This window comes from Serratia proteamaculans (assembly GCF_949794035.1).
GTDB lineage: Bacteria > Pseudomonadota > Gammaproteobacteria > Enterobacterales > Enterobacteriaceae > Serratia > Serratia proteamaculans.
In genome coordinates, this window is the sequence record NZ_OX461105.1 from 1,773,120 (window position 1) to 1,887,976 (window position 114,857).

Annotated in this window: 107 protein-coding genes and 1 pseudogene (2 of these 108 cut by a window edge); 72 read left to right on the forward strand and 36 right to left on the reverse strand. The window is 54.8% G+C overall.

Annotated features, from left to right (window positions below):
• Positions 1–367 carry the 3' portion of a serine protease inhibitor ecotin gene (gene eco, locus QOT07_RS08315; RefSeq protein WP_099064176.1) on the forward strand. The gene continues 146 nt to the left of window position 1, outside the view, so 367 of the gene's 513 nt are visible here — the last part of the coding sequence; the start codon falls outside the window, past its left edge; it ends in the stop codon at positions 365–367.
• 84 nt (positions 368–451) lie between these two features.
• Here the strand turns inward: eco and QOT07_RS08320 are convergent, their stop codons facing one another.
• Entirely contained in the window at positions 452–1,471 is a 1,020-nt protein-coding gene (locus QOT07_RS08320; protein WP_283602897.1) for a nuclear transport factor 2 family protein, read from the reverse strand.
• A gap of 100 nt (positions 1,472–1,571) precedes the next feature.
• Between QOT07_RS08320 and QOT07_RS08325 the strand changes: the two genes are divergently transcribed.
• Positions 1,572–2,510: a LysR family transcriptional regulator gene (locus QOT07_RS08325; RefSeq protein ID WP_207975645.1), complete on the forward strand. Its 939-nt coding sequence runs from the start codon at positions 1,572–1,574 to the stop codon at positions 2,508–2,510.
• 80 nt (positions 2,511–2,590) lie between these two features.
• Entirely contained in the window at positions 2,591–3,559 is a 969-nt protein-coding gene (locus QOT07_RS08330) for a threonine ammonia-lyase (protein ID WP_283602898.1), read from the forward strand.
• Between the two features lie 133 nt (positions 3,560–3,692).
• Here QOT07_RS08330 and QOT07_RS08335 read toward each other — a convergent pair whose 3' ends face one another.
• The 3 genes from QOT07_RS08335 to QOT07_RS08345 form a co-directional block, all read right to left on the reverse strand.
• The gene (locus tag QOT07_RS08335; RefSeq protein WP_283602899.1) at positions 3,693–4,727 is read right to left on the reverse strand and encodes a phage integrase; all 1,035 of its coding nucleotides are present in this window, start codon (positions 4,725–4,727) and stop codon (positions 3,693–3,695) included.
• Positions 4,728–4,813: 86 nt separating this feature from the next.
• The gene (locus QOT07_RS08340) at positions 4,814–6,550 is read right to left on the reverse strand and encodes an AIPR family protein (RefSeq protein WP_283602900.1); all 1,737 of its coding nucleotides are present in this window, start codon (positions 6,548–6,550) and stop codon (positions 4,814–4,816) included.
• Positions 6,551–6,563: 13 nt separating this feature from the next.
• Entirely contained in the window at positions 6,564–7,136 is a 573-nt protein-coding gene (locus QOT07_RS08345; RefSeq protein WP_283602901.1) for a phage repressor protein CI, read from the reverse strand.
• A 143-nt stretch (positions 7,137–7,279) separates the two neighbouring features.
• Between QOT07_RS08345 and QOT07_RS08350 the strand changes: the two genes are divergently transcribed.
• The 7 genes from QOT07_RS08350 to QOT07_RS08380 all read left to right on the forward strand — a co-directional run bounded on the left by QOT07_RS08350 (position 7,280) and on the right by QOT07_RS08380 (position 11,554).
• Positions 7,280–7,501 carry a hypothetical protein gene (locus tag QOT07_RS08350; RefSeq protein ID WP_004965108.1) on the forward strand — a complete coding sequence of 74 codons (222 nt, stop codon included), beginning with the start codon at positions 7,280–7,282 and terminating at the stop codon, positions 7,499–7,501.
• Positions 7,502–7,533: 32 nt separating this feature from the next.
• Positions 7,534–8,043 (forward strand): phage regulatory CII family protein, encoded by a 510-nt coding sequence (locus QOT07_RS08355; protein WP_283602902.1) that lies wholly within the window; start codon positions 7,534–7,536, stop codon positions 8,041–8,043.
• Positions 8,044–8,052: 9 nt separating this feature from the next.
• The gene (locus QOT07_RS08360) at positions 8,053–8,256 is read left to right on the forward strand and encodes a phage filamentation protein Fil family protein (protein ID WP_283602903.1); all 204 of its coding nucleotides are present in this window, start codon (positions 8,053–8,055) and stop codon (positions 8,254–8,256) included.
• A 2-nt stretch (positions 8,257–8,258) separates the two neighbouring features.
• On the forward strand, positions 8,259–8,678 hold the full coding sequence (locus QOT07_RS08365) for a hypothetical protein (RefSeq protein WP_273867301.1): 420 nt from the start codon (positions 8,259–8,261) through the stop codon (positions 8,676–8,678).
• Positions 8,679–8,680: 2 nt separating this feature from the next.
• On the forward strand, positions 8,681–9,088 hold the full coding sequence (locus QOT07_RS08370; protein ID WP_273867302.1) for a hypothetical protein: 408 nt from the start codon (positions 8,681–8,683) through the stop codon (positions 9,086–9,088).
• Between the two features lie 77 nt (positions 9,089–9,165).
• The gene (locus QOT07_RS08375; RefSeq protein WP_283602904.1) at positions 9,166–9,405 is read left to right on the forward strand and encodes a DUF2732 family protein; all 240 of its coding nucleotides are present in this window, start codon (positions 9,166–9,168) and stop codon (positions 9,403–9,405) included.
• A 97-nt stretch (positions 9,406–9,502) separates the two neighbouring features.
• Complete coding sequence (locus QOT07_RS08380) at positions 9,503–11,554, forward strand: replication endonuclease (RefSeq protein WP_283602905.1); 2,052 nt, start codon at positions 9,503–9,505, stop codon at positions 11,552–11,554.
• A gap of 279 nt (positions 11,555–11,833) precedes the next feature.
• On the opposite strand, the gene QOT07_RS08385 is transcribed toward QOT07_RS08380, so the two are convergent.
• From QOT07_RS08385 to QOT07_RS08395, 3 genes are read right to left on the reverse strand one after another with little or no spacing between them, the layout of a single operon-like run.
• Complete coding sequence (locus tag QOT07_RS08385; protein ID WP_049232552.1) at positions 11,834–12,160, reverse strand: Ogr/Delta-like zinc finger protein; 327 nt, start codon at positions 12,158–12,160, stop codon at positions 11,834–11,836.
• Positions 12,157–13,206 carry a phage portal protein gene (locus QOT07_RS08390; RefSeq protein ID WP_049301771.1) on the reverse strand — a complete coding sequence of 350 codons (1,050 nt, stop codon included), beginning with the start codon at positions 13,204–13,206 and terminating at the stop codon, positions 12,157–12,159. The genes QOT07_RS08385 and QOT07_RS08390 overlap by 4 nt, the downstream gene beginning before the upstream one ends.
• A complete protein-coding gene (locus QOT07_RS08395) occupies positions 13,203–14,984 on the reverse strand; it encodes a terminase large subunit domain-containing protein (protein ID WP_060432286.1) in 1,782 nt (593 codons plus the stop codon). Before QOT07_RS08395 ends, QOT07_RS08390 begins: the two co-directional genes overlap by 4 nt.
• Before the next feature lie 165 nt (positions 14,985–15,149).
• Here QOT07_RS08395 and QOT07_RS08400 point away from each other — a divergent pair, with 165 nt between their 5' ends.
• The 24 genes and pseudogenes from QOT07_RS08400 (at position 15,150) to QOT07_RS08515 (ending at position 35,636) form a co-directional block, all read left to right on the forward strand.
• Positions 15,150–15,992, forward strand: coding sequence for a GPO family capsid scaffolding protein (locus QOT07_RS08400; RefSeq protein WP_283602906.1), 843 nt, complete (start codon positions 15,150–15,152; stop codon positions 15,990–15,992).
• A gap of 45 nt (positions 15,993–16,037) precedes the next feature.
• On the forward strand, positions 16,038–17,066 hold the full coding sequence (locus QOT07_RS08405) for a phage major capsid protein, P2 family (protein WP_283602907.1): 1,029 nt from the start codon (positions 16,038–16,040) through the stop codon (positions 17,064–17,066).
• A gap of 6 nt (positions 17,067–17,072) precedes the next feature.
• Positions 17,073–17,777, forward strand: a complete 705-nt coding sequence (gene gpM / locus QOT07_RS08410; RefSeq protein WP_283602908.1) for a phage terminase small subunit — start codon at positions 17,073–17,075, stop codon at positions 17,775–17,777.
• A gap of 99 nt (positions 17,778–17,876) precedes the next feature.
• Complete coding sequence (locus tag QOT07_RS08415; RefSeq protein WP_060432290.1) at positions 17,877–18,329, forward strand: head completion/stabilization protein; 453 nt, start codon at positions 17,877–17,879, stop codon at positions 18,327–18,329.
• Positions 18,326–18,829 (forward strand): phage tail protein, encoded by a 504-nt coding sequence (locus QOT07_RS08420; protein WP_283602909.1) that lies wholly within the window; start codon positions 18,326–18,328, stop codon positions 18,827–18,829. The genes QOT07_RS08415 and QOT07_RS08420 overlap by 4 nt, the downstream gene beginning before the upstream one ends.
• Complete coding sequence (locus QOT07_RS08425) at positions 18,826–19,536, forward strand: hypothetical protein (protein ID WP_283602910.1); 711 nt, start codon at positions 18,826–18,828, stop codon at positions 19,534–19,536. The genes QOT07_RS08420 and QOT07_RS08425 overlap by 4 nt, the downstream gene beginning before the upstream one ends.
• Positions 19,533–20,657, forward strand: a complete 1,125-nt coding sequence (locus QOT07_RS08430) for a DUF2586 domain-containing protein (RefSeq protein ID WP_049232566.1) — start codon at positions 19,533–19,535, stop codon at positions 20,655–20,657. Before QOT07_RS08425 ends, QOT07_RS08430 begins: the two co-directional genes overlap by 4 nt.
• Positions 20,654–21,109 (forward strand): DUF2597 family protein, encoded by a 456-nt coding sequence (locus tag QOT07_RS08435; protein WP_049232568.1) that lies wholly within the window; start codon positions 20,654–20,656, stop codon positions 21,107–21,109. The genes QOT07_RS08430 and QOT07_RS08435 overlap by 4 nt, the downstream gene beginning before the upstream one ends.
• Positions 21,110–21,118: 9 nt before the next feature.
• Entirely contained in the window at positions 21,119–21,421 is a 303-nt protein-coding gene (locus tag QOT07_RS08440; RefSeq protein WP_116689923.1) for a phage holin family protein, read from the forward strand.
• The gene (locus QOT07_RS08445; protein ID WP_283602911.1) at positions 21,408–21,749 is read left to right on the forward strand and encodes a M15 family metallopeptidase; all 342 of its coding nucleotides are present in this window, start codon (positions 21,408–21,410) and stop codon (positions 21,747–21,749) included. The genes QOT07_RS08440 and QOT07_RS08445 overlap by 14 nt, the downstream gene beginning before the upstream one ends.
• Positions 21,749–22,093, forward strand: a complete 345-nt coding sequence (locus tag QOT07_RS08450; protein ID WP_207979533.1) for a hypothetical protein — start codon at positions 21,749–21,751, stop codon at positions 22,091–22,093. Before QOT07_RS08445 ends, QOT07_RS08450 begins: the two co-directional genes overlap by 1 nt.
• Before the next feature lie 147 nt (positions 22,094–22,240).
• Positions 22,241–22,510 carry a putative phage tail assembly chaperone gene (locus QOT07_RS08460; protein WP_049232574.1) on the forward strand — a complete coding sequence of 90 codons (270 nt, stop codon included), beginning with the start codon at positions 22,241–22,243 and terminating at the stop codon, positions 22,508–22,510.
• Positions 22,511–22,560: 50 nt separating this feature from the next.
• Positions 22,561–22,698: a DUF6890 family protein gene (locus QOT07_RS25895; protein ID WP_390900020.1), complete on the forward strand. Its 138-nt coding sequence runs from the start codon at positions 22,561–22,563 to the stop codon at positions 22,696–22,698.
• Positions 22,698–25,229: a phage tail tape measure protein gene (locus tag QOT07_RS08465; protein ID WP_283602912.1), complete on the forward strand. Its 2,532-nt coding sequence runs from the start codon at positions 22,698–22,700 to the stop codon at positions 25,227–25,229. The genes QOT07_RS25895 and QOT07_RS08465 overlap by 1 nt, the downstream gene beginning before the upstream one ends.
• Complete coding sequence (locus QOT07_RS08470; protein ID WP_283602913.1) at positions 25,229–25,576, forward strand: DUF2590 family protein; 348 nt, start codon at positions 25,229–25,231, stop codon at positions 25,574–25,576. The genes QOT07_RS08465 and QOT07_RS08470 overlap by 1 nt, the downstream gene beginning before the upstream one ends.
• Entirely contained in the window at positions 25,554–26,738 is a 1,185-nt protein-coding gene (locus QOT07_RS08475; RefSeq protein WP_283602914.1) for a baseplate J/gp47 family protein, read from the forward strand. The genes QOT07_RS08470 and QOT07_RS08475 overlap by 23 nt, the downstream gene beginning before the upstream one ends.
• Entirely contained in the window at positions 26,731–27,336 is a 606-nt protein-coding gene (locus QOT07_RS08480) for a phage tail protein (RefSeq protein WP_283602915.1), read from the forward strand. Before QOT07_RS08475 ends, QOT07_RS08480 begins: the two co-directional genes overlap by 8 nt.
• A 5-nt stretch (positions 27,337–27,341) precedes the next feature.
• Positions 27,342–28,256: pseudogene (locus QOT07_RS08485) on the forward strand (phage tail-collar fiber domain-containing protein); the annotation flags it as partial.
• A gap of 408 nt (positions 28,257–28,664) precedes the next feature.
• Complete coding sequence (locus QOT07_RS08490; RefSeq protein WP_283604329.1) at positions 28,665–30,515, forward strand: tail fiber protein; 1,851 nt, start codon at positions 28,665–28,667, stop codon at positions 30,513–30,515.
• A 2-nt stretch (positions 30,516–30,517) separates the two neighbouring features.
• Complete coding sequence (locus tag QOT07_RS08495; RefSeq protein ID WP_283602916.1) at positions 30,518–30,946, forward strand: tail fiber assembly protein; 429 nt, start codon at positions 30,518–30,520, stop codon at positions 30,944–30,946.
• A complete protein-coding gene (locus QOT07_RS08500; RefSeq protein WP_283602917.1) occupies positions 30,936–31,658 on the forward strand; it encodes a hypothetical protein in 723 nt (240 codons plus the stop codon). The genes QOT07_RS08495 and QOT07_RS08500 overlap by 11 nt, the downstream gene beginning before the upstream one ends.
• Positions 31,633–32,193 carry a baseplate complex protein gene (locus QOT07_RS08505; protein ID WP_283602918.1) on the forward strand — a complete coding sequence of 187 codons (561 nt, stop codon included), beginning with the start codon at positions 31,633–31,635 and terminating at the stop codon, positions 32,191–32,193. The genes QOT07_RS08500 and QOT07_RS08505 overlap by 26 nt, the downstream gene beginning before the upstream one ends.
• The gene (locus QOT07_RS08510; protein ID WP_283602919.1) at positions 32,190–33,845 is read left to right on the forward strand and encodes a hypothetical protein; all 1,656 of its coding nucleotides are present in this window, start codon (positions 32,190–32,192) and stop codon (positions 33,843–33,845) included. Before QOT07_RS08505 ends, QOT07_RS08510 begins: the two co-directional genes overlap by 4 nt.
• An 861-nt stretch (positions 33,846–34,706) precedes the next feature.
• Positions 34,707–35,636 (forward strand): reverse transcriptase domain-containing protein, encoded by a 930-nt coding sequence (locus tag QOT07_RS08515; RefSeq protein WP_283602920.1) that lies wholly within the window; start codon positions 34,707–34,709, stop codon positions 35,634–35,636.
• A 379-nt stretch (positions 35,637–36,015) separates the two neighbouring features.
• Here QOT07_RS08515 and QOT07_RS08520 read toward each other — a convergent pair whose 3' ends face one another.
• The gene (locus QOT07_RS08520; RefSeq protein WP_085116017.1) at positions 36,016–37,704 is read right to left on the reverse strand and encodes an aspartate:alanine antiporter; all 1,689 of its coding nucleotides are present in this window, start codon (positions 37,702–37,704) and stop codon (positions 36,016–36,018) included.
• A 313-nt stretch (positions 37,705–38,017) separates the two neighbouring features.
• On the opposite strand from QOT07_RS08520, the gene QOT07_RS08525 reads away from it, so the two are divergent.
• Positions 38,018–38,398, forward strand: a complete 381-nt coding sequence (locus QOT07_RS08525) for an inner membrane protein YbjM (protein WP_283602921.1) — start codon at positions 38,018–38,020, stop codon at positions 38,396–38,398.
• A gap of 50 nt (positions 38,399–38,448) precedes the next feature.
• On the opposite strand, the gene QOT07_RS08530 is transcribed toward QOT07_RS08525, so the two are convergent.
• Positions 38,449–38,712 (reverse strand): GrxA family glutaredoxin, encoded by a 264-nt coding sequence (locus QOT07_RS08530; protein WP_099065106.1) that lies wholly within the window; start codon positions 38,710–38,712, stop codon positions 38,449–38,451.
• A gap of 242 nt (positions 38,713–38,954) precedes the next feature.
• Here QOT07_RS08530 and QOT07_RS08535 point away from each other — a divergent pair, with 242 nt between their 5' ends.
• The 10 genes from QOT07_RS08535 to QOT07_RS08580 all read left to right on the forward strand — a co-directional run bounded on the left by QOT07_RS08535 (position 38,955) and on the right by QOT07_RS08580 (position 47,598).
• Positions 38,955–39,269, forward strand: coding sequence for a YbjC family protein (locus QOT07_RS08535; RefSeq protein WP_283602922.1), 315 nt, complete (start codon positions 38,955–38,957; stop codon positions 39,267–39,269).
• Positions 39,270–39,326: 57 nt separating this feature from the next.
• Positions 39,327–40,229, forward strand: coding sequence for a 30S ribosomal protein S6--L-glutamate ligase (gene rimK, locus QOT07_RS08540; RefSeq protein WP_099065104.1), 903 nt, complete (start codon positions 39,327–39,329; stop codon positions 40,227–40,229).
• 161 nt (positions 40,230–40,390) lie between these two features.
• Complete coding sequence (locus QOT07_RS08545; protein WP_099065103.1) at positions 40,391–40,870, forward strand: type III secretion system chaperone family protein; 480 nt, start codon at positions 40,391–40,393, stop codon at positions 40,868–40,870.
• Between the two features lie 408 nt (positions 40,871–41,278).
• Positions 41,279–42,388: a spermidine/putrescine ABC transporter substrate-binding protein PotF gene (gene potF / locus QOT07_RS08550; RefSeq protein ID WP_207980111.1), complete on the forward strand. Its 1,110-nt coding sequence runs from the start codon at positions 41,279–41,281 to the stop codon at positions 42,386–42,388.
• A 128-nt stretch (positions 42,389–42,516) separates the two neighbouring features.
• Positions 42,517–43,650, forward strand: coding sequence for a putrescine ABC transporter ATP-binding subunit PotG (potG, locus tag QOT07_RS08555; RefSeq protein ID WP_099065101.1), 1,134 nt, complete (start codon positions 42,517–42,519; stop codon positions 43,648–43,650).
• 25 nt (positions 43,651–43,675) lie between these two features.
• The gene (gene potH, locus QOT07_RS08560; protein WP_430523270.1) at positions 43,676–44,641 is read left to right on the forward strand and encodes a putrescine ABC transporter permease PotH; all 966 of its coding nucleotides are present in this window, start codon (positions 43,676–43,678) and stop codon (positions 44,639–44,641) included.
• Entirely contained in the window at positions 44,638–45,483 is an 846-nt protein-coding gene (gene potI, locus QOT07_RS08565; RefSeq protein WP_099065100.1) for a putrescine ABC transporter permease PotI, read from the forward strand. The genes potH and potI overlap by 4 nt, the downstream gene beginning before the upstream one ends.
• Positions 45,484–45,711: 228 nt before the next feature.
• Positions 45,712–46,191, forward strand: coding sequence for a YbjO family protein (locus tag QOT07_RS08570; RefSeq protein ID WP_261253003.1), 480 nt, complete (start codon positions 45,712–45,714; stop codon positions 46,189–46,191).
• Positions 46,192–46,259: 68 nt separating this feature from the next.
• Positions 46,260–47,387, forward strand: a complete 1,128-nt coding sequence (rlmC, locus tag QOT07_RS08575; protein WP_283602923.1) for a 23S rRNA (uracil(747)-C(5))-methyltransferase RlmC — start codon at positions 46,260–46,262, stop codon at positions 47,385–47,387.
• Between the two features lie 43 nt (positions 47,388–47,430).
• Positions 47,431–47,598 carry a hypothetical protein gene (locus QOT07_RS08580; protein WP_170925006.1) on the forward strand — a complete coding sequence of 56 codons (168 nt, stop codon included), beginning with the start codon at positions 47,431–47,433 and terminating at the stop codon, positions 47,596–47,598.
• On the opposite strand, the gene QOT07_RS08585 is transcribed toward QOT07_RS08580, so the two are convergent.
• From QOT07_RS08585 to QOT07_RS08615, 7 genes are all read right to left on the reverse strand, one after another.
• Positions 47,595–48,212, reverse strand: a complete 618-nt coding sequence (locus tag QOT07_RS08585) for a Fic/DOC family protein (RefSeq protein WP_085116029.1) — start codon at positions 48,210–48,212, stop codon at positions 47,595–47,597. The two genes, QOT07_RS08580 and QOT07_RS08585, sit on opposite strands and share 4 nt — an antisense overlap.
• 88 nt (positions 48,213–48,300) lie before the next feature.
• Positions 48,301–49,035, reverse strand: a complete 735-nt coding sequence (locus tag QOT07_RS08590) for an arginine ABC transporter substrate-binding protein (RefSeq protein WP_099065097.1) — start codon at positions 49,033–49,035, stop codon at positions 48,301–48,303.
• Between the two features lie 208 nt (positions 49,036–49,243).
• A complete protein-coding gene (gene artM / locus QOT07_RS08595) occupies positions 49,244–49,912 on the reverse strand; it encodes an arginine ABC transporter permease ArtM (protein ID WP_085116031.1) in 669 nt (222 codons plus the stop codon).
• Positions 49,912–50,628 carry an arginine ABC transporter permease ArtQ gene (artQ, locus tag QOT07_RS08600; RefSeq protein WP_099065096.1) on the reverse strand — a complete coding sequence of 239 codons (717 nt, stop codon included), beginning with the start codon at positions 50,626–50,628 and terminating at the stop codon, positions 49,912–49,914. Before artQ ends, artM begins: the two co-directional genes overlap by 1 nt.
• Positions 50,629–50,637: 9 nt before the next feature.
• Positions 50,638–51,369, reverse strand: coding sequence for an arginine ABC transporter substrate-binding protein (gene artJ / locus QOT07_RS08605; protein ID WP_207980104.1), 732 nt, complete (start codon positions 51,367–51,369; stop codon positions 50,638–50,640).
• Positions 51,370–51,402: 33 nt separating this feature from the next.
• The gene (gene artP / locus QOT07_RS08610) at positions 51,403–52,131 is read right to left on the reverse strand and encodes an arginine ABC transporter ATP-binding protein ArtP (RefSeq protein ID WP_099065094.1); all 729 of its coding nucleotides are present in this window, start codon (positions 52,129–52,131) and stop codon (positions 51,403–51,405) included.
• A 261-nt stretch (positions 52,132–52,392) separates the two neighbouring features.
• Positions 52,393–52,941, reverse strand: coding sequence for a lipoprotein (locus tag QOT07_RS08615; protein ID WP_112350289.1), 549 nt, complete (start codon positions 52,939–52,941; stop codon positions 52,393–52,395).
• Between the two features lie 161 nt (positions 52,942–53,102).
• On the opposite strand from QOT07_RS08615, the gene QOT07_RS08620 reads away from it, so the two are divergent.
• Positions 53,103–53,426, forward strand: coding sequence for a heavy metal-binding domain-containing protein (locus tag QOT07_RS08620; RefSeq protein ID WP_099061814.1), 324 nt, complete (start codon positions 53,103–53,105; stop codon positions 53,424–53,426).
• A gap of 42 nt (positions 53,427–53,468) precedes the next feature.
• Here QOT07_RS08620 and QOT07_RS08625 read toward each other — a convergent pair whose 3' ends face one another.
• Positions 53,469–54,977, reverse strand: coding sequence for a DUF3300 domain-containing protein (locus QOT07_RS08625; protein WP_283602924.1), 1,509 nt, complete (start codon positions 54,975–54,977; stop codon positions 53,469–53,471).
• A gap of 189 nt (positions 54,978–55,166) precedes the next feature.
• On the opposite strand from QOT07_RS08625, the gene QOT07_RS08630 reads away from it, so the two are divergent.
• Positions 55,167–56,003, forward strand: coding sequence for an N-acetylmuramoyl-L-alanine amidase (locus QOT07_RS08630; RefSeq protein ID WP_099061812.1), 837 nt, complete (start codon positions 55,167–55,169; stop codon positions 56,001–56,003).
• Here the strand turns inward: QOT07_RS08630 and QOT07_RS08635 are convergent, their stop codons facing one another.
• Entirely contained in the window at positions 56,004–57,014 is a 1,011-nt protein-coding gene (locus QOT07_RS08635) for an NAD-dependent epimerase/dehydratase family protein (RefSeq protein WP_099061811.1), read from the reverse strand.
• A 216-nt stretch (positions 57,015–57,230) separates the two neighbouring features.
• A complete protein-coding gene (locus QOT07_RS08640; protein WP_207980102.1) occupies positions 57,231–58,670 on the reverse strand; it encodes a DUF2867 domain-containing protein in 1,440 nt (479 codons plus the stop codon).
• Between the two features lie 153 nt (positions 58,671–58,823).
• Between QOT07_RS08640 and QOT07_RS08645 the strand changes: the two genes are divergently transcribed.
• Positions 58,824–59,171 (forward strand): DUF1294 domain-containing protein, encoded by a 348-nt coding sequence (locus QOT07_RS08645; RefSeq protein ID WP_099061809.1) that lies wholly within the window; start codon positions 58,824–58,826, stop codon positions 59,169–59,171.
• Between the two features lies 1 nt (position 59,172).
• On the opposite strand, the gene QOT07_RS08650 is transcribed toward QOT07_RS08645, so the two are convergent.
• Positions 59,173–60,000, reverse strand: a complete 828-nt coding sequence (locus QOT07_RS08650; RefSeq protein ID WP_112350295.1) for a MurR/RpiR family transcriptional regulator — start codon at positions 59,998–60,000, stop codon at positions 59,173–59,175.
• A gap of 167 nt (positions 60,001–60,167) precedes the next feature.
• Between QOT07_RS08650 and QOT07_RS08655 the strand changes: the two genes are divergently transcribed.
• Both QOT07_RS08655 and QOT07_RS08660 read left to right on the forward strand, forming a co-directional pair.
• Positions 60,168–61,724, forward strand: coding sequence for a PTS transporter subunit EIIC (locus QOT07_RS08655; protein ID WP_283602925.1), 1,557 nt, complete (start codon positions 60,168–60,170; stop codon positions 61,722–61,724).
• Entirely contained in the window at positions 61,721–62,413 is a 693-nt protein-coding gene (locus tag QOT07_RS08660) for an N-acetylmannosamine-6-phosphate 2-epimerase (protein WP_283602926.1), read from the forward strand. The genes QOT07_RS08655 and QOT07_RS08660 overlap by 4 nt, the downstream gene beginning before the upstream one ends.
• A 40-nt stretch (positions 62,414–62,453) precedes the next feature.
• Here QOT07_RS08660 and ltaE read toward each other — a convergent pair whose 3' ends face one another.
• The 5 genes from ltaE to QOT07_RS08685 all read right to left on the reverse strand — a co-directional run bounded on the left by ltaE (position 62,454) and on the right by QOT07_RS08685 (position 69,267).
• Entirely contained in the window at positions 62,454–63,470 is a 1,017-nt protein-coding gene (gene ltaE, locus QOT07_RS08665; protein ID WP_099061805.1) for a low-specificity L-threonine aldolase, read from the reverse strand.
• Positions 63,471–63,567: 97 nt separating this feature from the next.
• A complete protein-coding gene (gene poxB, locus QOT07_RS08670; protein WP_099061804.1) occupies positions 63,568–65,289 on the reverse strand; it encodes a ubiquinone-dependent pyruvate dehydrogenase in 1,722 nt (573 codons plus the stop codon).
• Positions 65,290–65,490: 201 nt separating this feature from the next.
• Positions 65,491–66,495, reverse strand: coding sequence for an NADH oxidoreductase (gene hcr / locus QOT07_RS08675; protein ID WP_283602927.1), 1,005 nt, complete (start codon positions 66,493–66,495; stop codon positions 65,491–65,493).
• Positions 66,496–66,548: 53 nt separating this feature from the next.
• On the reverse strand, positions 66,549–68,198 hold the full coding sequence (gene hcp / locus QOT07_RS08680) for a hydroxylamine reductase (protein ID WP_283602929.1): 1,650 nt from the start codon (positions 68,196–68,198) through the stop codon (positions 66,549–66,551).
• A 172-nt stretch (positions 68,199–68,370) separates the two neighbouring features.
• Positions 68,371–69,267: a LysO family transporter gene (locus QOT07_RS08685; protein WP_112350301.1), complete on the reverse strand. Its 897-nt coding sequence runs from the start codon at positions 69,265–69,267 to the stop codon at positions 68,371–68,373.
• Between the two features lie 192 nt (positions 69,268–69,459).
• Here QOT07_RS08685 and QOT07_RS08690 point away from each other — a divergent pair, with 192 nt between their 5' ends.
• A complete protein-coding gene (locus tag QOT07_RS08690; RefSeq protein ID WP_283602930.1) occupies positions 69,460–71,124 on the forward strand; it encodes an ATP-dependent endonuclease in 1,665 nt (554 codons plus the stop codon).
• Here the strand turns inward: QOT07_RS08690 and QOT07_RS08695 are convergent.
• Positions 71,121–72,089, reverse strand: coding sequence for a VirK/YbjX family protein (locus tag QOT07_RS08695; RefSeq protein ID WP_099061800.1), 969 nt, complete (start codon positions 72,087–72,089; stop codon positions 71,121–71,123). The genes QOT07_RS08690 and QOT07_RS08695 overlap by 4 nt on opposite strands.
• 192 nt (positions 72,090–72,281) lie before the next feature.
• On the opposite strand from QOT07_RS08695, the gene macA reads away from it, so the two are divergent.
• Positions 72,282–73,397 (forward strand): macrolide transporter subunit MacA, encoded by a 1,116-nt coding sequence (gene macA, locus QOT07_RS08700; RefSeq protein WP_099061799.1) that lies wholly within the window; start codon positions 72,282–72,284, stop codon positions 73,395–73,397.
• Positions 73,397–75,343, forward strand: a complete 1,947-nt coding sequence (gene macB / locus QOT07_RS08705) for a macrolide ABC transporter ATP-binding protein/permease MacB (RefSeq protein ID WP_283602932.1) — start codon at positions 73,397–73,399, stop codon at positions 75,341–75,343. The genes macA and macB overlap by 1 nt, the downstream gene beginning before the upstream one ends.
• A gap of 195 nt (positions 75,344–75,538) precedes the next feature.
• Here macB and cspD read toward each other — a convergent pair whose 3' ends face one another.
• Positions 75,539–75,760, reverse strand: coding sequence for a cold shock-like protein CspD (cspD, locus tag QOT07_RS08710; protein WP_012006105.1), 222 nt, complete (start codon positions 75,758–75,760; stop codon positions 75,539–75,541).
• A 359-nt stretch (positions 75,761–76,119) separates the two neighbouring features.
• Here cspD and clpS point away from each other — a divergent pair, with 359 nt between their 5' ends.
• Both clpS and clpA read left to right on the forward strand, forming a co-directional pair.
• Positions 76,120–76,440 (forward strand): ATP-dependent Clp protease adapter ClpS, encoded by a 321-nt coding sequence (gene clpS / locus QOT07_RS08715; protein ID WP_004928347.1) that lies wholly within the window; start codon positions 76,120–76,122, stop codon positions 76,438–76,440.
• Positions 76,441–76,467: 27 nt separating this feature from the next.
• Positions 76,468–78,747 (forward strand): ATP-dependent Clp protease ATP-binding subunit ClpA, encoded by a 2,280-nt coding sequence (gene clpA / locus QOT07_RS08720; RefSeq protein ID WP_085116051.1) that lies wholly within the window; start codon positions 76,468–76,470, stop codon positions 78,745–78,747.
• Between the two features lie 206 nt (positions 78,748–78,953).
• Here clpA and infA read toward each other — a convergent pair whose 3' ends face one another.
• The 5 genes from infA to trxB all read right to left on the reverse strand — a co-directional run bounded on the left by infA (position 78,954) and on the right by trxB (position 84,733).
• Entirely contained in the window at positions 78,954–79,172 is a 219-nt protein-coding gene (infA, locus tag QOT07_RS08725; protein WP_002211347.1) for a translation initiation factor IF-1, read from the reverse strand.
• 106 nt (positions 79,173–79,278) lie between these two features.
• Positions 79,279–80,004: a leucyl/phenylalanyl-tRNA--protein transferase gene (gene aat / locus QOT07_RS08730; RefSeq protein WP_085116052.1), complete on the reverse strand. Its 726-nt coding sequence runs from the start codon at positions 80,002–80,004 to the stop codon at positions 79,279–79,281.
• Between the two features lie 30 nt (positions 80,005–80,034).
• Positions 80,035–81,771: a heme ABC transporter ATP-binding protein/permease CydC gene (gene cydC, locus QOT07_RS08735; RefSeq protein ID WP_283602934.1), complete on the reverse strand. Its 1,737-nt coding sequence runs from the start codon at positions 81,769–81,771 to the stop codon at positions 80,035–80,037.
• A 2-nt stretch (positions 81,772–81,773) separates the two neighbouring features.
• On the reverse strand, positions 81,774–83,540 hold the full coding sequence (cydD, locus tag QOT07_RS08740) for a heme ABC transporter permease/ATP-binding protein CydD (RefSeq protein WP_283602936.1): 1,767 nt from the start codon (positions 83,538–83,540) through the stop codon (positions 81,774–81,776).
• Between the two features lie 221 nt (positions 83,541–83,761).
• Entirely contained in the window at positions 83,762–84,733 is a 972-nt protein-coding gene (gene trxB, locus QOT07_RS08745) for a thioredoxin-disulfide reductase (RefSeq protein WP_283602937.1), read from the reverse strand.
• A 669-nt stretch (positions 84,734–85,402) separates the two neighbouring features.
• On the opposite strand from trxB, the gene lrp reads away from it, so the two are divergent.
• From lrp to QOT07_RS08795, 10 genes are all read left to right on the forward strand, one after another.
• On the forward strand, positions 85,403–85,897 hold the full coding sequence (gene lrp / locus QOT07_RS08750) for a leucine-responsive transcriptional regulator Lrp (RefSeq protein WP_004928318.1): 495 nt from the start codon (positions 85,403–85,405) through the stop codon (positions 85,895–85,897).
• 120 nt (positions 85,898–86,017) lie between these two features.
• The gene (locus QOT07_RS08755) at positions 86,018–89,575 is read left to right on the forward strand and encodes a DNA translocase FtsK 4TM domain-containing protein (protein ID WP_283602938.1); all 3,558 of its coding nucleotides are present in this window, start codon (positions 86,018–86,020) and stop codon (positions 89,573–89,575) included.
• A gap of 198 nt (positions 89,576–89,773) precedes the next feature.
• Positions 89,774–90,385 (forward strand): outer membrane lipoprotein periplasmic chaperone LolA, encoded by a 612-nt coding sequence (gene lolA / locus QOT07_RS08760; protein ID WP_085116057.1) that lies wholly within the window; start codon positions 89,774–89,776, stop codon positions 90,383–90,385.
• A gap of 7 nt (positions 90,386–90,392) precedes the next feature.
• On the forward strand, positions 90,393–91,736 hold the full coding sequence (locus tag QOT07_RS08765; protein ID WP_099061791.1) for a replication-associated recombination protein A: 1,344 nt from the start codon (positions 90,393–90,395) through the stop codon (positions 91,734–91,736).
• A 110-nt stretch (positions 91,737–91,846) separates the two neighbouring features.
• The gene (gene serS / locus QOT07_RS08770) at positions 91,847–93,139 is read left to right on the forward strand and encodes a serine--tRNA ligase (protein WP_099061790.1); all 1,293 of its coding nucleotides are present in this window, start codon (positions 91,847–91,849) and stop codon (positions 93,137–93,139) included.
• A gap of 269 nt (positions 93,140–93,408) precedes the next feature.
• On the forward strand, positions 93,409–95,862 hold the full coding sequence (gene ynfE, locus QOT07_RS08775) for a selenate/tellurate reductase subunit YnfE (protein WP_283602939.1): 2,454 nt from the start codon (positions 93,409–93,411) through the stop codon (positions 95,860–95,862).
• A gap of 10 nt (positions 95,863–95,872) precedes the next feature.
• On the forward strand, positions 95,873–96,490 hold the full coding sequence (locus QOT07_RS08780; RefSeq protein ID WP_085116061.1) for a DMSO/selenate family reductase complex B subunit: 618 nt from the start codon (positions 95,873–95,875) through the stop codon (positions 96,488–96,490).
• A gap of 1 nt (position 96,491) precedes the next feature.
• A complete protein-coding gene (locus QOT07_RS08785) occupies positions 96,492–97,352 on the forward strand; it encodes a dimethyl sulfoxide reductase anchor subunit (RefSeq protein ID WP_261426948.1) in 861 nt (286 codons plus the stop codon).
• A 49-nt stretch (positions 97,353–97,401) separates the two neighbouring features.
• Entirely contained in the window at positions 97,402–98,019 is a 618-nt protein-coding gene (gene dmsD / locus QOT07_RS08790; RefSeq protein ID WP_085116062.1) for a Tat proofreading chaperone DmsD, read from the forward strand.
• A 372-nt stretch (positions 98,020–98,391) separates the two neighbouring features.
• A complete protein-coding gene (locus QOT07_RS08795) occupies positions 98,392–99,537 on the forward strand; it encodes an MFS transporter (RefSeq protein WP_099061787.1) in 1,146 nt (381 codons plus the stop codon).
• A gap of 51 nt (positions 99,538–99,588) precedes the next feature.
• Here QOT07_RS08795 and pflA read toward each other — a convergent pair whose 3' ends face one another.
• The 4 genes from pflA to ycaO form a co-directional block, all read right to left on the reverse strand.
• A complete protein-coding gene (pflA, locus tag QOT07_RS08800; RefSeq protein WP_085116064.1) occupies positions 99,589–100,329 on the reverse strand; it encodes a pyruvate formate lyase 1-activating protein in 741 nt (246 codons plus the stop codon).
• Positions 100,330–100,625: 296 nt separating this feature from the next.
• Positions 100,626–102,908 (reverse strand): formate C-acetyltransferase, encoded by a 2,283-nt coding sequence (pflB, locus tag QOT07_RS08805; RefSeq protein ID WP_099061748.1) that lies wholly within the window; start codon positions 102,906–102,908, stop codon positions 100,626–100,628.
• 54 nt (positions 102,909–102,962) lie between these two features.
• On the reverse strand, positions 102,963–103,823 hold the full coding sequence (gene focA, locus QOT07_RS08810) for a formate transporter FocA (protein ID WP_099061747.1): 861 nt from the start codon (positions 103,821–103,823) through the stop codon (positions 102,963–102,965).
• 471 nt (positions 103,824–104,294) lie between these two features.
• Positions 104,295–106,058, reverse strand: a complete 1,764-nt coding sequence (gene ycaO, locus QOT07_RS08815) for a 30S ribosomal protein S12 methylthiotransferase accessory factor YcaO (protein WP_099061746.1) — start codon at positions 106,056–106,058, stop codon at positions 104,295–104,297.
• Positions 106,059–106,206: 148 nt separating this feature from the next.
• On the opposite strand from ycaO, the gene ansB reads away from it, so the two are divergent.
• The 7 genes from ansB to QOT07_RS08850 all read left to right on the forward strand — a co-directional run.
• Positions 106,207–107,253 (forward strand): L-asparaginase 2, encoded by a 1,047-nt coding sequence (gene ansB / locus QOT07_RS08820; protein WP_283602941.1) that lies wholly within the window; start codon positions 106,207–106,209, stop codon positions 107,251–107,253.
• A 282-nt stretch (positions 107,254–107,535) separates the two neighbouring features.
• On the forward strand, positions 107,536–108,621 hold the full coding sequence (gene serC / locus QOT07_RS08825; RefSeq protein WP_207977614.1) for a 3-phosphoserine/phosphohydroxythreonine transaminase: 1,086 nt from the start codon (positions 107,536–107,538) through the stop codon (positions 108,619–108,621).
• A gap of 115 nt (positions 108,622–108,736) precedes the next feature.
• Positions 108,737–110,023, forward strand: a complete 1,287-nt coding sequence (gene aroA, locus QOT07_RS08830) for a 3-phosphoshikimate 1-carboxyvinyltransferase (RefSeq protein WP_099061743.1) — start codon at positions 108,737–108,739, stop codon at positions 110,021–110,023.
• Positions 110,024–110,299: 276 nt separating this feature from the next.
• Positions 110,300–110,989, forward strand: a complete 690-nt coding sequence (gene cmk, locus QOT07_RS08835) for a (d)CMP kinase (protein ID WP_085116071.1) — start codon at positions 110,300–110,302, stop codon at positions 110,987–110,989.
• A 181-nt stretch (positions 110,990–111,170) separates the two neighbouring features.
• Positions 111,171–112,850 carry a 30S ribosomal protein S1 gene (rpsA, locus tag QOT07_RS08840; RefSeq protein WP_099061742.1) on the forward strand — a complete coding sequence of 560 codons (1,680 nt, stop codon included), beginning with the start codon at positions 111,171–111,173 and terminating at the stop codon, positions 112,848–112,850.
• A 62-nt stretch (positions 112,851–112,912) separates the two neighbouring features.
• A complete protein-coding gene (ihfB, locus tag QOT07_RS08845; RefSeq protein WP_004942652.1) occupies positions 112,913–113,197 on the forward strand; it encodes an integration host factor subunit beta in 285 nt (94 codons plus the stop codon).
• A 282-nt stretch (positions 113,198–113,479) separates the two neighbouring features.
• Positions 113,480–114,857, forward strand: the 5' portion of a protein-coding gene (locus QOT07_RS08850) for a ComEC family protein (RefSeq protein WP_283604331.1). 887 nt of this gene lie beyond the right edge of the window; the window shows 1,378 of its 2,265 coding nt (coding positions 1–1,378); it begins with the start codon at positions 113,480–113,482; the stop codon falls past the right edge of the window.

The following is a 114,857-nucleotide window of genomic DNA, read 5'->3' on the forward strand; positions in this document are numbered from 1 at the left end:
CCGTCAGGTGATCTACCTGCCGAAGCAGGAACACGAAGAGAATTTCAAGGTTGAACTGCTGATCGGCAAAACGCTGGAAGTGGACTGCAACCGCCACATGATCGGTGGCACGCTGGAAAGCAAAACGCTTTCCGGTTGGGGTTACAACTACCTGGTGCTGGAAAAACTGTCTGAACCGGCCTCCACCATGATGGCCTGCCCAGACAACACCAAAACGCAGAAATTTATTGCCGCCAATCTGGGTGACGCTGCTATGCAACGTTACAACAGCCGCTTGCCAATCGTCGTCTATGCACCGAAAGACGTGGAAGTGAAATACCGCGTGTGGAAAGCCGAAGACACCGTGAGTAAAGCAGAGCAGAAGTAATGCTGATGCGTGCTAACCATTAGCGTGGCTAAGTGATTGCCCGCAAAATTGTCCGGCTGACGATAACATCGCCAGCCGGCATTTTTATTTTTCGCTCACGGGTTTTGTGAATAAAGAATCGTACTTAATTGAATCCACCGGAGTGTCTTCTATTTTAGCTATTTTCCCCTCTTTCATCGTGAAGTGAAGAATGACAAAGCTTGATTTAACCTCTTTGTCCCAGCTGGTATTCATTCGGATATACTCTTTTACGAACACATCGTTTTTCGATGCGGCATAGCCACCCCATTCCAGTTTGTATTTATCGCCAGCCACATTGGCGATTAATTTCTCTCTGAAGGTTTCATATCCATGCCATCCCTTATATCTTCCCGCCAGCGAGCTTCGGCCAGGGGTATAAAACTCAAACTCATCACCGACAAGTTTTGACATGGCGTTAAGATCGCCTTTCCAGAAATAATGATAAAACTTCCTCACTACTTGCAGACTCTCAACCGAGTGCGTGAAAGGATCGTTGTCCGAAATCCCTACGCTTTTCTGGTTAAAACCTGCTGATCTGGTCTCAATGTATTGGGATTTTGGCGTCCAAAAAGCGTCATACGCAATGGGATCCTGAGGTATTGTCCAGGCTTCCGAAATCAAACCATCTTTAATGTGATACTCCATAATGAATCTTAATAGCCACTTTTCAGCTGGATTTTCTTTACGATTCATGATGATGTCTTCGCGAGTGAAGATGGTGTCTTCATTAATCGCCAGGCTGGGTACCGATAAGGAAAAATCTCCACCAGAGTAGTTTCCAATATTTGAAAGGAATTGGCTGAACCCCTCTTTTCCCCAATACTCTCCAGCGTTTAACCCTTTGCCTGGCACATGCATGATAAAATCATCGGTGATATAGCTCAATATAATGGCTTTATCCCCGCTCTTAAAGGCGTCATAAAATTTGTTAATTAATTCCCTGTTGCTTTTTAACATATTAGCGGTGTCCGTTAGCCTGGGATCAAGAGATTCATTGGCAGTAGCTGAAGAAAAAGCATTCATGCTGAATAATGCTGCCAATAGGGATGCTGTAACGATAACCTTCCTGGTGTTTATAAACATAATTTCCGTTTTTTATCTGACGTGTAAGCCGATACTAATTTGTTTTTACCCGATGCGGTACCCCGTTTTTTTCGATAGTATGTATCTAAAAGGAGGATACATGTTGGAAACTGTTAGTCTTGATCAACTCCGGACCTTTATAGCGGCGGCCACGGAAGGCAGCTTCTCTGCCGCAGGGAGAAAATTAAGGCGTAGTCAATCTGTGGTAAGCCATACTATTTCGAATCTAGAGCATCAGGTGGGCGTTAAGCTTTTTGTAAGAGAGTCGCGCTACCCCACTTTGACCTCTGAAGGGAATATTTTATTTATAGAGGCAATGGAGGTCATTAATAGAGTTAATGACTTTAAGACTACGGCCAGGAAAATATCGGAAGGGATGGAGTCAGAGGTGTCCCTTGTCGTGGACATTATGTTCCCTATGGGTTTGCTAACTGCGGCAGTTAAGGCGTTACATGAAAGTTATGATAGCGTCGCAGTTAATATTACTGTTAATGCTCTGGGGGGCACAGTACAGCCTTTATTGGATAAATCCTGTCAGATCTCGATAATCGGTTTTCTTCCAGAGCTGCCGCCTTCAATTAGCTGTGATTTTCTGCTGTCTACCTCGCATGTTTTTGTCGCATCTCATGACCACCCGCTATCACTACAAAGTTCAGACCTCTCCAGAAAAGAGGTCAGCAAACATGTTCAACTCATAATAATTGATAAAACTAATGTTTCTAAAGACCTTAATTTTGGCGTCGTATCGCCGAAGGTGTGGAAGTTAACGGATTTGTCGGTCAAAAGAGAGTGTTTATTGGCAGGACTTGGCTGGGGAAGCATGCCATACCAAATGGTAAAGCAAGATATCGAAGATAAAAGACTCACCCCGCTTAAAATAAAAGATATGTCAGAAATGTTCTTCTTAATGCCGATGTCCGTGGCCGTTAACTCATCCAATCCACCTGGCCCTGCGGGCCGCTGGTTGGTTAATAAGTTGAAAGCGTTGAGTGCCAAATATGAAGGGGAAAACCCTGGCGAGGGTTCGAAAGATCGATAACATAGGCTGCCTGGATTTTACTGATAAAAGTCATTAAATTAATTATACCTATAGTGACTAAACCTACCTGACTGGGAAAAATGACAAAATTAATTGAATTTAGCGCCATTACCGAAGCAGCAGAACGGCTCAACGGTAAAGTTATTCGTACCGCCACTATTCCAGGGCCGAAACTGACCGAAAAATTACAGAGACCGGTTTTTCTGAAACTTGAAAACACGCAGCTTGGTGGTTCTTTTAAAGCACGGGGCGTGCTTAACAAGTTTTTGAGCCTGGCGGGCGATGTTAAAGATAAGCGGTTTGTGGCGGTGAGTGGCGGTAATTTTGGCATTGCGATAGCCGAGGCGGCGAAGATCTTTGGGGCTGATGTCACTATTATTATGCCGAAAAGTGCTCCGGCAACCGCCATCGACCGGGTGGGTGAACTGGGCAGCACTGTTATCGTGGAGTCTGACGTTCACGCTGCGTTTGAGCGGGCTAAGATTTTGGCTGACCAGGGATACGTAGTCATTGATGATTGCAACGACTCGCTGATCGCCGAAGGGCACGGAACCCTGGCGCTTGAGTTCATTGCCGACTGCCCGGAGCTTACCGACGTGCTGGTTGCGGTGGGAGGTGGCGGTATGCTGGCCGGTGTGGCAACCGCGCTAAAAGCCATAAAGCCAGAGATTAGAATTTGGGGGGTTGAAACCTCTGGGGCAAGTTCGATGCACCAGGCATTGCGCGCCGGCAAGCCGGTGAACATTGAGGTCACTTCAATTATTTCTACTCTCGGTGTGCCTGTCATTGATAAAGTGATGCTGGCCCATGCTCAAGCTTATATCGAGGAAGTGGTTGTGGTATCGGATAAGGCCGCGATAGAGGGAATGGTGGCCTTTGGCGAAGAGGCAAAACAATGGGTTGAACTGGCGTCCGGGACGTTGATACCTGCGGCTATAGCCATTGCTCCCAAACTTCCCGCTGAAGCCGTCATCGGGATTGTGGTGTGCGGTGGAAATATCTCCCATCAGGACATGTCTAAATGGGTTGGCTACTCGCAAACCCTGTGATTTAGCTCCTGCGGAGTTTATTCAGGCAATAAAAAACCCGATTTCCTCACAGCAACAATAAAATCAATAACTTATTGTTTTTACAATACGTTGTTAAGACGGTGTGGGGTGAGGAAATACGGGGATTGCCAACCTATGCCGCCACTTTGTCGCCACTTGGCATAGTCGCTAGCGGGTTGAACTGCAGGGCGGTTTCGAGGTGCTCCGGCGCAAGGTGAGCATAGCGCATTGTCATCTTAATATCATGGTGGCCGAGGATGCGTTGCAACACCAGAATATTGCCGCCAGACATCATAAAGTGCGCCGCAAAGGTATGGCGTAACACATGGGTAAGTTGGCCCTTGGGTAGCTGAATACTGGTACTCTCAAGCGCAGCCATAAAGCGGAAATAGCACTCGCTGAACAATCGATCATCACCCAGAGTTTCCAACTTTTTATACAATGCTTTGCTGATCGGAACGCTGCGGTTCTTTTTGCCTTTGGTGCGGATGAAGGTGATTTTATAAGGCGTTATCTGTGAGCGGGCTAGGTTTTCCGCTTCTCGCCAACGTGCACCTGTACTGAGACACACCTCGACCACAAGAGGTAAGTTAGAATCGCCTTTGCTGCAGGCTGCTAACAGCTCTGAGATTTGCGCATGGGTCAGCCACGCCATTTCTTTCTCTGCTACTGTGAACTTGCGCATGTTCTCCAACGGATTGGGCTGGTTCCATTCGCCTAACCGGGCCAGCTCGCTGAACATACCGCTTAGGTAGCTTTGTTCAAGATTGACGGTGACAGGTTCTGCGCCGTTCTTCCACTTCTCGGAAAAGAAGATTTCGCCGGACAAACGCTTGTCGCGGTAATGCGCGAAGTCTTTTGCGGTGAAGGTGGTAGCAGGGGGATCGCCTAGGGCTTCAATCACAAGGCATAGTTTTTTGTAGGTGCGTTCGCCAGCCGTGAGGGATTGACCATGGAGGCTGTACCAAAGTTTGGCAACCGCACTCAGCTTACGGCGATCCACTGCGTCGCCTAACCACGGCTTGTTATCTACCTGCTCCATGGTAAAGCGCTCAAATGCTAAGGCTTCACCTTTGGTTGCGAACTGCTTGCGTACCCTGCGGCCTTCACGGCCAGCAGGGTAGCACTCACATAACCACTTACCGGATGATTGTTTTCGTACAGCCATTGTAACCCTCCTACGATTTTGGTTACATTAAACTGTATGTATAAACAGTGGTCAATGTGTGTTATGTTCAAATTAAACATGGATTATCATGTCGGGTGAATTTTAGTAGAAAACTCAGTATAGATAGGAGTATTCATGGCTGAGGTTGCAAGAACTAACTGGCTGAATGTAGTAAGGACTTGATTAACCTTCGTCGCATTTTTTAATCCACCATCCTCTAAAACAGGTTGTAGATGCGTACAGAATGGTAAGACAACATCTATAATCTTTGACCAAATAATTTCAGCTTCGGCGGGGCTTGTTTTATCACCAAATGAAACTCTGAAAAGGTTAGGCACTTTCTTTGATAGGAAAGTTTCTAGGCAATAGGATATAGCTGAACAGAATAGCGGGATAGAGCCTCTCTTTCTAAAGTATTCTAGCTGTAAACTCTCTTGTTGTTGTAAGTTTACTTTATTTATTAATGACTTTTTCTTGTTTTCTACTGCTCGCATCAATGAGTAAACACAAATTATATGTGATGCGTGAGTGTTTTCGTTGAATATTTTAGAGTACAGTTTATCATTAATCCAAATACCTGAACGCTGGTTGTATGCTGATATTGGATCCCCATGAAAGCTCATTAATGCTTGGCCTACTGTATATGAGGGTAGGAGGTTAGCTCTTCTTTTTATAACACTTTCAAATCCTCCCCTTCGGCCACCATCATATTCAACATTTGCTAATTGTCGAAACTCTTCTTTTAACCTCTTCTGTATTTTATCTGTACTGCGAAAATCAGAAGCCTCTACTTTATTTTGACTGTTATTATACTGAATGATATTTTGTATTAGGTCGTTATCCCCTTCGTTAGCAGAAACAAAACGTATTTGAACTTTAGCTTCATCAGAAGGTGTGCGGCTCAGTGAACCAATAGCACCAGTAGTTTGTGCTCCATTTACGATGGATAACCCACGAATCTCTAGCTTATTTTTTTCTTTTTCATATTTAAATGAATGCACTAGTGCTGTGACACCATTGTTATAAACCCAGAAATCTTTAGGATTTGTTTCTGCTGTTTTTCTTATTCCATTGTTAATATTAGAGTCAGAGGATCTAGAGCCTAAGTAGTCCCTAATGTTTGCTGAAAATAGTTTTATTTTATGCTTTTTATAAACTCTGTACAAAAATTTTGCAGGGATTAATGTACATAGAGAGTGCCAACCATTTCCTGAAACTTCGTACCCACCATCAACATCAAGAGTGAACGTCTCATCAACGAGTATTGGGGATAATGATTCGTTATACCAATCAGTTAAACACTCATCTCCAATTTCAGAGGCAACAACTTGGATTTTATCTTTTAAGAAATCATTTGTAAGAATTGTTTTTGCCGTCTGTTGTACTGTTACTAATTCATTTTCGACATTCTTAGATTGGGGTAGATTATGAACATACCAGACATAAATTGTTTTTATTTCGTTGTTACGTATGTATCCTCTTATTTCTTGTGCCGCTGAGCGAATTCTATCAGGAACGTCAACTATATCTCTTTGTAACAGCCAAGCCAATGCGATATTAAGATCACTCGCTTTATTAGCTGGTGCCTCTTGTTTATTCTTGCTTGAGAAATAACACTGTGCGATGACGGCATATTCTTCTTCTGGATTTACATAAACTAAATCACATTTTTTATCATCATGTCCGTCGGTAATTGCTTCTGCGGCTACAGTATCTAAATCATCAATGCCGAATCTTAATGCTAGTGCAAAAAGAGCCAAACCATTATCACCAAAATCTTTTAGGTCAGCCCTACTATCAAACGACTCTTTCCATGTGCTCATATACACCTCAGTTCTAAATAATATTAACAGTCACTTGAATAATTTTTGCTACAAAATCGACCTCGTTAATCGACGCATCAAAAATTGAATTTGCACCTCCAATTCTTACCTTGTTTCCAGGCGTTCTAGTTATATCTCTGATACTTATGATTTCGTCAATTTTTATCAACCACTTGCCATCGTCAACAGAGTCATATTCTTTTTCAACAATGTACGTTACATCTTTATCAATAATGGCCATTAACGATTTAAAGTTAGTTGGGATGTTGGTTTTGTCTAAAATTAAATAGTTGGCGTCAAATAATTTCCCGTCAATTATTTTTTTCTTTTCAATAGTCAGTAAGTCACTATTAATGTCTGTAAACATCTTACCTAAACCAGTTGTTAACCAATTTAAGGAAGCTCCAGTTTCAAGAGCACACTGAATCACATAGTCAGCAGGGAAAGTATCTCTTAGATAACGATTTGATAACGTTCCTTTAGAAATGCCCAAAAGCTCTGCTAGTGCTGTTTTAGTACCGCACCCATATGCGTCGATCATTCGTTCAATCGCCGCACGTCCACCTTTGTCTAGATCTAAATTCATGAAAATCCCGGAACGTTTACAAAATTCGTTGACGTAAACGTTTCGCGATCGTAAGGTTACGACGCGTAAACGAAACGTTTACCCACAAGTAATCACTACTAACTACGGCTCGCCACAAGCCAATTAATAAGGAATGTTGCACCATGCGACCTAACATTTCAATCACTCTGATCACACCTCACGTCACGATTGAGCGCTACAGCGAACTCACTGGTTTAGCTGAGGATACTATCAATGACATGTTGGCTGATGGGCGTTTACCCCGTCACCGTCTGCGTAAAGACAAAAAGCGCGAAAAAGTTATGATCAACATCGCGCAGTTGACTGTTGACGCTCTCTCAAATTGTGACATTGCCGCTGCATAGTTCGATTTTGCTATAGGGGGAGGGAAACCGCTATGTTTGATTACCAAACGTCTAAACACTCATGCCTTAGCAGCGCATGCCGTCGGTTTGCACAAACACACAATATAGCTGAGCTTGCACCGATGCTTAATGTATCGCCGCAGGTGCTCCGAAATAAACTTAACCCGGAGCAACCGCACGAGCTGACACTTTCCCAACTGGTTACGCTCACTGCAATCACCGACGACGCAGCAATCCTTGATGGTCTGTTGGCGCAGCTTAATTGTTTGCCGGCAGTGCCAACCAACGAGGCTAAGCCCAACAGCTTACCCATGCATACGTTAAGCGCCACGGCGGCGATCGGCGCTATCGCCGGCGAAACCGCATCCACTGCGCCTATGACGCAATTCCGTAAAAACGCCATTCTCGACCGTGCCAATCAGGCAATCCGTGATCTGTCGCTGATCGTTGTATCGGTAGAAGCGCGTTTCCAATCTACGCCAGTGCTGGCCGCTGCTGTTGACGTGTTCAACACCTGCGCGCCTGCGTTTGGCATGAGCTGAGGTAACAACATGAAAGCTTTTGCGCAATACCTGAAACGACAATCACCGGCTCCGCAGTTGGCCGACTTTGGCCACGGTTGGATTGAACTGCCGAACGGCCAGCGCTGGCAGCCAAGCGCCAGCCGAGTGGTGTTTTTAGGGGGGGCCGTTGCACCAGGTAAACAGGCCAAGCGCCGCCCTTGGTGGTTCCGTTTGATGGGGATTAGGGGGTAACGATGGCGGATAACGATTACTGGTTAGCCAGAATTCGTGCCCAGGTTTGCCCCGAGCATTCAGAGGCCGCAGATTTTTGGAACGCCTTAACACCGGAATGGCGCGGCGTAGTGATCCATGCTGCTGCGTTGGAAGGAAAGGAAGAGTTAAAAGCCAGCTTGTGTAACTGCCTTTGGCGCGAGCTGTTTGACCGTTTAACTCCGCAAGCAATCATGCAAATTCGTGCCGGCATTCGGAAGGCCCGAAACGTGTTCGGCGGGTTTGGTTCTTTGCGTGAGTCGGATTTTCAACGAAAGGGGACGTACCGAAAGATTAGCCCGCGTCACCCTATTGATAAGCAAGTGGAGATGGTGGCAGCGCCGCACATTCTCAGAATCATAGAGCAACAAACTTGCCTGCAAAACCAGGCTGAGGAACGGTAAAGATGAAAACCATCACAGTTGAGAAGCATGGGCTATTGGCTGATTTTGTCACCTGGGGCGTAGCGCCAAATTATGCCCGCTTTTTCCTGGGAAAGTGTCATGAGGCCAACGGCCAGATTGCATTGGAGCCATTTGTTTTTAATGACTCAATGCATTTGACCAACCCACACCAGTGGTTTGCGGCCAATACGGCATTTTGGTGCCGGGCTTACCGCGAAGCTGAGAGCAGCAAAGAGCAGGCTGAAACGCTGGCATCAATTCGCGCCATTTTCTTTGTGGCCGGTATGTTGGGACAGAGCAGCATTATCGCGCTGATCCTCCAGTGGTGGCGAGCAACGTTTGAGTTGCACGGCCTGCCGGCACCTAACATTGCCGTCGCTGCAAAAGTGCAATCTAACCGCATTCACTAACCCCCAATTGACCAAAATCCCCACGGCTTCCACCTGGTAGCTGGGGGATTCTTTTTGCCCAAATAGGAGAAAACACCATGCCAACTATCGGCCAAGCCATAAGCAACCGAGCCGCCCGCACCTCCCTTAAACATGCTCTCGACCTGGCGCGCCGTGAGGCCCAGGCGGATGCCGCCGTGAAGTTTTCCGGCCACTTAGACCGTATGGCCACCGCGATGGCCAACCAAGAGTTATCCGCCGTGGAGATCGTGGAGCTGCTGTGCCAAGACGCCGAGAAATGGAAAAACGAGGGTTTGGCATGTCCTGGGTACTGCTGAACGGCGGATTTTGTGCCGTCTGGGTGTGGATGTGGCGCGCGGCTGACAAAGCAGCGGCGCAGCGCCCTGAAAATCAAAACTACGATTAAGGAAGAGAGTGAATCTGCACCAACAGCAGGAAAGAAACGGTGATTACCACGCTGCCACCCGTTGGCAGCGTGAGCAATTCGTACCTGGCGCGCCGGATGATATAAGCATTACCGAGCGCCAATTGTGGCACCTGGACAAAACCGATCACCAGTGGCGTAGCCATTATCTAGGCGAAATGCCCGATTACCTGGCGGGCTACTTTGGCCGCCGGTATGAACAGCTTTTCAAAAAGAGTAAAAGCGGCCGCCGCCGCGCCAATGCATTTTTGCGCACTACGGTGGGCGAAAATATATTGCCGCGTCTACAGCAAGTTACCCAGCAATACGAAACCCGCTTGCATACGGCGGGTGTTGTGCCTTTCCCCTTCAATGACGATCTGGCCCGTCTGCCTACCCTTGGCCGCGATGAGCTGCGCAACCTGGCGCACCGCGTGGCCGATTTTCTGGCGGCTAGCTTCACCGACTATATCGACCGCCAATTTACTGGCCAGGCTACCGATGCCAAAGAAATGCGAAAGCGTACCGCAGCCGCATACCGCAAATTAGCCGGCTTGTGTTTGGAAGTTGGCACCGAGCCGCCTTACTGGAAGAAAGCAACTACCAGTGGCGTCCGCGTGGCGCAAATGGAGTCCGGCTTGTTACGCATGATGGCCCCGGAGTGGTGGCGCGCGCGGTTGAAACGCCGCCGTGATTTGATGCGTGAACACCTGGCCATTGCTGTGGGCCAGGTACAAAAAGCGGCATCGGCCTACGTCAGCCGTTCAACCCTGGGCGAGTGGATAGAACAGAAGAAACGTAACCGCGAATTTTTCAAAGCGTTTGAGCTGGAAAACGAGGACGGCGATCGGGTGTCGCTGGCCGACATGGTAAACGGCAGCAATGCCAATCCTGCAATTCGGAGGTGTGAACTTATGGTAAGGATGCGCGGTTTTGAAGATTTGGCCGCTGAGATGGGATGTGTGGGGGAGTTTTACACCATAACGGCCCCCTCAAAATATCACGCAGTGCATAGCGGTGGCGGTTTCGTGTCGCAGTGGAACGGCGCAAGCCCACGGCAAACGCAAAAATACCTGTGCGGTGTTTGGGCGAAAGCCCGCGCGGCGATCGCGCGCGCCGGCATTCACGTGTTTGGTTTCCGCGTGGTAGAGCCGCACCACGATGCCACCCCGCATTGGCACATGCTGTTATTTATGCTGCCGCAACATGTTGACCAGGTGCGCGATATTCTTTGCTATCACGCCCGACAGGAAGAGTCGCAGGAACTGCAAACCGCCAAGGCGCTGAAAGCGCGTTTCCATGTTGAACCCATCGACCCGGAGAAGGGCAGCGCAACGGGCTATATCGCTAAGTACATTTCCAAAAATATCGACGGTTACGCCTTGGACGGCGAGGCAGACGACGAAACTGGCGAGAATATGAAAGATATGGCCAAAGCGGTGAGCGCCTGGGCCAGCCGTTGGCGTATCCGTCAATTTCAGCAGATTGGCGGCGCGCCGGTTACCGTTTGGCGCGAGTTGCGCCGCTTGCGTGGCCAGCAATTGGAAAATCCGCAGATGGATGCCGTGTTAGCCGCGGCGGACGTTGCCGGTGATTGGGCTGCTTACACCCAGGCCCAGGGCGGCCCGCTGGTGTCGCGCGCGGATCTGGTTGTGCGCCTGGCGTATGAAATCACCGAGCGGGGCAACGTGTACGCCGAGGATGTGCAACGGATCACCGGTATCTATTCCCCAGGTCTGGGCGATGCATCAGCAGTTTGTACGCGGTTGGTTAAATGGACGATTGTTCCGAAGTTGGCCGAAAGCGCAGCGGAGGCCGGTTTACCTGGCGGCACCGCCGCCCCTTGGAGTTCTGTCAATAACTGTACGCCAGAGGATTGGCGACGATTATCGAGGGAGTTACAGCGGCGTGGTTTTGTCGGTGATCAGTTTGAAATAGACATATTGGCCAGGGGCAGCGCCCTGCGGATATACGGCGATCGAGTGTTAAAAATGCGCAATGGACGTCTGGAGGAAATGGGCGGCAATCCGGCGTGTGAGCTATGGCCAGGCTGGAATGGATGAGGTCTTAATTATTCATTTTGCTAAATAATATGTATACTGTACGGATATACAGTATCAATTTGCTAAACATAGAATAAAAAAGGAGGAGCCGTGACGGATTTTTTCTTTGAATCACTGGCTATACAGCGCATTGAGTTAGTTGCGCGCTTAGTCGCTAACGGACGTTGCAGCAGTGACGATCGGGAGTTGGCTTTATCATGGATTTCTGAGATGACTACCACTTTAGCCGCAGACGTTGACCGGCAGTTACAAAAACGCCCCCAGGACGGAGGCGTTAACTCAGGCAGCGGAGGCAGCGCCCTGCAATAAATCGAGCATCATTTGCCGTTGTTGGGGGTTCATGCTTTCAACAACGGTTTTTAGCAGCTTATCCCCGGTTTTGGCGCTAGGGCTAAGGGTATGCGAAAAGGTCACATTCATTACAAAGGTATGGCCACACTCCACGTCACTACAGGCGCAATAGAGATCTGAAATCTGCCGGTGTTTACGGGCCGTTTTTCTGATAATCGCGTTAGCGCCGCATTCCGTGCATAAGACTTTCATCACGCGCATGTTTCTGGCTCCAAAAGTGGCAAACTTCTGGAATTTTAACGTTTTTCGGCTCATAACGCACCCGATTGTGACGTTTCATCGTTGAATTTCAGGTGTAGGTGCGCTGGCACATCGGGATCGCTGTTGACGGCATCGGCCACCATGCGTTGAACGGGGATCACCTCATCCTTGCGGTAGGTTTCACGGGCTTTTTCCGGGTCGCCCAGGCCTGCCGTATTTCCTGGAATAATACCCGCCAGGCCAGCCGGGAAACGGTGCGCCGCCAGAATATCCTGGGCACTGATGTTTTTCACGTTGGCAAATTCATCCTTTGCGCTGATGTCGCCGATCGGGATGAATTTAATGCCCTCCGGGTCACCTTTGGGGATATTCACAAACAAGGTGCTGAAATTGCCGATCCCCTTGCTTTGTTCCAGGCTTTGTACAATTTCATCTTCTACCTCTGTGCTCAAATTGGGGTCATTGGTGTAGATGATGCCGCCCGTGTGCGCGCCGTTGTGGTAGTAGCGGCGGCGAAAGATGGTGGCTTCACTGTTGAGCAACGCGGAGTGAATACCGCCGATGTAGTCCGGCAGCCCATAAACCTGTTGCTGCGGGTCGTACTGCTTCAAAAAAATCACATCCTCCGGTGCAAACACCAGAGGTTCACCGTTCTGCAGAACAACCAGGGAATCATCCTTGCGGCGGCGGGTATAGAGTGAGGGCAGCGGGGCCAGGGCGCAGACGTCGCCCCAACCGTTACGCACTTTCGCAATGGCCAGATCACCAAAGGTAAAATAGTCGAATACCCCGCCTTTCAGTTCCTGGTGTGTCAAACCGCCGCCCTGGTAATCCGCCGCCACCATGTTATGCCGGGCGTACAGCACGCCGCCGTGCTGGCCGTTGAGGTTAACCAACTGCGCCAGCGCCAGGCGGTCAATCGGCAGCGTGTAGTGGTCAAAGTCGTTGTCATACCAGATTTCCCGGTAATCGGTGCCGGTGGTGAGTACCGGTTCCGGTTTGCCCAGGGTGGCAATGCTCATTTTGCGCGCCGGGCCTGTAGCGGCGGCGCGTTGGTGGTTTGCCGCTGCACGGCGCTGGCGTTGTTTATTCTTTTTCATGCGGCCTTTCTCGTTTTCCATGTTGATTTGCGTTGGTTCTCAAAATTGAGCGGCTCGTTATCCACGGCGTGGGCGATAGCAAAAAATACGTCTGCGTGGCCTGTTTCCTGGGTGCGATCCGCAACAAAGGTCATGCTGTTGCCTTTGGCGGTACTGGTGCGCCGGATGGCCAGGAAGCTGGCCGGGATTTCTTTTTGTTCGTTGTCCCATTCGATGCGCTGGCTTTCCACCACATCCACCATTTTCAGCACCAAGCGCGTTTTGCTTTCCAGGCCGTAGTGGATGGCCACGGCCTGGCGCATGGCAAAGCCCTGCACCATTTCATACACGCCGCTGCCGATGCCGGTAATGTCGATCCCGATGTGCGTCATGTTGTAGCGTTCAAACAGTGCCTTAATCTGGTTGGCCTGGTGTTTCCAGTTCATCCCCTGCCAATAGAACGTGGCCAGGACGCGGAAGCGTTCACCGTCATAGAGCGGCGGCGCGATAATCACAAAGGTGGAGGTGTCGCCGCTGCGCGCCGGGTCGAAGCCGGCCCACACTTCACGATTACCGAATGGGCGTGAGGCGGTAGGGTCATGGTCTTGCCAGAGCGACACCTCAACGCCGCAGCGTTCCAGCTCGTTGAAGCGGAAAACGCTGTCTCCACTGTCCACAAACACGCACATATAGAGCATGCTGAATGTGTCGCGGTTGTACTTGTTGCGCAGTTTGTCGATGCTGGCCAGATTGAACCCGCCGGCGATCGCATCCTCCATCGTAATGATGTAGCGCCATTGTTCATCCGGGCACAGCCGCCCGCCGTCGCGCAGTTCTTTGAACGACGGAAACTCCACCCTTTTGCGCTTGGCATCGCCGCGTTTCCATTCTTCCCCCGTCCAGAACGGGTAAGCCTGGTGCGTTTTACTGCTGGGCGTGGAAAAGTAAGTTGTGCGCCACCGGTCATGCGTGGCCATTGCGCTGGCCACCTCATTAAGCCGCGCAAAGTTCTGTATCCAAAAATATTCATCAACGTACAGGTGGCCGCTGTAGGATTGCGCCGTGTTGGAGTTGGTGGAAAGAAAGCGCAGCTCCGCGCCGTTGCTTAAGCGGATGGGGTTACCGGTCAGTGTTACGCCAAAATACTGCTCCGCGATGTTGACGATGTACGAGCGGAACACCTCCGCCTGTGGCCGTGATGCTGATAGGAAGATTTGCGGATCGCCGGTCATTACGGCGTTTTCGAGTGCTTCAAACGCAAAATACCAGGTTGCACCAATCTGCCGACTTTTCAGGATGTTGCGAATTTGCTGGGTGATATTCAGGCGCAGGTGTTTTTGGTAGCCGAAAAGGTGCTCATCGGCGAACGCGTCAAAATCTTCCTGCGTTAACGCGGAAATATCATTTTTGCGGTATTTGCGCTTTTTCTTGCCCCCGTCCTGGTCACTGTCGCCGGCAGCGGAATATTCACCATTTCCCTGGGAAACGACGGCAGCAAGTTTTTCCGCATGTTTGGCTTGCTGAATACGCAGTTTGCAATGGTGTGCGATCAGGTTATCGAGTTCTTTTTGCTCCAGGTCTGTTTTGCCGTCGCGGTGGGTTAATACCTGAATACGGCGATTAATTGTCTCCTCAATACTTTCATGGCTGAGCATATCCGCCCAGCTCCATTTATCTGCCCAATAGTAAACAATCCGCCGGTTGGGCAGATTAAGTTCGGTGGCGATTTCTTTCGGCGTCCAATGTCTTAAATAGAGTGAACGCGCAACGCCAATAAGTTCGTCTGAATATTTAGCCATGTGCCAATTATGCAGGCTTTATTTTCGGTTAACGTTGAATATAAAACGGCTCTATTCGGTTAATAGCGCTTATCCGAATATATAAGATATTAAGGCCGTGCGGGGTGTGAATTAATTGGCGATACTGCACCTGTCGAAACAAACACGAAAGAGAAAGTGGGCTTTATGTCAGATTCGCAGTTAATGACGAATTGGATTTGTGTTTGCGCAGAAGGTAAGACAGTAGACGGGCGTGATATTAAAAGAAAATGGATCACGGACGCCGCCGAACTTTACGACCCTAATTTATACACGGCGCTGTTATGGCCGGAGCACTCCCGTAATTACGGTAACCGGGGGCGGGTTTTAGAGTTGATGTGTCAGGAGGGGGATGATGGGGTGATGCGGCTGTATGCCAAGCTTTGCCCAAACCTCTCATTGATGCAGGCCAACGTGGACGGGCAGTTAATCTTTTGCTCCGCTGAATTTACAACCGATGGCAATTTTCGAGGTACAGGTAAAAGTTACCTGGAAGGGCTGGGCGTTACTGATGAACCGGCTAGCGTTTACACCGAACGGATGCGTTTTAGTAAGCGCAATAAAAATAAACGTTATGGCGCATTAAAGCCGCTGGCTTTTGATGAAGTCAAAGAAATTAACGAGGACAAAATAATGTCAGGCAATAAAAAGAAAGGCTGGCGCAGCATGTTTTCCATTGAAGAGGAACAACAGCAGCCGGAAACTCCAGCGGATGGCGATAAATTGCAGGCACTGGCGGAAGCCCTTGCGGCCTTTGAATCGCGCCTTGCCGCATTGGAAGGTAAAACCGAAGAAACGGCCACTGCCGTGGAAGAAGTACAGGAAGATGTGGAAACCGTAAAAGAAGTGGTGGACACCCAGGAATTTAAAACCCTGCGCGATAACATCACCGGTATCGTGAAAAACTTCAGCAAGCTGGATAGCCGCATTACCACTTTGCCAAATAAAAACCCAAAGGGTGATGGCCGCAAGCCGTTTACATTCCTGTAATTCACCAGGGTAACAATTAATTCACCCAAGGGGTGAGGGGTATCTATGTTTCTAAATCAACGTGCGCGTGAGTTATTGAGAAAATACAGCGCGGGCCTGGCAAAAGAATATGGTCAGGAAAGCACGAAGCATTATTTTTCACTGACCGATCCAAAAGAGACGGCATTGCGCTCCGCGTTGCTGGAGTCTGTGGATTTCCTGTCCATGATTACCTGCGCCGATGTTGACCAACTGACCGGCCAGGTGGTGAACGTGGGTAATCCGGGCATCTTTACCGGGCGTAAAGAAGGCGGACGTTTTATCCGCAAAACCGGTGTAGACGGTCTGGAATACAAGCTATCGGAAACTGATTCCGGCGCGGCGCTGACCTGGGCCATGTTGTCCGTTTGGGCGAACGCCGGCGATGAGAACGAGTTTTTCCAGCGCATGCAGGAATTTACCAACCAATCCTTTGCCCTGGATATGTTGCGGATCGGCTTTAACGGTAAATCCATTGCGAAAAGCACTAACCCGGAAGAGAACCCGAACGGCGAGGACGTCAATATTGGTTGGCAGGAATTTGTGCGCGCCTATGACGACAACCAGATCATCACCGATGCAGTGACCCTGGGGGCAGGCGGTGACTATGTGTCACTGGATGCGATGGCATCTGACCTGATCAACAGCAAAATTCCGGCGCAGTTCCGCAACGACCCACGTTTAACCGTGTTGGTGGGCGCTGACCTGGTGGCGGCTGAACAGCACCGCTTGTACCAGGCCGCAGACCGTCCAACGGAGAAAATCGCGGCGCAAATGCTGGGCACGTCCTTGGCTGGCCGTCCTGCGATTGTACCGCCGTTCATGCCAGGTAAACGCATGATCGTGACGCCGCTTAGCAATCTGCACTGTTACACCCAGCGCGGCACCCGCCAGCGTAAGGCGGAGTTTGTTGATGATCGTAAGCAGTACGAGAACAAGTATCTGCGCAACGAAGGTTACGCCGTGGAATACCCGGAAATGTATGCCGCCTTTGATGAGTCCGCCGTAACCATCGGCAAGGTGGAAGCGCCAAAAGACCCATCTGCCGGGGAGTAAAGCGCAATGTCACTTTCCCCCGCACAGCGCCACACGGCCCGCATTCAGGCCGAGCGCAAACTCGAAGACCGGCAGGCGCTGGCCGGTTGGGACAGCCTGCACCTCCAGGTACAGGCAATGGAGCGGGATATTCGCCGGTTGCGGGAGTTGCCGCGCACCGCTGACCGCATCGCCATGAAACGCGATGAGTTGTTGCCGCGTTGGTTGCCAACGGTGGAAACGTACTTGGCGGAGGGGGACGTTTACGCCAATCCCATTTTTGCCTGGTGTGTTATCTGGCTGTTTGATGTGGGGGATTTTGACAAGGCACTCGATTGGGCTGACCTGGCGATCGCCCAGCGCCAGCAAACACCGGACAGGCTAAAGCGCAGCTTTGCCGCGTTTGTGGCGGATACGGTGCTGGCCTGGTCAGAGGAAGAGGCCAGCCGGGGCAATAGCCTGGAGCCGTATTTTTCCCGCACCTTTGCCAATGTGCGGGACAACTGGCGGCTGCATGAGGAAATCAGCGCCAAGTGGTTCAAGTTTGCCGGGTTGATGCTGCTACTCGATGACAACGGCCAGCCGCTGGCCAGCGCAGTGAATGACGTGGCGACGCTGAACCAGGCGGATGAATTATTAGCCCAGGCGCAGGCATTTAACCCCAAAGGGGCCGGCGTCAAAACGCAGCGGCAGAAAATTGCGGCCAGGCTGCGGGCGCTGGAAAAAGAATAAAAGACTACCGCAAGCCAAAGCGGGCGCGGTGGAGGCAAGGCACTACGGTGCGATGTGCTATGGAAACCGGTCTGCCCGCTTTTTTTCGGAGTAACGACGATGTTTAACGGCAAGGCCACGGATTACCAGGACGCCACGTTAACCAATAACGGATTTTGGCCGGATTTGAGCCTGGCGGATTTCCAGGAGCGGCGCAGCATTCCGCCCGATATTGACGCGGACACCCTGGGCGCGGCCCTGGTGGCCAGCGTAGCGGAAATTAACCTCGACCTGGCCAAGCTGGCGGGCCAGCTACAGGCGAAAGGTTATACCCAGGCCAGCGCCGTGCCAGGGGTGAAGATTGGCGACAAAACCGCGCTGATCGCGCAGTACGAAAAAGCGGTATTCGCCAGGGCAAAGGCGGATTTGTTGGGGGAGTATTCGACGCAGTTTAGCCGGGCACCCAGCGCCGGCCAGGAAAACCCGGAAACCCGCAGCCGGCTGTTGGCGGAAGCCGCCACGGTACTGCGCAATATGAAGGGGGCGCGGCGTTCATCGGCGCGGCTGGTATGAGCAAGTTAGAGACGCTAACCGCGTTTATCCAGGCCAATTTGCCGCCGCGCGTGGCCAACCTGGAGTTTAACAGCGACATGGAAGAAGTGAGCTTTATCAATGCGCAGCGGGATATGGGGCTTAACCAGTATCAATTGGCGGTGATGGAGTATGAGGCGGTGTTGTCCTGGGGGCGCTTCCCTTACCGCCAATTTGACCCGCGCAACCTGTGCGCGCTGTTGTTGGCCTGGTTGATTGAGAACGCCGATGAAGGGTTGATTGAGCAGGGGTTTGAACAGTCTATGCCGGAGATGGCGATCGTGGTCACGGACGATAAAACCGCGTTGGTTGAGGTGGTTATCAAGATGGCGGAGCCGCTGACGCTGATCCAGGACAAACAGGGGGTAATCCCCTTTGACGGGAAGCGCTGGCAGTTGGCAGACCCCGAAATCTGGTGGGCGTTGGAAGGGCATGTTTATGGCGTGGGCAGCACCGGCGCGCCAATCGGTAAAACGCCGTGATCATCAATGGCGAACTGAGCCGCACCCAATTGCGGGAAATGCGCAAAGAGCTGGCCAAGCTGGAGTTACCCAAGGCCAAGCGCCAGCGCCTGTTATGGCGCATGGCCAAGTACGGCGTAATTGTTGCGGCTAAGCGCAATGTGCGTAATCAGCAACAGCCGGATAGCACCCCCTGGGAAGGGCGTAAAACCCGGCGACGGGGAAAGATGCTGCGCAATATGCCCAATTTGCTGCACATCCGCGAAATGCCAGAGCAGGAGGCCGTGAGGCTTTACCTCCAGGGTGGCGGTTACCGCAACGGCAACAAAGACGTGCCGGCGGGTGTGGTGGGGTTGGCGCAATCGGCAGGCATGAACGTTTCCGTTAAGCGGGAGCAGGTGGCCGGCAAGAAAAGCACCACCGAGCGGCAAGCCACACTGCGCCAGGCTAAAAAGCTGCGTGCGTTGGGTTACCAGGTGAAACGCGGCAAGCGCTGGCGTAAGCCACCGCTCAAGGAAATTGTAGGAAATATGTCATTCGCGCAGGCCGGCTTGCTGATCCGCAAGTTGAGTGGCAAGGCGGCCAAAACGGCCTGGACGGTGGATTTACCGTCCCGCCCGTTCCTGGGCATGAGTGACGCGGATTTTAACAAAGCGTTAGCGCGTCAACTCCAGGCCATTGGGTTTGGCTGGAATGTGAAAGCGCAGGATATGAAGGGGAAACTATGAGTTGGCCAATTATTCAGGTTAACCAGGTAAACCGGCACCAGGGCGAAACCAAAGACATTGAGCGCGTATTGCTGTTTGTCGGTGCCGGCAAAACCAACATTGGCAAAACGGTGCCGGTGAATACGCAAACCGATCTGGATGTGCTGTTGGGGGCGGGGGATTCGGTGCTTAAAAGCAACCTCAAAGCCGCCATGTTGAATGCGGGGCAAAACTGGTTTGCTTATGTGCATGTGCTGGCGGAAGCCGATGCCGCCAAGAACTGGCCGGCGGCGGTGTTGTCCGCGCAGCGTGTGGCGAGCTTTGAGGGCATCGTTAACCTGGTGCCGGCTACGCTCGATGTGGTGAAACAGGCGCAAAGCCTGCGGGCGGAGATTATCGCCAAGTTTGGCCGCTGGCAGTGGTTCATTCTGTCGGTGGAGGCGCTGCAAAAGGGGGAGGTGTGGGCGGAGTACGTGGGCCGCATCAATGACCTGCAAAAAGGCGTTGCGGAGCCAGCGATCCAATTGGTGCCGCGCCTGTGGGGCAATGAACCGGGCGTGTTGGCGGGCCGCTTGTGTAACCGCGCCGTGACGATTGCCGATAGCCCGGCGCGTGTGGCCACTGGGGCATTAGTCGAAATGGGCAGCACGGCCACGCCGGTGGACGGTTCCGGGGAAGTGCTGGAGCTGGCGACGCTCCAGGCGTTGGAGGCAAACCGTTTTAGTGTGCCGATGTGGTATCCCGATTACGACGGCCTGTATTGGTCAGACGGGCGCACCCTGGATGTGGAAGGCGGCGATTTCCAGGCGGTGGAAAGCCTGCGGGTAGTGGATAAGGCGGCGCGGCGTGTGCGGCTGCTGGCGATTCCTAAGATTGCCGATCGGTCATTGAACAGCACCCCGACCAGTATCGCGGCGCATCAGCAGTATTTTGCCAGGACGCTGCGGGAAATGGCGCGCAGTACGCAGATTAACGGCGTGACGTTCCCCGGTGAAGTCAAAGCGCCGCTGGATGGGGATGTACAGATTACCTGGCGCACCTCCACCAAAGTGGAAATTTATCTGGTGATCCGTACCTATGAATGCCCGAAAGGCATCACGGTTAGCCTGATGTTGGATAACTCGCTGGAGGGCGCAGCATGACCAAAAGGATTTCTGGCCAGTCGGTTGATTTCAATATGGACGGTGATTTAGTCCATGCGGAAAAAGTGAGCCTGAGCATTACCGACAACACCGCCGCAGCACAAACCCAGGGGGTGCCCGATGGTTGGGTTGCTGGCGACGTAGCCGCCGAGGGGGAAATGGAGTTAAGCACCAAATCCCTGGCGCAGGTTACCGCCAAAGCGCGGGCCGCCGGCAGTTGGCGCGGTATCCCGCCGATTGATTTGATGTGGTACGCCAAGGCCGGCGGGGAAGAGCTGAAAGTCGAGGCATTCGGCTGCAAGTTGATTCTGAGTGACATTTTGGATGTTGACCCGAAGGGCGGCAGCATCATGACGCACAAGATTAAGTTTGTGGTGACCGACGCCGACTTTGTACGCCTGGGCGGTATTCCTTACCTGGAATCTGAATTAACGCAGAACCTGATCGGGTAAGGGTGCCAGATGCAAGAGCATGAAAAAACGTTCTGGAGCCTGTTGTTATTGGGCGCGCTGATTGCTGTTGGCAAGGTGTTAAGCAGTGATGAGCCGATTACCCCGCGCTTGTTTATAGGCCGGGTGATCCTGGGAACGGGCACGGCGATGGTGGCGGGGGCGGCACTGATTTGGGTGCCAGGCTTGCCCACCATTGGCGTGGTGGGACTGGGGGCCGCCCTGGGCATTATTGGCCACCAGGTTGTTGAGTTGTGGCTTAAGCGCAAGGGCAGCAGCTTATTAGCGGGGAAGATGAAAGATGACGTTAAGTGAAAAACAGCAGTTATTTACCGCCTGGATTGGCCAGTTGATCACCTGGGCAGGCGATCATGGCTACCGGCTGACGTTCGGCGAAGCCTACCGCACACCGGAGCAGGCCGCGCGCAACGCCAAGATCGGCGCAGGCATCGCCAACAGCCTGCACACGCAGCGCCTGGCGGTGGATTTTAACCTGTTTATTAATGGCGAGTACCAGACCCAAACCGAGGCGTATTTACCGCTGGGTGAGTATTGGGAAAGCCTGGGCGGTTCCTGGGGTGGACGCTTTAAAAGTCGCCCGGACGGTAACCACTTTAGCCTGGAACATAACGGGGTACGCTGATGGCCAGGGGGGCATGGTTGGGCCTGCTGGCCCTGGTGGCCAGCTTTGCCGGCGGTTGGCAGGCAAGCGAGTGGCACCGGGATAGCCTGGCGCTGGCCATTGACCAGGCCGCCCAGCGGGCCGGTGAAGTCTCCCGCCAGGCGTCGGAAGCGGTGGCCAGTCATTCCGCCAGGCAGTTGGAAAACAAAATAGAGGCGTTGCGTGATGCTCAACCGAAAGAGATCCGCACCGAAGTGGTTAAGCCGGTATTTACTAACGTGTGCGTGTCTGACGAATTTATCCGGCTGTATAACGACGCCGCCGATAAAGCCGAACGTGCCATTTCAGGAAAGTTTACTCGTTAAATGTCCGGAACAATTACCCAGGGTAAACGGGGTAACCGGAAAAGACCTTAGCGAGCCGTTATTAACATATTTAGATATTTATCCGCTGTGCGCCGCACGGCATAACCAATTAGTTGATGAAATTAACCAGCGTAAGGAATTAAAACAATGAGCAAAGAAGAAACCAAAGTTATTTTGACTATCCAAGGCAAAGATGTGGCCTTTGAGCCAAACACTACAGCCTATAACAGCCTGATTAATGATATGGCGATGGATAATAAAGTCGCGCCGCATGTCACCTATTTGCGCCGCGTTGTGGTTGCAGAAAGTAAAGCCGCACTGGACGAACTGCTTAAACTGCCGGGCGCAGCATTGCAAATCGCGGAAGCGGTAAATGCGAAATATGCGCCGAAACTGGAAATTGAAGTAAAAAACTAACCAACCGGCTGCGGGCTATCGATAACAACTTTATTGAACAGGCATTAACGCTGCGGCGTTATTACCTGCCGGCTGAAAATGATAGCACCGAGAATTTAGCGCGCGCCATTTGGCTGGATAACCGGCATTGGGAAAATACGCGAGTGGCCACCGCAAACGGCATTTCTTTGGCATTTAAAGGCGAATAATGAAACAGCTAGATTTTACCCTGAGCCTGATCGACAAACTGACGCGGCCCCTAAAACAGGCCCAGGCGTCAGTGACCGGCTTTGCGGAAAAATCGCAAGCGGCCTTTGGCAAGATTGCCGTGGGCGGGGCCGGGTTGGTGGGGGTTGGCTTGTCGATTAAGGGTGCATTAGGCCCGGCGATTGAGATAACCGACGCCCTGAACGCGGCGGCCACGAAAGGCATTGATGAAACCACGTTGCAGAAGGTGGCCGGGGATGCGCTGGCTTTCAGCGCGAAATACGGCAAATCGTCGGTGGATTTCATCAACTCCACCGAAGCGATCCGCAGCCAGGTGGGATTGCTGACCAACCAGGAGTTGCCGGCGTTTGTGGTGGCGACCAATACCCTGGCGGCGGCCACGAAGGCCAGCGGCACCGAGGCGGCGGAGTACATGGGCAGCATGTACAACAAATTCAGCACCTACGCCGAGAAAATCGGGCGTGTTGAGTTTGCCGAGCAGGTCGCCAGTAAAACGGCCTATATGGTTAAAGCCTTTGGCACCAACATGCAAGCCATGTCTGACCTGATGGAAGGGGCCAGGGGCGTGGGGGCTAACTACGGTGTGGGTATCGATGAGCAGTTTGCCGTAATGGGGCAACTGGAACGTACATTGGGATCGGAAGCCAGCAGTGTTTACGAGTCGTTTTATCAGACGGCCCAGGACGGGGCCAAAAAGCTGGGGATGAGTTTTGTTAACGCCACGGGCGGCATGGTCAGTTTGCCGGAAATGCTGGAGAAATTACAAACGCGTTACGGCGCCAGCATTGAGGGCAATCTCAAGGCCCAAGCCGCGTTGGACGATGCCTTTGGCGATTCGTCGGTACTGATTAAGCAGCTTTACGGCAATGTTGATTTGCTGAAACGCCACATTAACGAGCTGGGCAGCAGTGACGGGATGAAGCGCGCCACGGAAATGGCGGAGCGTATGACTAACCCTTGGGAACGCCTTACCGCTATCTGGTATTCCATCCGGGCGGCAATGGGGTTAACGCTGCTGCCGGTGCTCTATCCGCTGATTAACAAAATGGCGGATGCGGGGCAAACCCTGGTGCGCTGGTTGAAGTTATTCCCCAACCTGGCGCGGGCCATTGGCCTGGCGGTGCTGGCATTTTTGAGCCTGGCGGCTGCGGGGGCGATAGCAAATCTGGCGATCGGCGTTCACATGTTTTTGATGCTGGGCCTTAAAAAGGTGTTGGGGCCAGTGGCCAAACTGCTGGGTTTAAACCGCTTGGCTATGCTGGCCGGCTGCGCGGCCACAAAGGTGTTTAACCGTGGGCTGGTGATGCTGCGCGCTGGCCTGTTGTCTGCCTCGATTGCCGCCCGTACCGGTGCGGTGTCGTTCCTGCTGATGAGCTGGCCGATCGCGCTGTTGGTGGCCGCCATTGGTGCCGTGGTGGCAGCGGTGTGGGCATTTTGGGGGCCGATTAAGGCGTTTGTGTCCGGTTTTATTGCGGGCTTTAAAGAGGCTGCCGGCGCGTTGTCTCCCTTTGCCGGTGCGTTTGACCTGGTGAAACGGGCAGCGGCTGGAGTGTGGGGCGCGATTCAAACGGTGTTTAACTGGTTTGTCCGATTGCTAACCCCTGTCCAGAGCACGGCGGCGGAGCTGCAAGGCGTCACCAGTGCCGGCCAGGCGTGTGGGCAGATTGTTGCCGGCGCAATAGGTTTGCTGCTGTCGCCGATTGAGCTGGTGATTACCACCGTGGGCCATTTGTTTGATGCATTCGGCATCGTAAAACAAGGCTGGCTGGACGTGGTGGCCGCGTTTGATCCGTCATCGCCTATCGCGTCGTTTATGAAGATTGGCAGTGTGGTAACGGGGGTGTTTACCAAGTTGTGGGGCGTGTTCCGGTCTGCGTTTTCGGATACCTACAATTGGATCATCAACAAATTAAACATGCTGCCAGGCGTCAATATTGACCCGATGACCGTGGATGTGGTGCCGACGGTGACGGAACCCCAGGGCATGGCAGGCCCGCAGCCGGTGAAGGTGCCAACGATTGATCCGGGTGCATTGCCCACCGGCCTGGCCACGGTGGATGGACGCAGCGTATTGCCGGCAGCGGCCCAGGCATCGACGGTGGCTCCGGTTGCCGTCCCACAGCCAGCGCCCGCGCTGTTGCCGGCAGGAAGCGCACGGAAAACCCTGCTCCAGGATGTGAGCGATCCTATCGTGGTGCCCAGGGCAATGCAGGGAACGGCAGCGACGCCAGCACCCGCTGTGCCGGCGGTCAAGGTGCCGCAACCTCCACCGCAACAGGTGCAGGTGCTGGCCCAGGTACAGGGCGAGAAAAGCGCACCGCCTCCGCCCGCGCCGAATAGGTTACTGAGCGGCGGCAAGCTAAAAGGCATTGGCCCCGGTGGGATTAATAAAGAAATTAATAACAACAGCCGAACCGTTACGGATAACCGTAAAAATATTGAGAACGTCCATATTAACGTTAAGCAGGGCATGACGCCTGAACAGCTAATGGAATGGCAGGAATTAAGTTAATGAATGAACCCCTTTATATTGACCTGCTAATAGAAAATGGCGATTTCTCGCTAAATACAGGCCGGGAGCCGGTGTTATGTCATAACCGGGTGAGCATAGGCCAAGATTGCGTTCACGCTATTTTAGAAAGTGGGTTAGTGACGCAATTAGTGGCGGAAAGAAGCCCGACACTGCGCGCCGATGTGATTATGCAAATCGTATTGCTATTAGAAGATGATGAGCGAATTGTTCCAGGCACCGTCGTTATTAGCGAGGAAACGTTAAAGCGGTTGTGGGTGACGGCAGAAACGTATGATTTCGGCAAGGTGGAGGCCAGCGTTAATTATGACGACGAAACCGCAAGTTGATTATGAAAAAGCCTTAACAGAAAGTGGAATGCCAATTACCCAGGGCGAGGTTAATACCAAATTTAACGAATTGGTGACCGCAGAAGGGTTAATTACCAACACCTCAAAAATGTCACCGTTCTGGCGACTTATCCAGGCGATTATTACCGCCCCGGTGATGTGGTTAAAGGATGTATTGGTGTCGGTGGTGATGGCCAACATGTATTTGGCCACTGCCGGCGGCACTTGGCTGGAAATGTTCGCCTGGGGCGTCAACGTGAAGCGCAAGCCGGCGACGGCGGCGGAGGGGCTTTTTCGTTTCGACAAGGAGAACGCCGGCGCGATGGTCACGATCCCCGCCGGCACGGTGGTGCAAACCGAACGCCTGAACGGCCATGTGTACAGTGTGGCCGTGGTGAAGGAAACCACGTTAGCCGCCGGCACTGCCGGCGGACTGGTGCCGGTGAAGGCGAGCGCGCCAGGTGGCGCGCATAACCTGGCCCCAGGGTATTACCGGATTTTACCGCAGGCGGTGCCAGGCATCGTGCGAGTGGAAAACCAGGAAGGGTGGTTATCGGTGCCCGGTGCTGACCAGGAATCCGACGACGATTTACGGGACAGGGCGCGCAACCAATACAACCTGGCGGGCAACTATCACACGGATGCGGTTTACCGCAGCATGATCGCCAGCGTGGCCGGGCTGAGTATTGACCGCATTTTCTTTCAGCACGATGCGCCGCGCGGGCCGGGAACGGCAAACGCCTATCTGTTGTTGGATTCAGGCATTGCCTCGCAGCCGTTTATTAACGCGGTCAATGATTACATCACCAACAAAGGGAACCACGGCCACGGCGATGATATGCAGTGTTTTGCCATGCCGGAAACCCAACACGATTTGACCGTGACGCTCTATCTGGAAAACACGGCCAACTTTACGGCGGACGCGCTGGCCACGCTTAAGCGCGACAGCGAAACCCTGATCCGCTGTGCGTTCCGGCAAAACGCCGAATACGACGTAAAGAAAACCTGGCCGTATGCGCGCTTCTCGTTTTCCAACCTGGCCAGGGAGTTACACCGGGCTTTCCCTGAGCTGGAATCCATCACGTTTTCCAAAGGGGACATTGTGAGCGAATTGAACGTGCCGCGATTGAAAACCTTAAAACTGGGGGTAGCCGATGCCTGATTTTAAAGAACGCCTGGCGGGGATGCGGTTGCCGTCCTGGATGAATCGAGGGGAGCCGGCCAAGCTGCTGCGCGCCTGCCGCAATTTCTGGTTGTGGGTGTATGGCTGGCTGACCTGGCCGTTGAAACAGCTTGATGCGGTCACCTGTGCGGTGCCGCTGCTCCAGGTGCTGGCGTACCAGCGCGATATTACCCGCTTTAACGGGGAGCCGCTGGAGCTATTCCGCAAGCGGGTGCAGTACGCCTTTATCAACGCCCGCGATGCGGGGTCGGTGGCCGGGTTTATCGCCATTTTTGAACGCCTGGGCGTGGGCTATGTGGAAATCCTGGAGCGCCAACCGGGCATTGATTGGGATGTGATAAGCGTCCGGGTGACAGATGGCCAGGTTGCCAGTAATCCCGACCTGCTGATGCAGATCATCCGGCAATATGGCCGCACCTGCCGCCGTTATCGATTTGAAGTTATTAACAATTCCGTCCTGCAATTACGCGCTGGCTGGGTGGGATGTGAGTATGTGTGTTACAGCGCCGTCAGTGCAGTGGCCAGCACCAATAACCAATATTCCGCCACCGTGGCGAGCGCATCACTTAAGGGGTAGTCAACATGTCACAAACCGCGATCACCTTTGCCTTTGAGCAATGGAAAGCAAAAGAAGCCATGAACGGCTCCCGTGTGGTGCTGGATGAATTTGTTTTTGCCAACGTGCCGGGCCTTGATGCCAGCAAGCCAATCGACCGCAAAGAGGGGATGCCGGCGGCAGCCAAGATTGTGCATCGCCAGGCTGTCAACAAAACCGGCGTCGTGAACAATAACGCCGTGGTGTATTCGGTCACCCTGGGCACCGAGGTAGGCGATTTCGACTTTAACTGGATCGGCCTGGTGAATAAGGCCACCAACACGGTGGCGATGATTGTCCATGCGCCGATGCAACGCAAGGTGGCCAACCGTGCAGGCCAGCAGGGGAATGCCATCACCCGTTCCTTTGTGATGGAGTATGACGGCGCGGCCAAAGAGACAGCGATCACCACGCCGGCAGAAACCTGGCAGATTGATTTTACCGCGCGCCTGGGCGGCATTGATGAAATGCAGCGTCTGATTAACCGTGACCATTACGGTGCCGGCGCATTCTTTGGCAATGGGTTCCTGGTGGCCAAAGCCGGCGCGCAATATTTCGTAACGGCGGGCACCGGCTATGTGGGCGGACTGCGCGCGGTGTTGGCGGCTAACCAAAACATTACCGTGACAACCAAGCCTATCAAGGTCTGGGCCGATGTGAGTTTGCAGGGCAACGTGGTAAGCCAGTGGGCTGGCATGGTGAAGTTTACCGTTGCGGCCACCGCAGCGGATTACACGGATAACGCCGGTTTTAAACACTACGTATTTGCGGTGGCCAGCATCGATGCCGCCGGCAACATTACCGACCTGCGCCCGCAAGGTTCGCTGTCCGACCAGGCCGGCAATGATGCCTATTTGCGTAAGGACGACAATTTAGCCTCACTCAAGGACAAATCAAAAAGCCGCGGTAGTTTGGGCCTGGGCACCGCCGCCACGCGTAACGTGGGTGTAGCTGTCGGCCAACTGATGGAGGTCGGTGCCTTTGGCCTGGGTATGGGTTCCCGTCATCGTGATGATGCCTACAGTAATCAGGCTGAAATCTACCGGGTAAATAACCTGTCCAAAAATACCCCCGGCGGTGAAGTTTACGGCGTTGTCAGTTTGCCGTGTGATGGTGGGCCGTCCGGTGCTTACATCGCGGTACAAAACAACGGTAATGCGTTCTTTGGCCGCTCAAATATCCCGGCTAATGGGGTGGAGTGGTGCCAGGCATATACCACGAAATTTAAACCAAAGGCGCAGGATGTGGACGCCGTATCCGCTAGCCAGGGCGGGGAGTTTCAAAAGGAAATCCAGGCATCTGGCGGGGTGATGGTGGCCAACAGTTGGAAAGCCAAACCCGGCGGCCTTTTCCCAGGGAACGGGGACGGGGCCAGTTATGAAACCTGCAACGTGGATATTAAAAGCTGGTATGGCCTGGGTTTTTACAACACGTGCAAAGAGGGCATACAGGGCCGCACGGCATTTTTGAACGTGCGTACCGGGTCATTTTCGGCCAAGGGTCGGATCACCGGCGCATCCATATGGGATGGCAATGCCCGCGTTTACTCACCCGCTAATAAGCCCACGGCGGCAGACGTCGGGGCGTTAACCGATGCCCAGGCAGCGCAAAAATATGCCCTGCGCTCTATCCGTATAAACGGCAAAGCGTTGACCGGTGATGTGAACTTGCTGGCGTCAGATGTGAATGCCTGGAACAAAACGGAAGCGGACGCGCGCTATGTAAAACAGAGTGGCGACACGATGATCGGGCCGTTGGCATTGCCGCGCGTGGTCTTCCCTAACGGCAGCACGGTTAACGCGGCCACCGATGTAGATCGCCCTAATGGCTTCACCGTGGAAGGGCTGACCACAACGAATAAGGGATACCCGGTTGTGGGTTCTCTTGGGGTCTTACTGACAGCCAAAGTTAACGAATTCCGTAATGTGCAATTGGCTATTGGGTCGGGTACTACCGAGTTCTTTATTCGTTCCCTGCGCAAGGATGCGACGACCAATGACAAATGGGATCGGGTTTATACCACGTCATACAAGCCGACGATTACTGATGTAGGGGCGGCAGATCATAGTAATAACTTTGCTGCCAGGATGGGGGTTGCCCGTGTGATCACCGGTGCAGAAAAGCCAACATCCCCCGGCGTATGGGGCGTGGAAAATAGCACCTGGGCACCTGTTGCGTGGGGAACGCTGTATGTGACAACCAACGGCACCAATTTAAGCACTGTCCCTGGCAACGGGAAATTTATTCACTATTTGTTTATCGCTCACGGAAATGCGAACAAGTTCTATGTTGCAACGGATGTAAACGGCGGATTCACTGGTTGGGAAAGCTATTTACCAAGGAACGGCGGCCAGCTTTCAGGCGCGTTGAAAAGCAGCGCTGAAATTTCCGCGAAATATCTTTCAACACCGACGGGCGCGCCACCCGAGGGCAGCGGCGCTTTTTCTGCGCAACTCGATACGAAAGCCCCGTTCTATCAGGAAAATTATAATTGGGACGTTGCCGAAGGTGGCCGCTATGTCCCACTGGTTAAGGGTAAAAGCACCCGAAAGGGGCAAGGCTACCCCACTGCCATAAGTTTTGGTTATCTGATGGATGGGAAAGGCAGTTTTGCTAAGCCTTGTATCCATGCGCGAGGTGATAACAATGCGGAAGCAGTCTGGCAGTTTGACCCCAACAGCAAACAGTTTATTGCGCCGGGCAATCTGATGGCCGGCGGGGCTGTCTATCAGAACGATGGCAACGTCAGCGGCTCTGTTTGGGGCGGGTATCTTAGCAACTGGCTGAATGAGAATTTCAATGGCCGCGTTGATTGGGGTACGTACAACCGGGATGTGGGAGCCAGAGCCACCATTGATTTTGTTAACAGTCGTTCAGCCGTCGCCGGCGGTCGCAATGCCTGGTGGTACAAGGACGAAGTGACAGGATTCATTATCCAGGGTGGCGTGGTTAATCGCGCTGATTATGCAACACGCGTCAATTTCCCCCGTGGCTATGCGCGGGAGTGTTTCGGTGTGCAACTGACGTTGGCCACCTCCAACGGGAATTGGTTTGGTGATAGCCGGGTCAATATCCAGGCGCGTGATCTGGATAACAACGGGTTTAATGCAATGATGGACGGTCAGGAACAGGTCGTGTTCTGGCAGTCGGTGGGGGTGTAACGATGAGCTATGGATTTAGCGCAACGACCAAGGCTTTCTATGTGTACGAAGACCAAGAAAGCTATGAGGAAAACGGCAACTGGCCAGCGGACGTAAAGCCCGTTAGCGATCAGATGTGGGAAAAATATTGCACGCAAGGCCCGGCAGGCAAAGAACGCGGGGCTAATAAACGCGGCTTGCCGTGTTGGGTAGATATTCCCCCGCTGGCACGTGAAGCGCAGGCAGACGCCGCCACCTGGCAAAAAGGGCAGTTGCTGGAAAAGGCAGGCAAGGCGATCGCGCCCCTCCAGGATGCTGATGATTTAGGGCTGGCGACGGAAGAAGAAACGGCGCTTTTGTTGGCCTGGAAAAAATACCGTATTGCCATCAACCGCATCGATGTGGAGCAGGGCGATGCGATTACCTGGCCGGAGGTGCCGAATGTGGCGTAAGGCGGTGTTGCGTATGCCTGGCGATATGCAGTCTTTGACATGCTCAATGGTGCCGGCGCATCCGTGGGTTTATGGCGTGGGGCGGCAGGAGTCATCCGGCAGCTACCTTAGCCCAGCCAATGCCGTGGATTACCTGGCGGGCAAGTTGGCCGGCCAGGGGGAAGAAATCAGCGCTACCGTATTCATGCTTTGCGCTAACTCACACGGTGAATTTATGCCGCAGATTGCAGCGTTGGCGGGGGTGTTGCCTTTGCCAGCACTTAACCAGGTGCAGCGCATGGCGCAGACTGCCGCCACCCAGGCAATTACCCGGATGCAATTGCCTGGGAAAATGGGGGCTGGTTTGCCGGCGGCGGTGCCGCTTTCGACCGGTGCCCAGCGTCTGGCGTTAAATGCGCAGCGTATTGCGGAAGCCAAGGCTAGCGCAGCCATAGGGGCCAGCGTGGACGGCTTGCAAGCGGCGCTGGCTGGATTTTCCCAGGCCCGGCAATCTGCCCTGGAGGGGATAAGCCAGGCAATGATCGCTTTACAAGGGAAAAGCGCGCCGGCGTGGGCATTTACGGCAAAAGGGGTTGGTGCCAGTGTTGGCGCGGCGATGAGAAAAGATATTCCCCGGCAGGATGCTGTTTTTACCCTGGCGGTGTTGTTCGTGGGCAAGGATTTGGGGCAACTGGAGGCAATGATCCATGACGATAGTCACGCTGGCGCTTAATGGCGAAGCTATCCCGTTAAAAGGCGTCATGGTCACGCCAATGATGCAATTTCAGGATAAAGACCAGTCTGGGCAGACGTCCAGTACGGCCAACGCCGAACAGGGCATAAAGCCCAAAGAATTGCGTATTTCCGGCATGATCCCCTTTAGCGAAGCCCAGGCGTTAACTCGCCTGTTTGCCCTGGCGGAGGCAACGGAAGGCGGCAAGCTGAAACGCTACCGTGTGGCCAACCACACCGCCCAGGCAATTAATTTTAGGCTGGCGACGTTCACCGGCTCGATTGATGCACCAAAGCAGGACGGCAAGCAAGCCTGGCTGGTGACGTTCACCCTACGCGAGCACCTGAGCGTACCGGAAAAAAAAGATGCGCGGGAAGGTAGCAAGACTACCGCCAAAAAGCAGACTCCAGGCGCAAATGGCCAGGTTAACGGGAACGGCGCGGCGGCTGAGGATGAACAAAAATTGAGTTGGTTCGAGCGTAAAGTATTGAAGCCGGCAGATGATGCGCTTGCTGGCGTAGTGGGGGGCGAATGAAACCGATTAAACGCCTGATGTTGTCCGGGGATACCGTGCCCCTGGTTGATTTTAATTTGGTGTTGGAGCTGAACGGCTGCGGGCGCGGGTTTATTACCGCGCAGACGGATACCGATTACACCGGCAAACTGGTGCGCCTCGATGCAGGCTATACGGATAACATTTTGCGTTGGTTTACGGGGTATGTGGAACGCGCGCAGCCGGCAGAAACAGGTTCTCAGCGGCTTTTTGTGCGTGAATTGGCTGGCGTGTTTGAAAGGCTTTGGCCGTGTTCCTTCCAGCATCCGACACTGCGCCAGGTGGGCAAGTGGTTGGAGGAAAACAGCGGGTTAACTATCGCGTTGCCGGCGAAGGCGGATTACCTGGACAAGCCGATCCCCCATTTCACCCACAGCGGGACGGGCTACCAACTGTTGGCCAATTTGGGGCCGGCGTTTGGGGTGCCTGATTACGTTTGGCAACCGCTGCCGGATGGTAGCGTGTTCCTGGGCAGTTGGGCGCATTCCATGTTTGCCGGCAAGCCGGTAGATATTCCCGCCGAGTTTAGCCAGGCACGCGCCGGCGGTAACAGCATGACCTTGCCTATGGTGCAAGCCTTGCGGCCTGGTGTGGTGGTCAATGGCCACCGGCTTTCGAGTGTTCGCCTTGAGAATGACGACACCACGATCACCTGGTTGGCCAAAAATCCGTTAACGGGTAAGTCTATGGCCATGACGCCGGCACAGCGCCAGATTGATGCCGCTTACCCGGAGTTGTCTGCGGGTTTGCATCTGCCCAAATTCGCCAGGGTAGAAGCCCACGCGGAGGGCGTCAGCAGCGGCGACCTGGCCGATCCATTCCGGCCACGTTATGCCGTCGATTTGCAGTTGTTGGACGCCGACGGAAAGCCGGCAATAAACACGCCGATTTACCCGGCGGTGCCGTTACCGTTGCCGATGGCGGGCCAGGATTCGGGCATGTTCCAGTTTCCGCAAGTGGGAACGCTGGTCGAGGTTGCGTTTACCGATGGGCGGCCCGATAAGCCGTTTATCCGTCAGACGCTGGCCCAGGGCAATACGCTGCCGGATGTGAAGCCAGGCGAGCAGCTACAGCAGCAGCGGGAGGAAGTATCCCAGCGTGTGACCCAGGCAGGGAATTGGGAACGGAAAACCGACCAGGCGATCCGTGAAAGTTCCATGACCAGGGAGATCCAGGCCGACGAAGAAACACGCACCTTGGTGGCCAGGACTACAACGGTGCAGGCCACGGATAAAACCACGGTGCTGGGCACGTCCACCTTGCTGGCCGGTGCAGTGCAGCATATTGCCGAAGAGGATTACAGCGTAGCGACCCAGGGTAATTTGGTGGCCAGTGTGGGAGGGGATGCCACCACGGCGGTGGCCGGCAGCCTGATGGAGAAAATAGGCAAAATCCGTAGCAGTATTGCGGCGGTGCGCCAGGATGTGATTGCCCCGGTGGTGTGGGTAGGTAGCCAGCAAATCAACGTGATGGCGCTAATGCTGGATACGCTGGAGGTGGTGCAGGAGCTGGCGCAGCAGACCGCCGCCCATACGCACAGCAATACCGGCGGGCCGCAGAACGCCGCAGCTATCAGCGCCGCCGGCACGAAGTCTGGCCAGTTGAAAACCAAGTACGCGCCAGTGATTGGGTAGGGATACATATTGATCGCTCGCACCGATCAATAACGGGTAATTGATCTACACAACCAATTATCTATTGTGCGTGTAACAGTGTAGAAATTAAGCAGCAGTACATAACAGCACCAGGGAATACCGGCCCGCCTCGCGCGGGCTTTTTCATGCCTGCCATTTGGCGAGCCTGTGCGCGCCGCTAAGCCCTCAATCACTCCAGATACAAACCCACTCGACCAAATCCGATCACCGCAGCAGCGAGCCGCCAGCGCGGCAGAATCGCCACGAAATCAACGTCACACCCACGGAAACGGCACTACACCGCACCCGCCTGCACGATTTGGATCAGGAAATTATTTCAGTTTTGATTTTCTACAAACCACCCCGCCAGGCCGCGCCGTGACTGGGGCTTTGCGAGCAATTCCAAACTGAAAAGATTGAAAAGAATTTCATGTTATTTCAGTTTACGGATCGCGCAGTGTTATAGCTAAAATTGTCAATTAATTGAAAAATAAAGAATAAATATGAATTACGTGGATCGCGGGGCGTTTGGAATGGATCGCGCAGGAATGCCAGCAGAACTTGGCAAGCCAGACGCCGCAAGGGTTTGGAGACCGTGTGGTTTTTTTGTGAAACTGAAATTGTTTCGCAAAATTAAAGATTGGCTGTAAGCTTAGGCTTCCTGACGTTAGCTGGTTGATTCCAGCATCTCTGTACCTGTCGTTCTACGACTTGTAGCAATTGTCACTATTCGCCGCGCCCCGCGTTTCGAGTAGCCGAATTGTTGCATTACTGGGAAATCATTTTCGCGGATTTCTGGGTTTTAGTTTGGGCTAGGCGCTTGCGCTAAGAATCGTCGGGAAATGTACAGAGAGAACAAGTATGAAGAAATTCAAACTTGGCTTAGCTAAAGTGCTCAAGGGTGTTTGCACACTCTGCGTTTTTCTCAAGGTTTTCGTTCCGTTCCTAAACGATGCGATTTCACTTGCTGAGAAACTGTTGAGTTACTTTGGCATAGCCCTCAACTACCTTTTCCTAAGGCGGTTTTTTTTAATGGTAAAGTGGGAAAGCAAATTTGAAATAAAAAAAGATCGGTGGGTATATGTTCCAACTGATGAGGTACGGTTGTATGGCGAGGAATTACATAAGTATCTGAGAAAACGATGGGTCCCTCCTTTATATTTTTATCATTTAAGAGATGGTGGACATGTCGCTTGCGCAAAAAAACATTTGGGAAACGAATATTTCGCTCTTATTGATATAAAGAATTTCTTTGAGTCAACTGGGCAAAGTAGAGTTACTCGTGAAATAAAAGCTTATTTTAAATATAATGACGCACGAAGGATAGCAAAACTATCAACGGTAAGGAACCCACTACCTGTAGGGCCAATGTACATCATACCTTACGGTTTCCCACAGTCACCAATTTTATCTACTCTATGTTTGCACAAATCTTATTGTGGCGGCTTATTTAAGAAATTGGACTCCAGTTTCGGCATTGAAATTTCCATTTATATGGACGACATAATTATATCTGGAAATGATCTTGAGTTGTGTAATTTAAATTATAATTTAATCTGCGATGGGTTGATAAGATCGGGTTATGAAGTGAATGAAAAGAAATCCCAGGCTCCATCAAAATCAATTAGAGCATTTAACTTAGAGCTAAAAAAACACTCCTTAAGAGTTCTATCTAGTCGCGTCGTTGAGTTCTTAATGGCTTATATCAAAAGTGACAATCCTCATGTCCGTAAAGGAATTGCTTCTTATGTTGGTAGCGTCAATGTTGAGCAGGCTAAACTTTTTAGGTGAAACGTAACCTTACAAAGTGCAACTGATGGCATTCACATTTTTTAAGCCGCACGATTACGTTAACGTGGTGCTCAAAAGATGAATAGCTAGGCTGTTGGTGGAACTAACTCAGTGTGGTCGTTGCATCTCTGCCGCCAATCTATCGCCACCAGTTTGAAGGGGTGAATCTATCCTATTGTTATGTAATGTTATTTTTCAAAGGCAACAAAAAACCCGATAGTCTTGAACCTAAAAAGGCGGGACTAACGGGCTCCACAAAATGGGGACATCAAAGAAAAGCAGTGGCACTAATTAAGACTACCCCCTGAAAGGAAAGTTCTCACCGGGGATAAAAATTTCAAATTATTTTTGCCACTGATTCATCTTCTTTGCTTATCGGTTAGCCGAGGATCCCCGGCCATAACACCACAATCAGCGAGCCCGCCAGGGTTAACAGTACGTTAGCGATGGCGTAGGTCCCGGCATAGCCCAGCGCCGGGATGTTGCTGCGCGCGGTGTCGCTGATAATTTCCATCGCGGGTGCACAGGTGCGGGCCCCCATAATCGCACCGAACAGCAGGGCGCGGTTCATACGCAGCACGTAGGCGCCGAACAGGAAGCAGATCACCACCGGTACCAGACTGACGATTAACCCGGAGATTAGCATCTGGCCGCCAACGGCACCGAGGCTGTTGCCGATACCGGCACCGGCGCTCAGACCGACACCGGCCATAAACACCATCAGGCCGAACTCTTTCACCATGTTCAGCGCGCCCTGCGGAATGTAGCCGAAGGTCGGGTGGTTGGCACGCAGGAAGCCGAGCATGATGCCCGCCATCAGCAGACCGGCGGCGTTGCCGATGCCGAATGAGAAATTGCTGAACTGAATGGTGATCTGGCCAATCAGCAGCCCGATGATAAAGAAGGCGCAGAAGGCCAGCAGGTCGGTGACCTGGCTGTGGATTGAGATAAAGCCGATCTTCTCCGCCACGCTTTTCACCCGTCGGGCGTCGCCACTGACCTGCAGCACGTCACCTTTGTTGAGCACGATACTGTCGTCGATAGGCATTTCAATCTGACTGCGGATCACCCGGTTGAGGAAGCAGCCATGATCGGTCAGTTTCAACTGGCTCAGGCGCTTGTTCACCGCATTGCTGTTCTTGACCACGATCTCTTCGGTGACGATGCGCATGTCCAGCAGGTCACGGTCGAACACTTCTTTGCCATTACGGAAGCTGGGATCCAGCCGCGCATGGGCATCCGGATAACCAACCAACGAAATCTCATCGCCCACCTGCAGCACGGCGTCGCCGTCCGGGTTAGCCAAAATACCGTTGCGGCGGATACGTTCGATATAGCAGCCGGTCTGACGATAAATGCCCAGCTCACGCAGATTTTTGCCATCGGCCCAGGCCACCAGTTCCGGGCCAACGCGATAGGCGCGGATGACCGGCAGGTAAACCTTGCGTTGGCTATCGGTGTCCAGGCCGCGTTCACGGGCAATTTGCTGGGCAGAGGTGGAGAGGTCTTGATGTTGCAGCTTGGGCAGATAGCGCGCGCCGAAAATCAGGCTCACCAGGCCAATCAGGTAAGTCAGTGCGTAGCCGAGGCTCAGATGATCCTGCGCCGCCAGCAGGGCGGGACCATTGGTGATGGTATTACGCAGCGTATCGCCGGCGCCCACCAATACCGGGGTCGAGGTCATGGATCCGGCGAGCATGCCGGCGGTCAGGCCGATATCCCAATGGAACAGTTTGCCGAGGCCGATGGCGATCACCATTGCGGAACCGACCATCACCAGCGCCAGCATCAGGTAATTTTTACCGTCGCGGAAAAATATCGAGAAAAAGTTAGGTCCGGCTTCCACACCCACACAGAAAATAAACAGCATAAAGCCGAGATTCAGCGCTTCGGTGTTAATGGCGAAGTGTTGTTGGCCGAGCAGCAGCGAAACCACCAAAACACCAATGGAATTACCGAGTTGAACGGAGCCCAGACGGACTTTACCGAGGCACAGCCCCAGTGCGAGTACCACGAACAGTAACAGGATGTAGTTACCGTTTAACAAACTAGCGACGTTTATGTTCACGTAGGATAACTTATTGTTTACCAGTAAGTGCTTGATATAGATAAATATAAGATATAAATTCAGTCAAAAAGCGACGTCATAAATAACTAACCAGCGAAAGGCGATTCGAACCATCGATCGGCGGCGTTTATTCTAGTCGCTATGGCGCGTGACAGCCAGCATAAAGCTGGATCCATGCCCTGCCGAAAGCATTTAACTCTCTTTAGGCCAAGGAAAAAGTTCAGTTCAGCATTGTCGGTTTACGGCAAGGCGTCACCGGCTTTGTGGCGCGGCTGATTTTTACGGTGGTTAACGAGGTTAAAGGGGAGGGGACATGGCGAGTGAACGGTATTGGTGGGGAATTTTAAGCTGTTTTCTGCTGTTCAGCCTGGTGTATCTCGGCCAGCAGAGTGGGGTATTTGGCAGCACGGATCATGAGCATCGGGGTGAAACCGGCCTGCTGCTGTTTGTGATACCCGGCGTGGTCGCGAGCTACTTGTCGAGCAAAAAACGTATTCTCTGTCCGCTGCTGGGGGCGTTGTATGCGCTGCCGTTGTGTCTGGTCATCCGTCATTTCTGGCTAACGCCGTCTGCCTCGGTCTGGCAGGAACTGGCTTATGCGACCAGCGCAGTGTTCTGGTGCGTGTTCGGTGCGTTGCTGGCTCTGTTTGTGCGTAGCCTGTTGCAGGCCTACCGACAGTGTCATCGTGGCTAACGGCAATAAAAAAGGCGCTCTAAGCGCCTTTTTGTCGTTCTGCCTGAAACTTACTGGAACAGGTTCAGGTTGTCTTTGGCATAAGCTTCGAAATCGGTGCAGCCGCCGATGTGTTTCTCATCGAGGAAAATCTGCGGTACGGTTTCTACCGGCTTGCCGACGGTTTTTTCCAGGTCGGCCTTGGTGATGCCTTCAGCGTGGATATCAACATAACGGAAGTTGAAATCGTCACGTTCTTCAGTCAGTTTTTCCGCCAACTCTTTCGCACGGACACAATAAGGACAGCCTGGGCGCCCGAAGATAACTGCAAACATGCAACACTCCTTAGATTGATATTCAATAATTTACTCGCAACTGCAATGACATTCTGTCAGTCAAAAAAGACTTAAGCTTGAGCATTACCCGCATTGATGGCGACTACTATGCCCGTTGGGTCGGCGAAAAAAAAGCAGGAATTACCTGTTACTCTGATTCATGTAACCGATTAAGCCGCCGGGGCTGTCGTCATCAATGGGAATTCACTACACTGGAGGCAGAGCTTCTGGAGAAGAAAAATATGCGTTCATTCGGTGACTTACCGCGTACGGTGCTGGTTTTGGAAGGGCTGGGGATGCTGTTGTTGGTGCTGGCCTATTTGAGCATTCACAGCCACGTCCAATTGCCGGGGTGGCTGGCTTCACAGCAGGCGGCGGTGGGGATTATTTTCCTCGGCGTGGCGCTGATGGTGCCGGCAGCGGCGTTTCTGGTTTGGCGTGTGGTGCAGGGGTTTGGCCCGTTGATGCGTGGTGGTCAGCCGCCGCAGAACGATCGGCCCAAGCCTGCAGCGAAAATAACGCCGGACGATAAAAACGACAATGAGCCGCGTGCCTGAGTCATGGCCGCCGCTGACAGGCCTGCCAGGCAGGTGTTTGCCTTTTTGGGGTGACAAGTGAAAATTGCCATTCTTTCGCGCGATGGAACGTTGTACTCATGTAAGCGTTTGGTTGAGGCGGCGGAGCAGCGCGGCCACAGCATTGAGGTTATCGATCCGCTCTCCTGCTATATGAACATCAACCCGGCGGCACCGACTATCCATTATCGCGGTCGTCAACTGGAGCGTTACGATGCGGTGATCCCGCGTATCGGCTCCGCCATCACCTTTTACGGCACCGCGGTGCTGCGCCAGTTTGAACTGCTGGGCAGCTACCCGCTGAATGAGTCGGTAGCGATCACCCGTGCACGCGACAAACTTCGTTCGCTGCAGTTGCTGGCGCGGCAGGGGATCGATCTGCCGATCACCGGGTTTGCCCATTCGCCGGACGACACCGGGGATTTGATCGAACTGGTCGGCGGCGCGCCACTGGTGGTCAAGTTGGTGGAGGGCACCCAGGGTATCGGCGTGGTACTGGCGGAAACGCGTCAGGCGGCGGAAAGCGTGATTGATGCCTTTCGCGGCCTTAACGCCCATATTCTGGTGCAAGAATACATTCGCGAGGCACAGGGCAGCGATGTGCGCTGTCTGGTGGTTGGCGGAAAAGTGGTGGCGGCGATTGAGCGCCAGGCCAAACCTGGGGAGTTTCGTTCCAATTTGCACCGTGGCGGCACCGCCCGCAAGGTGAACATCACCGCCAAAGAGCGGGCGATAGCGGTCAAGGCCGCCATTACGCTGGGGCTGGACGTTGCCGGGGTGGATATTCTGCGTGCGGCGCGTGGTCCGCTGGTGATGGAGGTCAATGCTTCGCCGGGCCTGGAAGGGGTGGAGAGCACCACCGGGTTGGATATCGCCGGCAGGATGATCGAGTATATTGAGCAGCGCGGCAGGCCAGGTTTTAGGTTGAAATCGGGCGGATAAGTGGCTTGCAAAAAATTCGCCTTTCCGCGGCTGGAGTTGTGGCTTTTTCTCAACCATATTTACCTTAATAGCGAATTAAGCCGCATTGATCGTGGCGTAGCGGGGCAATATTCCGTAAGCTATGCGCCTTTTCGCGTTTTGAATATTGTGAGGCTGGTATTATGGATTCACTCATTGTCCCTGATTTGGCATTGTTACGACGCTGGCTGGATCAATCGGGCATTTCTTTCTTTGAGTGCGATTCCTGTCAGGCGCTGCACCTGCCGCACATGCAAAATTTCGACGGCGTATTCGATGCCAAGCTCGATCTGGTCGACAACGTGCTGCTGTTCTCTGCGCTGGCCGAGGTGAAGCCGACCGCCTTGATCCCGCTGGTGGCCGATCTCAGCCAGATCAACGCCAGTTCGCTGACTATCAAAGCCTTTGTTGATATCCAGGACGATAACCTGCCGAAGCTGATCGTCTGCCAGTCGCTGAGCATCGCCGTTGGCGTCACGCTGGAGCAGTTCACCCACTTTATGCAGCAGGGCGAAGAGCAAATCTCGATGGTGATCCTCGAGGCGCGGGCGAACGATCTGCTGTTTATGGGTGACGAAGAAGATAACACGGCTGCGACTGACCGCCTGCCAATGCTGCACTGATCCCCACTGTACATTATGTGTGCCGCTGCTCTGGCGGCATGCTGCCGTTATTCCCTTCCGCAATAATATATTCTGCGTTTTACCCTCTGTTACCAGATATTCTTCGTCGTTTATGCCCTTAATGCCGTATCACATACAGACAAACTGCATAAAAAATCGATAAAAGCCGGTTTTAACCCCGGAGGCTGGTGCGTTCCGGCAACAGCGGTTATGCTGCTGATTCTGCTAAGGGCTTGCGATTCCCCTGGTGACCATGCGGGCTGAGCAACTGAAAAAGGCGTATGCAATCAATTGCATAGCCATTCAATCCGCGGTTGCAACGATTGCGCTCGATCAGGAAAGGTTTTGTATCCTTTCGCGATACAAGTTCAATTCTATGATTCACCCCTGTTTTGGAGGAAGTTACGGATGGTCACCCAACGTAAAAAGTGGTTATCGGGTGTTGTTGCCGGCCTGCTGATGGCCGGGTCCGTCACAGCGTCAGCCGAGGAAAAAACGCTGCACGTCTATAACTGGTCCGACTATATTGCGCCGGATACCTTAGCCAAATTCCAGAAAGAAACCGGCATTAAAGTGGTGTACGACGTCTTTGACTCCAACGAAGTGTTGGAAGGCAAGTTGATGGCGGGCAGCACAGGTTATGATCTGGTAGTACCTTCATCCAACTTCCTTGAGCGACAGTCGAAGGCCGGTATTTTTGAGCCGCTCGACAAGAGCAAAATGCCGAACTACAAAAACCTTGATCCCGAGATGCTGCAACTGGTGGCTCACAATGACAAGGACAACAAGTACGGCATTCCTTACCTGATGGTGACCACCGGCATCGGCTATAACGTCGATAAAGTGAAGGCGGTGCTGGGCAAAGATGCCCCGGTCGACAGCTGGGATCTGATCCTCAAACCGGAAAACCTCGAGAAGCTGAAGAGCTGTGGCGTTTCCTTCCTGGATGCGCCAAGTGAGGTGTATGCCACCGTGCTGCACTATCTGGGCAAAGATCCCAACAGCACCAACGCAGCGGATTACACCGGTGCGGCCAACGATCTGCTGCTCAAGCTGCGGCCGAACATCCGTTACTTCCACTCTTCCCAGTACATCAACGATCTGGCGAACGGTGACATCTGCGTAGCGATCGGCTGGTCCGGCGACGTGATGCAGGCGGCCAACCGTGCCAAAGAAGCGAAGAACGGCGTGAACGTCGCTTATGCGATCCCGAAAGAAGGGGCCCTGACTTACTTTGACATGTTCGCCATGCCGGCAGATGCCAAAAATAAGGACGCTGCCTACCAGTTCCTGAACTTCCTGATGAAGCCGGACGTGATGGCAGGGATCAGCAACTATGTGTACTACGCCAACGCGGTGAAAGATTCCACTCCGCTGGTCAATGCCGAGGTGCGCGACAACCCGAACGTGTACCCACCGGCCGATCTGCGCGCCAAGCTGTTTACGCTGAACGTGCAATCGCCGAAGCTGGACCGTGTGATTACCCGCGCCTGGACTAAAGTTAAAAGCGGGAAATGATAGATAGGGGCTCAGTACGCTGAGCCCGGTATCATACCAGCAGGCGGGTGCTCCCCGCCTGCGTTGCCATTTTGGGCCATGGCAATCGCCGTGGTTTTTTGTACTGTTTGCACCGGAGAGCACCCCGATTGAACGACGCTATCCCTCGTCCTCAAGCCAAGTCGCAGAAGGTCTTCACCCCTCTGCTGGAAATCCGTAACCTCACCAAAACCTTTGATGGCCAAAACGCGGTCGAAGACGTCAGCCTGACCATCTATAAGGGCGAAATATTTGCCTTGCTGGGCCCCTCCGGCTGCGGAAAATCGACGCTATTGCGCATGCTGGCCGGCTTTGAACAGCCGACGGAAGGGCAGATTGTGCTCGATGGGCAGGATATGTCGCACGTGCCGCCTTACCAGCGGCCGATCAACATGATGTTCCAGTCCTACGCGCTGTTCCCGCACATGACAGTAGAGCAAAACATCGCCTTTGGCCTGAAGCAGGACAAAATGCCGCGCGCAGAAATCGCCGCTCGGGTGGCGGAGATGCTGTCGCTGGTGCACATGCAGGAGTTTGCCAAACGTAAACCGCATCAGCTGTCTGGTGGTCAACGCCAGCGGGTGGCACTGGCACGCAGCCTGGCCAAACGGCCAAAGCTGCTGCTGTTGGATGAGCCGATGGGCGCCCTGGATAAAAAGCTGCGTGACCGCATGCAGTTGGAAGTGACGGATATTCTTGAGCGGGTCGGTGTGACCTGTGTGATGGTTACCCACGATCAGGAAGAAGCCATGACCATGGCGGGGCGTATCGCCATCATGAACCGTGGCAAATTTGTGCAGATCGGCGAGCCTGAAGAGATCTACGAGCATCCCAACAGCCGCTTTAGCGCCGAATTTATTGGCTCGGTCAACGTGTTTGACTGCGTACTGCAAGAGCGTCATGACGATGGATTGATCCTGCAAAGCCCCGGCCTGCGCCATGCGATCAAGGTAGATTCCGATGCCTCGGTCGTGGATGGCGTGCCGATCCAGGTCGCGCTACGGCCGGAAAAAATCATGTTGTGCGAAGACGTACCGCAAGACGGCTGCAACTTTGCGGTCGGGGAGGTGGTGCATATCGCTTACCTCGGCGATCTGTCGATCTACCACGTGAAGTTGCACAGCGGTCAGATGATTAGCGCCCAATTGCAGAACGGCCACCGATTCCGCAAAGGGATGCCGACCTGGGGCGATGAAGTCCGCCTGAGCTGGGAAGCCGACAGCTGTGTCGTGTTGACGGTGTGAGTTGAGAAGGTGAGGAATAATCATTATGACAATGCTTGCTGAACGCACGCCGCCGGAACCTCCTGCCAAAGGACCCGGTCCGCTGAAAGCTTTTTTCCAACGCCTGCAGATGGCCCATAGCCGCAAGCTGGTGATTGCGATGCCGTTGCTGTGGTTGACGCTGCTGTTCTTGTTGCCGTTCCTGATTGTGTTCAAGATCAGCCTGGCGGAACTGGCGCTGGCCGTACCGCCTTACACCGACCTGATGAGTTGGGCAGACGGTAAGCTGGACATCGCGCTCAATTTCGCCAACTACCTGCAATTAACTGACGATCCGCTGTATCTGGACGCCTATCTGCAATCGCTGCAGGTGGCGGCGGTGTCGACGGTGTGTTGCCTGATCATCGGCTACCCGTTGGCCTGGGCTGTGGCACACAGTAAATCATCAACCCGCAATATCTTGCTGTTGCTGGTGATCCTGCCGTCGTGGACCTCGTTCCTGATCCGTGTCTACGCCTGGATGGGCATCCTGAAAAACAACGGTATTCTGAATAATTTCTTGTTGTGGTTGGGGGTAATCGATCAGCCGTTGGTGATCCTGCACACCAATCTGGCGGTGTACATCGGCGTGGTGTATTCCTATCTGCCGTTTATGGTGCTGCCGATTTATACCGCGCTGACGCGGCTGGATTATTCGCTGGTAGAGGCTTCGCTGGATCTGGGCGCCAAACCGTTGAAAACCTTCTTCAGCGTGATTATGCCATTGACCCGTGGTGGCATTATTGCCGGTTCGATGCTGGTGTTTATTCCGGCGGTGGGTGAGTTCGTGATCCCCGAACTGCTGGGAGGGCCGGACAGCATTATGATCGGGCGGGTACTGTGGCAGGAGTTCTTTAATAACCGCGACTGGCCGGTGGCCTCGGCGGTTGCTACCGTCATGTTGCTGCTGTTGATCGTGCCGATTCTCTGGTTCCACAAGCACCAGAATAAGGAAATGGGGGGGCGGGGATGAACAACTTGCCGGTAGTGCGCTCACCGTGGCGTATCGCCATTCTGGTGATAGGGTTCACCTTCTTGTACGCACCGATGTTGATGTTGGTGATCTACTCGTTCAACAGCTCCAAACTGGTGACGGTGTGGGCCGGTTGGTCGACGCGCTGGTATACCGCGCTGTTCCATGATTCGGCGATGATCAGTGCCGTCGGGCTCAGCCTGACCATTGCGGCCGCCTCAGCGACTGCCGCGGTGGTGTTGGGGGCGATTGCGGCGATGGTGATGGTGCGCTTTGGGCGTTTCCGGGGGTCAACCGGTTTTGCCTTTATGCTGACCGCTCCACTGGTTATGCCGGACGTGATCACCGGCCTGTCGCTGCTGCTGCTGTTTGTGGCGATGGGGCACACCTTTGGCTGGCCGTCGGAACGCGGCATGTTCACCATCTGGCTGGCGCACGTCACCTTCTGTACTGCCTATGTTTCGGTGGTGATCAGTTCGCGTCTGCGTGAGTTGGATCGCTCGATCGAAGAGGCGGCGATGGATCTGGGCGCCACGCCGTTGAAAGTGTTCTTTGTGATCACTTTGCCGATGATTGCCCCGGCGCTGATCGCCGGCTGGATGTTGGCGTTTACCTTGTCGCTGGACGATCTGGTGATTGCCAGCTTTGTCGCCGGACCGGGGGCGACCACCTTGCCGATGTTGGTGTTCTCCAGCGTGCGCATGGGGGTTAATCCGGAAATCAACGCCCTGGCGAGTTTGATCTTGCTGGTGGTCGGCGTTATCGGCCTGATTGCATGGTGGTTTATGGCGCGCTCGGAAAAACAGCGATCGCGCGAATTACAAAAGGCTGCCCGTAGCTGAGTCTGATTAAACCTGCTATTTTTGCAATTATTGGTATTGCAATTGATTACCTGACTTTATATATGCCGCTTGAATAGGCCATGTTAATCGTTTATGAGTTCGAGATACCCGGGGCGACCCGGGGGTGGGGCGTCCCTGCGGGAACCCCAGCCCCCGGTTTCCCCTAATATTGGGCTTAAGCGAGTGGGATGAGTTTTAATAGGTGGCGTTTCGTTGCGGAACATGGACATGTCAGACATGCTGAATAGCAGGCAGGGAATGAGAACGACTTCAGATGCGCCAGTGCCGGTGATGGTGGCCGGAACGGCGATGGTGGCGATCAAGTGCATCAGCGTGCTGTTGCTGTTGGGCGAGCTGGGCGTCGATGGCGCTCAGGAGTTTGTCAGCACCAGTGCGCAGGCCTGGGATTCCACCCTGATATTTTTGGCCGGTCTGGTACTGCTGTGCCTGCAAATTAGCTGCGGTTTCGCGGTGATGCGCGGTCGCAACTGGGGGCGTTGGGTCTATGTGGCCTGCCAGTGTCTGGTGGTTGGTTATCTGCTGTTGGCGACTATTGGCAGCTTTCTGCCGGAGGTGTTTACTGTCGAAGGTGAAACCAGCGGCCAAATTCTGCACGTGCTGATCCTGCAAAAAATCCCGGACGTCGTCATTCTGGCGTTAATGTTTGTTCCCGCCACCAGCCGCCGTTATTTCGCCGCGCGCAATTGAGATTTTAACGGCGTAGAGTGATAAACTCTGCGCCCTTAATTATTCACCCCGAACTCAGGGTTACCTTCATGCATTGCGCTTTGTATACGGCGGGCACCTGCCGTTCCTGTCAGTGGCTGGAAAAGCCTTATCCGCAGCAACTGACGGACAAACAGCATCATCTGCAATCACTGCTGGCCGACCGTGACGTCGCACAGTGGCTGGAACCGATCGCCGGTGAGCAGAGCGCATTTCGCAATAAAGCCAAAATGGTGGTCAGTGGCAGCGTAGAGCGTCCGCTACTTGGCATGCTGCATCGCGACGGTACGCCGGTGGATCTGAGTGCCTGCCCGCTGTATCCGGCCAGTTTTGCGCCGATGTTCGATGTGTTGAAAAGCTTTATCGCCCGCGCCGGTCTGACGCCCTACAACGTGGCGCGTAAACGCGGTGAACTGAAGTACCTACTGCTGACTGAAAGTACCCACAGCGGTGGCGTAATGCTGCGTTTTGTACTGCGTTCCGATAGCAAACTTGCGCAACTACGCGCAGCGCTGCCGTGGCTGCAACAGCAGTTGCCGCAGCTCAGGGTGATCTCCGCTAATATTCAGCCGGTGCATATGGCGATTATGGAAGGGGAACGGGAGATCCCGCTGACCGGGCAGCAGGCCCTGGAAGAGCGGTTTAATCAGGTGCCGCTGTACATCCGCCGGCAAAGCTTCTTTCAGACCAATCCGCAGGTGGCCGCCGAACTTTACGCCACCGCTCGCGACTGGGTACGGGCGTTGGCTATCGACAGCATGTGGGACCTGTTCTGTGGTGTGGGCGGGTTTGGCCTGCATTGCGCCCAGCCGGAAACACGGCTGACCGGCATTGAGATCAGTGCCGAGGCGATTGCCTGTGCGCGCCAGTCGGCGGAAACCCTGGGTTTGCAACACGTCGATTTTAAGGCGCTGGATTCTACTCAGTTCGCTACCGCCGAAGGCAGCGTGCCGCAACTGGTGCTGGTCAATCCGCCGCGCCGCGGCATTGGCAAGGCGCTGTGCGACTATCTGAACCAGATGGCACCAGGCTATATTCTGTATTCGAGTTGCAACGCCGAGAGCATGGCGAAAGACATTGAGATGTTGCCGGATTACCGCATCGAGCGCGTGCAGCTGTTTGATATGTTCCCGCACACCGCCCATTACGAAGTCCTGACGCTGCTGGTACGGCAGTAATCGTAGATTGAGGTTATACTGAGCCCAATAGCGAGGGGATAACATGAAACAGCACAAGCCACAGAGACAACCCGGTAAACTGTCGTCAGAGCGCATTGCGCGTGCCGTTGCCACTTCCACGGCCATTGAAACCGGGCAGGCGTCAGCCCAGTTGGCGGCTACATTGGCCGAAAAGCGTGAAAAATACGCTTATTTACACCTGGCTCTTTAGTCACCTGTCAGCGCCTGTCTCACCCAATCCTGCATCGGCCGATAATCCATCAACATCCCATGATGAATAGCGGCGATATACTGCGGTCGGTTGTTTTCCCAACTGCCATAATCCAGGGGTTCAAACCCCGCCTGAACCGCCATCACGTCCGATAATAAACGCGCCAGCCGACCATTTCCCTCGCGAAAAGGATGGATCAGAATCAGCTCAATATGGGTAATGGCGATGGCTTCAATTAACAGGGTTTCATCCATGGTAGTGCAGGGCGTATAGCGATCCAGGCAGTTTGACTGAAATTGGCCCATCAGCTTAACGATTTGCGCTGCCGGTGCGAACATAAAGCCGTTTTTACTGATATTGACTGAGCGGTCGTGGCCGGCCCAATCATAGACATTGCCCAGCCAGCGGTGATGCCATTGCCTGAGCATGGCCAGGGTAATCCGGCCCTGAGGGAGGTCAGCGCCTAAAACGGAGTGATACAACTTTTCCAACAGCACCAGTTCAACATCGTTGATATCTTCTAAGCGGACTATGCCCAGTTTATTGAGCAGCACTTCCTGCCGGGTGCCGTCGGCAAATTGTCCCTGCGAGTTTGCAACATCGTATTTGCTCATCATCGCCACCTGTAAGCGGGTTGCCTTATCAACAGAATAGACTACTGAGACAGGTGCAGGGCGTGGCATCCCACGCCCTGAACAGCGCTTACTGTGGGAACCACTTGTCGTTAATGGCTTTGTAGGTGCCGTCGGCCTTGATGGCGTCCAGCGCGCTATTAAGCTTGGTCAGCAGCGCCTGATTGTCTGGTCGTACCGCAATGCCCAGTCCGGTACCGAAGTATTGTGCATCGGTAACATGCTCGCCGACCGGGGCCAACTGAGGGTTGTTCTTCAGCCACTCATTTACCACGGCAGTGTCACCGAAGACCCCGTCAATGCGGCCATTTTTCAGTTCGAGAATGGCGTTCTGATAGCTGTCGTAAGAGACGGTGTTAATCTCCGGATGCTTGTCCTGCATGTATTTTTGGTGAGTGGTGCCGTTCTCCATGCCGATCTTTTTCCCTTTCAGATCCGCCAGCGAGCTGAACTTACCTTTCTCGGCAATCACAATCGCCGAGTTGGCGTAATAGGGCTGGGTGAAGGAAACTTGCTTGCTGCGCTCGGGCGTGATGTCCATTCCGGAAATCACGGCATCGTATTTCTTGAATTTCAGCGCGGCTATCAGGCTGTCGAAGGCCTGGTTGGTGAAGGTGCATTCGGCCTTCATTTGTTTGCACAATGCGTTGGCCAGATCGATATCGAAGCCCACGATCTTGTTATTGGCATCCAGCGACTCGAACGGCGGATAGGTGGCGGAAGAGGCGAAGCGAATGGTCTCGGCTGCGCTGGCGTTGAAGGCGATGCCCGCTAATACCGTGGCGGCCAGTAATAGTTTTTTCATGCTTAAAACTCCTGTCTGCAAGTCTGCGTGTTTTTATCTCGTCACCGCTTGATTTTACTGACAATAACTCAAATGTTTTGGCGGCTGTTGCTCGGTGTTAACCCTGCCATTTAATGAATTAATATGCAATATAAATGATTAAAAATTTGCATTGGGTATAAAAAAGCCCCGCGCGAGGGCAGGGCTTTGAGAGCGTGGGTCAACTCACTCAGTTGCGGCGTTCGAAAGCCAGTGCCCGGCGTTCCACCAGACGCATCAGCAGCGTCAGCAGGCCGTTGACGCACAGATACACCAGCCCGGCGGCACCAAACACCATCACGTCGTAGGTACGGCCATACATCAGTTGGCTGTAGCCCATCACTTCCATCAGAGTGATGGTGTAGGCCAGCGAGGTACTTTTGAACACCAGCACCACTTCGTTGGAGTAAGACGACAGTGCACGCTTAAAGGCGAACGGCAGCAGGATACGCAACGACTGTGCGCGTGACATGCCGAGCGCTTCACACGATTGCCACTGACCGGCCGGGATCGCTCGCACGGCACCGTAGAACAATTGGGTGGTGTAGGCTGCACTGTTTAGCGCCAATGCGATCATTGCACACAGCCACGGCTGCGACAGCAAATCCCACAGCCACGGATATTCGCGGATCGCCGGGAACTGGCCGGGGCCGTAGTAGATCAGGAAGATCTGCACCAGCAGCGGCGTACCGGTGAACAGGGTGATGTAGATTTTCACCAACGGCGTCAGGATCGGCGTTTTCAGCGTCAGGATCACCGTCAGCACCAGTGACAGCACCAGCGCCACGATCAGGGCGGTAATGGTCAGCGTCAGGCTGGTGTGCAGCCCTTTGAGAATTTCAGGCAAGAACTCAAACATCAGGATGGCCCCCGCTCAAAACGCGTGGTGCGCAGTTCGATACGTTTAATGATGTACTGGCTGAACAGGGTGACCACCAGATAAATCGCCGCCGCAATCACGTACCAGGTAAAAGGCTCCTGGGTGCGGGTAGCGATGCTTTTGGTTTGCAGCATCAGATCGTTAACGCTGATCAGTGACACCAGCGCGGTATCCTTCAGCAACACCAGCCACTGGTTACCCAGGCCGGGTAGGGCATGACGCCACATCTGCGGCATGATCAGGCGAAAGAAAATCGCCGTGGTGCTCATCCCCAACGCCTGACCGGATTCCCACTGTCCCTGCGGTACGGCCTTCAGCGCGCCGCGCAGCGTTTGCGAGGCATAGGCAGAATAGAGCAGGGCGAGGGCAATCACGCCGCACAGGAACGGGCTGACTTCGAAGTTATCAATCGCCAGTTGGACCGGCAGTTGGAACAGGCCAAGGTTCAGGGTGAAGCCATCGGACAGCATTAACAACAGCTGCGATGAGCCGAAATAGATGAACAGCACCACCAGAATTTCCGGCAGGCCGCGCAGCAGGGTGACCCAGGCGGTGCCGAGCCAGCTAACCACTTTCCAGCGTGATGACTCCCAGACGGCAAACAGCATCGCCAGGATCAGCCCCAGGATAAGGGCGCAAACGGCAAGGCCGACGGTCATCCCGGCGGCGCTTGCTAAAGGTTGAATTTCATTCATCGGAGTTGATTACTGCTGGAACCATTTTTTGTAGATGGTTTGGTAAGTCCCATCCTGTTTGATCTTGTCCAGAGCGGCGTTGAACTTGCCCTGCAGATCGGTATTTTTCTGGCGAACGGCAATGCCCAACCCGGTACCGAAGTAGTCTTTATCGGTCACCTTATCGCCTACGGCGGCCAGTGCCGCATTTTGTTTCAGCCATTCGTTGACCACCGCAGTGTCACCGAACACCGCATCAACGCGGCCATTTTTCAGATCCAGAATGGCGTTCTGATAGCTGTCATAAGGCACGGTGGTGATTTCCGGGTGCTTGTCGGTCAGGTATTTCTGATGGGTGGTGCCGTTCTGCACGCCCACTTTCTTGCCTTTCAGCGCAGCGACATCAGCCACTTTGCCTTTCTGGGCGACAAACAGGGCGGAGTTGTCGTAATACGGCTTGGTAAACAGCACCTGTTTTTCACGCTCAGGCGTGATGTCCATACCGGCCATCACCGCGTCGAAACGCTTGAACTTCAGGCTTGGGATCAGGCTGTCAAAGGCCTGATTGGTGAAAGTGCACTCGGCCTGGATCTCTTTACACAGCGCGTTGGCCAGATCGACATCAAAGCCCTGGATCTTGTTGCTGGCGTCAATAAATTCAAATGGAGGATAAGAAGCTTCGGTAGCGAAACGGATAGTTTCGGCTGCGGAGGCGGAAACGCTGATGCCAGCCAGAACGGCGGCGATTATTAGTTTTTTCATCGCAAACTCCCCAAATTACAGCAAGTAGAATTGTTAGTGTGATAAGTAATTGGCAAACTCGGTGGTCTGTGGATGCTTGAAGTGACTGGCATCGCCCTGTTCCACAACGTGGCCGTTTTCCATGTACACCACGCGGCTGGCGGTTTTGCGCGCCACTTCCACTTCGTGGGTCACGATCACCTGGGTGATACCGGTGCCGGCCAACTCGCGAATGATGCTGACGATTTGGGCGGTGATTTCAGGATCCAGCGCGGCGGTCGGTTCATCAAACAGCAACACCTGTGGTTCCATCATCAGCGCGCGGGCAATGGCCACGCGTTGTTGCTGGCCACCGGAAAGGTGCAGTGGGAAACGATCGGCAAAGTCGGTCAGGCGCAGGCGCTTCAGCAGCTTGTCGGCACGCTCCATCGCCTGAGCCTTGGTCAGGCCCAGTACGCGACACGGTGCTTCGATCAGGTTTTGCACCACGGTGAGGTGAGGCCAGAGGTTGTATTGCTGGAAGACCATGCCGACATTCTGACGCAGCTCGCGAATGGCTTTTTCGCCCGGAGCCTGTTTGAAGTCGAATTGATTACCGGCAATCTGCAATTGGCCTGAACGTGGCATTTCCAGCAGATTTAACACCCGTAGCAATGAGCTTTTCCCCGCGCCGCTAGGACCCAGCAGCACTAAGGTTTCCCCTGCTGGGCAATCCAGCGTGATGTCAAACAGCGCCTGATGTGCGCCGTAATAGCAGTTGATACCGTTAAGTTGAATGCTCATGCGCCAAAATTGAATAGATATTGATGCCGCGAATGTTAACTTCCACAGAATACTTATGCAATCTTTGTGCGTTAAAATTTATTACTGCGCGGCAGAATAGTAAAAGGATAGCACAAGATACCGCGACTCAGGTTCGAAGGGGGGATTTGTCGTGCATGCTGTGAGGTAGGTAGCGAAATTTCTTAAAGTGAACAAATGTTGAGCGCGATCAGGGCATTTTTCTAACCACCGGCACCGTGGGGCACCGGTGGTTGAGTTGGCTTACTGGTTTTCCAACACCTGGCGCAGCGTACCGCTGGCGGCGTGTGGCGGCACGTTCAGATAGCGGATGTCGTCGACCACCCAACAGGTGCCCTCACGTACCATCAACACTTCATCCTGCCAGTTGACCGCGCTGCCGCCGTCTTTCTGGTAGCTGAGCTGAACGCGCAGCGGGATATTTTTGGCATCGGTATTAGGAATGGTCGACGCGCTGGCGACGGTTGCGCTGGTCGGCCCCTGAGCATTGCCGGTGAACAGATCGCCAGTGATCTGATGCTTGCCTGGGTTCTGGTTGGCCGTCACCAGGTCCTGGTACAACACTTTACTCAGGTAAGGTTGCAGTTGCGCCAGACGGTTGCTGTCCGGCAGGGTGGTGCCGGTACCCTGTTGCAGACGCAGATCGTAAAATTTCTGTGCGACCGTATCCGGGCCGCCTTCCACACAACCGCCGGTACGGGTGCCGATATCCTTGAATGCCGGTTCAACGGTGGTGCAGGCACTCAGTAACAGCGCTAAGGGAAAAACTGCTGCAATCGTTTTTGTTTTCATCTCATTACCTTATGTGAAAGTCTCTACCATGAAGACCACTAGCCTACAGTATAAATGCGATTTCGGGCCTTGCATTCGTACTGCGTGCCATTTCATAACAGAACATAATGGCAAATCAATGGTCAGATAAATGAGATGAATCAATCAAGCAAGGAGTTTTGATGCAGCTTTCAACCACCCCGACCCTGGAAGGGTTTACCATTACCGAGTACTGCGGCGTTGTCACCGGCGAGGCCATTTTGGGCGCCAATATTTTTCGCGATTTCTTCGCCGGCGTACGTGACATCGTGGGTGGCCGTTCCGGCGCTTACGAGAAAGAGCTGCGCAAAGCACGCCTGATCGCTTTCCAGGAACTGGAAGAGCAGGCACAAGAATTGGGTGCCAATGCGGTGGTCGGCATTGATATTGATTACGAAACCGTGGGCAAAGACAGCAGCATGCTGATGGTGACCGTCAGCGGCACCGCGGTAAAAGTCAGCCGTTAATCCCTCCTCTCACGCCCCGGCAGCCGCCGGGGCGTCATATCTTTATTCCACCTTCCGTGGTTCAATTTTTAATGGCCGGTGTTCCTGCGGCCTGGCTGCGGGTGCCGGGCGATGCTCTGTCCGCACCTGTTGCTGATGGAACGGGTTCCGCGGGGTATCCGACCGTTGCTGTATCGGCTGCGGGCGGGAAACCGGGGTTACGGGTGTGCTACGAACTACCGGTTTAGTGGCTGCGGGTCGAGCTACTTGCTGTGCGGCATGAGGCGCGGTTATGCGCTGTTCCGGTTGGCGCATTGGCCGGTTTTCTGTTTGCTGAACCGGCGTTGCTGATTTTCGCGTTTGCTGCGGTACCGCTGCGGGTGCCGTAGAGTTGAATTTCGGCAGGGTCATCTGTGGCTGAGCATGGGCCGCGGGTGTCACTGCACGGGGAGCGGCTACCGTTCCCGTATGGGTAAAGTTCGGTGTAGCCATTGGCTGGCGCGTATTAACCGCGGCTGCCTGTTGGGCAAAGTGAGGCTGCTGCATTGTGGCCAGGTTCGGTGCCGGGTGGGTCGTTGGCGCAGCGAAACGCGGCGGCTGATTCACCGGCGTGTTGTGGTAATTATTCACGGTGTTGCTACGGTTCACATTATTAAATTGATTGATATTGGTGACGCGGTTAATCACCGTGGTGGAATGCGAAATATAGGGGGCATTGTTGTAGACAACCGGTTGACGCCGATTATTCCAGTGCACATCCCAGCTATGCCAGTCGTCATGATGATTCTGATTAATCAATGCCCCGACCACGATACCTACGCCAAAGCTGATCACGCCGGTTGCCAGCATATCGCCGCTGCTGTAGCCGGGAGCACTTTGATAGTGGTAGCTCGGATAGGCGGGTACCGGTTCGCCATAGGCCACCCAGGGATCGTAACGCGGTACGTAAACCACATCCGGCTGGCTGGGCTCAATCACAATGGTTTGCGCTGGTGCGACGACCACACTTTGCGGGTAGGGCTGTTGCTCAACATATTGCGTGGCCGGGGTGACGATCACCCTTTGCTGCGGCGAGGTTTTTAGCGTGCCTTTGGCGGCGGCGCGTTGACGCATCACCTGAATAGCGTTCATCACATCGCTGGGATCGTTGAGATAAGCATCACCCAGCGCGCTGGTCCAGGGGATATTTTTCGCCATCTGATCCAGCACGTCAGGGAATTGTACCAGCCCACGCACGCTGGGGTCCCAGGGCTGAGCACCCGCAGCGTTGGCAAGCGCAGCCGGTTGCAGGCCGCGGTTTTGTGCCAGCCAGTTATCCGCCGCGCTGACTTGATCGGGATAACCGGCCCCCGCCAACACCTGCGCTAACAATTTGTCAGGAAAAAGCGCCACCGGGCTGACCAACTGGTACAGTTGATCGGCGCTCAACGGCGTATAGGCCGGTGCCGCCACGGGAGATGCGGCGGCCGCTGGGGTTGCCCCCATCGCGTTGGCCACGCTCTTTTGGTCACAACCGCTGAGCGGCAGCATGGCGACGCAGATCAGCCAGGCGAGACTGTTTGGCTTGAACATGGGTGACTCACTTTTATCAGCGCAGGTAATAATATGAGGCTACCATCTGCCAGAGAGTCCGCCAGCTCAGCGCAACACTCACTTGCACATCTGGCATCTCTGTCATCATTAATTGAATAACTTGATTATTGGATACAGATTAATCAATCCGGGTTACAAATTGGACAACCTAAATCGCAGGAGGGAATCGTGAAAATTTGGCCAGGGATATTTGCCGCCGCGCTGCTCGCAGGCTGCCAAAGCGTGCCGCAGGACACCATTGTCGATCATGGCGGCTATCAGCTTGAAACCCTGCATCAGGCGCAGGGCGCAGACCAACGCATTCGTTTTTTGGTGATGCATTACACCGCCGAAGATTTCCACTCCTCATTGAAAACCCTGACGGATGAACACGTCAGCGCGCATTATCTGTTACCGGCGCACCCGCCACTGGCGCAGGGCAAACCGGTGGCTTTCCAACTGGTGCCGGAAGCGTTGCGCGCATGGCATGCCGGGGCCAGCAGCTGGCGCGGCAGAACCAACCTGAATGACACCTCGATTGGTATCGAAATCGTTAATCGCGGGTTCAACCGTACCCTGCTGTTTACCCACTGGCAGCCGTATACACCACAGCAAATTGCCCTGTTGATCCCGCTGAGCCAAGATATTATCCAACGTTATGGTATTCAGCCGACGGACGTAGTCGGGCACAGCGATATTGCGCCGCAGCGCAAGCAGGATCCCGGCCCGTTATTCCCCTGGCAGCAACTGGCGCAGGCGGGGATAGGCGCCTGGCCGGATGAGGCGCAGGTGCAGAAACTCTTGGCCGGGCGGGATAAGCATGCCGAAGTGCCGCTGGCGCCGTTGATGGCAAAGCTGGCGAGTTACGGTTACGGGATTGATGCGCAGTGGGATGTCCGGCAGCAGAAAAACGTGCTGGCGGCGTTTCAGATGCATTTCCGACCCAGCGATTATCGCGGTGAGCCGGATGCCGAGAGTGAGGCTATTGTCGACGCGCTGCTGCTGAAGTACGGTGCAGCCCGTTAATTACAGGCCGTGCAGTTTACCGTGATCTTTCAGCCAGCGGGCGGTGCGGGAAATGCCTTCGTCCAGCGAAATAATCGGTCGGTAGTCCAGCTCTTGCTGGGCGCGGGTAGTGTCCAGCGTCAGATCAAAATTGAGCTTGGCGACGCCATAGTGGGTCAGCACCGGCTCTTTTTCACTTTTGCTGCCGAGCTTTTCCATGCCGCGCGCCATCATGTCGAGCATCGGGTAGGGGACCGAACGGATCCGGCACTTCATGCCCAGTTCGTCGATCAACTGCTGCACCACGCTATGTAACTGACGCGGTTGCTGGTTGGTGATGTTATAGGCGCGGCCTGATGGGGTATTTTCTTTCTGGGTTGCCAGCCACATGGCGTGCACGGCGTTTTCCAGATAGGTCATGTCCACCAGCGCAGCACCGCCGCGTGGCAGCAGCAGGTTGCCGTAGCGTTTGATCATCTGCAGCAAACGCGGCAGCATCACCTTGTCGTGCGGTCCGAATAACCCCTGAGGACGCAGGATGGTGAAGTGAGTCTGCGGGTTGGACAGCGCCAACTGCTGGATCACGTGTTCACCGGCGGCCTTGCTGCGTGCAAACTCATTGGCATAGCGCACAGGGCGGAAGTCTTCGGTAACGTTGCGATGGTGATGATAGTCGAAGTAAACCGCCGGCGAAGAGATATGGATAAACTGCGCAACACCGTAGGCCGCTGCCCATTCGCCCAGGCGACGGGTCGCGCGCACGTTGGCCAGTTCAAACGCCTCTTCGGTGCCCCAGGGGGAGGTGAAACTGGAGCAGTGCCACAGCACGTCCACATCGGCCAGCATGGCTTTGGCCTGCGATGAGATCAGGTTGGTAAGATCGGCATGAATGAATTCCGCACCCATTTTTTCCAGCAGGCTGCCCATAGCCTGGTTGCGACCGGTCGCGCGCACTTTTATGCCCTGACGGCGCAGATATTCAACGGCGTTACGGCCTAACCCACTGGTTGCACCGGTGACCAATACCTTCATAACGAACTCTATTCTCACCAAAAATCAGAATGCTGACGGCCTTCAGCGGCACAACAGCAAATAAGATGCCATTCTTCCGTTATTTCGTGCTCTATGCAATCGGAAAGGGCCTAAGCACAGCAGTAAACTGTGCGGTTGATCGACAAATAAGCGCTATACCCGTCATCTTGCAAGCCGCAGCGTTGTTAGCTGCAACTTGAAAGCTATAGGGTAGGGTTAAGGATGATTGCGCGGATGCTCTTCGGCCAGTTTGGCAATACGGCGTGCCATACCGCGAAAAATAAACAGATGAGCGGGCATCATGGCGAACCAATACAGTAGCCCACTGAAACCGGCGGGGTGCCACCAGGCACGAACGTCGAGGGTACGGTGGTCGCCGTGATCCTTGATGGTAAAGCTCAGGCGGCCCAGCCCTGGGGCTTTCATACCAAACAGTAACGCCAACTGGCGCTGCGGTTTGAGCGTGATGACCTTCCAGCCGTCGACCACGTCGCCAATCTCCAGCGTGTCGCGCGGTGGACGGCCATAAACCACGCGATTGCCGATCATATCGTCCATACGGGCGCGGATTTGCCACAGAATATTGGCGTAAAAATACCCCTCTTTACCGCCCAGTTGCTGCACGGTATGCCACAGCGCCTGGCTGGATGCCTGAGTTTCTATCGAACAGCCGGCCTGTTTGGGATAAAAACCGTAGCCCGGCCGCCAGCGTGCTCGCGCTTCCGGATCGTAGCCCCAGTCGGCGGAATCGACGACTTCCGCTTCGCGTTGCAGAGTGGCCGTCACCGCCTGATCGAAGGTTTGCAGATCCTGCGGTATCAACGCCTGCAGCGGTTTACCGTCGGCGGGCAGATCGTGGTTCAACCCCTGGATCAGTGCGCTGGCGATGGAAGTGGGCACCGAAGTGATCATGCTGATAAACCATACCGAGATAAAGCGGGTAGGCAGCGGGATCGGGATCAGCCAGCGTTTCTTGCCGCTGATGGCGATGAAGCGTTCAAACATGGTCTGGTAGCTGATGTACTCCGGGCCGGCGACGTCAAAAATGCGGTTTTCTTCTGCCGGATGCGCCAGCAGATCGGCCAGATATACCAGCAGGTTTTCCAGCGCTACCGGGGAAGATTTGGATCGTACCCAGCGCGGCGGCGTTAGCACTGGCAGGTTGTAGACCATATCGCGCATGATTTCGAACGCGGCCGAGCCGGGGCCGACAATGATGCTGGCGCGTAGTTCGGTAACCGGGACGCCACTCTGGCGAAGGATCTCACCGGTCAGCTTACGTGCCACCAGGTGCGGCGAGCTGTCGCCCTCGGGTTGCAGTGCGCCAAGAAAAATTACCTGTTTGACGCTGGAACTGCGCAGCGCATCGCGCAGGTTCTCCGCGGCCTGGCGTTCTTTTTCAATAAAATCATCGCCGTCGCCCATGCCGTGGATCAGATAATAAACGGCGTCGATCTCCCACAGCGCGGCGGCCAGGGTTTCTGGCCGATAAACATCGACATATTGACAGTTAACCTGCGGCCAGTGCTGTTCCTGCAGCCATTCGATGCGTCGTGCGGCGGCGGTAATGCTGTGTCCCTGTTCGATCAGGTGGGGGATCAGGTTTTGGCCGATATAGCCGCTGGCCCCAAGAACCAGTACGCGTTGAGCTGTCATTAGCGCCGCCTTTGCGGTGAAAGTCTGTTTAGCATAGACACAGGATGCCAAACTCGTGGTTTAAATGCACTTTTTGTGTGGTTATGCGGGCATTGCATCCGCTGACGGGCGGCGTCACACTACGCACCGTTTGTCTGTACTAAGCCGGAAGCTATGAAACTCAATGCCGTTTGTTATGCCCTGTTGGGACTGGCGCTGATTGCCAGTTTGTTTTTCCTGCATCCGATCTGGATGTGGTGGTTGTTGGCTAACCTGCTGACGCTGTTGGTGTACGGTGCGGATAAGTTTGCGGCGCGCAAAGACTGGCGACGGGTACCGGAAAGCACGCTGCTGGTGTTCGGGCTGGTGGGCGGGTGGGTCGGGGCGATAGCCGCGCAGCAGCTGTTTCGCCATAAAACCCAGAAACAGCCGTTCAAAAGCTGGTTTATCGTCAGCGTGGTGCTGAATGTGCTTGCGACGCTGGCGATTTGGTACTGGGTTTACGGCCGCTGGATACTCTGATTCACAGCAATAACGGCAGGGTAGCGCTTGCTGTTTCCTGCACGGCCTGGCCGTAAGCAGGGTCAAACTTGGCCAGTTCGGCCACCATAAACTCCACCAGCAACATCGCGCCGACCTTGGCAGGCAGTGCGCCCGCGTTCAGCGGACCTTCCGGTTTGGCCGCCACCAGCAGCACATCCGCCAGTTTGGCCAGCGGGCTGCGCTGGGTGTTGCTGACGGCGATGATCCGTGCGCCGCGTTGTTTGGCCAGGGTCACTGCATGCAACACGTCTTTGGTCGATCCTGAGCTGGAGATGACGATCAGCAGGTCTTGCTTTCCCAGCGAAGCTGCGTTCATCGCTGCCCGGTGCATATCACTGAACAACAGCGCCGGTTTGCCCACTCGCAACAGCTTGTAGTGCAGGAAATCCCCGATAATCGCACTGGCGGCGACGCCATAAATCTGCACCGAAGCGCTCTGGTGCAGGCTTTCTGCCGCCTGCCGCAGGGCCTGATGGTCCAGCAACGCGCCGGTATCCCGCAATGCCTGCACGCTTTCCTCCACCAGATCCTCCGTGGGGCTCTGGCGCGTGGTCGCCTCAGGCTGGTTTTGTTGCAGGCTCAGCGCCAGCGCCATTTTAAACTCGGTATAGCCTTTGCAGCCCAGATGACGGCAAAGCCGGGTCACGCTGGCTTCGCTGGTGCCGCTCTCGCGGGCCAGTTCGGTGATGGTAAAGTAGACGGCCCTGGATGGCTCCTCGATCACATAGCTACCGAGTTTTTGCAGCGTGGGGCTGTAACTCGTCAGATCCTGCCGCAGCCGCAATAATAAATTTCCAGTATTCATCACGTTACCTTTCTGATTATTCCTCTTTCTATTGTGGCGGAAAGTCGCCGCCGCCCGCCAGCGAAATCGACGTATTGTGAAGCCGATCATCGTTATGATTAAAATTTTCAAAATTTATATTTATTTGTGGTAAAAATTTTCATCATAAAAAATGATAATGAGGAAAATTTATGTCAACAGCAGGGGAATCAAGGTCCGGCAGCTGGTTTGAAAAAGCCCAGCGGTTCGGAAAGTCGTTTATGTTGCCGATCGCCGTGTTGCCAGCCGCTGGCTTGCTGCTGGGGATCGGTGGGGCGTTGTCCAATCCCAATACTCTGGAGGCCTATCCCTTCCTCAACGTCGGTTGGCTGCAAGGGGTGTTTACCGTGATGGCCAGCGCCGGTTCTATCGTGTTTGCCAACCTGGCGGTGTTGTTCGCCGTGGGTGTGGCCGTGGGCCTGGCCAAAGGTGATAAGGGGACGGCGGGGCTGGCATCGTTGATTGCCTACCTGGTGATGAATGCCACCATCAATGCCTTACTCAAAATCAACGGTTCTCTGGCCGCTGAAAATCCGGGTGCGGTGGGGCAAGGCGTCATTATGGGCATCCAAACGCTGGAGACCGGGGTATTCGGCGGGGTGATCATTGGCCTGGTGACCGGGTATCTGCACGATCGCTACAACAAAATTGCGCTGCCGCAGTTCCTGGGTTTTTTCGGCGGTTCCCGTTTCGTCCCTATTATCTGCTCCCTGGCGGCCATGGGCGTGGGAGCCCTGATGACCGTTATCTGGCCCCACTTCCAGCAGGTGATCTTTGGCCTGGGCGGGCTGGTGGATGCCAGTGGTTATTTGGGCACCTTTATCTATGGTTTTGTGCTGCGCATGCTGGGGCCATTTGGCCTGCACCATATTTTTTATCTGCCGTTCTGGACCACCGCACTGGGCGGCAGCGAAGTGATCAACGGCCAGTTGGTGGAAGGGACACAGCGTATTTTCTTCGCTCAGCTCGCCGATCCACATACCCAGCAGTTTTACATCGGGACTGCGCGTTTTATGTCTGGCCGCTTTATCACCATGATGTTTGGTCTGGTAGGGGCCTGTCTGGCGATGTACCAGACCGCCCGCCCGGAGAACCGCAAACGCGTCGGCGGTTTGTTATTGTCGGCGGCGTTGACCTCGTTCCTCACCGGCATTACCGAGCCGATTGAGTTCTCGTTCCTGTTTGTCGCCCCGGCGCTGTACGTGGTCCATGCCCTGTTTGATGGCCTGGCGTTCATGCTTGCCCACATTCTGCATATCACTATCGGCCAGACGTTCTCCGGCGGCTTTATTGATTTCATGCTGTTTGGCGTATTGCAGGGCGAGGCCAAGACCCACTGGATGTATGTGCCGCTGGTCGGCGTTCCCTGGTTTTTTCTGTACTACTTCACCTTCCGCTTCCTGATTGTTCGTTTCAATTTCAAAACGCCGGGGCGCGGCGAAGAACTGCCGGCCGAAGTGGCACTGGAGGGTACCGCGCGATCGCAGCAGGTGCTGGCGGCGCTGGGTGGCAAAGACAACATTGTCGAGTTGGACTGCTGCGCCACCCGTTTGCGCATTACGGTGAAGCAGAGCCGGTTGCTGGATGAAGCCGGGCTGAAAGCCAGCGGGGCACGTGCGGTGATCATTCGCGGCAATGGGGTGCAGGTCATTTACGGTCCGCACGTCACCATCATTAAAAATGAAGTCGAGGAGTTATTGGATTTATGACGCTTTCTATTTTGCAGCAGATTAAGGGACGGTTGGTGGTTTCCTGTCAGGCATTGGATGATGAGCCGCTGCACAGTGATTTTATCATGTCGCGTATGGCGGTTGCTGCGCAGCAAGGCGGGGCGGCAGCGATCCGGGCCAACAGCGTAGAGGATGTCAAAGCCATCATGCAGGCGGTGACACTGCCAGTGATTGGTATCATCAAGCGTGATTATGTCGGCAGTCAGGTGTACATCACGCCGACTTTGCAAGAAATTGATGAGCTGATGACGGCGGGGCCGCAGATGATCGCCCTGGATGCGACCTTGCATCCTCGACCTGGCACCCTGGCGTTGGCGGCGTTGGTTGCTGCCGTGCGTGAGCGATATCCCGACGTGTTGTTGATGGCGGATATCGCCACGCTAGAAGAGGCAATCCATGCCGATCGTCTGGGGTTCGACTGTGTAGGGACAACCCTGCATGGCTATACCGAAGAAACCTTGGGCCGTCAGTTGGCACAGGATGACTTTGTTTTTCTGCGGGAGGTACTGGCGGCGGTCAGCGTACCGGTGATTGCCGAGGGCAATGTTGAAACGCCGACCATGGCCGCCCGCTGTCTGGCTTTGGGCGCGCATGCGGTGGTAGTGGGCGGGGCCATTACTCGTCCGCAGCAGATCACTCGTCGTTTTGTGGCCGCACTCGGGAACTGATGGGGATCTCCCTGAGGGTTACGTCAGGGAGATTCAGGACTCAGGCGTGCTGTTGGAGGAATTTCTGCCACAACTCGACCAGGCGCTGCAAATCCTGACGGCTGACATCGAGATGGGTCAGAATGCGCGTCAACGGCCCGCTGCTGATCAGTACGCCGTGCTCACGCATCCAGGGGCCCAGTTTGGCCGCCAGCTCCGGTGACTGACGCAGGTACAGCACGTTGGTCTGCGCGCCCGGCTCGACGATGTCGACGCCAATCCGTTGCAGTTGCTGTTCCAGCCATTTGGCATTGTCGTGGTCTTCACGCAGGCGCTCGACGTTGTGCTCCAGCGCATATAACCCGGCCGCGGCCAGAATACCGGCCTGGCGCAGGCCACCGCCGGTCATTTTACGCCAGCGCAGGGCCTGCTGGATAAAGGCCTCACTGCCGCACAATAACGACCCCACCGGCGCGCCGAGCCCTTTTGACAGGCAAATGGTGAAGGTGTCGCAGTACTGCACAATCTCTTTCAACGGCACATTCAGCGCGACGGCGGCGTTGAAGATGCGTGCGCCGTCGATATGCAAGGCCAACTGATGTTCACGGCTGAACTGCCAGGCTTGCTGCAGGTATTCCAGCGGTAGCACGCGGCCACTGATGGTGTTTTCCAGGCTCAGCAGGCGGGTTTTGGCAAAGTGGATATCGTCGGGTTTGATTGCCGCAGCGACCTTATCGAGCGGCAGGGTGCCGTCCGGGTTCGCTTCAATCGGCTGTGGCTGGATGCTGCCGAGCACCGCCGCGCCGCCGGCTTCGTATTTATAGTTATGCGCCTGCTGGCCGACAATGTACTCATCACCACGCTGGCAATGGCTCAGCAGCGCCACCAGATTGGCCTGAGTGCCGCTTGGCAAGAACAAAGCCGCTTCTTTACCGGACAAACGGACCGCTTCCGCCTCCAGAGCGTTGACCGTCGGGTCATCGCCGTAAACGTCATCACCGACTTCGGCCTGGGCCATGGCTTCGCGCATCGCGGCGCTGGGGCGGGTCACGGTGTCACTGCGTAAATCGATAAGCATAAAAATCCTTTATCCCCTTCATCTTTCAAGCCGCAGCGTTGTTGGCTGCAACTTGAAATCTGTTGGGGATAGTTTTAGCTGAAAGAGGACACGATTATTAACGCAACCAGTTGGTTTTTGCCAGCTCGACCACTTCGTCGCCGCGGCCGTTGATAATGGCGCGCAGCATATACAGGCTAAAGCCCTTGGCCTGTTCGAATTTGATCTGCGGCGGCATTGCCAGTTCTTGCTTGGCGGTGACCACATCCAGCAACGCCGGGCCCGGGTGCGCCAGCATTTCTTGCAGTGCCGCATCCAGATCCGAAGCCTTCTCCACGCGAATGCCCTTGATGCCGGCGGCGTTGGCAATTGCCGCAAAATCCGGGTTGTGCAGGTCGGTGCCGTCGGTCAGGTAGCCGCCGGCCTTCATTTCCATCGCCACAAAGCCCAGCACGCTGTTGTTGAATATCACAATCTTGACCGGCAGTTTCAGTTGCGCCAGCGACAGGAAATCCCCCATCAGCATGGTAAAGCCGCCGTCGCCGCACATGGCGATCACCTGTTTGTTCGGTTCGGTGGCCTGCGCGCCAATGGCTTGTGGCATGGCGTTGGCCATCGAGCCGTGGTTGAACGATCCGAGCAGGCGGCGTTTGCCGTTCATCTTCAGATAGCGTGCAGCCCACACCGTTGGCGTGCCGACGTCACAGGTGAAGATGGCATCATCACTGGCGTACTGGCTGAGCTGCTGCGCCAGATACTGCGGATGAATGGGTTGGTCGTCATTGGCGGTTGCCAGCCCATCGAGATCCTTGCGCGCAGTGCGGTAGTGCTCCAGCGCCTTGTCGAGAAACGCACGGTCGCTCTTCGGTTCCAACTGCGGCAGCAGCGCGGTGAGGGTGGTATGGATGTCGCCCACCAGCGCCATATTGACCGGGCAGTGGGCGCCGATGCTGCCGGGGTTGATGTCGATCTGAATGATATTGGCGTTGGTTGGATAGAACGCACGGTAGGGGAATTGGGTGCCGAGCAGCACCAGGGTATCGGCGTTCATCATCGCGTGGTAGCCGGAAGAGAAACCGATCAGCCCGGTCATGCCGACGCTGTAAGGGTTATCCCATTCGATATGCTCTTTACCGCGCAGCGCATGGACCACCGGTGCCTGCAGCAGTTCCGCCAATTTGACCACTTCGTCATGCGAGCCGGCGCAGCCACTGCCGCACATCAGCGTAATGTTCTTCGCTTTGTTCAGGGTGGCCGCCAGCTTGTTCAGTTCGCTCATTGGCGGCTGCACCAGCGGCAGTGCCGGGGTGTGCCACACCATGCTGGCGTCTTCCGGCGCCATACGCAGTGCCACGTCGCCCGGCAGTACGATCACCGACACGCCGCGATTGAGGATCGCCTTGCGCATGGCAATTTCCAGCACCCGTGGCAACTGTTCCGGGTTGGAGACCAACTCACAGTAGTGGCTGCATTCGCGGAACAGTTCTTGCGGGTGGGTTTCCTGGAAATAGCCGCTGCCGATCTCGCTGGAGGGAATGTGTGCGGCAATCGCCAATACCGGCACGTGGTTGCGGTGGCAGTCAAACAGACCGTTAATCAGATGCAGGTTACCGGGGCCGCAGGAGCCGGCACAGACCGCCAACTGACCGGTAAGCTGGGCTTCTGCTCCGGCGGCGAAGGCGGCGACCTCTTCGTGGCGCGTTCCCAGCCATTCGATGGTACCCATACGGTGCAGGCTGTCGCTGAGACCGTTGAGCGAATCACCGGTGACGCCCCAAATGCGTTTCACACCGGCCTGTTCCAGAGTTTTGGCGATCAGTGTGGCTACAGTTTGCTTCATAATTCCCCCAAGCGTTGTAAAGGCCCCTCATCTTTCAAGCCACAGCCAGTCGGCAAGCGTGACGTGAAATCTATTGGGTATGACTTATCAGTCTTTCTCAAATAAACGCAGTGACATGCATGGAACCGGGAAAGTGTAGAAGGGGAAGGGAAAGCCTGCTTGCCGATAAATGCCCCATCGTCGCCGACGGGGTAGAAAGTGTCAGGCGAGGGTGACGTCACCTTGCAGTTGGCAACTGCAGGCCAGCACGTAGCCCTGGGCGATTTCAGCCGCAGTCAGCGTCATGCTGCTGCTGGTGGTGTAGTCACCTTCGAGGATGCGGGTTTTGCATGAACCACACACCCCGGCGCGGCAGGCGGCGTTGACCGGCACCGCGTGAGCTTCCATTGCCGCCAGCAGCGTGCTGCCGACCGGTACGCGGAACTCACGCAGGGGGCGAGCGGTGCGCAGGGTTAATCCTTCACCCTGTTCGGCATCGGTTTCTGCCGGGGTATGGAATTGCTCCTTATGGAAGCGGCTGGCCGGCACACCAAGCTGCAGACAAAGCTGTTCTGCCTGGGTCATATAGGGCGCGGGGCCACAGGTCATCACCGTGCGCTCGGTGAGATCCGGCACCGTCTGGTGCAGCACTTCGGCACTGATCCGCCCGCTGAGATAGCCCGGATGAATATCCTGTTCGGCCATAAGCGTCAGCCGCAGCTGCGGATGCGCGGCGCACAACTCGCGCCATTGTTCGGCGAAAATGGTGTCGGCAGGGGTACGCACGTTAAAGATCACCGCGATATCACAGGCCGGACGGTTCGCTACCAGCCAGCGACACATGGAGATAATCGGCGTGACGCCACAACCGGCCGCCAGCATCAGGTAACGATCGGCCGGGTGCCGTTCACAGCTGAACTCGCCTTGTGCGTCGGACAGCCACAGGGTATTGCCGGGTTTGACTTCGCGGGTTAACCAACGTGAACCCACGCCGTCCGGCAGGCAACGCACGCTGATGCTGAGAAAACGACTCTGACCGGGTGAGGAGGACAGCGTATAGGCGCGCAGCGTGTCTTCGCTATTGCCAATGCTGACCAGCGCAAACTGACCGGGTTGATAAGGGTAAAAAACATCGCAAATCAGATTCAGCGTCCAGACGTCAGCGGTTTCCTGCTGGATCGAATGCACCTGCATGCGGTTGGGGCAAAGCGGGCTGGGTTGGGTCATCGGGCACCTCAAAAGCAAAGGGGCCGCTATCGGCGACCCCAGGAATAACGTTATCAGCCGAGAAGGGCTTGCAGATCCTGCTCAACGGTGGTGATCGGACGCATGCCGAACTTGTCGTTGAGGATGGCCATCAGGTTGTCGGTCAGGAAGCCCGGCGCAGTCGGCCCGGTGACAATGTTTTTGACTCCCAGTGACAGCAGCGTCAGCAGGATGACGATTGCCTTTTGCTCAAACCAGGACAACACCAGACTCAGCGGCAGCTCGTTGACCGAGCAACCGAGGGTATCGGCAAGTTTGACCGCCAGCATGATGGCAGAATAGGCGTCGTTACATTGGCCGACGTCCAGCAGGCGTGGCAAACCTTCCAGAGTACCGAAATCCAGCTTGTTGAAGCGGTATTTGCCGCAGGCCAAGGTCATGATCAGGCAGTCTTGCGGTACGCTGCGGGCGAAGTCGGTAAAGTAGCTGCGTTCATCACGGCTGCCGTCACAACCGCCGACCAAAAAGACGTGACGCAGTTTCTTTTGCGCCACCAGGTCGATCACCGTATCAGCGGCGTTGAGCAGCGTCTGGCGGCCAAAGCCGACGGTGATCATATGTTCGATTTCGCTGTATGGGAAGCCGCTCATGCCCTGTGCCTGAGCGATCACCTGGGCGAAATCGTCCCCTTCCAGATGGTTAACGCCTGGCCAGCCGACGATGCTGCGCGTCCAGATACGATCGCCATAGTTACCGACTTCAGGATCGATAATGCAGTTGGAGGTCATCAGGATCGGGCCGGGGAATTTGGCAAACTCGGTTTGCTGGTTCTGCCAGCCGCTGCCGTAGTTGCCCACCAGATGCTTGAATTTTTTCAGTTCCGGGTAGCCATGTGCCGGCAACATTTCACCGTGGGTGTAGACGTTCACGCCCTGGCCTTCGGTCTGTTCCAGCAGCATGCGCAGATCTTTCAGATCATGGCCGGAGATCAGAATAGCTTTACCCGCCACCGGGCGCACGTTAACCGCACTTGGTACCGGATCGCCATAGGCCTGAGTCTCGCCGTGATCGAGGATCGCCATCACGTTGAAGTTCATTTTACCGATGCCCATGGCGTTATTCAGCAGGGTATCCACGTCGCGCGGCTGGGTGCCGAGCCAGGCCATAAAAGCGTGGTAGTCGGCGTAAATCTGGTCATCGGACTGGCCCAGCACGTGGGCATGTTCCATATAAGCCGCAGCGCCTTTCAGGCCATACAGGCACAGCATGCGCAGGCCGTGCACGTCGTCACCGACCTCGGTTTTATCGGTATTCAGGGCAAACTGAGCGGCCTGTTGCAACAGTGAGGGCATATCATCGCCGGCCAACTGCAGGCTGGCCAGGGGATGATCGACGCGTACACCCGCGTCCAGCAACCGGCAGCGGGCGGCCAAAGACTCACGCAGGGCGATGGTTTCGCGCGCGTAACCGATGATGCGCTCGGAATCGAAGTTAACGTTGGTCAGGGTCGAGAAGAAGGCGCGTGGGGCAAAGCTGTCGATATCATGATCGACGATCCCGAGCGCCCGGGCCTGCAACGCCCAGGCGGATAATCCCTGTAACGCTGCGACCAGCAGATCCTGCAGGTCAGAGGTTTCCGCTGTTTTGCCACACATGCCCTGGGCATAGGAGCAGCCGTTGCCGGCTGGGGTACGGATGGTTTGTTCACATTGCACACAGAACATAATCGCTTCCTTTTTAAAGTTGCATTTATAATGCTTGTTTAAGAGCATAGATCGGCAACCGGGGCTTAAAAAGGCTTTTGTGATGCTACCAAGGGCAAGTTTGATTTAGCGCAATTTTGCCATGCGGATGGGAATTATTACGCTTTCCGGGGGTGATGCCCCCGGGCAGAGATCAAGAGAACAGGGCGATCAGTACCGGTGCCAACAGACTCAGCAGGAAGCCGTGCACAATGGCTGGCGGCACTATCTCCATACCCCCGCTGCGTTGCAGCACAGGCAGGGTAAAGTCCATTGAGGTGGCGCCACACAGGCCCAGCGCGGTGGAACGGCTGCGGCGCACCAGCGTTGGGATCAGCATAATCGCTACCAGTTCGCGGGCCAGATCGTTAAAGAAGGCGGCGCTACCCAGGACCGGGCCGTAGGCGTCGGTGATCAGAATGCCGGAAAGCGAGTACCAGCCAAAACCGGACGCCATCGCCAACCCTGCTTTAATTGGCAACCCCAGCAGCTGTGCCGCCAGAGCCCCCCCGGCCAGTGCGCTAACGACCACCACGACCGCGACCATCATGCCGCGACGGTTAAGCACGATCTGGCGCAGCGTCATACCGCTGTTGCGCAGTTGGATGCCGACCAACAGCAGCAGGAAAATCAACGCGTACTCGCTGCCTTTATTGGCGAATTGCAGCCATTGCCACTGTGTCAGGCCGAGCAGGAAGCCGCCGAGCACCACGCCGCACAGTTTGAACGACTCGAGTGCCATATGCAGGCGTGAGGGCAGCTTTTCCTGCTTATGGCTGTTGTGCCACGGAATTTTGCGTTCCAGCAGCATCAGCATCAGTAAACTGGCGGCGAGAATGCACAGGAAAAACACCGAGGCATACTGGAAGATCAAGACCAGATTGCTGCTCAGATCCTCCAGAAACGCCAGGCTGATGCCCATAAAGAACAGGATCACGTACACCATCCCGCTCAGCAGGCGGTTGATGGTTTGCAGTAACGTCCTGCTGCGTAAAGAAATGAGGTAACCGGCAATCAGCGGTAACAGAATAATCAGCAGTCCTGAATACATGGTGAAGCTTACGTCCTTTGTTCAGCGGATGGCGCGCGGGTGACCGGCGGGGCTCAACAAGCTAACCAAAACAACGGCCGGAGTAAAGCGGCAGATTTAACCTCGCCTGCTTGACCTGCAAGGGGTTTTTTGACCATGCTCTGAGGAGGTCACCCCATGAAGGACGGTGGCAATGCGCACGGGAGGCGACAGATGTTCTTAGAGCGTATCGAGATTGTAGGTTTCCGCGGCATCAACCGGCTATCACTGATGCTGGATGACAACACGCTGCTGCTCGGCGAAAACGCCTGGGGTAAATCCAGCCTGCTTGACGCGCTGACCTTGCTACTGGCTCCAGAGCCCAAGCTGTACCGTTTTGAGGCGCATGACTTTCATTTCCCGCCCGGTGAGGAAGAGGCCAAAGATCGGCATTTGCAGGTGGTTTTTACCTTCTGCGAAAAAGACATTGGCCATGCTCATCTGCCCCGTTACCGCCATCTGTCGCCACTGTGGATTAAGGGTGACGATAACCTGAACCGCATTTATTACCGTTGCGAAGGCGAATTGGCCGATGACGATACGGTATGCACCTGGCGCGGCTTCCTGGATGCCGACGGCAATGCGATGCAATTGCATCATATTGAGCAACTGGTGCACGCCATCATCCGTATTCACCCGGTACTGCGCCTGCGCGATGCGCGTTTTATCCGCCGCCTGCGGCCCAGTACGCTGAATAACGAAAACCCGACCGATAACAAGGCGCTGTCACTGCAATTGGATCAATTGACGCGTGAGTTGGTGCGTAACCCGCAAAAATTGACCAATGCCGAGATGCGTCAGGGGCTGGCGGCCATGCAGCAACTGCTGGAACACTACTTCGCTGAACAGGGCTCGCAGGTGACAAGGCCACGCCGACAGCGACTGGATCAAGATCAGGATCAGCTGGCATGGCGTTCGCTGGACAGTATCAACCGCATGGTGGCCGAACCTAATAGCCGCAGTATGCGTCTTATTTTACTGGGCATGTTTTCTACGCTGCTGCAGGCCAAGGGCAGCGTCAAGCTGGATCCGCACGCCCGGCCGCTGTTGCTGGTGGAGGATCCGGAGACCCGTCTGCATCCGATCATGCTGTCGGTGGCCTGGGGGCTGCTGAACCAGCTGCCGCTGCAGCGCATCACCACCACCAATTCCAGCGAATTGGTCTCCCTGGTGCCGGTTGAGCACGTTTGCCGGTTAGTGCGTGAGTCGGGGCGGGTTGCCACTTATCGCCTTGGGCCACGCGGGCTGGGCCCGGAGGACGGGCGACGCATTTCATTTCATATTCGCTTTAACCGACCGTCGTCGTTGTTTGCCCGCTGTTGGCTGCTGGTGGAAGGTGAAACGGAAGTCTGGCTGCTGAACGAGCTGGCGCGCCAGTGTGGCTATCACTTTGAAGCGGAAGGGGTGCGGGTGATCGAGTTTGCCCAGTGCGGCCTGAAGCCGTTGCTAAGGTTTGCCCGGCGGATGGGCATTGAGTGGCATGCGCTGGTGGACGGCGATGAGGCGGGGAGAAAATACGCCAGTACCGTACGCAGCATGCTGGATAACCATGACGATAACGAGCGCGACCGTTTGACCGCGTTACCGGCACCGGATATGGAACACTTTATGTTCCGTGAAGGCTTCAGCTCAGTCTATTACCGGGTGGCCTCGGTGCCGAGCAATGGCCAGATGCCGGTACGTAAGGTGATCCTCAAGGCGGTGCATCACTCCTCGAAGCCCGACCTGGCGATTGAGGTTGCGATGAACGCGGGTGAGCGGGGCACGGATTCGGTGCCCCCCCTGCTGAAGAAAATGTTTTCACGCGTGATCTGGCTGGCACGCGGCCGGGCCGATTAGGCCCCGGCAAAACGGGATTGGGCGTTGAAATGCTCCGCCATTCCCTGTTCCAGCTCGTCCAGCAGTTGATAGCGACGGCGGTATTCTGCACGTTTTTTACTGACGACGTCATCGATGGGTTTGCGAGTGATGTGTTCCGGCAACAGAAAATAGCCGCTCTCCAGCATCTTGCCGCCCATTGATATCCAAAATTGATCGTAATCGGCATGCAGTTGTTGTTTCTTTTTACTCTGATAACGCCAGTTCTGATAGATATGGGTGCTGTTGCCGACCGCCACGATTTGCTGAATGCCCAGATGACGTGCCAGTGTGCAAATGCCTTCCAGCACCAGCCGTTTTGGGAATAACCCGTGGCACTCTTTGGTGGCCTGCTGGATTTCCGCGTGCGGTACCTGGTGATTGGCCCCCTGCAAACCCCCGATAAACAACGTTGGCTGTTGCTGAAAGTGCATCAGTGCAAAGGTGATTTCCGCCAGCATAATCCCGTTGGCATTACGCAGCAGCAGGGTGGCCTCCCCTTCTTTATTCAGGTGATCAATGGCTGCCAGCTCCAGTGACACCGCACCGCCACTCTTGCCGCTGGCGCTGGTCAGCATAAAGGGCTTGTTCAGATGACCGAGCAGCATTTTCATTGGCATGCGTTGTTTGCTGAGATCGTAATGATCACGCAGGGCGAACAGGCCCTCGATTTTGCTCATGTTTGCTGCCAGATAGGGGCGATGCAGCTTGCACGGCAGGTTGGGTTGCGCGCTCAGGATCTCATCCAGCAAAGGGTTGGACGCCAGCATGTTGAGCAGGCCACTGGTGGTGCGCCAGGAAAATAACGAACGGCCGACAAACTTAAGGCGGAATGATGTTTTCTTCCAGGCTTTGCTCGGCGCTTTGTCGCCATTGGCCAGCGCCGTCATCAGTTGCCAGCCGTTAAGCGGGCGAGCAGATACGAGTGGATAGCTGAGCTGAGACATGATGAAATCCTTGACTGTGTTGAATGGCGCTATTTCAACAAGCCTTGACTAAACGGGAGTTCAATACTGAATGTAACCAAGGGTGTCTCCACAATGTGTTGAGCTAAGGTTTAGTTATTCATCACTGTGCGTGATAATTTAGCCTCCGTTGCCGCCATTGGCAGCTTGAATTGCAACAGACAGGAACCTATTTTGACGTGGTTTAAAGGACATAAGCGACGCTGGGTCATGGCGCTGGTGGTACTGGTGGCGATTGCCGCCGTAGCGGCCTGGCACTTTGGTCATCCGACAGCGACCCCATTTAAAACGGTGAAGGTTGCCAAGGGCGATCTACAGCAAAACGTATTGGCGACCGGCCAGCTTGACGCGGTGCGCAAAGTTGACGTGGGCGCGCAGGTCAGCGGTCAGTTGGAAAGCCTGTACGTCGAGATTGGCGACCGGGTGAAAAAGGGCCAGTTACTGGGCGTGATTGACCCGCAGCAGGCGCAAAACAGCATCCGAGAGGGTGAGGCTACCTTGCGTGAATTGCATGCTCAGTTGCAGCAGGCTCAGGCGGAACAACAGCTGGCCGCGGTAACGCTGCAGCGTAATCAGGCGCTGGCCAAACTGCAGGCGGTATCACGCCAGGATCTGGATCAGGCGGCAACCCAACTGGCGGTGAAAAAAGCCCAGGTGGGCACCATTCAGGCGCAGATCGCCAGAAATCAGGCCAGCCTGGATACCGCAAAAATCAATCTGGCGTTTACCCGTATTGAAGCACCGATGGACGGTGACGTGGTGCAAATCACCACCTTGCAGGGCCAGACGGTGATCGCCGCACAACAGGCGCCCAACATTTTGACCCTGGCCGATCTCAGCACCATGTTGGTGAAGGCTCAGGTATCGGAAGCAGACGTTATCAGCCTCAAACCGGGCCAAAAAGCCTGGTTTACCGTACTGGGCGATCCGAACCGGCGCTTTGACGGCGTGCTGAAAGATATTCAGCCGACGCCGGAAAAGGTCAATAACGCCATCTTTTACTATGCACGTTTTGAAGTGCCGAACCCCGAGGGGCTGCTGCGACTGCAAATGACCGCGCAGGTACATATCCAACTGGCTGGCGTCAGTCAGGCACAGGTCATTCCTTTGGCGGCGCTGGGCGATCAAATTGCCGATAATCGCTACCAGGTTTCGATATTGAAACAGGGCAAGGAGGAAAAGCGTGAGGTGGCCATTGGCCTGCGGAACAATATTGACGTGCAAATTCTCAGCGGATTGAACATCGGCGATGAAGTGATTGTCAGCCGCGGCGGCGCGGAGGCTCTCTGATGGCCGCTTTGCTGGAACTGAGCGGTATTTGCCGCAGCTATCAATCGGGCGATCAGACGGTGGCGGTCCTGAAGGACGTGAGCCTGAGCATCGAAGCCGGCGAAATGGTGGCGATCATGGGAGCCTCTGGCTCCGGCAAATCGACGCTGATGAATATTCTCGGTTGCCTGGATAAGCCCAGCGCCGGTGTGTATCGGGTGGCGGGGCAGGACGTCGCGACGCTCGATGGCGATGCGTTGGCCCGGCTGCGGCGTGAGCATTTTGGCTTTATCTTCCAGCGTTATCATTTACTGCCCCATCTGAGTGCGGCGCATAACGTTGAGGTCCCGGCGGTGTATGCCGGGCTGGGAAAGGCGGCACGGCGCGAGCGGGCGGTGGCGTTGTTGCAGCGCCTGGGGCTCAGTGAGCGTGTGGGCTACCGGCCAAGCCAGCTTTCCGGTGGCCAGCAGCAACGGGTCAGTATTGCTCGCGCGTTGATGAACGGTGGGCAGGTGATCCTGGCGGATGAGCCGACCGGTGCTCTCGATAGCCACTCCGGCGAAGAAGTGATGACGATCCTCAAGCAACTGCGCGAGCAGGGGCATACGGTGATTATCGTCACCCACGACCCGGCGGTGGCCCGACAGGCTGAGCGGATCATTGAAATTCGCGATGGGGCGATCATTGCCGATTCACGGCCGGAACAGCGCCGCAACCCGAACGCCAAACCCCTGGAGATGGTGGCCTCGGCCCCGTCCTGGCAGCAAACCACCGGCCGTTTCCGTGAGGCGCTGGTGATGGCCTGGCGAGCGATGGCGGCAAGTAAAATGCGTACCGCGTTGACCATGCTGGGGATTATTATCGGCATCGCCTCGGTGGTGTCGATCCTGGTGATCGGCGACGCCGCCAAACAGATGGTGCTGGCGGACATCAAATCCATCGGCACCAATACGGTCGACATTTATCCCGGCAAGGACTTTGGTGACGACGACCCGACCTTTCGCCAGGCGCTGAAGTACGACGACCTTGCCGCGCTCCGTGAGCAACCCTACGTCAATGCACTGTCACCCACCATCACCAGCAGCATGCGGCTGCGGTTGGGTAACGTCGACGTGGCGGCCAACGTCACCGGGGTCAGCGAGCAGTTTTTCCGCGTATACGGCATGACCTTTACCCAGGGCATCGGTATTGATCAACTGCAGGTGCAATCGCAGTCGCAAACGGTGGTGATTGACGCCAATACCCAGCGCCGGCTGTTCCCGCACCAGAAGGATGTGGTGGGGCAGGTGATCCTGGTGGGCAATATGCCGGCGACGGTGGTCGGGGTGGCGAAAGAAAAACAGTCGATGTTCGGCAGCAGCAAGACGCTGAACGTCTGGGTGCCCTACAGCACCATGGCCAACCGACTGATGGGCAACGCCTATTTCGATTCGATCACCGTGCGTATTCGCGAGGGCTACAACAGCCAGGAGGCGGAGCAGCAGTTGACGCGCTTGCTGACGCTGCGCCACGGCAAGAAAGACATCTTCACCTATAACATGGACAGTCTGGTGCAGACCGCAGAAAAAACCACGCGTACGCTACAGCTGTTCCTGACGCTGGTGGCGGTAATTTCTCTGGTGGTTGGTGGGATCGGCGTGATGAACATCATGTTGGTGTCGGTGACAGAACGTACCCGTGAGATCGGCATTCGTATGGCGGTGGGGGCTCGATCCGGTGACGTACTGCAGCAGTTCCTGATTGAAGCGGTGCTGGTGTGTCTGGTCGGCGGCGCGTTGGGCATCATGCTGTCATTTGCCATCGGCCTGCTGGTTCAACTGGTGCTACCGGGGTGGCAAATCAGTTTCCCACCGGCGGCGTTGCTGAGCGCGTTTGTTTGTTCAACGGCGATCGGCGTGGTATTCGGCTATCTGCCGGCGCGCAGTGCGGCGCGGCTTAACCCGATTGACGCGCTGGCGCGCGAATAGCCTGCCCTATGAATTTCAAGCTGCAGTTAGGCGCCCAGCTCGCTCATCCCTAGGCGCTTACTTAAGTAAGTAACTGGGGTGAGTGAGTGCAGGTAACAACGCTGCAGCTTGAAATACGACGGGCATAATAAAAAATGCCAGTCATACGGCGGCTGGCATTCTTTGCGGTGTTTCAGACTGACTTGGTGGAAGCGTTTAGGCCAACGCCTCGCTTTCCACTGGCACAATAAGACTCGCATGGTTCCCTTTTGGCCCTTGGTGCACGTCAAAACTGACCTGCTGGCCAGCTTTTAGCGTCCGGTACCCGTCCATCTTGATCGTAGAGTAATGGGCGAATATGTCTTCGCCGCCGCCTTCAGGACAGATAAACCCAAACCCTTTGGCGTTGTTGAACCATTTAACAGTACCCGTCTCCATGCTTTTACATCCCTCGCAACGCTATTTTTAGGTGAGATGAATAACTGAATTCGCACCCGCCAATGGCAGGCAGCAGATGAGCCTGAGAGTGGTTAAAACACCACCAGCTCACGAATTTACACTCTAGAGCAAATGATCATCACGTCAAGGGATCGGCTTTTGTCGGTGGGGTGCAGTTCATCAAAGTTTGAAGCAGGTAACGCTATTGACATTGTTTGGTAACAATTCGTCAGTGATTTTTGCGCACGTTCCAGTGCGGCGGGATGGCGGCGAAGATGATAAAATAGTATGAATACCCCACTTTGAATAACCGGAACCTGTCCCCATATTAAAGGACAGAGCAGAGAAGATGAGCAGCGATGGGCAATAACAACGATTGGCTAAATTTTGAACACTTAGCCGAAGAAAAACAAATCGATGCGGTAAAACCGCCGTCTATGTATAAAGTTATACTTAACAACGACGATTACACACCGATGGAATTTGTGATTGACGTTCTGCAAAAGTTCTTTTCTTATGATATTGAACGCGCAACGCAACTGATGCTCACGGTCCACTATCAAGGCAAGGCGATCTGTGGTGTTTTTACCGCCGAGGTGGCGGAAACCAAGGTCGTACATGTGAACCGTTATGCCAGGGAGAACGAGCATCCGTTGCTTTGTACGCTGGAAAAAGCCTGATTAAGGCAATCTATTGGGGAGGTGCTTATGCTCAATCAAGAACTGGAACTCAGTCTCAACATGGCTTTCGCCAGGGCGCGTGAGCACAGACACGAGTTTATGACCGTGGAGCACCTGTTGCTGGCGTTACTCAGCAACCCTGCCGCGCGGGAAGCGCTTGAGGCATGTACGGTGGACCTGGCTGCACTGCGCCAGGAACTCGAAGCCTTTATCGAACAAACCACGCCGACGCTGCCCGCCAGTGAAGAAGAGCGCGACACTCAGCCGACGCTTAGCTTCCAGCGCGTACTGCAGCGTGCGGTATTCCATGTGCAATCTTCCGGCCGCAGCGAAGTCAGCGGCGCCAACGTGCTGGTGGCAATTTTCAGCGAGCAGGAGTCGCAGGCGGCTTACCTGCTGCGCAAACACGACGTCAGTCGTCTTGACGTAGTGAACTTCATTTCACATGGCACACGTAAAGACGAGCCGGGCCAAGCGCCAAATGCGGAAAACCCGGTGAATGAAGAGCAGTCCGGAGGGGAAGACCGTATGGAGAACTTCACCACCAACCTCAATCAACTGGCCCGGGTGGGCGGCATCGATCCGTTGATTGGCCGTGACCCTGAGCTGGAACGCGCTATCCAGGTACTGTGCCGTCGCCGCAAGAACAACCCGCTGTTGGTGGGTGAGTCCGGCGTGGGTAAAACCGCGATTGCCGAAGGGCTGGCCTGGCGCATTGTGCAGGGCGACGTTCCGGAAGTGATGGCGGACTGCACCCTGTATTCCCTGGACATCGGTTCGCTGCTGGCGGGCACCAAATACCGCGGCGACTTCGAAAAACGCTTCAAAGCCCTGCTGAAACAGCTGGAGCAGGATAAGAACAGCATCCTGTTTATCGATGAGATCCACACCATCATCGGTGCCGGTGCGGCGTCCGGTGGGCAGGTAGATGCCGCCAACCTGATCAAACCGCTGCTTTCCAGCGGCAAGATCCGGGTCATCGGCTCGACCACCTATCAGGAATTCAGCAACATTTTTGAAAAAGACCGCGCACTGGCCCGTCGTTTCCAGAAAATCGACATTACCGAGCCAACGCCGGAAGAGACCATTCAGATCATCAACGGCCTGAAAACCAAGTACGAAGCACACCACGATGTGCGTTATACCGCGAAAGCGGTGCGTGCGGCGGTTGAGCTGTCGGTGAAATACATCAATGACCGCCATTTGCCGGACAAGGCTATTGACGTGATCGACGAGGCGGGTGCTCGCAGTCGCTTAATGCCGATCAGCAAGCGCAAGAAAACCGTCAACGTTGCCGATATTGAGTCGGTGGTGGCGCGTATCGCGCGCATCCCGGAAAAAACCGTGTCAGCGAGCGATCGTGATGTGTTGAGAAGTCTGGGCGACCGTCTGAAAATGCTGGTGTTTGGTCAGGATCAGGCGATTGAAGCATTGACCGAAGCGATCAAGATGAGCCGGGCGGGTCTGGGACACGATCGCAAGCCTGTCGGTTCCTTCCTGTTTGCCGGGCCAACCGGCGTTGGGAAAACCGAGGTCACGGTTCAGCTGGCGAAGGCGATGGATATCAAACTGCTGCGTTTTGACATGTCCGAGTATATGGAACGTCATACCGTCAGCCGTCTGATTGGCGCACCTCCGGGCTATGTCGGTTACGATCAGGGCGGTCTGCTGACCGATGCGGTGCTTAAACATCCGCACTCGGTAGTGCTGCTGGATGAAATCGAGAAGGCGCACCCGGACGTGTTCAACCTGCTGCTGCAGGTGATGGACAACGGTACCCTGACCGATAACAACGGTCGCAAGGCGGACTTCCGCAACGTGATCCTGGTGATGACCACCAACGCCGGGGTACGCGAGACAGAACGTAAATCGATCGGTCTGGTCCAGCAGGACAACAGCACCGACGCGATGGAAGAGATCAAAAAAGTGTTCACGCCGGAATTCCGTAACCGCCTGGACAACATTATTTGGTTCAACCATCTGTCGGCCGAGGTTATTCAGCAGGTTGTCGACAAGTTTATCGTCGAACTGCAGGCGCAGCTGGATGCGAAGGGCGTGTCGCTGGAAGTGAGTGACGAAGCGCGTGACTGGCTGTCAGTGAAAGGCTATGACCGTGCGATGGGGGCTCGTCCAATGGCGCGTGTGATGCAGGAAAACCTGAAGAAACCGCTGGCCAACGAATTGCTGTTTGGTTCACTGGTGGATGGCGGCTCGGTGAAAGTCGAGCTGGACAAAGAGAATCAGAAACTGACTTACCAATTTATCAGCGCGTCAATGCGCAAAGCGGATGAAGGTGCGGTGCACTAAGTCCGGGGTCAGATAAAGAAAAAGCGATGCTTCGGCATCGCTTTTTTTATGGGTGAAAATCATCACCACAACAGAAATGATTGAGCCCTCTCAGTTTACCTGCGCACCTGCAACTCGATGTTGAACGTTGCTACGGGGGTAAACGGAAAGGGCTCCGGAGGCATTACATCCTCGGTGCCGCCATCGGCTGGCGACGAGTGAGCCGATTAACGGCTACGGAAGACAATGCGGCCTTTGCTCAGGTCGTACGGGGTCAGCTCTACAGTGACTTTGTCGCCCGTCAGGATGCGGATGTAGTTCTTACGCATTTTACCGGAGATATGTGCGGTAACCACGTGCCCGTTTTCTAATTCAACGCGGAACATGGTGTTTGGCAGCGTATCAAGAACGGTGCCCTGCATTTCAATATTGTCTTCTTTGGCCATCGAATCCTCTAGGTCTAACTACCTTAGTTTTTAACCGGCAAGATAATGCCGAAAAACCCACATTATGTAAAGAAGTGTCGGTGAACATTGCACCGTTTCCGCAAAATTAGTTTGTTGGGGAGGGTGGTTCAACCTGCTGTGGGGGTAAAACTTGCGGTGCCCAACACTCTGGCGCTAATGGCTTGCGCTGAAGTTGGCTGAGCTGCTGCAAAAATTGTCTTCGGGGGATCTCTCTCGCACCCAGCGTGGCAGTGTGAGCGTTAAGCACCTGACAGTCAATCAATTCTCCGCCATAAGCGGCAAAATGGCGGCAAAAAGTCATCAGGGCGCACTTGGAGGCATTAGTGGTGCGGCTAAACATCGACTCGCCGCAAAATAGCGCCCCCTGAGCGATACCGTACATGCCACCGACCAGCTCTTCATCCTGCCAAACCTCGATCGAGTGGGCGAAGCCAAGGCGGTGCAGATGCAAATAAGCACGTTGTACTTCCGGGCCAATCCAGGTGCCTTCTTCCGGTCGATCGGCGCAGGCGGCGATCACCGCCGCAAAGTCGTGATTCAGCGTAATGCGAAAAGGGTTACTGCGCAGAAAACGTTTCAGACTGCGGCTGATATGACGTTCGGCCGGGAACAGCACCGCCCGGGGGTCCGGTGACCACCATAGAATGGCTTCCCCCGGCGAGAACCAGGGGAAGATGCCACGCTCATAAGCGGCCAGCAAACGCGGCGCGGTCAGATCGCCGCCAATGGCCAGCAGCCCGTTAGGATCGCGCAGAGCGCCCTCAGGAGAGGGGAACGCCAGTGACTGCGGTGACAGCTTAACAATGCGCATATAAGGTCTCAGCGTCCTCTACAGGCCATTTTACAGCGGTATACCACTGATACGTTGGCGGAAGTGGGCGTAACGCCCCTGTTGACGCATCAGGGTGAGATGATCACCTTGCTCGACAATCTGACCGCCGTCCATCACGCAGATGCGGTCCAGGTGCTCCAGCCCATACAGACGGTGGGTGACCAGGATCAGCGTTTTCCCCTGACAATGTTGGCGCAGTAGTGCCAGGATCTGCTGTTCGGTCTCGGCATCCAGGCCTTCGGTCGGTTCATCGAGCAGCAACAGGGGGGCCTGATGCAATAGCGCACGGGCAATGCCCAGACGACGCTGCTCACCGCCGGAAAGCTGGCGACCGCCATCTCCCAGCCAGGCATTCAGCCCCTCGTTCTCCAGCAGCTTGTCCAGCCCGACCTGCTGCAAGACCCCGCGCAGTTGTTCATCGGTTGCCGCCGGGGCAGCGATGCGCAGGTTTTCACGCAGCGTATCGCTGAAAATATGCACCCGCTGGCTGACGACGGTGGTCATCTGGCGCAGCGTGGTTTCATCGTAAGCGCTCAGTGGCTGGCCGTTGAGCAGCACCTGGCCGCTATCGGCGTTCCAGGCGCGGGTCAGCAATTGCAGCAGGGTCGATTTGCCACAGCCGGTACGCCCGAGCAGAGCAATGTGTTCACCGGCGGCAATCTCCAGCGTGACGTCCTGCACTACCGGCAGCGGTTGGTCGGGGTAGGTGAAGGTCAGCCGTTGCAGACTCAGGGCAGCGCCTTTCTCAGCCGCTGGGCCGCGGGTAGGGAAGCTGACCTCCGGTTGCCGGTCGATGACCTGCTTCACCCGGGTGGCGGAAGCGATCACCTGCCCAAGATGCTGGAAAGCGCCAGCCACCGGCATCAGCGCTTCAAATGAGGCCAGCGCGGCAAACACGAACAGCGCAATCAGCGCACCGGGCTGGCTGTCGCCACCGATACCGGCCGCAGTGAGCCACAGCAACAAGGTGACTGTCAGGCCGCTAGCCAGGATCATCAGTGCCTGCGCGATGCCGCCCAGCGAGGCCTGCTGCCATTGGCGGCGCTGCCAGTGCTGCTCGGTGGTATCCAGATCGGCGCGGAAGCTTTCAACGGCGCCAAACACCACCAGTTCGGCCTGGCCCTGAAGCCAGGCGGTAAGGTCGGTACGGTACTGGCCGCGCAGAGTGGTCAACTGGCCGCCAATTGGCTTGCCCGCACGATAAAATACCGGGGGTACCAGCACCAGCAGCATCAGCAGAATGCCCCCCAGCGTCAGTGCCAGGGAAGTGTCCAGCCAGCTCAGGCCGTAAGTGACGACCACAATCACGGCGGCAGCGCTGACCAGCGGTGAGATCACCCGCAGGTACAAATGATCCAGCGTATCGACATCCGCCACCAGACGGTTAAGCAGGTCGGCCTGACGGAAGCGGGCAATGCCGCCCGGCGACAGTGGCAGGATCTTTTTAAAGGTAAACACCCGCAGATGGGACAGCACGCGGAAGGTGGCATCGTGACTGACCACGCGTTCGGCGTAGCGCCCGGCGGTGCGGAAAATGGCGGCACCGCGGACACCGGCGGCCGGCAGCATGTAGTTGAAAGTAAACAGGCCCGCCAGCCCGGCCAGGGCCGAGGCGGCGAGGAACCAGCCAGACAGCGCCAGCAGGCCGATGCTGGCCAGCAGCGTAACGATGGCCAGTACAATGCCCAGACAGATCAGCAGGCTGTGACGACGGTATAGCGCCAGAAACGGCAGCAAAACGCGCATGATTATAGATCCCCGCTGCGGTGTGCAATCAGATTGGCGAACAGGCCCGGTTGGGCACTCAGCGTGGCGTAATCGCCTTGCTGGACGATGTGCCCGCCGTCCATGACCCAAATCTGGTCGTAGTCTTCGGTGTCTTCCAACTGGTGGGTCACCAGCAGGGTAGTTTGCTGATGCGAGGCGGCATTCAGCGCCTGCATCACCCGCCGTTCACTGTGGGCGTCAAGGCTGGCGGCCGGTTCATCCAGCAGCAGCAAACGACGTGGGCTGATAAGCGCCCGGGCAACCGCTACGCGCTGGGCCTGGCCGACGGAGAGACGGGCGGCGTTATCGCCGACTTCAGTCTCTAATCCCTGTGGCAAATGCGGCAGGATCTCACCGACGTAGGCTTGCTCTACCGCCAGCTGTAACTGGGCGTCACTGGCCTGCGGGTTGCCCAGCAGGATATTGGCCCGCAGCGTTTGAGCCGGCAGGTGCGGGTTTTGTCCTACCCAGCCAAGCTGCTGACGCCAGCCTTCGGCGGCCAGCTCGCGCAACTCGATGCCGTTGACCGTCAGAGAACCGCGATAGGGCAGAAAACCGAGCAGCAGGTTCAGCAGCGAGCTTTTACCGGCACCACTCAACCCGACCAAAGCAATGCGCTGGTTCGCGGGCAGAGTGAAGCTCAGCGGGCCGGCCAGCAGCACGCCATCCGGTGACAGGATCTCCAGATCCTGCGCCTGCAACTCCAGCGGTGCATCGCTATCCAGCGTTTGCGTGCCGCTACCCATTTGCTCGCCTTCGGCACTGAGGAAGGTTTCCAGCGCTTCTGCTGCGCCCACCGCCTGCGCTTTGGCATGGTAGAAGGCCCCAAGGTCACGCAGCGGCTGGAAGAATTCCGGTGCCAGGATCAGCACCAGGAAACCGGCGAACAGCGTAACGCCGGTGCCGTAGCTGCCAAAATTAAGTTCGCCAAGGAACGAGAAACCAAAATAGACCGCCACCACGGCGATGGAGATAGAGGCAAAGAACTCCAGCACCGCTGAGGACAGAAATGCCAGTCGCAAGACTTCCATGGTGCGAGTACGGAAATCCTCGGATGATTTGGCAATCTGCGCGGTTTCCGCTTCAGCCCGGTTAAACAGGCGCAGCGTATCCAGCCCGCGCAGGCGATCGAGGAAGTTACCGCTCAGTCGTGCCAGCGCCACAAAGTTGCGGCGGTTGGCGTCTGCGGCACCCATACCGACCAGCGCCATAAACATGGGGATCAGCGGGGCGGTGGTCAACAGGATCAGGCCGGCGGCCCAGTTTATCGGGAATACGGTAATCAGGATCAGCACGGGGATAAACACCGCCAGGTACATCTGCGGCAGATAGCGAGAATAATAATCCTGCATGTCTTCGATCTGTTCGACGATGATGCTGGCCCAACTGCCGGCCGGTTTGCCCTGGATCCAGGCCGGGCCGAGTTGCTGCAGTTTATCCAGCACCTGCTGACGCATACGCTGGCGGATCACCTGTCCGCAGATAAAACCGACGCGTTCACGCAGCCAACTCAACACCGCCCGCAATGCAAAGGTGGCGGCCAGCCAGATAAACGAGGGGATCAGCTGTTCGCGCGGGGCGTGCTCGATAATCAGCGCGTGGAGCAGGGCAGCCAATAGCCATGCCTGGGCGACAATCAGAATGCCGCTTATCAGCCCCAACAACATGGAAAGGCGCAACCAACGCTGCGCCAGGGGGCTCTGAGTTTTGAGCCAATGGGTTAACTGTTGCTGTCTGGTTTTTTTCATCAGATATGGGTCTGCGTCGCCGGCGCCTGTGGGTACAGACAAGGTTAACGTACTGTTAAAAAAAGTGTTTGCCCCAACCTGAAGCGAACAAGTGAAGGCCAATGTTACCTCTTCACCCGACAGACTGAAAATAATAAAGCGGTCAAATAGCGGTATAACAGAAAGATGGCGGCAAAAAAAAAGCGGCTGTGATAGCCGCTTTTCAAAATGACAGTGTGGGGTTACAGCACTTCTGCGCCGGCAATGCCGTCCAGATAACGCTCAGCGTCCAGCGCCGCCATACAACCGGTCCCGGCGGAGGTGATCGCCTGGCGGTAGATGTGGTCCATCACGTCGCCGGCAGCGAATACGCCAGGAATGGTGGTCTGGGTGGCATTACCGTGAATGCCGGACTGCACCTTGATGTAGCCGTTTTCCAGTTCCAGCTGACCACCGAAAATGCTGGTGTTCGGGCTGTGGCCGATGGCGATAAACACGCCAGCCAGTTCCAGGTCCTGCGTTTGGTTTTCCGCTTTGGTGCTGCGGATGCGTACGCCAGTCACGCCCATCTGATCGCCCAGCACTTCGTCCAGGGTATGGTCGGTATGCAGCACGATATTGCCGTTTTTCACTTTCTCCATCAGCCGGTTGATCAGGATTTTCTCTGAACGGAAGCTGTCACGGCGGTGAATCAGGTGAACTTCGGCCGCGATGTTGGACAAGTACAAAGCCTCTTCCACGGCGGTATTACCACCACCGACGACCGCGACTTTTTGATTGCGGTAGAAGAAACCGTCGCAGGTGGCACAGGCAGACACGCCTTTGCCTTTGAACGCTTCTTCGGTAGGCAGGCCAAGGTAACGTGCGGAAGCGCCAGTGGCGATGATCAAAGCATCACAGGTGTATTCGCCGTTGTCGCCAAACAGACGGAACGGACGGTTCTGCAGCTCAACGCTGTTGATGTGGTCAAACACAATCTCGGTCTGGAATTTTTCCGCATGCTCACGCATACGCTCCATCAGCGCCGCGCCGGTCAGGCCTTCGGCATCACCCGGCCAGTTTTCCACTTCGGTGGTGGTGGTCAACTGACCCCCTTGTTCCATACCGGTAATCAATACCGGGCTCAGGTTGGCGCGCGCTGCGTAAACGGCGGCGGTGTAGCCAGCCGGGCCGGAGCCCAGGATCAATAATTTACTGTGTTTAGCCGTGCCCATGAATAACCTCTTTTCCCACAATGGCGGACAATGGATTCGATTGTAGGGAAAATGCGGCATTAAAAAAAGCGTCAGGGGATGTTGTTAACGATTTGTTTGATAGTCATGGCCTATTAATTATTATTTTGCTGCTAAAGCGAGCGTAAAACGCAGCAATTTAACTTATGGAAGCCACTCAACACTGTGGTGTACTCAATGGGTCAGAAACAGCCCGTAAAGCGGGTTTAAGCGCCTTGGCAGCGGGGTTTTTAAGCCAGCGATTCATAACTAAAAACGGGGTGCTAACTTTTCATGACGGTACGTTCTTCTGATTTTGCTTCTTTTACTTTGACAATCCGCTGCGCATTTGCGAAAACATCATAGGAAGAAGAAATTATCCCTGTCCCTGCAGTAAATCGTACGTATTTACGGCGTTGGCGCAGAATTTTGCGCCGTTGCTGAAGCCGCGTGCGGCGGGTGAGGGGACACCGCGCAAGCGAGGGGGATTTCTTCTTGCAATAACGTCATTTAACTACCCGGTGCAGGGTTTGACAGACAGACTGCACAAGGGGTGATGATGGTAGTGAAGCATATGACAGGCATTGGGTCTTCGCTTGGAACGAACCCTTACACATTGATGTTGGTTAGGGTGTGGCAAGTGCAGGGAAGAAAATAAGAGAGACAATAATAATGGCAGACAATAAGAAACGCCCGGGTAAAGATCTCGACCGTATCGACCGCAATATCCTGAACGAGCTGCAGAAGGATGGGCGTATTTCGAACGTTGAGCTTTCGAAGCGCGTGGGGCTATCTCCAACTCCATGTTTAGAACGCGTGCGCCGCCTCGAGCGCCAGGGTTTTATTCATGGCTATACCGCTTTGCTCAACCCGCATTATCTGGACGCTTCCCTGTTGGTTTTCGTGGAAATCACGTTGAATCGCGGTGCGCCGGATGTGTTTGAGCAATTCAACTCAGCCGTTCAGAAGCTTGAAGAAATTCAGGAGTGTCATCTGGTGTCCGGTGATTTCGACTATCTGTTGAAAACCCGCGTGCCGGATATGTCGGCTTACCGTAAGTTGCTCGGTGAAACCTTGCTGCGTCTGCCGGGGGTTAACGACACCCGTACGTACGTGGTAATGGAAGAAGTGAAACAGAGTAACCGTCTGGTTATCAAAACACGGTAGGGTGCAGGTGCAAAACCTGATTAAATTGGTTACACTCCTGTTTATTCATACAGTTTCGGCGCCGGGGAAGCTTCTCGGCGCTGTTGCTATGTCAGCTAACAGGAACCTGGAGAGCCTTTCTTGAGCCAGGAATATACAGAAGATAAAGAAGTTACCTTGAGAAAACTCAGCAGCGGTCGCCGTTTGCTCGAAGCTGTGTTGATTGTGGTAGCCATTTTTGCCATTTACCTCATGGCTGCCTTGGTCAGTTTTAATCCCTCTGACCCAAGCTGGTCGCAGACCGCGTGGCATGAGCCTATTCATAACCTGGGCGGTGGCGTCGGGGCCTGGATGGCCGACACATTGTTCTTCACCTTCGGGGTACTCGCCTATGCGATACCGCCGATCATGCTGGTGTTGTGCTGGGCGGCTTACCGTCAGCGCGGCAATGGCGAATACATCGACTATTTTGCGCTTTCACTGCGCCTGATCGGCACGTTGGCGCTGGTGCTCACCTCGTGTGGCCTGGCGGCATTGAATGTCGACGACCTCTATTACTTCGCATCCGGCGGCGTGATTGGCAGCTTGCTGAGCAACGCCATGTTGCCGTGGTTCAACGGTATCGGCGCCACCCTGGGGCTGTTGTGCGTTTGGGCTGCGGGGCTGACGCTGTTTACCGGCTGGTCCTGGTTGGTGATCGCCGAGCGCATCGGCGGCGTGGTGCTGGGTACGGCCACCTTTATGACCAACCGCTCACGTCGTGAAGACCGTTATCATGACGATGATGAGCGCTACGTCGAAGATCAGCCTGAATCCGCTGACAAGGATGCCGCGCTTGCTGTGGCTACCTCGGCAACGGCGGCCAATGCGGCGGAAGACGACGTGTTGTTCTCTGCGCCTTCGGTAACGGAAACCGCCAAAATGGCGGCGGAAGATGCCGAAGATCCGTTACTCAGCGGTCTGCGGGCTAATGATGACGATGAGGCCGATGCCGCGCCTGTCGCGTCAGCGGTAGCCAGCGCCCCTGTCACTGCGGCACCTGTCGTGGCTCAGGCACCGTCGGTTACTGCAGCACCTGTGGCTCCGGCCTCGGTGAACCAGCATCCGATGAGTGCGGTAGCAGAAAACACCGCACCGCCGCTGTATTCGTTTGAAATCCCTGAAGAGACGCCGACGCCGAAGTTGACGCGCCAGGCCGATCCTTACCGGGACGACGATGAACCGCGTATGGGGAACTGGGACGCACCGGCCGTATCGCCGTCGCCAGACCGTTCCCCGTTTGATTTTTCTGCCGCCCAGCGTGATAGCGTTGACGTCAGCGCTCCGGCCGGCTTCAGTGCCGCTGAGCCTGCCGTTACCCCGTTTGGCAGCGTGAAACCTCAGGCACCTGCCGCAGCGGCGGCGATTGCCGGTGCTGTTGCCGCCAATACCTTTATGCCGGCCTTTAGCGCTACCAGTGATGCTAACTCGCAGGTGAAACAAGGCCTCGGCCCTGAATTACCGCGTCCTAATCCGGTACGCATTCCGACTCGTCGTGAACTGGCTTCTTATGGCATCAAACTGCCTTCGCAGCGCATGGCCGAACAGGAACAGCGCACCCGAGGGGACGATGAGCCATTGCAGAATGCGGATAATCTTTCGCCAGATGATGAAGCCCTGCAGGAAGCGGCGTTACGTCAGGCATTTGCCGAGCAGCAAAGCCAGCGTTACGGTGAGGAATCTGCGTCGGATAATCTGGATGATGAAGCTGCTCTGCAGGAGGCCGCACTGCGTCAAGCGTTTGCCAACCAGCAAAGCCAGCGCTATGGCCAGCCAGAAGTCGCGCCATCGGTGCAGCCAACTACGCCGGTCGATACCCGTAATGCGTTCGGCTTCTCGCCGATGGATGATTTGGTTGATGATGGCCCGGTTGAGCCATTGTTCACCTTGTCGCCACAGTTGGAAGAATGCATTGAGCAGCAAAGCGAGAGTGAAGACGATGTGCCGTTCGGTCAGTTTGAGCCCGCCGCGCCGGCTCAGCCTCAGATTCCGCCGGCACAGTCCTATCAGCCTGCTTACCAACAACCGCAGCAGCAACCGGCAGTGCAGCAACAGCCGCCAGCCTATCAGCAGCCTGTGGCGCAACCGGAACCTGCCGCTGTGCAGCAACCGGCGATGGACAGCCTGATACACCCGTTCCTGATGCGCAACGATATGCCGTTGCAAAAACCGACCACGCCGTTGCCGACGCTGGATTTGCTGACCGAAGCCCCGAAAGAGGTGGAACCGGTAGATTCCTTCGCGCTGGAACAAAAGGCGCGTTTGGTGGAGGCCAGCCTGGCCGATTACCGGGTGAAAGCCGACGTGGTGGACATTTTACCAGGTCCGGTCATCACCCGCTTCGAGCTGGATTTGGCTCCGGGCGTCAAGGCTGCACGTATTTCCAACCTGTCGCGCGATTTGGCGCGTTCACTGTCGACCTCCGCGGTGCGTGTGGTGGAAGTGATCCCCGGCAAGCCTTACGTCGGGTTGGAGCTGCCTAACGTCAAACGTCAGACGGTCTATCTGCGAGAAGTGCTGGACTGCCCGGCGTTCCGCGACAATCCGTCGCCGCTGGCGATCGTATTGGGTAAAGACATTTCCGGCGAACCGGTGGTGGCCGATTTGGCTAAAATGCCACACCTGCTGGTCGCGGGGACCACCGGTTCCGGTAAGTCGGTCGGGGTCAATGCCATGATCCTGAGCATCCTGTATAAGGCCACGCCGAAAGAAGTGCGCTTTATCATGATCGACCCGAAAATGCTGGAACTGTCAGTCTATGAGGGCATTCCGCATCTGTTGACCGACGTGGTTACCGACATGAAAGACGCCGCCAATGCCCTGCGTTGGTGTGTCGCCGAGATGGAGCGTCGCTACAAGCTGATGTCTGCGCTCGGTGTGCGTAACCTGGCCGGTTATAACGAACGCGTCGATCAGGCTGAAGCCATGGGGCGTCCGATCCCGGATCCGTTCTGGAAACCGACCGACAGCATGGACATCACGCCGCCGGTACTGGAGAAAGAGCCTTACATCGTGGTGATGGTCGATGAGTTTGCCGATCTGATCATGACGGTCGGCAAAAAGGTCGAGGAACTGATCGCTCGTCTGGCGCAGAAAGCGCGTGCGGCGGGGATCCACCTGGTGCTGGCAACTCAGCGTCCGTCGGTGGATGTGATCACCGGCCTGATCAAGGCCAACATCCCGACCCGTATTGCCTTTACCGTATCCAGCAAGATTGACTCGCGCACCATCCTCGATCAGGGCGGTGCTGAATCCCTGCTGGGGATGGGTGACATGCTGTATCTGGCCCCTAACTCCTCCATTCCGGTACGTGTGCATGGTGCATTTGTGCGCGATCAGGAAGTGCATGCAGTGGTTAAGGATTGGAAAGCGCGTGAACGACCTCAATATAAAGAGGGTATCCTCAACGCCGGTGACGACGGTGAGGGGGGTTCCGGCGGTGGTCTGGACGGTGACGAAGAGCTGGATCCGTTGTTTGATCAGGCGGTGGAGTTTGTGGTGGATAAACGCCGCGCCTCTATCTCCGGCGTACAGCGTCAGTTCCGCATCGGTTATAACCGCGCCGCGCGTATCATCGAACAGATGGAAGCGCAGGGCATCGTCAGCGAGCAGGGGCACAACGGCAACCGCGAGGTGCTGGCACCGCCACGGCATGACTGATGAAGTTTTAATCGTTGTTATTTAATTAAAAGGGCCGCTTAGCGGCCCTTGTGCAAAGAAGCGTAAACCCATCGGCTTCTCGGAACATTGGCCTATCTGCCGGCGAATGGCTTCGGGTAGAGTAAAGGTGTTTAAGGGTTAATTTGACCCGCACGGCACCGCCTTGCGGTTAACGCATTTCATAAGGTATCTGGAATAATGAAAAAACTGTTAGTTGCCTGTTGTCTGCTTTCGGGTTTCGCTTCCACCTCTGTGCTGGCCGACGCCGCGCAGGATTTGCAAAGTCGTCTGGCGAAAGTGAACAGTTTCCACGCCAGCTTCTCCCAGACGGTGACCAGCAGCGATGGCGCGGCGGTACAGCAGGGTGAAGGCGAACTCTGGGTTAAGCGCCCGAATCTGTTTAACTGGCACATGACCTCGCCGGACGAGAGCGTACTGGTGTCAGACGGTCAGACCCTGTGGTTCTACAATCCCTTTGTTGAGCAGGTCACTGCCACCTGGCTGAAAAACGCCACCGGCAACACGCCGTTTATGCTGATCACCCGTAATAACGCCAATGACTGGAAACAGTACAACGTTAAGCAGAAGGGCAATGATTTTGAGCTGACGCCAAAATCCAGCAGCGGCAACCTGAAACAGTTCGCTATTACCGTGGATAACAGCGGCACTATCCGCAGTTTTGCCGCGGTTGAGCAGGACGGCCAACGCAGTTCTTACGCGCTGAAAAGCCAGCAGAATGTCGCGGCTGATGCCAGCAAATTCAAATTTACCCCGCCGAAGGGGGTGACGCTGGACGACCAGCGCCAGTGAGGTCCGCGTGAGTAATATGTCGCTCGATTTTTCCCAGAATGAATTCCAGCCGTTGGCCGCGCGGATGCGGCCGACTACGCTGGCACAATACATCGGCCAGCAGCATCTGTTGGCTGCCGGTAAGCCTTTGCCGCGGGCTATCGAGGCGGGACAACTGCATTCGATGATTCTGTGGGGGCCACCGGGCACCGGGAAAACCACGCTGGCGGAATTGATCGGCCGTTATGGCCAGGCGGACGTCGAACGTATTTCTGCCGTCACGTCCGGGATTAAAGAGATCCGTGAGGCGATTGAGCGCGCACGTCAAAACCGTGACTCCGGTCGCCGCACTATCCTGTTTGTCGATGAGGTGCACCGCTTCAACAAAAGCCAGCAGGATGCCTTCCTGCCGCATATTGAAGACGGCACCATCACCTTTATCGGCGCCACCACCGAAAACCCGTCCTTTGAGCTTAACTCGGCGTTGTTGTCGCGTGCTCGCGTCTATTTACTGAAGGCACTGACTGCCGAAGATATCAGTCAGGTGCTGGATCAGGCGATGCAAGACAACAGCCGGGGTTTGGGTGGCCAGAATATCGAACTGCCGGAAGAGACGCGCCGCATGTTGTCGGAGCTGGTGGGCGGCGACGCCCGTCGGGCGCTGAACAGCCTGGAGATGATGGCGGACATGGCGGAAATCAACGCCAAAGGCATCCGCGTATTGACGCCGGAATTACTGAAAGAAGTCTCCGGGGAACGCAGTGCGCGTTTCGATAATAAAGGCGACCGCTTTTACGATCTGATCTCGGCGCTGCATAAATCGGTGCGTGGTTCAGCACCGGACGCTGCGCTGTACTGGTATGCCCGTATTATTACCGCCGGGGGCGATCCCTTGTACGTGGCACGCCGGTTGCTGGCGATTGCTTCTGAAGATGTCGGTAATGCTGACCCGCGTGGTATGCAGGTGGCTATTGCGGCCTGGGACTGCTTCACTCGGGTAGGACCGGCGGAGGGTGAACGGGCGATAGCCCAGGCTATCGTCTATCTGGCCTGTGCGCCAAAAAGCAACGCGGTTTACACCGCCTTCAAAGCGGCAATACGTGATGCCAAAGAGATGGCTGATTATGACGTACCCGAGCACTTGCGCAATGCGCCAACCAAGCTGATGAAGGAAATGGGGTTGGGTGCAGAATACCGCTACGCCCACGACGAACCCAATGCCTATGCCGCCGGTGAAGATTATTTCCCGCCCGAAATGGCCAAGACGCGTTACTATCATCCAACCACTCGCGGGCTGGAAGGTAAAATCGGTGAAAAGCTGGCATGGCTTGCTGAGCAGGATCAAAATAGCCAGACAAAACGCTACCGCTAGCGTTGCCGTTGCGGTAAGGTTAGCGGGTATCACTCTTCCTTTATGCGGCTATAAATTCAGCCGAATAAAACATCAAATTTTCTTTCAATAACAATAAGCACAGGATTAGCATGCTCGATCCCAATCTGCTGCGTAATGAGCTAGACGCAGTCGCCGTCAAACTGGCTCGCCGAGGCTTTAAACTCGATCTGGATCTGCTGCGTTCTCAAGAAGAGCGTCGCAAAGTTCTGCAGGTAGAAACCGAAACGCTGCAGGCAGAACGTAACTCCCGATCGAAATCCATCGGCGCGGCTAAAGCGCGCGGGGAAGACATTGAGCCGCTGCGTCGCGAAGTAAACGAACTGGGTGACAAGCTGGACACGGCCAAGGCCGCGCTGGACCAGCTGCAGGCTGAAATCCGTGACTATGCGTTGGCGATCCCGAACCTGCCTGACGATGAAGTGCCAGACGGCAAAGACGACAGCGATAACCAGGAAGTCAGCCGCTGGGGCGAACCGCGCCAGTACGATTTCCAGGTGCGCGATCACGTCGACTTGGGCGAAATGGCCGGGGGTCTGGACTTTGCCGCGGCGGTAAAACTGACGGGTTCACGCTTTGTGGTGATGAAAGGGCAAATCGCCCGCATGCACCGTGCGTTATCCCAGTTCATGCTGGATCTGCATACCGAACAGCACGGCTACCAGGAAACCTACGTTCCTTATCTGGTTAACCATGCCACGCTGTACGGTACTGGCCAGTTGCCGAAGTTTGGTGAAGACTTGTTCCACACCAAACCGCTGGAAGAAGAGTCCGACAGCAGCAACTATGCGCTGATCCCAACGGCAGAAGTACCATTGACCAACCTGGTGCGCGACGAGATCCTGGAAGAGGAATCTCTGCCGCTGAAGTTGACCGCGCATACGCCTTGTTTCCGTGCCGAAGCCGGTTCTTATGGCCGTGACACACGTGGTTTGATCCGCATGCACCAGTTCGACAAAGTTGAGATGGTGCAGATCGTCCGTCCGGAAGACTCTATGGCTACGCTGGAAGAGCTGACCGGTCATGCAGAGAAAGTGCTGCAGTTGCTGAACCTGCCATACCGCAAAATGTTGCTGTGTACCGGTGATATGGGTGCAGGCTCATGCAAGACCTACGATCTGGAAGTGTGGCTGCCGGCGCAGGACACTTACCGTGAGATCTCGTCTTGCTCCAACATGTGGGATTATCAGGCGCGCCGTATGCAAGCCCGCTGCCGCAGCAAAACCGAGAAGAAGCCGCGCCTGGTGCATACGCTGAACGGTTCTGGTCTGGCAGTAGGTCGTACGCTGGTGGCGGTGCTGGAAAACTACCAGCAGGCCGATGGCCGTATTCAGGTACCAGAAGTATTACGCCCATATATGGGTGGCCTGGAATATATCGGTTAATAAGTTAGCTGTTCCACGAAAAGCGCCTACGGGCGCTTTTTTTATAAGAAAATTGTTACCCCTTTGTTCGAAAGCCCTTTTTCTTTCAGATACTTCCCCCGCTTTATTGATAGCAGACAAAGTTCACTACTCACTTCTGAGTAATATCCACTCATAGAGGAGGGCTTTTCTCAGGCTCATCAACAGACATCGGATCTGTCTCCTCTGATCGCTGCCTTGAATCAAGGGCATGACGTTTATCAATACCAGGGTAAAACGTGGAGTGAGTTATGTCGGAAAACAAAACAAACCGTCAGGAGTCCGGGGGATTCAGCCGTCGTACGTTGGTAAAATCCAGCGGCATAGTCGGGTTGGCGCTGGCCGTCGGGGGTATCGCATTGCCCTTTAGCCGGCGTGCTTTAGCGGTTTCAATCAGTGAAAGTGTGCTACAAACCGCACAGGACAAAGTCGTCTGGGGCGCTTGTTCGGTTAACTGTGGCAGTCGCTGTGCCTTGCGTTTACACGTCCGCGACGACGAAGTTTATTGGGTCGAAACCGATAATACCGGCCTGGATGAATATGGCGACCACCAGGTGCGAGCCTGTTTACGCGGTCGTTCTATTCGTCGCCGAATGAACCATCCTGACCGCCTGAATTATCCCATGAAGCGCGTCGGTAAACGGGGTGAAGGCAAATTCAAACGTATCAGCTGGGACGAAGCTTATGATGCCATCGCCAACAACCTGAAGCGGATTGTCGGGCAATATGGCAACGAGGCGGTGTATATCAATTACACCTCGGGCATTGTCGGCGGCAATATTACCCGCTCATCGCCGAATGCTTCACTGGTCGCCCGTCTGATGAATTGCTATGGCGGTTACCTGAGCCAGTATGGCACTTACAGCACCGCGCAAATCGCCTGCGCCATGCCTTACACCTATGGCAGCAATGAAGGTAACAGCACCTCGGATATTGAAAACAGCAAATTGGTGGTGATGTTCGGTAATAACCCGGCGGAAACGCGGATGAGTGGTGGCGGTATTACCTATTATCTGGAGCAGGCGCGTGAACGCTCTAATGCACGGATGATCGTTATCGATCCACGTTATACCGATACTGCCGCCGGACGTGAGGATGAATGGATCCCGATTCGGCCAGGTACGGATGCGGCATTAGTGGCTGGACTGGCGCACGTGTTGATCAGCGAGAATCTGGTCGATCAACCCTTCCTGGACCAATATTGCGTTGGCTACGACGAAAAAACCTTACCTGCCGATGCCCCGGTAAATGGCCATTACAAGGCCTATATTCTTGGGCTGGGCGAGGATGGCGTTGAAAAAACGCCGCAGTGGGCGGCAAAAATTACCGGCATTCCGACAGATCGCATTATCAAACTGGCAAGGGAAATAGGCAGCGCGAAACCGGCCTATATTTGCCAGGGCTGGGGGCCGCAGCGGCAGGCCAACGGTGAATTGACCTCTCGGGCCATCGCCATGTTGCCGATTCTGACCGGCAATGTTGGCATTAATGGCGGCAACAGTGGGGCGCGTGAATCCACCTATACCATCACCATTGAGCGTATGCCGGTATTGACCAACCCGGTCAAAGCGCAAATCTCCTGTTTTAGCTGGACTGATGCCATTGCACGAGGCCCGGAAATGACCGCCAGGCGCGATGGGGTTCGTGGCCAGGATAAACTGAACGTACCGATCAAGTTCATCTGGAACTATGCCGGTAATACCATCACCAACCAGCACTTCGACATCAATAAAACCCACGATATTTTGCAGGACGATTCCCAATGCGAAATGATAGTGGTGCTGGAAAACTTTATGACCTCGTCGGCAAAATATGCCGATATTCTGCTGCCGGATCTGATGACCGTCGAACAGGAAGACATTATTCCTAACGACTATGCCGGTAACATGGGCTATCTGATCTTTATTCAACCCGCCACCTCCGCCAAATTCGAACGTAAAGGCATCTATGAGGTGCTGAGTGAAGTAGCGCGTCGTTTGGGGCCAGAGGTGCATCAGAAGTTCACCGAAGGGCGTACCCAGGCACAATGGCTGCAATATTTGTACGCCAAAATGCAGGCGCGGGATCCCCTGCTGCCGGGCTATGAAGCGTTGCGCAGCATGGGGATCTACAAGCGTAAAGATCCCAATGGCCATTTCGTGGCTTACAAAAATTTCCGTCAGGATCCGGAAGCGAACCCGTTAAAAACGCCGTCCGGCAAGATAGAAATCTATTCCAGCCGACTGGCTGAGATTGCCAATGACTGGCAACTGGAGAAAGACGAAACCATCAGCCCGTTACCGGTTTATGCCTCTACCTTTGAAGGCTGGGACGATCCGCTGCGTAAAACCTACCCGCTGCAAATGTTTGGCTTTCACTACAAGGCGCGCACCCACTCCTCGTACGGCAATATCGATATTTTGCAGGCGGCCTGCCGCCAGGAAGTGTGGATCAACCCACTGGATGCGCAATCGCGTGGGATCCTCGCCGGTGACAAGGTGCGGGTGTTCAACGGCCGTGGCGAAGTACGGGTCGAAGCCAAGGTAACGCCGCGCATCATGCCGGGTGTGGTAGCCATGGGCCAGGGAGCCTGGCATCAGGCGGATATGAGCGGTGATCGGGTCGATCATGGCGCCTGCATGAATACCCTGACCACCCATCGTCCCTCGCCTTTGGCGAAGGGGAATCCGCAGCATACCAATCTGATTCAAATCGAAAAGGTATAAGGGGTAGCCAATGACTCAGCAATATGGATTCTTTATCGATTCAAGTCGTTGCACCGGCTGCAAAACCTGCGAACTGGCCTGCAAGGACTATAAAAACCTGACACCGGATGTCAGCTTCCGCCGCATCTATGAATATGCCGGAGGCGATTGGCAACAGGATGGCGAAGGCTGGCAACAAAACGTGTTTGCCTATTATTTGTCGATCGCCTGCAACCATTGTGAAGATCCCGCCTGTACCAAAGTGTGCCCGACCGGTGCGATGCACAAACGGGAAGATGGCTTTGTGGTGGTGAATGAAGAGGTGTGTATTGGGTGTCGCTATTGCCACATGGCCTGTCCGTACGGCGCGCCGCAGTACAATGCGGCCAAAGGGCACATGACCAAATGCGATGGTTGCCATGAGCGAGTGGCAGAAGGCAACAAGCCTATCTGCGTGGAGTCCTGCCCGCTGCGGGCCCTGGATTTTGGTCCTATCGAGCAACTACGCCAGCAGCATGGCACTTTGGCACAGGTGGCCCCGCTGCCGGCGGCGCATTTTACCCGGCCGTGCATCGTGCTGAAACCCAATGCCAATAGCCGACCGAGTGGTGATACCACGGGTTATCTGGCCAATCCGAAGGAGGTTTAATATGGGCATGGGATGGCATGAATGGCCGCTGATGCTGTTTACCGTATTGGGGCAATCTGTAGTGGGGGCGATCATCGTTATGGGAATTGCGGTGATCGGTGGCAATCTGAACCAGCAGCAGGACCGGGCGGTGCATCGCTCAATGTTCTTCTTATGGTTGCTGATGGGCATCGCTTTTGTCGCATCTACCCTGCACCTGGGTTCACCGTTACGGGCGTTTAACTCTTTAAACCGCGTCGGCGCGTCGGCGTTGAGCAACGAAATTGCCGGTGGCGCGTTGTTCTTCGCCGTCGGGGGGGTCTATTGGTTACTGGCGGTGCTGGGCAAAATGCCAGCGGCGTTGGGCAAAGTGTGGCTGTGGGTGACCATGGCGTCGGGCATAGTCTTTGTTTACGCCATGACGCGGGTGTATCAAATCGATACTGTGCCAACCTGGCATAACGGTTACACTACGCTGAACTTTTTCCTGACGACGCTGATCGGCGGGCCATTGCTGGGCGTTCTGTTACTGCGTGCGGCTGGATTAGCGGTATCGGCCCGCTACTCGCTGGCTATTCTGAGCGTAGTGGCGCTGTTGGTAAGCCTGGGTGCGGTGATGATGCAAGGCTATGAGTTGGCCAGTATCACCAGCTCGGTACAGCAGGCATCAACGTTGATCCCTCAATACGGCCAGTTAATGGTTGGGCGGCTGGTATTGGTGGTGTTAGGTTTAGGTTGTTGGATTTGCCCACTGTTGCGCCGGGGTAACGCGAGCGTGATGGGGATGGTTTTAGGTTTGATTTTGGTTATCGCTGGTGAGCTGGTAGGGCGTGGTGTGTTCTACGGCCTGCATATGACCGTTGGCATGGCGGTAGCCGGTTAATATTGTAGTCAGGCACAGTTCGCTGTGCCCTTAATAGGATCCTTGATTTATGACGCTTGAAAATATCGCTTTAACGGGCCGGGTGCTGGGTGTGTTGTTGTATGCACCGCCAGAAAGTGAAGACGGTCAACAGTTGTTGGCAACCTTGTCTGAATCTGAGTGGGTCAAAGAATGGCCGTATGGCGACGCCGAGCAGTTGCAGACTGCGGCAGCACTGATCGCTACCGGGATTGAAGATGAGCAAGAGGAGTCGTTGGCAGAGGCTTACCAACGTCTGTTTGTCGGGCCTGACACCTTACCGGCTCCGTTATGGGGTTCGGTGTATCTGGACAAAGAGAACGTGCTGTTTGGCAATTCCACCCTGCGTCTGCGCCGGTGGTTACGTTCGAATGGCATTGATGCGCAACACGATCGCAATGAGCCGGAAGATCACATCGGCACCTTGTTGATGATGGTGGCATGGTTAGCTGAAGAACGTCAGGGTGGGCTGGTTGAACAGCTGCTGACCAAACATGTGCTGCCTTGGGCTCCGCGCTATCTGGAATTGTTGCAGGCAAATGCGCAGCATCCTTTCTATCAGGGGCTGGCGCAATTGGCGCAAATTACCCTGAGCGCCTGGGGTGAAGAATGCACTGCCGAAGTTGAGTCTTTGGACCTGCATTTCTGATAAAAAATGAACGGCCGTCAGGCGTACAAACGCCGGCGGCTGTTCATCGGTTCGGCATACGGCGAAACGTATCGATTCGCAGACATTGTCACCCAAGGCGGTGGCCAGTTGGCGAACGCGCTGAATCACCGGTAAAAGCTCAGCGTGGGTGCTGGCAATATCACTCAACAGTGTAGTGACGGCAGTCTCTGTTTTGCTTTCCATCATGTCCTTCCTCCCCGCGAGGTTTATCAGTGCTCAGCATAAAGGTTTTTGCGTCTTCCAGCCTGTGTAATACAAATTGTGCGGTGTACTGATAAGAGCTGATTGACTTTTTTATCGCCAGTGGCATGATGCGCGCACTCTCATTGCGCGTTCGGTTTTAATCTCACTATGTCCGCATATTCCCGCCCAGTGCTCCTGCTGCTCTGTGGCCTGTTGTTGCTCACGGTTTCTATTGCCGTATTGAATACGTTAGTTCCTCTTTGGTTAACCCATGCTCAGTTGTCAACCGGGCAGGTGGGGATGGTAAGTTCTTCTTACTTTACCGGCAATCTGTTCGGCACGCTGATTGCGGGCAAACTGATCCAGCGCATTGGCTTTACCCGCAGCTATCATCTTGCCTGCGTGGTGTTCGCCGTGGCGACCGCCGGTATGGCGTTGTCGCTTGATTTCTGGAGTTGGATGGGGTGGCGTTTCTTTGCCGGTATCGGCTGTGCCTGGATTTGGGTGATTGTTGAGAGCGCCTTACTGCGCAGCGGTAATCTTTCCAACCGTGGCCAACTGCTGGCGGCCTATATGATGGTTTACTACCTCGGTACGGTGGTCGGCCAACTGCTGTTGAGTATGGTGTCTACCGAACTGTTGAACGTGGTGCCTTGGGTAACAGCCATTGTGATCAGCGCCATGTTGCCGATGTTGTTTGCCCGGGTGAACAGCCAGCACGATGAACCCCAACAGGCCGCGGTATGGCCGATGCTGAAACGCCGCAGTGCCCGGTTGGGTATCAATGGCTGCATCATCTCCGGGATTGTGCTTGGTTCACTGTATGGTCTGATGCCGCTGTATTTATCCCATCAGGGGATGAGTGATGCCAACGTCGGTTACTGGATGGCGCTGCTGGTCAGCTCCGGCATTGTTGGTCAATGGCCGGTGGGGCGACTGGCTGACCGCTATGGCCGCCTGCTGGTACTGCGCATTCAGGTGTTTGTGGTGATCCTCGCCAGCGTGGCGATGCTCAGTCACTCTGCCATGGCACCATCGCTGTTCATTCTCGGCTGTGCCGGCTTTACCCTGTATCCGGTGGCGATGTCCTGGGCCTGTGAGAAGACGTTGCCGCATGAGCTGGTGGCAATGAACCAGGCGCTATTGATGAGTTACACCATCGGCAGCCTGATTGGCCCGTCGATGACGGCGCTACTGATGCAAAATTATTCCGACCAATCGCTGTTTGTGATGATCGCCGCGGTGGCTCTGGTTTATCTGATGATGCTATTGAAAAAGCCGGACCCGCAACACACTCCGTTTGCTGCCGCCTGAGCATAAAAAACCCGGCCATACCGTGCCGGGTTTTTTGTTGTTGCTAGCGGATCAGTACATCACTTTGTGGCCGTAGCTTTCCAGAATACCTTTGACGCGCTCCATAGTGTCCGCTTTCGGCGGATGAACCCCGTCCAGCTTGTACTCTTCCCCCATCGCTACCCACTTGTGCTTGCCCAGTTCGTGGTAAGGCAGCAGTTCGATTTTCTCGATGTTGGTCATGTCCTTGGTGAACTCACCCAGCAGGTGCGTTGACTTGTCATCATCTGACCAACCCGGCACTACCACATAACGGATCCAGGTGCGCTGATTGCGCTTCGCCAAATAGCGGGCGAATTCCAGCGTGCGGTGGTTAGAAACGCCGACCAGATTCTGGTGAATGTCGTCGTTCATCTGTTTGAGATCCAGCATCACCAGGTCGGTGGCATCCAGCAGTTCGTCGATCACCGGATCGTAACGTCGTACAAAACCGTTGGTGTCCAGACAGGTGTTGATACCTTCTTCATGACAAGCCCGGAACCAATCGCGGACGAATTCGGCCTGCAGAATAGCCTCGCCGCCGGAAGCCGTAACGCCGCCACCGGAGGCATTCATAAAGTGGCGATAGGAGACGGTGTCTTTCATCAATTCTTCGACGGTGACTTCTTTCCCACCGTGGGTATCCCAGGTATCACGGTTGTGGCAATACAGGCAGCGCATCAGGCAGCCCTGGAAGAAAACGATAAAGCGGATCCCTGGGCCATCTACGGTGCCACAGGATTCGAAGGAGTGGATGCGACCTGTCACTGACATTGCGGGGTTTTCTCCAATATTGACTGTCAAACGCAGTCTAAAAGTAGGCTCATAACCGCCAGCCAGGGATCAGCGATGCAGTAAGCGGGCAGGGCCCGACGACTGGGGTGGAACGATTCCTGTTGGCCGGTTATTACGCCGGATAACTGTTTTGCCGGATATCCATCAAGTATAGCTATCTGGCAAAACAGACTCGTGCTGAGTCAGGGAACTAGCATTTATTAAAAAGGCCGGAAAGATCCGGCCCCGGGGTTCAGCTTAACCACCGAGCGGGAAACCCCGCCCGGATGGGGCAATTACATCGACTGAGTGAAAGTACGGGTAATTACGTCTTGCTGTTGTTCTTTGGTCAGCGAGTTGAAGCGAACGGCATAACCGGATACGCGGATGGTCAGCTGAGGATATTTCTCAGGATCTTGCATCGCGTCCAGCAGCATTTCACGGTTCATCACGTTGACGTTCAGGTGCTGACCGCCTTCGATAGAAGCTTCGTGGTGGAAGTAACCGTCCATCAGGCCCGCCAGGTTGGCTTTACGCACGTCGTCGTCTTTACCCAGTGCGTTTGGCACGATGGAGAAGGTGTAGGAGATCCCATCCTTCGCATAGGCAAACGGCAGTTTGGCTACGGAAGTCAGAGAGGCTACGGCACCTTTCTGGTCACGGCCGTGCATTGGGTTAGCACCTGGACCGAATGGAGCGCCAGCACGGCGACCATCTGGGGTGTTACCGGTTTTCTTGCCGTAAACCACGTTGGAAGTGATGGTCAGTACGGACTGAGTCGCTACAGCATTACGGTAGGTACGCAGTTTCTGAATTTTCTTCATGAAACGTTCTACCAGGTCACAGGCGATGTCATCAACACGAGCATCGTTGTTACCGAACTGCGGGTATTCACCTTCGATTTTGAAGTCTACGGCCAGGCCGTCTTCATCACGGATGGTGGATACTTTAGCGTACTTGATAGCAGACAGGGAGTCAGCCGCAACGGACAGACCTGCGATGCCGCAAGCCATGGTGCGGTAAACGTCACGGTCATGCAGTGCCATCAGTGCAGCTTCATAGCTGTACTTGTCGTGCATGTAGTGAATGATGTTCAGCGCGGTCACGTACTGCTTGGCCAGCCAATCCATAAAGTGGTCCATACGTTCCATGACTTTGTCATAGTCCAGCACGGTATCCATCATTGGCGCTTCTTTCGGGCCAACCTGGATTTTCATTTTTTCATCAACGCCGCCGTTGATGGCGTACAACATGGTTTTCGCCAGGTTGGCACGGGCACCGAAGAACTGCATTTGTTTGCCGACGATCATCGGGCTAACGCAACAGGCGATGGCGTAGTCATCGTTGTTGAAGTCAGGACGCATCAGGTCGTCGTTTTCATACTGTACGGAGGAGGTGTCGATAGACACTTTCGCTGCGTATTTTTTGAAGTTCAACGGCAGTTTTTCAGACCACAGGATGGTCATGTTCGGTTCCGGAGACGGCCCCATGGTGTACAGGGTGTTCAGGAAACGGAAGCTGTTTTTGGTGACCAGAGTACGGCCGTCAACGCCCATACCTGCCAGGGACTCAGTCGCCCAGATTGGGTCGCCGGAGAACAGCTCATCATACTCAGGAGTACGCAGGAAGCGCACCATACGCAGTTTCATCACCAGGTGGTCAATCAGTTCCTGCGCCTGTTCTTCGTTCAGTTTGCCTGCTTCGATATCGCGTTGGATGAACACGTCAAGGAAGGTAGACACGCGGCCGAAGGACATGGCTGCACCGTTCTGGGATTTCACTGCGGCCAGGTAGCCGAAGTAGGTCCACTGTACGGCTTCTTGTGCGTTGGTAGCCGGCTTAGAGATATCGCAGCCGTATTTGGCCGCCATTTCTTTAATCTGGCCCAGAGCGCGATGCTGTTCAGCAATTTCTTCACGCAGCTGGATGGTCATTTCCAGATCTTCGCCGTTTTCCAGCTTGGTCTGCAGTGACTTGAACTGATTCAGTTTGTCGGCCATCAGGAAATCGATGCCGTACAGGGCTACGCGACGGTAGTCACCGATGATGCGGCCACGGCCATAAGCATCTGGCAGACCGGTCAGCACGCCGGATTTACGGCAGTTCAGAATGTCTTTGGTGTAAACATCGAATACGCCCTGGTTGTGGGTTTTGCGGTATTCGGTGAACACTTTTTTCAGCTGTGGATCCAGTTCACGGCCATAGACCTTACAAGAACCTTCTACCATTTTGATGCCGCCGAATGGGATCAGCGCACGTTTCAGTGGTGCATCAGTCTGCAAGCCAACGATGGTTTCCAGCTCTTTGGCAATGTAGCCAGCGTCGTGGGAAGTGATGGTAGCTGCAACGTTGGTGTCGAAATCAACTGGCGCATGGGTGCGGTTTTCCAGTTTGATCCCTTCCATAACCTTGTCCCACAGGGTGGAAGTGGCCTGAGTTGCGCCGGCCAGGAAGGATTCATCACCCTCGTAAGGAGTGTAGTTTTTCTGGATGAAGTCACGAACGTTGACCTCGTTCTGCCAGTCACCTTTACTGAAACCTGCCCAAGCTTTGGCTAACTTCTCGTTAAGTTCGGTCATTATACACCTACCTTTAATTGTGGAGTTCTAACTCGGCGCGCGGTAACTAACAGCTTAGTGCTGTTGTTCACCACCACGCAGATAAATTACCCAGTAAGTCAACCCAACCAGCAAACCGCCACCAATGATGTTGCCAATGGTGACTGGGATCAGGTTGTCGATGATAAAGTTGCTTACGGTCAGATGAGCAAACTGCTCAGGTGTTGCCCCTATGGCTTGCCAGAATTCTGGCGTGGCGAAGTTTTTAACCACGATACCCATAGGGATCATAAACATGTTGGCGATGCTGTGTTCGAAACCGCTGGCGACAAACATGCCGACCGGCAGGATCATGGCGAACATTTTGTCCATCAGGCTGCGGCCTGAGTAGCTCATCCACACCGCCAGGCAGACCATCAGGTTAGCCAGAATGCCGAGGCAGACGGCCTCAACAAAAGTGTGATGCAGCTTGTGGTCAGCGGTTTGCAGGACGTTCAGGCCCCATTGGCCGTTGGCCACCATGTGTTCGCCAGAGAACCAGATGAGTGCCACAAAGAACAGTGCGCCAATCAGGTTACCGATATAGACATTCAGCCAGTTGGCACCCAGCTGGCACCAGCTGATACGGCCGCTGGCCTTGGCGATGACAATCAGTACGGTAGAAGTGAACAGGTCGGCGCCCGAAACGACGACCAGCATTAACCCCAGGGAGAAACAGATGCCGCCGACCAATTTTGCCAGGCCGAAAGGCACACCGGCAGTGCCGGTAGTCGCCGTGATATAAAACACGAATGCGATTGAAATAAAGACACCGGCAGTGATCGCCAAATAAAACGTTTTCAGCGGATGCTTGGTGGCTTTGTACACACCTGCATCCTCAGCGATTTTCGCCGTTGCTGCAGGTAATATCAGATCGAAGGGGTTGTCAGCTTTCACACTAACTCTCGCTTTTAAGGGTTAAAACAACGCAATGAGATACTAGCAAAGCAGTATAGGGTAAAAATTGATTTGGATCATAAGGCGAGAAACTAAAGCGGCCAAAAACCAGATAAATCGCAAGGTTTATTGAGTTAACTAATTGAATTTTATTGTAAAACTATTTTTTAATGTTTGCAAATAATTTTGAATAAACCATCCGAACCTTCTCGGAAAGGTTAAATTTTCATGCATTTTGTCACTCTCCGACGGTCAGCGTTTAATTATCGGTTAATTATTATTTTACCGACTGGTAACAATTTCCGTTTTATTTGTCTTGTTTGCTGATAAGTGCGTAATTAAGCGAAAAAAATAAGCAGAAAAACCGCTTATTTAACCGTCAAAATAAGATGTTGATAATTTGGAGAGAGGCGACAGGGGGCAATTTGAGTATTGCGCCGGCAGCGGACCGCCGGCGCAAAGGGACTGAGATTATGCTTGCGCCCAATAACGGCGTTTGGCGTTCTGCAGTTTTTCGTAGGCCGCTAACAGCGCCTGATGAGCCGGCAAGGCTTTCAGATCGTTATCGACTGCGAACAGGCCGTTAAAGCGCACTTCGCCGCTGATGGCCGCAGAGGCAGCATCTACCGCTTCCTGACCGTACATCTTCACGAAGGCAGTGTAGTACTGCGCCGGATCGCGGTCAGGTTCTTGTGTCAGTAACAGCAGCGTTTGCAGGCAACGGTAATAGTTGCTGCGTGCCGGGCTCAACACCGAAGCGTTGAAGTCTTGCGTCCACTCGGCCCAGATCAGGGCCTGGTCCATATCGCCACCGGCCAATGCCAGCATTGATTTCAACTCGCCAACGCGCAGGGTGTTCCAGGCGTTGTCTTTACCGGAAGCAATACCCAGCAGTTCGCGCACGCGGGTGAAATCGTCCAGGCCTTCGTCGTCAAAGCGTTCAATCAGCGCCAGATATTCTTGCGGCTCCCACTCACTGCCCGGCAGAGCCAACAAAAGATCACGCAGGTGCGCACCCATGCTGTTGTTGGCCAGCAGCAGGTCTTCCGCAGGGTAAATATCGGACATGCCCGGCACTATGATGCGGCAGGCATACACGTCCAAATGTTCGTAGTCGGCGATGTACACTTCCGCGCCTTCTTTATCGAAGATGCTCATCAACGTGGCGAACTCTTCCTGCGTGCTGCCGCTGAAGCTCCAGTCGACAAACGGGTAATCCGCATCCTGCTTGAACATATCCCAGGAGATCAAACCGCTGGAATCGATAAAGTGGGTTTCCAGGTTGGTATGCTCTGCGACTTCTTCGTCGTCGAAGGTTGGCGCGGTGAACACATCCAGATCCTTCAGGCTACGGCCCTGCAGCAGTTCAGTCACGGTACGCTCAAGTGCCACGCCAAAATCAGGATGGGCGCCGAACGAGGCGAAACAGGTGCCGTTAGCCGGGTTGAACAGCACAACGCAGATCACCGGGTAGTTGCCCCCCAGTGAGGCATCGTAAGAGAGGATCGGGAAACCTTCTTCTTCCAGCTTGGCGATAGCTTCCACCACGCCCGGATAGCGGTTCAATACTTCGGCCGGGATCTCCGGCAAGCTGATGGATTCGGCGATGATGCGGTTTTTCACATAGCGCTCGAACACTTCAGACAGGCCCTGTACGCGAGCTTCGTTGGCGGTGTTACCGGCAGACATGCCATTGGACACATAAAGGTTACCGATGATGTTCATCGGGATGTAAACCGTCTGCTGGTCGGACTGACGGGAGAATGGCAGGGCGCAAATGCCACGATCGCCATTACCGGACTGCAGGTCGATCAGATCGCTGGCGTTAACTTCCCGATCCGGATTATAGAATGCATGCAGACGATCATCGAGAATGCCGGCCGGCAGCGAATCATCGGCTGGGATCGGGAACCATTTCTCGTTCGGGTAATGCACGAAATCGCCTTCGGCAATCTGTTTGCCCAGATAGAAGTCGGCAAAGAAATAGTTGGTAGAGAGACGTTCGAAGTATTCGCCCAAAGCGGAGGCCAGCGCAGCTTTTTTGCTGGCGCCTTTACCGTTGGTGAAGCACAGCGGGCAATCGCGATCGCGGATGTGAACCGACCATACGTGTGGCACCGGGTTCAGCCAGGAGGCCTCTTCGATATTAAAACCCAGATCGCTTAATTTCTGTTGGAAACGGGCGATAGAGTCTTCCAGCGCGGCGTCTTTGCCAGGGATAAAAGTTTGCGTCATTGTCTTCACTTTTTGAGCGTACTAAAAACGCGCAATGATACGGGGTTTTACGCCCAAGCTCCATGTATTCCTAAATCGGTGGCAAAGTCACAGTTTTTTTGGGGATAAGGGCCATAATTCAGCGGGTTATCTATCATGGAGAAACCCAATGAAATCAGTGAAACTCAGCGCTGTGGCGCTCCTGCTGGCGGGCGCAAGCGGTTCTGCTCTGGCCTTGCCCACCATTACGCTGTTGGCGACCGGTGGCACCATCGCCGGTGGGGGCGAATCGGCGACAAAATCCAACTACACGGCGGGTAAGCTGGGCGTTGATGCCCTGGTGAATGCCGTGCCGGAGTTGAAAAGCGTCGCCAATGTGCAGGGCGAACAGGTAGTGAACATCGGTTCACAGGATATGAATGATGAGGTTTGGCTGAAGCTGGCGAAGAAAATCAATGCCGACTGCGCTAAAACTGATGGTTTTGTCATCACCCATGGCACCGACACGCTGGAAGAAACCGCCTACTTTCTTGATCTGACGGTAAAATGCGATAAGCCGGTGGTGATTGTCGGAGCGATGCGCCCGGCCACCGCGATGAGTGCCGACGGTCCGTTTAATCTGTATAACGCCGTGGTGACGGCAGCCGATCCGCAATCGGCTAAACGCGGGGTGCTGGTGGCGATGAACGACATCGTGCTGGATGGGCGCGACGTGACTAAAACCAATACCACTTCCGTACAGACTTTCCAGTCGCCCAATTTTGGCCCGCTCGGCTATATCCATAACGGCAAGGTTGATTACCAGCGCTCGCCGCAACGCAAACACACCACCGATACCCCGTTTGATGTCACCAGTCTGACCGCATTGCCCAAGGTCGGCATTATCTATAACTATGCCAACGCCTCCGATGCCCCGGCCAAAGCGCTGATTGCCGAAGGTTATCAGGGCATCGTCAGCGCCGGAGTCGGTAACGGTAATCTGTATAAAACGGTATTCGATACCTTGGCGACAGCCGCCCATAACGGGGTCGCCGTGGTGCGTTCCTCCAGAGTGCCCACTGGCGCGACCACCGAAGATGCCGAAGTGGATGATACCAAATTCGGCTTTGTTGCCGCCGGTACGCTGAATCCGCAAAAAGCGCGGATCCTGCTGCAACTGGCGCTGACTCAGACTAAAGACGCCAAACAAATTCAGCAGATGTTTAATCAATACTGAGTGTCTTTCCTTCATTCGGGGGCCTGCGTGCCCCCTAGCCATGTCGGCTGTATACAGCATAAAAAACCGCGTCAACCCACTGAATTGGCCGTTGTCACAGCGTTTTATTGCAAAAAATACCGGTGATTTGGCAGAGCCTGTTAGTGCAGGGTTTGGGCGTTTCCAGGCATCGGGCGAATAACCATTGCAGGAGGGGGGCGCGAGTGATAAAACCGAAGGATTAATTCGGGCGTATTTCGGTAGGCCAGTATCATTGGCGAATAGTGAATGTGGTGAGGGGAAATGACTCAGGTTTATAATTTTAGCTCTGGTCCGGCCATGCTGCCGGTTGAAGTTTTGCGTCGTGCGGAACAGGAGCTGTGCAACTGGCACGGTCTTGGCACCTCGGTGATGGAAATCAGCCATCGCAGTAAAGAATTTATCGAAGTCGCTCAGCAGTCCGAACAGGACCTGCGCGATCTGCTGAAAATCCCCTCCAACTATAAAGTTCTGTTCTGCCACGGTGGTGCCCGCGCGCAGTTTGCCGCGTTGCCTCTGAACCTGTTGGGTGACAAAACCACCGCAGACTATATCGACGGCGGTTATTGGGCACATAGCGCCATCACCGAAGCGAAAAAATACTGCACGCCAAACACCATCGACGTGAAAACTAACGTCGATGGCCTGCTCGGCATCAAACCGATGAAAGAGTGGCTGTTGAGCGATGACGCGGCCTACGTGCATTACTGTCCGAATGAAACCATCGACGGCGTGGCTATCGATGAGGTGCCTGACTTCGGCGATAAAGTGGTGATTGGCGATTACTCCTCCACCATTCTGTCCGGTCCGCTGGACGTTAGCCGTTTCGGCGTGATTTACGCCGGGGCGCAGAAAAATATTGGTCCGGCCGGTCTGACGCTGGTGATTGTACGTGAAGATCTGCTGGGTAAGGCGCGTCGTGAAGTGCCGTCGATCCTCGATTACACCGTGCTGGCCGAGAACGACTCCATGTTCAACACGCCGCCGACCTTTGCCTGGTACCTGTCCGGCCTGGTGTTCAAATGGCTGAAAGAGCAGGGTGGCCTGGTGGAAATGCATAAACGTAACCAGGCCAAGGCCGAGTTGCTGTACGCGACCATCGATAATTCTGATTTCTACCGCAGCCGGGTGGCGCTTGCCAACCGTTCCTGGATGAACGTGCCGTTCCAGTTGGCGGATCCTGCGCTGGATAAGGTGTTCCTCAGCGAAGCAGAAGCCATTGGCCTGCAAGCGCTGAAAGGCCACCGAGTGGTTGGCGGCATGCGCGCTTCTATTTACAATGCAATGCCGCTGGCCGGTGTGAAGACATTAACCGACTTTATGGCCGACTTCGAACGTCGTCACGGTTAAGCCAGGTTGCCTGCCTTGAGCGGGCCGCCTTCGCTGTTGTCCTTTTGAGTTAAAGCGGCTCCGGCATTTTTCCCGGGGCCGTTTCGTTTATCAGATTTTGGAGATTTTAGTTCACATGGTGGATTCCCTGACGTTACAACCGGTTGCCTTGGTCAATGGCACCGTCAACTTACCCGGCTCCAAGAGCGTGTCCAACCGTGCTCTGCTGCTGGCTGCGCTGGCGGAGGGAACGACGACGCTGACCAACCTGCTGGACAGCGACGACGTGCGCCATATGTTGAATGCGCTGCAGGCGCTGGGCGTGAACTATCAACTGTCAGACGATCGCACCACCTGTAAAGTTGAAGGTGTTGCCGGCCCGCTGGTGGCCAGCCAACCGCTTGAACTGTTCCTCGGCAATGCCGGTACCGCGATGCGTCCCTTGGCGGCCGCGTTGTGCCTGGGCAGCAATGATGTGGTGTTGACCGGTGAGCCACGCATGAAAGAGCGTCCAATTGGTCATCTGGTGGATGCCCTGCGTCAGGGCGGCGCCCAGATTGATTACCTGGAGCAGACCGATTATCCGCCATTGCGCCTGCGTGGGGGTTTCCGCGGCGGTGATGTGACCGTCGACGGCAGCGTTTCCAGTCAATTCCTGACCGCATTGCTGATGGCGGCACCTTTGGCCGAACAGAACACCAATATCCATATCAAGGGTGAGCTGGTTTCCAAGCCGTACATTGATATCACGCTGCACCTGATGCGTACCTTTGGCGTTGAGGTCAGCCACGACAACTATCGCGTGTTCCACATCAGTGGCCGCCAAACCTACCGTTCTCCGGGCGACTACCTGGTGGAGGGTGATGCTTCTTCGGCTTCTTACTTCCTGGCGGCCGCCGCAATTAAAGGTGGCACCGTGCGTGTCACCGGCATCGGTAAGAAAAGCGTTCAGGGCGACACCAAATTTGCCGATGTATTGGAAAAAATGGGTGCACGCATTACCTGGGGCGATGACTATATTGAATGCAGCCGCGGTGAATTGCGTGGCATCGACATGGATATGAACCACATTCCTGATGCGGCGATGACCATTGCGACTGCGGCCCTGTTTGCCGAAGGCCCAACGACCATTCGTAATATCTATAACTGGCGGGTGAAAGAAACCGACCGTCTGGCTGCGATGGCGACAGAGTTGCGTAAAGTGGGCGCGGAAGTGGATGAAGGGGAAGACTATATTCACGTCGTACCGCCGGCCAAGCTGAAATTTGCCGATATCGGTACCTACAATGACCACCGTATGGCGATGTGTTTCTCGCTGGTGGCGCTGTCGGATACTCCAGTGACCATTCTCGATCCGAAATGTACCGCGAAAACCTTCCCGGACTACTTCGAACAACTGGCACGCATCAGTCAATTGGCGTGATCCGCAGTCAGATACTTTCTTTTAAGGCCCTTAATTGGGCCTTTATTGTTTTTAACGCCTGTAGCTCGGCGCTGTCCGCTATACTTTTGCGCGGTCATACGCTTATTTTCAACAACCAGACAGTTCCAGGGTAACAGTTCGCCGTTTGGCAGCGTATAATGCGCCACCGTGACTGCCCCGATTGGGCGGGCGGCAGGGATGTTTTTAATTATGCTTTCGCATTGTGCTGGCGGCAGGTTATGTCCCTGTGAGGTTTTCTACCTGAAGGAGAGAGAAATGACGGCTACAGCCCCGGTGATAACCGTTGATGGACCAAGTGGCGCAGGCAAAGGCACGCTGTGTAAAGCGTTGGCCGAATCACTTGGTTGGCGTTTGCTGGATTCCGGTGCGATTTATCGCGTGCTGGCTTTGGCGGCGTTGCATCATCAGGTCGATATCACGTCTGAGGAGGCGCTGGTTCCACTGGCCGCACATCTCGATGTTCGCTTTATTGCCCTGGATGGCAAACTGCAGGTTATTTTGGAAGGTGAGGATGTCAGCAATGAAATCCGCACCGAAACCGTTGGCAATACCGCTTCGCAGGCAGCTGCTTTTCCGCGCGTGCGTGAAGCCCTGTTGCGCCGCCAGCGGGCGTTTCGTGAGGCCCCTGGGCTGATTGCCGATGGCCGCGACATGGGCACGGTGGTGTTCCCCGATGCACCGGTCAAGATTTTCCTGGACGCCAGTTCGGAGGAGCGTGCACACCGCCGCATGCTACAGTTGCAGGAAAAGGGCTTTAATGTTAACTTTGAACGTCTTTTAGCCGAGATAAAGGAACGGGATGACCGTGACCGTAATCGGCCTATCGCGCCCCTGGTGCCTGCTTCCGACGCCCTCGTGCTGGATTCAACCAGCATGTCGATCGACGAAGTCATCCAGCGTGCGCTGACTTATGCACATGAAGTTTTAGCGTTGCCGCAGCAGTAAGCGCGGCGGCGTTATTGGCTTTTTGTCATATTTGTCATGGTAGTATCGAACTATATCGGGTAAAATTTTACCCCTGTAACCTAAACCCTGTCGGCATGGAGCCAATGGCGGGGTATGTGAAACAACCCCATTCGGCGGGATGCTAAATGGACGTTAAACTATAGAACCCTGAAGATTAAACATGACTGAATCTTTCGCTCAACTCTTTGAAGAATCCCTGAAAACAATCGAAACCCGTCCGGGTTCCATCGTTCGTGGCGTTGTAGTTGCTATCGACAAAGACGTAGTACTGGTTGACGCCGGTCTGAAATCTGAGTCTGCCATCCCGGCTGAGCAATTCAAAAACGCACAGGGCGAGCTGGAAATCCAGGTAGGCGACGAAGTTGATGTTGCGCTGGACGCTGTTGAAGATGGCTTCGGTGAAACTCTGCTGTCCCGTGAGAAAGCTAAGCGTCACGAAGCTTGGATCACGCTGGAAAAAGCTTACGAAGAAGCTGAAACTGTCGTCGGTGTTATCAACGGCAAAGTTAAGGGTGGCTTCACTGTAGAGCTGAATGGTATTCGTGCGTTCCTGCCAGGTTCCCTGGTTGACGTGCGTCCAGTACGTGACACTCTGCACCTGGAAGGCAAAGAGCTTGAGTTTAAAGTCATCAAGCTGGACCAGAAACGCAACAACGTTGTAGTTTCTCGCCGTGCGGTTATCGAATCAGAGAACAGCGCAGAACGTGATCAACTGCTGGAAAACCTGCAGGAAGGCATGGAAGTTAAAGGTATCGTTAAGAACCTCACTGACTACGGTGCATTCGTTGATCTGGGCGGCGTAGACGGCCTGCTGCACATCACTGATATGGCTTGGAAACGCGTTAAGCATCCGAGCGAAATCGTCAACGTTGGCGACGAAATCACTGTTAAAGTGCTGAAGTTCGACCGCGAGCGTACTCGTGTTTCCCTGGGCCTGAAGCAACTGGGCGAAGATCCATGGGTTGCTATCGCGAAACGTTACCCAGAAGGCACCAAGCTGACTGGTCGTGTAACCAACCTGACTGATTACGGCTGCTTCGTAGAAATCGAAGAAGGCGTTGAAGGTCTGGTACACGTTTCTGAAATGGATTGGACCAACAAAAACATCCATCCGTCCAAAGTTGTTAACGTGGGCGATGTAGTGGAAGTTATGGTTCTGGACATCGATGAAGAACGTCGTCGTATCTCCCTGGGTCTGAAGCAGTGCAAAAACAACCCATGGCAGCAGTTTGCAGAAACCCACAACAAGGGCGACCGCGTTGAAGGTAAAATCAAGTCTATCACTGACTTCGGTATCTTCATCGGCCTGGACGGCGGCATCGACGGCCTGGTTCACCTGTCTGACATCTCCTGGAACGTTGCAGGCGAAGAAGCAGTTCGTGAATACAAGAAAGGCGACGAAATCGCAGCGGTTGTTCTGCAAGTTGACGCAGAGCGCGAGCGTATCTCCCTGGGCGTGAAGCAGCTGGCTGAAGACCCGTTCAATAACTACCTGTCTATGAACAAGAAAGGTACTATTGTTACTGGTAAAGTCACTGCAGTTGACGCCAAAGGTGCTACAGTTGAATTAGCAGGCGGCGTAGAAGGTTACCTGCGTGCTTCTGAAGCCTCTCGCGACCGCATTGAAGATGCAACTCTGGTTCTGAATGTGGGTGACGACGTTGAAGCTAAATTCACCGGCGTTGACCGTAAGAACCGCGTAGTAAGCCTGTCCGTACGTGCTAAGGACGAAGCTGACGAGAAAGATGCAATTGCTACTGTTAATAGCGGCAGCAAGCAGGAAGAAAGCAACTTCTCTAACGCAATGGCTGAAGCTTTCAAAGCGGCTAAAGGCGAGTAATGACGGGGGGCGGTTTTTGACCGCCCCGATACGGTAGTTTAGCTGCAAAGCTTGGAGGAACTATGACCAAGTCTGAACTTATTGAAAGACTTGCTGGCCAGCAATCTCATGTACCGGCGAAAGCCGTTGAGGATGCAGTGAAAGAGATGCTAGAACATATGGCTGCAACGCTAGCCGATGGGGAACGCATCGAGATCCGCGGATTCGGCAGTTTTTCTCTTCACTACCGTGCTCCGCGTGTGGGTCGCAACCCGAAAACTGGCGATAAAGTTGAGTTGGACGGCAAGTACGTTCCTCACTTCAAGCCAGGCAAAGAGCTGCGTGACCGCGCCAATATCTATGGCTAGTCACTGACTGACCATAGAGTTGTTGCTTGTAAAGAAATACAAAACGGTGCCCTTGGGGCGCCGTTTTTTTTTGCCTGTTATCTTCCATTGGCGGTCTCGGCGCTTCTTGCGAGCCAAGCCGCAGTATGTGGTTAGCCGTGGTAACGGCCGTTGTTATTGTGCGGTGACGATCGCGTGCCGTCAGATTGTTGATGGTGAGTATTGGCCTATGCGTAAACAATCCCGTGATGTTGGCAGCCTGAATAGCTGCCCGATACCGGGAGATCACTTATCAAAACTTCGCTGGATTTGGCTGTAAGTGCAATTATCTGCGGTATTTTACCGCTGCTTTTCATGCCGTCCTTACCCGATGCGCGCCTCACTCTGTGGGTCACCTTACCTGTTTGTCTCTGCCTGTGGTGTAGGGGCAACGTAGGCCGATTTATGGCGTGGGGGGCATTGGGTTTTCTTTGGGCGGTATTTACTGCCGGAACCCTGGTTAATCAAATCAATCGCTTAAGTCAGGGCCCAGTGGTGAACGCGGTGGTTCAGGTGAGCAGTATTGCGTTGGCTTCCGCACCACGAAAGCAGACGGTTATGCGTATTGAACAGATCAATGGCCGTTGGCTGGTACCCTCGATCGCTTTCTCCACCCGCTGGCAGCCGAAAGATCGGCCCCTGTGCGCCGGACAACGCTGGCGATTGCACCTGCGCTTGCGGCCGGTGCATGGCAGCTTAAATGAAGGGGGCTTTGACAGTCAGCGTTGGGCGATGTCACGGCGCCAACCTTTGACGGCACAGGTTAAGAGCGCGGTAATCCTCGACCAAAGTTGCGGTTGGCGGCAGCGCATGCTCGGCCATGCCGAGAGCAATATGGGAGTTCTCCGCTATAAAGCCGTGTTGCTGGCGTTGGCATTTGGAGAGAGGGCGGCGCTGGAACCGGCACTGCGGACCTTGATGTTGAAAACCGGCATTGCTCACCTGATGGCCATTTCGGGGCTGCATGTGGCGATGGTGGCTATTTTGATTTGGTCCTTGTTACGGGCTCTGCAATTTTTTCTGCCGGCAAACCTGATTGGTTACCGTTTTCCACTGATCATCAGTTGGCTCGGCGCATTGGGCTATGTCTGGTTGGCTGGCGCGCATCCACCCGCGGTAAGAACCGGCCTGGCGCTGACACTGTGGATGTTGTTGCGTATACGCGGCATCCATTGCTCTTCCTGGCAAATTTGGCTGTGGTGTATCGGGCTAATCCTGGTTTGTGATCCGTTGGCAGTGTTATCCGACAGCTTTTGGCTATCGGCCACGGCAGTGCTTTGCCTGATTTTTTGGTTTGAATGGGTGCCGCTACATCCCCGCTTTCGCTCGGGATGGTACTGGGCACCGTTACGTTGGCTGCATATTCAGTTTGGTATCACATTGCTATTGGTCCCCATGCAGGCCGGCTTGTTTCTTGGCCTGACGCTTACCTCCATACCGGCCAATCTTTGGGCTGTCCCCCTGGTCTCGCTGGTCACGGTACCCTTGATCCTGCTGGCAGTGGTGGTGGGTATTTTCCCGATGTTGAGTGCGGGACTCTGGGGAGTAGCCGATCTTACCCTGGCGGGGGTGTTTACCCCATTACACTACCTGCAAAACGGTTGGGTCGATCTCGGCGCAGCTTCTCTGGTTGTCAGTCTTA

What these genes read in the sequence shown, in the direction of transcription:
- QOT07_RS08620 (WP_099061814.1), top strand. Translation starts at nt 53,103, where the DNA reads ATGCAGCTTTCAACCACCCCGACCCTGGAAGGGTTTACCATTACCGAG.
- QOT07_RS08415 (WP_060432290.1), top strand. Translation starts at nt 17,877, where the DNA reads ATGTTTAACGGCAAGGCCACGGATTACCAGGACGCCACGTTAACCAAT.
- QOT07_RS08635 (WP_099061811.1), bottom strand. Translation starts at nt 57,014, where the DNA reads ATGAAGGTATTGGTCACCGGTGCAACCAGTGGGTTAGGCCGTAACGCC.
- artQ (WP_099065096.1), bottom strand. Translation starts at nt 50,628, where the DNA reads ATGAATGAAATTCAACCTTTAGCAAGCGCCGCCGGGATGACCGTCGGC.
- rlmC (WP_283602923.1), top strand. Translation starts at nt 46,260, where the DNA reads ATGCATTGCGCTTTGTATACGGCGGGCACCTGCCGTTCCTGTCAGTGG.
- QOT07_RS08545 (WP_099065103.1), top strand. Translation starts at nt 40,391, where the DNA reads ATGGATTCACTCATTGTCCCTGATTTGGCATTGTTACGACGCTGGCTG.
- QOT07_RS08590 (WP_099065097.1), bottom strand. Translation starts at nt 49,035, where the DNA reads ATGAAAAAACTATTACTGGCCGCCACGGTATTAGCGGGCATCGCCTTC.
- QOT07_RS08505 (WP_283602918.1), top strand. Translation starts at nt 31,633, where the DNA reads ATGACGATAGTCACGCTGGCGCTTAATGGCGAAGCTATCCCGTTAAAA.
- QOT07_RS08445 (WP_283602911.1), top strand. Translation starts at nt 21,408, where the DNA reads ATGACGTTAAGTGAAAAACAGCAGTTATTTACCGCCTGGATTGGCCAG.
- QOT07_RS08475 (WP_283602914.1), top strand. Translation starts at nt 25,554, where the DNA reads ATGACGACGAAACCGCAAGTTGATTATGAAAAAGCCTTAACAGAAAGT.
- ltaE (WP_099061805.1), bottom strand. Translation starts at nt 63,470, where the DNA reads ATGCTTATCGATTTACGCAGTGACACCGTGACCCGCCCCAGCGCCGCG.
- QOT07_RS08640 (WP_207980102.1), bottom strand. Translation starts at nt 58,670, where the DNA reads ATGACAGCTCAACGCGTACTGGTTCTTGGGGCCAGCGGCTATATCGGC.
- potF (WP_207980111.1), top strand. Translation starts at nt 41,279, where the DNA reads ATGGTCACCCAACGTAAAAAGTGGTTATCGGGTGTTGTTGCCGGCCTG.
- QOT07_RS08365 (WP_273867301.1), top strand. Translation starts at nt 8,259, where the DNA reads ATGGCGGATAACGATTACTGGTTAGCCAGAATTCGTGCCCAGGTTTGC.
- ycaO (WP_099061746.1), bottom strand. Translation starts at nt 106,058, where the DNA reads ATGACGCAAACTTTTATCCCTGGCAAAGACGCCGCGCTGGAAGACTCT.
- QOT07_RS08510 (WP_283602919.1), top strand. Translation starts at nt 32,190, where the DNA reads ATGAAACCGATTAAACGCCTGATGTTGTCCGGGGATACCGTGCCCCTG.
- QOT07_RS08390 (WP_049301771.1), bottom strand. Translation starts at nt 13,206, where the DNA reads ATGAAAAAGAATAAACAACGCCAGCGCCGTGCAGCGGCAAACCACCAA.
- lrp (WP_004928318.1), top strand. Translation starts at nt 85,403, where the DNA reads ATGGCAGACAATAAGAAACGCCCGGGTAAAGATCTCGACCGTATCGAC.
- QOT07_RS08480 (WP_283602915.1), top strand. Translation starts at nt 26,731, where the DNA reads ATGCCTGATTTTAAAGAACGCCTGGCGGGGATGCGGTTGCCGTCCTGG.
- ansB (WP_283602941.1), top strand. Translation starts at nt 106,207, where the DNA reads ATGAAATCAGTGAAACTCAGCGCTGTGGCGCTCCTGCTGGCGGGCGCA.
- potH (WP_430523270.1), top strand. Translation starts at nt 43,676, where the DNA reads ATGACAATGCTTGCTGAACGCACGCCGCCGGAACCTCCTGCCAAAGGA.
- QOT07_RS08660 (WP_283602926.1), top strand. Translation starts at nt 61,721, where the DNA reads ATGACGCTTTCTATTTTGCAGCAGATTAAGGGACGGTTGGTGGTTTCC.
- QOT07_RS08450 (WP_207979533.1), top strand. Translation starts at nt 21,749, where the DNA reads ATGGCCAGGGGGGCATGGTTGGGCCTGCTGGCCCTGGTGGCCAGCTTT.
- artJ (WP_207980104.1), bottom strand. Translation starts at nt 51,369, where the DNA reads ATGAAAAAACTAATAATCGCCGCCGTTCTGGCTGGCATCAGCGTTTCC.
- QOT07_RS08340 (WP_283602900.1), bottom strand. Translation starts at nt 6,550, where the DNA reads ATGAGCACATGGAAAGAGTCGTTTGATAGTAGGGCTGACCTAAAAGAT.
- potI (WP_099065100.1), top strand. Translation starts at nt 44,638, where the DNA reads ATGAACAACTTGCCGGTAGTGCGCTCACCGTGGCGTATCGCCATTCTG.
- QOT07_RS08780 (WP_085116061.1), top strand. Translation starts at nt 95,873, where the DNA reads ATGACTCAGCAATATGGATTCTTTATCGATTCAAGTCGTTGCACCGGC.
- QOT07_RS08440 (WP_116689923.1), top strand. Translation starts at nt 21,119, where the DNA reads ATGCAAGAGCATGAAAAAACGTTCTGGAGCCTGTTGTTATTGGGCGCG.
- QOT07_RS08330 (WP_283602898.1), top strand. Translation starts at nt 2,591, where the DNA reads ATGACAAAATTAATTGAATTTAGCGCCATTACCGAAGCAGCAGAACGG.
- dmsD (WP_085116062.1), top strand. Translation starts at nt 97,402, where the DNA reads ATGACGCTTGAAAATATCGCTTTAACGGGCCGGGTGCTGGGTGTGTTG.
- poxB (WP_099061804.1), bottom strand. Translation starts at nt 65,289, where the DNA reads ATGAAGCAAACTGTAGCCACACTGATCGCCAAAACTCTGGAACAGGCC.
- QOT07_RS08685 (WP_112350301.1), bottom strand. Translation starts at nt 69,267, where the DNA reads ATGTATTCAGGACTGCTGATTATTCTGTTACCGCTGATTGCCGGTTAC.
- QOT07_RS08405 (WP_283602907.1), top strand. Translation starts at nt 16,038, where the DNA reads ATGTTTCTAAATCAACGTGCGCGTGAGTTATTGAGAAAATACAGCGCG.
- QOT07_RS08495 (WP_283602916.1), top strand. Translation starts at nt 30,518, where the DNA reads ATGAGCTATGGATTTAGCGCAACGACCAAGGCTTTCTATGTGTACGAA.
- QOT07_RS08350 (WP_004965108.1), top strand. Translation starts at nt 7,280, where the DNA reads ATGCGACCTAACATTTCAATCACTCTGATCACACCTCACGTCACGATT.
- pflB (WP_099061748.1), bottom strand. Translation starts at nt 102,908, where the DNA reads ATGACCGAACTTAACGAGAAGTTAGCCAAAGCTTGGGCAGGTTTCAGT.
- QOT07_RS08325 (WP_207975645.1), top strand. Translation starts at nt 1,572, where the DNA reads ATGTTGGAAACTGTTAGTCTTGATCAACTCCGGACCTTTATAGCGGCG.
- macB (WP_283602932.1), top strand. Translation starts at nt 73,397, where the DNA reads ATGGCCGCTTTGCTGGAACTGAGCGGTATTTGCCGCAGCTATCAATCG.
- QOT07_RS08355 (WP_283602902.1), top strand. Translation starts at nt 7,534, where the DNA reads ATGTTTGATTACCAAACGTCTAAACACTCATGCCTTAGCAGCGCATGC.
- QOT07_RS08785 (WP_261426948.1), top strand. Translation starts at nt 96,492, where the DNA reads ATGGGCATGGGATGGCATGAATGGCCGCTGATGCTGTTTACCGTATTG.
- QOT07_RS08655 (WP_283602925.1), top strand. Translation starts at nt 60,168, where the DNA reads ATGTCAACAGCAGGGGAATCAAGGTCCGGCAGCTGGTTTGAAAAAGCC.
- trxB (WP_283602937.1), bottom strand. Translation starts at nt 84,733, where the DNA reads ATGGGCACGGCTAAACACAGTAAATTATTGATCCTGGGCTCCGGCCCG.
- QOT07_RS08460 (WP_049232574.1), top strand. Translation starts at nt 22,241, where the DNA reads ATGAGCAAAGAAGAAACCAAAGTTATTTTGACTATCCAAGGCAAAGAT.
- aroA (WP_099061743.1), top strand. Translation starts at nt 108,737, where the DNA reads ATGGTGGATTCCCTGACGTTACAACCGGTTGCCTTGGTCAATGGCACC.
- lolA (WP_085116057.1), top strand. Translation starts at nt 89,774, where the DNA reads ATGAAAAAACTGTTAGTTGCCTGTTGTCTGCTTTCGGGTTTCGCTTCC.
- QOT07_RS08525 (WP_283602921.1), top strand. Translation starts at nt 38,018, where the DNA reads ATGGCGAGTGAACGGTATTGGTGGGGAATTTTAAGCTGTTTTCTGCTG.
- cydD (WP_283602936.1), bottom strand. Translation starts at nt 83,540, where the DNA reads ATGAAAAAAACCAGACAGCAACAGTTAACCCATTGGCTCAAAACTCAG.
- QOT07_RS08400 (WP_283602906.1), top strand. Translation starts at nt 15,150, where the DNA reads ATGTCAGATTCGCAGTTAATGACGAATTGGATTTGTGTTTGCGCAGAA.
- rpsA (WP_099061742.1), top strand. Translation starts at nt 111,171, where the DNA reads ATGACTGAATCTTTCGCTCAACTCTTTGAAGAATCCCTGAAAACAATC.
- QOT07_RS08470 (WP_283602913.1), top strand. Translation starts at nt 25,229, where the DNA reads ATGAATGAACCCCTTTATATTGACCTGCTAATAGAAAATGGCGATTTC.
- QOT07_RS08530 (WP_099065106.1), bottom strand. Translation starts at nt 38,712, where the DNA reads ATGTTTGCAGTTATCTTCGGGCGCCCAGGCTGTCCTTATTGTGTCCGT.
- hcr (WP_283602927.1), bottom strand. Translation starts at nt 66,495, where the DNA reads ATGACCCAACCCAGCCCGCTTTGCCCCAACCGCATGCAGGTGCATTCG.
- QOT07_RS08500 (WP_283602917.1), top strand. Translation starts at nt 30,936, where the DNA reads ATGTGGCGTAAGGCGGTGTTGCGTATGCCTGGCGATATGCAGTCTTTG.
- QOT07_RS08360 (WP_283602903.1), top strand. Translation starts at nt 8,053, where the DNA reads ATGAAAGCTTTTGCGCAATACCTGAAACGACAATCACCGGCTCCGCAG.
- QOT07_RS08625 (WP_283602924.1), bottom strand. Translation starts at nt 54,977, where the DNA reads ATGTTCAAGCCAAACAGTCTCGCCTGGCTGATCTGCGTCGCCATGCTG.
- cydC (WP_283602934.1), bottom strand. Translation starts at nt 81,771, where the DNA reads ATGCGCGTTTTGCTGCCGTTTCTGGCGCTATACCGTCGTCACAGCCTG.
- QOT07_RS08615 (WP_112350289.1), bottom strand. Translation starts at nt 52,941, where the DNA reads ATGAAAACAAAAACGATTGCAGCAGTTTTTCCCTTAGCGCTGTTACTG.
- artP (WP_099065094.1), bottom strand. Translation starts at nt 52,131, where the DNA reads ATGAGCATTCAACTTAACGGTATCAACTGCTATTACGGCGCACATCAG.
- QOT07_RS08645 (WP_099061809.1), top strand. Translation starts at nt 58,824, where the DNA reads ATGAAACTCAATGCCGTTTGTTATGCCCTGTTGGGACTGGCGCTGATT.
- clpS (WP_004928347.1), top strand. Translation starts at nt 76,120, where the DNA reads ATGGGCAATAACAACGATTGGCTAAATTTTGAACACTTAGCCGAAGAA.
- serS (WP_099061790.1), top strand. Translation starts at nt 91,847, where the DNA reads ATGCTCGATCCCAATCTGCTGCGTAATGAGCTAGACGCAGTCGCCGTC.
- gpM (WP_283602908.1), top strand. Translation starts at nt 17,073, where the DNA reads ATGTCACTTTCCCCCGCACAGCGCCACACGGCCCGCATTCAGGCCGAG.
- QOT07_RS08395 (WP_060432286.1), bottom strand. Translation starts at nt 14,984, where the DNA reads ATGGCTAAATATTCAGACGAACTTATTGGCGTTGCGCGTTCACTCTAT.
- QOT07_RS08335 (WP_283602899.1), bottom strand. Translation starts at nt 4,727, where the DNA reads ATGGCTGTACGAAAACAATCATCCGGTAAGTGGTTATGTGAGTGCTAC.
- QOT07_RS08515 (WP_283602920.1), top strand. Translation starts at nt 34,707, where the DNA reads ATGAAGAAATTCAAACTTGGCTTAGCTAAAGTGCTCAAGGGTGTTTGC.
- pflA (WP_085116064.1), bottom strand. Translation starts at nt 100,329, where the DNA reads ATGTCAGTGACAGGTCGCATCCACTCCTTCGAATCCTGTGGCACCGTA.
- QOT07_RS08795 (WP_099061787.1), top strand. Translation starts at nt 98,392, where the DNA reads ATGTCCGCATATTCCCGCCCAGTGCTCCTGCTGCTCTGTGGCCTGTTG.
- QOT07_RS08585 (WP_085116029.1), bottom strand. Translation starts at nt 48,212, where the DNA reads ATGAGCAAATACGATGTTGCAAACTCGCAGGGACAATTTGCCGACGGC.
- clpA (WP_085116051.1), top strand. Translation starts at nt 76,468, where the DNA reads ATGCTCAATCAAGAACTGGAACTCAGTCTCAACATGGCTTTCGCCAGG.
- cmk (WP_085116071.1), top strand. Translation starts at nt 110,300, where the DNA reads ATGACGGCTACAGCCCCGGTGATAACCGTTGATGGACCAAGTGGCGCA.
- QOT07_RS08435 (WP_049232568.1), top strand. Translation starts at nt 20,654, where the DNA reads ATGACCAAAAGGATTTCTGGCCAGTCGGTTGATTTCAATATGGACGGT.
- QOT07_RS08535 (WP_283602922.1), top strand. Translation starts at nt 38,955, where the DNA reads ATGCGTTCATTCGGTGACTTACCGCGTACGGTGCTGGTTTTGGAAGGG.
- infA (WP_002211347.1), bottom strand. Translation starts at nt 79,172, where the DNA reads ATGGCCAAAGAAGACAATATTGAAATGCAGGGCACCGTTCTTGATACG.
- artM (WP_085116031.1), bottom strand. Translation starts at nt 49,912, where the DNA reads ATGTTTGAGTTCTTGCCTGAAATTCTCAAAGGGCTGCACACCAGCCTG.
- QOT07_RS08490 (WP_283604329.1), top strand. Translation starts at nt 28,665, where the DNA reads ATGGTGGCCAACAGTTGGAAAGCCAAACCCGGCGGCCTTTTCCCAGGG.
- QOT07_RS08690 (WP_283602930.1), top strand. Translation starts at nt 69,460, where the DNA reads ATGTTCTTAGAGCGTATCGAGATTGTAGGTTTCCGCGGCATCAACCGG.
- QOT07_RS08320 (WP_283602897.1), bottom strand. Translation starts at nt 1,471, where the DNA reads ATGTTTATAAACACCAGGAAGGTTATCGTTACAGCATCCCTATTGGCA.
- QOT07_RS08370 (WP_273867302.1), top strand. Translation starts at nt 8,681, where the DNA reads ATGAAAACCATCACAGTTGAGAAGCATGGGCTATTGGCTGATTTTGTC.
- hcp (WP_283602929.1), bottom strand. Translation starts at nt 68,198, where the DNA reads ATGTTCTGTGTGCAATGTGAACAAACCATCCGTACCCCAGCCGGCAAC.
- QOT07_RS08430 (WP_049232566.1), top strand. Translation starts at nt 19,533, where the DNA reads ATGAGTTGGCCAATTATTCAGGTTAACCAGGTAAACCGGCACCAGGGC.
- QOT07_RS08375 (WP_283602904.1), top strand. Translation starts at nt 9,166, where the DNA reads ATGCCAACTATCGGCCAAGCCATAAGCAACCGAGCCGCCCGCACCTCC.
- QOT07_RS08420 (WP_283602909.1), top strand. Translation starts at nt 18,326, where the DNA reads ATGAGCAAGTTAGAGACGCTAACCGCGTTTATCCAGGCCAATTTGCCG.
- QOT07_RS08570 (WP_261253003.1), top strand. Translation starts at nt 45,712, where the DNA reads ATGTCAGACATGCTGAATAGCAGGCAGGGAATGAGAACGACTTCAGAT.
- cspD (WP_012006105.1), bottom strand. Translation starts at nt 75,760, where the DNA reads ATGGAGACGGGTACTGTTAAATGGTTCAACAACGCCAAAGGGTTTGGG.
- QOT07_RS08695 (WP_099061800.1), bottom strand. Translation starts at nt 72,089, where the DNA reads ATGTCTCAGCTCAGCTATCCACTCGTATCTGCTCGCCCGCTTAACGGC.
- QOT07_RS08465 (WP_283602912.1), top strand. Translation starts at nt 22,698, where the DNA reads ATGAAACAGCTAGATTTTACCCTGAGCCTGATCGACAAACTGACGCGG.
- ynfE (WP_283602939.1), top strand. Translation starts at nt 93,409, where the DNA reads ATGTCGGAAAACAAAACAAACCGTCAGGAGTCCGGGGGATTCAGCCGT.
- ihfB (WP_004942652.1), top strand. Translation starts at nt 112,913, where the DNA reads ATGACCAAGTCTGAACTTATTGAAAGACTTGCTGGCCAGCAATCTCAT.
- serC (WP_207977614.1), top strand. Translation starts at nt 107,536, where the DNA reads ATGACTCAGGTTTATAATTTTAGCTCTGGTCCGGCCATGCTGCCGGTT.
- aat (WP_085116052.1), bottom strand. Translation starts at nt 80,004, where the DNA reads ATGCGCATTGTTAAGCTGTCACCGCAGTCACTGGCGTTCCCCTCTCCT.
- QOT07_RS08580 (WP_170925006.1), top strand. Translation starts at nt 47,431, where the DNA reads ATGAAACAGCACAAGCCACAGAGACAACCCGGTAAACTGTCGTCAGAG.
- QOT07_RS08385 (WP_049232552.1), bottom strand. Translation starts at nt 12,160, where the DNA reads ATGAGCCGAAAAACGTTAAAATTCCAGAAGTTTGCCACTTTTGGAGCC.
- QOT07_RS08345 (WP_283602901.1), bottom strand. Translation starts at nt 7,136, where the DNA reads ATGAATTTAGATCTAGACAAAGGTGGACGTGCGGCGATTGAACGAATG.